The sequence below is a fragment of the Flavobacterium sp. LC2016-12 genome, assembly GCF_015351595.1.
Lineage (GTDB): Bacteria > Bacteroidota > Bacteroidia > Flavobacteriales > Flavobacteriaceae > Flavobacterium.
Genome location: NZ_JADKPT010000005.1, coordinates 1 through 115,343, shown reverse-complemented (window position 1 = coordinate 115,343; position 115,343 = coordinate 1). Strand labels below are relative to the sequence as shown.

Sequence of the window (115,343 nt, the reverse complement as noted above, 5' to 3'; positions counted from 1 at the left end):
TCTTCAAGATGTGTAAGACCTGCCGGATTCCAATAAACAGCATTTACGTCATTAGTTGAAGCAACAACCGCACTCGACATTCCTAATGCAGCTGCGTCGACACCAATATTCATAAATTCATTCGAATATTTTCGAACAGTTTGTGCATATTGTTGCGTGCAGCTCCAAAATAATAAAAGCAGTATGGTTTTCTTCAACGTATATTTTTTTTCAGACTGAGGTCTGTTTTAATTTTTATCAAAAATATAATATTTTACTCAGCTAATTTATTCCTTTTGAGAAATATTGCGAAAGTCAAAATTTCAAATAAAAAACTCTTAGAAAAACGGCTTGTACATGCAGTTATTATACTAAATTTGTTCCTCACCATTATCAAATTTTATAAAGATGAATATTAAAAAACACATTCCTAATTTAATTACATTAATCAATCTTTTATGCGGTTGTATTGCAGTTGTTTTTATTTCTGAAGCCAATTATGAAATGGCTTTTTATATGGTTTGTTTAGGAATCTTTTTCGATTTTTTTGATGGTTTTTTTGCCAGATTGTTCAAAGTTTCAAGTCCGCTTGGATTACAGTTGGATTCTTTGGCAGATATGGTGACAAGTGGTGTTGCCCCAGGTTATGTGATGTATAGTTTGTTTACAAACAGTGGTCATGAATTGGGAAATAATCCGGCGATTCCGTTTTTAGGATTTATCGTGACTTTAGGTTCTTGTTATAGATTAGCAAATTTCAATATTGATACGCGTCAAACCGATTCGTTTATTGGTTTGCCAACACCGGCAAATGCATTGTTTATTTTGAGTTTGCCTTTAGTTTTGAAATACTCCGATTCATTAGTGATGTTAGAAATTCTAACTAATCAATGGGTTTTATTAGTTATTACTTTATGTAGTGCTTATATTTTGAATGCTGAAATCCCGTTATTTTCTTTAAAAATCAAGAAATTTAGCTTTAAGGAAAATGCACTTCAAATAGTGTTTTTGATAGTGTCTGTTTTAATGGTGCTTTTGTTGCATTATATCGCAATTCCGTTAATTATCATTTTTTATGTGTTATTGTCTGTTGTCAATAATATGTTTTTGAAAAAGTAGTTTTTATTTGAATGGCAAGAAAAACCACTACCAGAAGAACTTCTTATTCTAAAAAATCGAAACCTCAAAGATCGTTTTTTAGCAAAGTATTTCGTTTTATTATTTTCTCTTTTTTAGCGGTACTTTTCTTCGGAACCATCTATCATTATCGTGCCGGACTGGCATATTACCTCGGATTTAAATCGGATAAAGTTTTAGATGAAGATGCCGTTGATAAGCATCTTTCTGATGTTCGAAACATTCGGGTTTTGGAGAATCATAAAGGGAAAGTGATCGGAATTGATGTGTCTGAATTTCAGGGAAAGGTCGATTGGGAAGAGGTTGAAATTTTAGAAGAAAAATATCCGGTTCAATTTGTATTTATTCGCGCTACTGCAGGAAACGATCGGGTAGATGGTCAATTTAAAAAGAATTGGGAAGGTGCAAAAGAGAATAAAATAATGCGTGGCGCTTATCATTATTATCGTCCAAACGAAAATTCGATAGAACAGGCGAACCTTTTTATTAAAACTGTAAAATTGCAAAAAGGAGATCTACCTCCCGTTTTAGACATTGAAAAATTGCCAAAAAATCAACCTTTGGATAGTTTGAAAAAAGGCTTAAAAAGATGGCTAACTAAAGTAGAAAAACATTATCAGGTTCGCCCAATAATTTATACAGGAGAAAGCTATTATGACGATTTCTTAAAAGAGGAATTCAGCGAATATTTGTTTTGGATTGCCAACTACAATTTTTATAGAGAAAAAATCGAAGACGATTGGCTTTTTTGGCAATTTACAGAGAAAGCTTCTTTGTCGGGAATTAAACACAGAGTAGATGTTAATATCTACAATGGCGATCTGGAACAATTGCAATTTATAACAGTTGAATAGTTTTCAGCCGCAGTTTTCAGTACTTGCTATGATTACTTTATCTTGATAAAAGTGCAAGAATAATTATTGAGAACAAGGCTAGAACAATTAAAGTAGAATATGGATTAGCAAGATTTATTGTTAAACCAAGCTGCCATATCCTCTTTGGTGTGAATAACCTTTTGTCCTTTGGGTTGTAGTACAAAAATCCCAAATACCAATTATTTGGGTCTTTATGCCAATTGTTGTAATCTTCCTGAGTTGGTTTTTCTGAATTCATTTTAAAATTTATAAAAGAAAAAAAAGGTAAAAAGTTAATTTATATTTCACTTTTTACCTTTCACATATAACCTTTTTTAAAATTCAAGTTTCTTTTTACGCAACTCGAAGTTTTGTCCAAGATAAACGCGACGTACCATTTCATCTTCAACTAATTCTTCCGGAACTCCCGCTTTCAAAATCCCTCCTTCAAACATTAGATATGTTTTATCAGTAATCGCTAAAGTTTCCTGTACGTTGTGATCGGTAATTAGAATTCCGATATTTTTATTTTTTAATTGCGCTACAATTCGCTGAATATCTTCAACTGCAACCGGGTCAACTCCCGCGAAAGGTTCATCCAATAAAATAAATTTAGGATCTGTTGCCAAAGCACGTGCAATTTCAGTACGGCGGCGTTCTCCTCCCGAAAGTAAATCGCCTCGGTTGGTGCGAATATGTTCTAAACTGAATTCTTCAATTAGACTTTCCATTTTTGCAATTTGCTCTTCTTTCGTTAGTTTAGTCAATTGCAAAACACTTAGGATGTTATCTTCAATGCTTAATTTTCTAAAAACCGAAGCTTCCTGTGCCAAATAACCAATTCCTTGTTGTGCACGTTTGTACATTGGGTAATCAGTAATGTTCAAATCATCCAGATAAATGTTTCCCTGATTTGGTTTTACCAATCCCACAATCATGTAAAACGAAGTTGTTTTTCCAGCACCATTTGGACCCAAAAGTCCCACGATTTCTCCTTGATTTACTTCAACAGAAATCCCTTTTACAACACTACGTCCTTTATAGGTTTTGATTAAATTATCGGCTCTTAGCTTCATTTTTTCAATTAGATAATTAGATAATTTGAAAATGAGATAATTAAAAAACTAACTCAAATTCAATTTTAAAATTTATTAGAAGGGACAAATTAAAAGTAAAATAATCAACTAGATAAATGAATTAACAAATTATTGCGTTTTCAAATTATCTATTCAGATATTTTTAAATTAAATAATTAGAGCATTTCAAGAAATTATCTAATTATCAAATTGGCACATTTTCTAATTAGAAGCCTCTTCTTCCAAAGCTTCCCAGAATTCGTAAGCTCTTCTTAAATGCGGAATTACAATTGTTCCTCCAACCAAAGTTGCGATTCCCATTGCTTCCATCATTTCTTCCTTAGTAACACCTTCTTTATGGCTTGTTTCTAGGTGATATTTTACGCAGTCATCACAACGTAAAACGGCTGATGCCACTAATCCTAAAAGTTCTTTTGTTTTTACATCAAGAGCTCCCGGCGCATAAGCGTTGGTATCAAGGTTGAAAATTCGCTTTACAATTTTGTTATTGTCAGCTAATAATTTTTCGTTCATTCTAGAACGATAGTCGTTAAATTCTTGAATTAATTCAGACATTTTTTTCCTTTAATTTATTTCTATAAACAATCCTTGAAATCAGGATACTCACTTCGTAGATAAGCAACATTGGTATTGCTACAATAGTCTGACTTACTACGTCCGGAGGAGTTACGATTGCGGCAATAATCAAAATGATAATCACGGCATACTTCCAATATTTTCTTAAGAAATCAGGGGTTACTAATCCTAATTTGGTTAAGAAATAAATAGCTATTGGCAATTCAAAAAAGATTGCACTACCCAAAATACTTGTTTTTACCATTCCCATGTAAGAGTCCAGGGTAAATTGATTCTTTACGACATCACTCACAGAGAAAGTTGCAACGAAATTCACTGACATCGGAATAACAACAAAATAACCAAACAATACTCCTAAAAAGAAAAGTAAAGAGGATGTGAATATAAATACTTTCGCATTTTTTCTTTCTTTTTCATATAAGGCAGGACTGATAAACTTCCAGATTTCCCATAAAATATAAGGAAAACTTAAGATGAAACCAGCCAAAATACACATCCATACAAAGATGTTTACCTGACCTTCCATCTCCGTATTTTGAATAATGAAATTTAGTTCGGTAATACAGATACTATCCGCAAATCCTAATTGATGTGATAAATCACAAAACCATACATAAGTAAAAAAACTAGGTCTGGTTGGACCTAAAATGATTTTGTCAAATAAATAATCACTGATAAAATAAGTTACAAATGCCATTATCAGCGTTGCAGTTGTACTTCTAACTAATAACCATCTAAGTTCTTCAAGATGGTCTAAAAATGACATCTCGCCAAGGTTCTTTTTTGCCATTATACGATTCCTTCTTTTAATATGTCATGTAAATGTAATACTCCTTTGTACTCGCCATTGTCAGCAACAATGAGTTGTGTTATGGAAAAATCTTCTAAAATATTTAATGCGTCAACTGCCATCGTCTCTGAAGAAACTACTTTAGGGTTTTTAGACATAATATCCCTTGCAGTTAAGTCCGCAATAGTATCTACGTCGTTTAGCATTCGTCGGATGTCTCCATCAGTAATAATTCCAATAATTTTATTGTCTTCAATTACTGCCGTTACGCCTAATCTTTTTTCAGAGATTTCAAAAATAGCTTTTTTGATCGAAGTCTCCGGTGTTACCATTGGTTTTAACGAATGTTCAATCATGTCTTTTACACGAAGCAATAGTTTTTTACCTAAAGCACCGCCTGGGTGATATACTGCAAAATCTTCTGGTTTGAAATCGCGCATTTCCATCAAACAAACGGCTAATGCATCACCTATTACAAGTTGTGCTGTTGTACTGTTTGTTGGAGCAAGGTTTATTGGGCAGGCTTCCGTCTCAACTGTAGTGTTCAGAACATAATCAGAACCTTTTGCTAATGATGAAGTTATGTTTCCTGTGATCGCAATTAAAATGTTTCCGAAACGTTTTAATAGAGGAACAAGGACTTTTATTTCAGGACTGTTACCGCTTTTTGAAATGCAAATAATGATGTCTTCTTTTTGAATCATTCCTAAGTCGCCATGAATAGCTTCTGAGGCATGCAGAAACATAGAAGGAGTTCCGGTTGAGTTAAAAGTGGCAACCATTTTTTGGGCGATTATTGCGCTTTTTCCTATTCCGGTAACGATCAATCGGCCTTTGGTTTCGTAAATGCGTTGAACAGCTTCGTAGAAATTTTCGTCAAGAAAATCAATTAACTTTATAATTGCTTCACTTTCAGATAGTATGGTTTTTTTGGCGATCGCCAATATATTTTCTTTTGAAATCAAAACAGAATATTTAAAATTTGTATGTATAAAAGAAAGTTGTATCTTTATGTGTTGCAAATTTATACAAAATATCCATTAATATAAAGAATGAATTCAAACGAAATTGAAATACACAAGGAATTAAAGAAGTATTTCGGCTTTAGCCAATTTAAGGGCTTGCAGGAGCAAGTCATTACGAGTATTTTAGATAAGAAGAATACTTTTGTAATTATGCCAACAGGCGGTGGAAAGTCTCTTTGTTATCAATTACCCGCTTTAATTCAGGACGGAACAGCCATTGTTGTTTCTCCTTTGATTGCTTTGATGAAAAATCAGGTTGATGCGATTCGAAGCCTTTCTTCAGAAAACGGAATTGCCCATGTGTTAAATTCATCCCTCACAAAAACAGAAATTGCACAAGTTAAAAAAGACATCACCTCTGGCTTAACCAAACTTTTGTATGTCGCGCCGGAATCTTTGACTAAAGAAGAATATGTGGCTTTTTTACAGAGTGTGCCCATTTCGTTTGTCGCAATTGATGAAGCGCATTGTATTTCAGAATGGGGACATGATTTTCGACCGGAATACCGAAATCTAAAAAATATAATAAAACAATTAGGTCAGGTACCAATTATAGGACTTACCGCAACTGCAACCCCAAAAGTTCAGGAAGATATTCTGAAAAACCTTGATATGTCTGATGCAAATACTTTCAAAGCATCATTCAATAGGCCGAACTTGTACTACGAAGTTCGAACAAAAACGAAAAATATTGAATCGGATATCATTCGGTTTATCAAACAACATAAAGGCAAGTCCGGAATTATTTATTGCTTAAGCCGTAAAAAAGTCGAATCAATTGCCGAAGTATTACAAGTTAACGGAATCAGTGCTGTTCCTTATCACGCAGGTCTGGACGCTAAAACCCGCGCCAAACATCAGGATATGTTTTTGATGGAAGATGTAGATGTGGTGGTAGCAACAATCGCTTTCGGAATGGGAATCGATAAACCAGACGTTCGTTTTGTAATTCATCATGATATTCCAAAATCATTAGAAAGTTATTATCAGGAAACCGGTCGTGCCGGTCGTGATGGAGGAGAAGGACATTGTTTAGCCTATTACTCTTATAAAGATGTAGAAAAGCTGGAGAAATTCATGTCAGGAAAACCAGTTGCTGAACAGGAAATTGGTTTCGCCCTTTTGCAGGAAGTTGTGGCTTATGCCGAAACTTCTATGTCACGAAGAAAGTTCCTATTACATTATTTTGGTGAAGAATTTGACAGTGAAAACGGAGAAGGTGCAGATATGGATGACAACGTTCGTAATCCTAAAAATAAAATTGAAGCGCAGGATCAAGTCGTTAAATTGTTGGAAATCGTTCGAGACACCAAACATATTTACAAATCAAAAGAAATTGTGTTTACTTTAATAGGACGTATTAACGCCGTTATTAAAGCACATAAAACAGATACGCAATCCTTTTTCGGTTCAGGCTCAGATCATGACGAAAAATATTGGATGGCTTTACTGCGACAAGTTTTAGTGGCAGGCTATTTATCCAAAGATATTGAAACGTATGGTGTAGTGAAAATCACTAAAGAAGGTTTGAACTTCATTAAAAAACCTGTATCCTTTTTAATGTCTGAAGATCATGAATACAATGAATCTGAAGATGAAGCAATCGTAACCGCATCGAAATCATCAGGAACTGCTGATGAAGTTTTAATGGGAATGTTGCGTGAACTGCGTAAAAAAGTAGCCAAAAAACTGGGAGTGCCTCCGTTTGTTGTTTTCCAGGATCCTTCACTTGAAGATATGGCTTTGAAATACCCAATTACTTTACCTGAATTGTTTAATATTCATGGTGTTGGAGAAGGAAAAGCTAAGAAATATGGCGGGGAATTTGTAGCACTTATTAGTCGTTATGTTGAAGATAATGATATCATTCGTCCAGACGATTTGGTTGTAAAATCTACAGGAGTAAATTCAGCTAACAAATTATATATCATTCAAAATATAGATCGCAAATTATCATTGAAGGATATTGCTTCAGCAAAAGGTCTTACGATGGATGCTTTGATCAAAGAAATGGAGCAAATTGTTTATGCTGGTACCAAACTAAATATCAAATATTGGGTTGACGATATGCTTGACGATGATCAACAAGAAGAAATTCACAATTATTTCATGGAATCAGAATCTGATAAAATCGAAGATGCATTAAAGGAATTCGATGGCGATTATGATATTGATGAATTAAGGCTGATGAGAATTAAGTTTATTAGTGAAGTAGCTAACTAAGTCATAAAGTTAAAAAGTCGAAAGTCTTAAAGTCCGATGTTTGTGCTCAAACTTTCGACTTTAAGACTTTTGACTTTCGACATATACTTCCCCACGATGCGGTTTTAAAGCATCTCTTACCGGAATCATATTTTCTTCTGTAACCACCATAAAAGCAGTTGCGTGCATATCGTTTATAATTTTAAAACCCGTAATATTTAACGGCAGTTTTTCTATAGCGATATATTCTTTCAAATGAATTTCGTGATGTTCAGCAGTTTTTGCTGAAGCCGGACCACGGAAATCCCAAATCAATTTTATTTTTCTAGACATTTTTTTTAGAGGTACAAAGGTTCAGAGGTGCAAAGGTACAAAGTCTATTTTACGAAGAAGAGAAAAGTTGCTGCATAATTAACCGCAAAGTGCACTAAGATTTAATTTTACTGTATGCATATAAAACACAAAGTTCGCAAAGCTAGATCAACACAAAGCTTTAAGGACTTTGTGTTTTTAAAAACATACCTCTAAAAAATCTTAGTGCACTTTACGGTTAATTATATAATCTCATTTCAAAATGTTATTTTTGCATGTTCTTTTCATAAATAGAAAAGCTAATTGAAAAATAAAAAACAATGCCAAGAGAACTTTTACTTCAGGTAACTCCGGAAATAGCTGCAAACGAATTGTTGCTAAAAGACTATTTGTCTAAACAAATAAAAGTTTCTACTAAGGAAATTCAACATATTTCTATTTTAAAACGTTCGATTGATGCGCGTCAAAAAGCGATAAAAATCAATTTGAAAGTCATTATTTATTTGCAGGGCGAACCTTTTCAGGAAACTAAAATAGAATTACCTCTATATAAAAACGTTTCTTCTGCACAGGAAGTTATTGTAGTTGGAGCTGGTCCGGCTGGACTTTTTGCTGCATTGCAATTAATTGAATTAGGCTTAAAACCAATTGTAATCGAACGTGGAAAAGATGTTCGCGGTCGCCGACGAGATTTAAAAGCAATTAATGTCGATCATTTGGTAAACGAAGATTCTAACTATTGTTTTGGAGAAGGTGGAGCAGGAACGTATTCTGACGGAAAATTATATACACGTTCAAAAAAGCGTGGCGATGTTACCAGAATTTTAGAACTTTTAGTAGCTTTTGGAGCTTCTGAAGATATTTTGGTAGAAGCGCATCCGCATATCGGAACGAATAAATTGCCTAAGATCATTGAGGATATCCGAAATAAAATTATCGAATTTGGTGGTCAGGTTTTGTTTGATACCCGAGTTACTGACATTTTAGTAAAAAATAATGAAGTTGAAGGAATTGTAACACAAACCGGAGACAAGATTCTGGCGAATAAATTAATTCTGGCAACAGGACATTCGGCACGTGATATTTTCGAATTATTAGACAAAAAGAAAATTTTTATAGAAGCAAAACCTTTTGCTTTGGGTGTTCGTGCAGAGCATTCGCAACAATTAATTGACAGTATACAATACAGTTGTGATTATCGTGGCGAACATTTGCCTCCAGCACCATATTCGATCGTAAAACAAGTTAATGGTCGCGGAATGTATTCTTTTTGTATGTGTCCAGGGGGTGTAATTGCACCCTGTGCTACAAGTCCGGGTGAAGTAGTTACAAACGGCTGGTCTCCATCTAAACGGGATCAGGTTACGGCAAACTCCGGAATTGTGATCGAATTGAAATTGGAAGATTTTAAGCCTTTCGAGAAATTTGGAGCTTTGGCCGGTATGGAATTCCAGAAAAGTATTGAACAGAAGGCATGGCATTTGGCAGGAGAGACTCAAAAAGTTCCGGCACAAAGAATGATCGATTTCACCCAAAATAAAGTTTCGGCAGATATTCCGAAAACGTCTTATGTTCCGGGAACAACTTCCGTTGAAATGGGGCAGGTTTTTCCGGGATTTTTATCACAGATTTTGCGCGAAGGTTTCAAGGAATTCGGAAAATCAATGCGTGGTTATTTGACTAACGAAGCTATTTTACATGCTCCGGAAAGCAGAACGTCATCTCCCGTTAGAATTCCGAGAGATCCTATTACATACGAGCATTTACAAATAAAAGGTTTGTACCCTTGCGGAGAAGGAGCGGGATATGCGGGCGGAATTATTTCAGCAGCAATTGATGGAGAAAAATGTGCTTTGATGATTGCTGAAACTTTAAAATAATATATTTTGATAAAAGATTTCTTTTCTAATTTATTTGGCAGGAATAACGATCCAAAATCAATTGTTTCATTTGATGTTGTTGATTTAATTTATTCTTATTTATATAATGAAGAGAATAAATTAGAGATTAAACTAAAAGGTATTTATGATACGGTTTCGGTAAATTTATATTCGTTTCCAAATTCATTTAATAATGAAGAAGCACAAAATGGAATTAAGAAAGCAGGATTAAAAAATGCGTATGAAGTTTTAAATGAATTGTATAAAAAGCTCAATATTGGAGCTATTTCAGAAGAGGATATTCAGGCAGAATTAGAATACGATTATATTCATATTCAGTTTTACACGGAGCCAACTCCGGAAATGAAAAAACATTTAAAACATCTTTTGCATAATTTCGTCATTTTCTTTTGTTGTACAAATAGTTTAGAAACCAACGATTTTAGAATTTTGTATAATAACAGTTATTTTCTGGACTACACAAGCGGAATACTTGATACAGAATATATTGATATTAATGACCCGAAAAATGATGTTCAGAAACTAGGTTTTAAAGAATTTGAAAGAGTGCTGCAAGGCATTTGTCAGTATATGCAAATCGAATTACCTGAAGGTATCGAGCTTCCATCAGAAGATAGTTTATTACCGGAAGAAATCGAGATCAACCAGGAAACTTTTAAGGAATTTATAAAATTGGTTTCAAGAGGAAATGTCGAAGAAAAACTGCTTGAAAAACAATCTAAAAAGCTTTTGAAGAATTTTAAAAAAGAAGCAAAAGAATATCATAAGATTGTTGAAAATCATTGGAGTTTTTTTGAAAGCATAGACTGCTGGAACAGCGATTGGAAATTTGATCCTGAAGATGCAGAGTATTTTATTTCAGAAATGATAGGTGAAGATTTGAATTTCGAATACCCGGAAGAAACGTATAGCCATGATTTGTTTCCTTATATTCAATCGGCTTTAGAGAATCGTGATCTTGAATTAATGACGTACGATACACACGGAGATAATTATTTGTTTTTTGTGGCGAATAAAAATGAGGTTGACAGAATTTTAGAATTATCTGAGTTGACGAAGATTGAGATTAATCAGTTGTAGTATAAAGTGTTTTAGAAAAAATCGCCACGAATTCACGAATTTTAATTTTTATAATAATTCGTGAATTCGTGGCGAAAAACTTAAGTGAGTCTTTGTTTTACGGAATCAGAATTATTTTTCCGGTACTTTTTCTGCTTTCCAGAAAATCATGAGCCAATTTTCCTTCTGATAGTTTGAAAGAAGTTGGAGTTGAAAGTGTGATTTTTCCTTCAGTAATCCAACTGAATAATTGATTGGCTCTTTTGATTCGTTCTTCTTTGGAGTTTAAATAGCTCCATAAATCGCCACCCGTTAAGGTTTTAGAACCATCCATCAACATTCTTGGATCTACGGGTGCGGGATCGCCGCCCGCCATTCCGAAGAAAACGACTTGTCCGCATTCTTTAGTTACTTCAAAACTTTCCATTAAGGTACTGCCGATACTGTCGTAAGCAACATCCACGCCTTTTGATGCTATTTTGAAAACTTGTGATTTCCAATCGTCGTTATAAAGAAAAACATGATCAGCGCCTTGTTCAAGAGCTACTTTTGCTTTGTCTGATGATGAGGTTAAACCGATAACATTGGCTCCTGAAAGTTTGCTGATTTGTGTTAGTGTCTGACCAACTCCACCAGCAACCGCGTGAATTAAAACAGTTTCGCCTTTTTGAGTTTTATGGCTGTCTGTTGCTAAATAATGTGCAGTTAACCCTTGTAGTAAAATTGCAGCGGCAGTTTCAAAGGAAATAGCTTCTGGTAATGGTAAAACGTGATTAATATTTACGGCAACCAATTCGGCATTGGCAAAGGGAACATCGGCGAAAGCCACACGATCTCCAACTTTATATTCAGGATGATTGTTGGCATCAACTACAATTCCGGCACCTTCGTAACCGGCAATAAAAGGCGGATTTCCTTTTAAGTGATAATTTCCCTTTCGTCTGTAAACATCGGCAAAATTTAATCCGATGGCTTTCATTTCGACTAGAATTTCATCGTTTTTTAATTTCGGATTTGGGATTTCTATATATTCTAAAACATTTGAATCTCCAAAAGTAGAGAAGGTAAGTGCTTTCATTTTTTTTAAATTTTGAGGATACAAAGTACGTTAAAAATTCACTTGAAGTTTGAAAAGCTTTTCTTAAAACTGTATAAAAAAACCTCGTTTAAAATTGAAACGAGGTTTTGTTTTTTTGCTACAGATTAAAAGATTTAAATGATTTTAAAATCTGATAGTTTGCCACTAATTTCACGAATCTACACTAATTTAATTCGTGCTAATTCGTGAAATTAGTGGTAAAAAAAACTTTTTAATCTTTTAATCTGTGGCTGTAAAATAATTATATTTTAGGAAATTTCATGTCATTGAAAGTACTTTTCTCTGCAGCCATTTTTTCAACATCTTCCCATTTTCTTGGTGATTCTGCTGATAAATTTTCATATGAATCTTTTTTGATAGCAATATCATCTTCGATTCGAACACCGATATTCCACCATTTTTTATCGCATTTACTGTTTGCAGGAATATAGATTCCAGGTTCAACAGTAAGAATCATATTTTCTTTTAAGGTTCCTCCGTAATTTCCTTTATCGTGAACATCTAAACCAAGAAAATGGGAACAGCCGTGTGGATAATAGATTCCAACATCTTTAGGATTTGTAATGATTCCTAATTTAATTAATCCGGTAGCGATTACTTCTTTTGATTTTTTATTTAAATCCTGAATAGGAGTTCCTTCTTTACAGATTTTAAAAACTTCTTCCTGAGCATCATAAACCAATTGATAAATGGCTTTTTGTTCTTCTGAAAACTTTCCATTTGCCGGAACTGTTCTCGTTACGTCTGCAGAATAACCATGATATTCTGAACCAACATCCATCAATAATAATTGATTATCCATTTTTGTGCTGTTGTTCTCGCCATAATGCAAAATACAGCCGTTTGCTCCAACGCCAACAATTGGAGGATAACCTTCGCCCTCGGCACCATATTTTTTGTGAATGTAAGCGTGAATTCCATCAGCTTCGTTTTCGCTCATATTCGGGCCAACAGCTTTCATAACTTCGTTGTGCGCAACACAGGAAAGTTTAACGGTTTTGCGCATTAATTCCATTTCTTCGGGAGTTTTGATTTCTCGAAGGGAGTTGGTAATTTTCGTGAAAGTTTTTGAAGAAGTTTTGTCATCACTTACAATCCCGGCTTTTGTTTTAAAAATCTGAATTAGATTAAATAAATCTGCAGGATCGTAGGTGTTATCTTGAATTCCAGGCGATGATTCGTCATAAATAATTTCATTAATTTTTTTGAAGTCAATAGCAAACGCATTAAAATCTGAACCATTGTAGGCTTTTGAAAATCCTAGTTTAGATTTGGCTCCTTCAACACCTAAACGTCTCCCTGTCCACATTTCTCTGTTAGCATTTCTTTCTCTGACAAAAAGTACTTCGTTATAAGTTTCGCCAGTTCCCTGATTTTCTTTAAAAATTAGTAAAACGCCATCTGGTTCTTTGTAACCCGTTAAATAATACATATCAGGATTTTGATGATAATTGTAGTTAACATCTTTAGAGAAAACTCTTTCCGGATAGGAGAAAACTACAGCAACCGAATTAGCGGGCATCAAAGTTCTAAAAGCTTCGCGTCGGCCTTTGTGAAATTCTTTTGAAAGATAATCCGTCGGGAGGTTTTCTTGTGCCTGAATAGGAATGGCACTAATTAATAAAGTAAACAATAAAAGAAATTGCTTCATTTTGTTTTGGTTTTTTATTGATGATTTTAGTTTTTTGATCATCGCAAATTACAAAAAAATGCAATCGTATGTTTTAATTTAAATATTTGATTTATAGTTTTTTGATTAAAATGATGTAACTTAGAAATCAGAAATTTCAGTTTAATAATGGAATCAGGGATCCTTTTATGAAATATTAAATTTTATAAAACTTGTTGTCGGGCACGAATATTGAGAAGAGAATATTTTGTAAAACAATTTTAATCTTAAAAAGTAAATTTTATGAAAAAATATACAATTGTAGTCGTTTCAGTTTTAACCTTATTACTTACTTCATGTATGGCATCAAAAGAGGCCAAAAACACCGCTAATATTTATGATACAACTTGGGAATTAGAATATATTTCCGGGCCAAGAATTGCTTTTGAAGGATTGTATCCAAATAAAAAACCACAAATTACTTTTGATCAGAAAGAAACAAAAGTTTATGGTAATAATGGATGCAATGGATACAGCGCACCTTATACCTTAAATGGAAAATCATTAACTTTTGGTGAGCCGGGACCAGCAACAATGATGTTTTGTGAAGGTGGAGGAGAACAACAGTTTTTACAGCAAATGAAAAAAATAACTAGTTATGCTATTGATAAAGACGGAAAACTAAATTTGATCGAGGGCGATGTGCCAATGATGAGATTTAAAAAAGTGACTAAACAATAGTTTTAAAATCAATATAAAAGAAAAGGGAAATGAGTTCATTCATTTCCCTTTTTTTATGGTTTACTTCTTTTTGAGTTTGTCTTTAAAGACTTTTTCAAATTTCTCTATTTTCGGCTGAATAACCATTTTGCAATACGGCTGGTTTTTGTTGTTAGCGTAATAATTTTGGTGATAATCTTCGGCTTTATAAAACTTTTTAAAAGGTTCTACTTTTGTCACAATCGGGCTGGTATAAACTTTTGCTTTGTTGAGTTCTGCAATAATACTTTGAGCTGCTTTTCTTTGCTCATCGTTTTTATAAAAAATAACAGAACGATATTGTGTTCCAACATCGGCACCCTGACGGTTTAAAGTTGTTGGATCGTGAACCGTAAAGAAAACCTTGAAAATTTCATTAATATCTGTTACGTTTTTATCGTATGTAATCTGAACAACTTCTGCATGACCAGTTTCGCCAGTGCAAACTTCTTCGTAAGTAGGATTGGCAACATTTCCTCCGGAGAAACCAGAGACAACAGATTTTACTCCGTTTAGATCTTCGTAAACCGCTTCAACACACCAGTAACATCCGCCGCCAAGTGTAATTGTTTCAAGATTTGAAGACTTTTTAGTTTGTGCAAATCCGTTTAAGGATAAAGCAAAAAGGCAAATTAGAATCGTATTTTTCATTATTTTATTATTTGTTATCAGGAATAAAATCAAGGGCAATGGAATTCATGCAATAGCGTTTTCCGGTTGGTTCGGGGCCATCATCAAATAAATGACCTAAATGCCCGCCACAGCGTCCGCATAAAGCTTCAATTCTTTCCATTCCAAGTGAATTATCTTCTTTGTAAACCACGCTCTTTTTATTGTCTTGTTCAAAAAAGCTTGGCCATCCGCAGCTACTGGCAAATTTAGCTCCGGATCTAAAAAGTTTGTTACCGCATGAAGCACAGTAATAAGTTCCTTTTTCGTCTGTGTTCCAGTATTTTCCAGTAAAAGGTCTTTCAGTATCTGCTTCGCGCATTACAGCATAAACATCTTCCGGTAGCACTTTTTTCCATTCTGCATTGCTTACATGTAACACAGTTGTTTCAGTATTTGAATAGTAAGGATTTCCGGGTTTATTTATTTTGTTTTCCATAACAATAGTTTTTGTGTTTTGCTTTTTTGTTGATTGGCCACATGCCTGCAAAATAAAAAGCGGAATTAAAAAGCATAGGCTGAAAAATTGGGTTCTTGTTTTCATAATTTTTGAGAGGCTGTTGTTTTGTAAACCAAAGGTACGACGAGAGTTAGTTTCGAAATGTCAGCTAATTTACAATTGAGTTTTTTTTAAGTATGTTTTAACTTTTTTTTATTTACGTAAAAGCAATGCATATAGTTTTTTAAGCTTATTTTTAGACGTTTTTAAATAAATAGCTGTTTTTAAAGTTCTGAATAGTAAATACTTGTAAACATGAAGGCTCGTTAAACTTTTCACAATCTTTTTCAGGATTTTCAAGCCATTTCTTTTTTCGTATTTTTGTTTTGTACAAAACGCCATATGATAGAAGAAAACGTAATATTAGTCAATCAAAATGATGAACAAATTGGTTTAATGCCAAAATTGGAAGCGCATGAAAAAGCACTTTTGCATCGTGCATTTTCTGTTTTTATTTTAAATAGTAAAAACGAGGTAATGTTACAACAGCGTGCTCATCAAAAATACCATTCTCCTTTACTTTGGACTAACACCTGTTGCAGTCATCAGCGTGAAGGTGAAAGTAACATCGAAGCAGGAAGCCGAAGATTATTTGAGGAAATGGGTTTTAAAACGGAATTGAAAGAGCTTTTCCATTTTATATATAAAGCCCCTTTTGATAATGGCTTAACAGAACACGAGCTCGATCATGTAATGATTGGGTATTTTAATGAAAGCCCTGCTATTAATCATGACGAGGTAGAAGATTGGAAATGGATGAAGATTGAAGATATAAAAGAAGATATTGAAAGACAGCCCGAAATTTATACCGTTTGGTTCAAAATAATATTTGATGAATTTTATCATTATTTAGAGGACCATAAAATTTAACCAAGACAACCAATAACCCAAATGAAAGTAACCATATCAAGAAAAGCACATTTTAATGCTGCACATCGATTGCACAGGAAAGATTGGACGTTTGAGAAAAACAATGCCGTTTTTGGAAAATGTAATAATCCCAATTTTCATGGTCATAATTATGGTTTAACAGTTAGTGTTACAGGAAAAATTGACCCAGAAACTGGTTTTGTTTTAGATGTGAAAGTATTAGCGGATATTATACACGAAGAAGTAGAAATACCGTTTGATCACAAAAATCTGAATCTGGATGTTCCGGAATTTCAAGATTTGAATCCAACTGCTGAGAATATTGCGGTTGTGATATGGAATAAAATTAGAAAAAAAATTCATGCCGACTTTGATCTTGAAGTCGTTTTGAATGAAACGGACCGCAATTTTGTAACTTATAAAGGAGAATAATAAATGTCATTAAAAATAGGAGATATAGTTCCGAATTTTACTGCTAAAGATAGCCATGGAGAAGTTTTTGAAAGCCAAAGTTTTTTGGGTCGAAAACCACTCGTGATCTATTTTTATCCAAAAGATAATACTCCCGGTTGTACTACTGAAGCATGCAGCTTTCGGGATCAATACGAAGATTTCAAGGATTTAGGTGCTGAGGTAATCGGAATTAGTAGTGATAGCGTAAAATCGCATCATAAATTTGCTAAGAAATATGAACTACCTTTTATATTGTTATCAGATCCTGATAAAAGACTGAGACAAGTTTTTGGAGTTCGAAATAATTTATTTGGTCTTTTGCCAGGAAGAGTAACTTATATTATAGACAGAAATGGTGTTGTAATTTATATTTTTGATAGTATGAATGCAGCTAAACATATTGAGAAAGCCTTAGAAACAATTAGAGAATTAGTATTATAAACTAAAGAATTAGTATTATTTCAAAAACAATTTAATAAAGATATTAGCCAAAAAAATGAAACCAAATTTATACCCTTTACAATTCGAACCCATTTTAAAAGACAGAATCTGGGGCGGAGAAAAATTAAAAACAATTCTGAATAAACCAATAGTTTCTAAAATTACCGGTGAAAGCTGGGAATTATCAACCGTTGAAGGAGATGTAAGTGTTGTTTCAAATGGAGTTTTAAAAGGGAATTCATTGATGGATCTCATTGATGAAACACCAAATGAAATTTTAGGAACAGCAGTTTTCAAACGTTTCGGAAAACAATTTCCATTACTTTTTAAATATTTAGATGCTCGTGAAGACCTTTCCATTCAGGTTCATCCAAATGATAAATTAGCCAAAGAGCGCCATAATTCTTTTGGTAAAACGGAGATGTGGTTTGTAACTCAGGCTGATGCCGATTCAAGAATTATTGTTGGTTTTAAAGAAGATTCGAGTAAAGAAGAATATTTAAAGCACTTGAACGACAATACTCTAGTTTCTATTTTAGATGATGTAAAAGCAAAGGTTGGAGATGTTTTCTTTTTAGAAACAGGAACAGTTCATGCAATTGGTGCCGGACTAGTTGTGGCTGAAATTCAACAGACTTCTGATATTACCTATCGTTTATATGATTTTGATCGTGTAGATGCTCAGGGAAATAAAAGAGAATTGCATGTAGATTTAGCTCTTGATGCGATAAATTATAATAAAGTAGATACGCAGAAGAAATACGATACAAAAGCCAATACTTCCAATACTGTTGTTGATTGTCCTTATTTTACCACCAATTTTATTCCGTTAGAAAACAAATTGGAAGTTTCTAAGTCAGGCGAGTCATTTACAGTATACATGTGTATTGAAGGAAGCTTCGAAATTGAATTTGAGGGCTTTCAACAAACCTATATTAAAGGAGATACGGTTTTGGTTCCGGCTGAGATAAATGCATTTATTTTGAACGGAAAAGCTTCTATTTTAGAAATTTACATTTCATAGGGCTAAATATAAAGATTATATGTACTTTTGCAGACGCAAATTAAAATAAAAATAAAAATGGCAAACGTTAAAAATTTAAAGAAAGACATCAACTTCGTATTAGGAGATATTATTGAGGCAATTTACTTATTTGAAATGTCTACTACAGGAAATCCTACTCCAGAAACGAATGCTTTGATCGATCAGGCTATTGCTGCTTTCGATACTTTGATCACAAAAGTGAACGCAAAGAACGTTGAAAACAAAAAAGCGCACTTCAAACAAATCAATGTTGAATTGGAAGAAACTGCTAATCAATTGATTGCTAAAATCAACGAATTGTAAGCAAAAAAAAGTATAAAAAAGTGCAAATTTATTTTGGTAAAACGAAAAACCGCTTTATATTTGCACCCGTAATGAGTCGCCAGCGTAGCTCAGTTGGCTAGAGCAGCTGATTTGTAATCAGCAGGTCGTGGGTTCGAGTCCCTCCGCCGGCTCAACATAAAACCATCACTTTTAGTGGTGGTTTTTTATTTAAATTTATTGCAAATTTATTTTGGTAAAACGAAAAATCGTTTTACATTTGCACCCGTAATGAGTCGCCAGCGTAGCTCAGTTGGCTAGAGCAGCTGATTTGTAATCAGCAGGTCGTGGGTTCGAGTCCCTCCGCCGGCTCAACATAAAACCATCACTTTTTAGTGATGGTTTTTTTTTGCTCAAAAAAATAAAATTCCAAACTCTTCATATAATAAAGTAGTGTAATCCCTTTTGGATTGTTTAAAATATCTCAATTATAGCCTATAGAGTTGCAGTCGGGGGGACTGAGTGCGTTTATTTCTCCATGATTATAACTGCCTTCAATCTATAAAATATGACCTTCGTTTTTAATTAATGTTAAGTAATTAAAAATTGGAATTAAGCTTTGAAATTTTAATTTTTTTTGACAATAATTTTCTTATGTTTGTTTCTTTAACCAGAAAAATTATTACAAATGGAAGAAACTTCAGTATTTGAAAAATTTGAGTTGCAGCTCGATGAATCTGCAAAAGACTTTTTAAAAGAAACCGCTAAGTGGGCATATTTCTTATCTATTATCGGATTTGTAGGGATAGGACTTTTAGTGGTTATTGCTATTTTTGCGGGAACTTTTTTCTCACTTATGAGCAATTCTGTACCAGGAATGGCGGCTGCAGGAGGTTCTTTCGGAATTATGTTCAGTATTATTTATTTAATAATGGCATTGCTTTATTTTTTTCCGGTTTACTTTTTAAATAAATTTGCTTCAAATGCCAAAAAAGCATTTAGAGATAACGATTCAGAAGCGCTTACAAATTCGTTCGGATATTTAAAATCTCACTATAAGTTTATTGGTATTCTGACCGTTATTCTTTTGGCTCTCTACGGTGTAGTATTAGTATTTGCCGTTATTGCAGGTTTAATTGCCAGATAATCTGGAGAATTTTAATTTTGAAAATTTTTATCATAAAAAAAGTCCTGAATAAACTCAGGACTTTTTTTTATTTGTTTTAAAAACTATTTTTGTTCTTGCTTCTTGACTTCAGCAACATATTTGGTTAGTTTTTTTCCATAAAGTGACTGTGCTACTTTTGGAGTCATTGATTTTTGAATGGTATCAAGAAACTTAATATTGATATCGTAAATCTCGGCTAAAGCGATATAAGGTGCTATTTCGTGATCTTTGTGGTTAATAGCGAAGTTTGTAGCGTATAAGTATTTTCTTTTGATATTAGATTGCTGTTTCGCATCAATACTATCAATTGCTTTTTGATCTTGTCTTTTAATTGCTTTAAATCTTGCTTCAACCATGTCCAGGTTTTGATCATTAAAACGAGAATTTATTTTTTTGTATTCATCATATAATTCCTGATTCTTTGATCCTGTAATTTTAGCACCATAAATAAAATTATCCAGATTGGTTTCTATGTTGATGTTTCCGGGTTCTGCAAAGAATAGGATGTTGTTATCCATTGAGTTGCTTACTCCGCGATCAAGGAATAAATAAAGCATCTCAGGAGATTCTAATTTGATATCACGTTCAAAAGTTGAATTTCCATCTATTTTGATACTGTCTATTGCAACAAGTGATGTGTCAACAATTCTTTGAATATATAAAGTTCCGTTTTTTAATCCTTTAATGTTTCCTGTGATGTGCAGGTTGTCAGCAGATTCTTTTTTGCTGCATGATGCTAATAGGGCAAGTGCAACAAAGGCAATAATTGATTTTTTCATTGGTTTTTAGATTTTGGTGCAAAATAAAGAAAATAGTTTGAATGTAGTGTTTGGGATTTAAATTTTAATAAAAATAAATCCCAACTTATTTCTAAATTGGGATAACTGTATTTTTGTAAAAATGAGACTTTTACATTACCAGGGTATAGCTAACTCCACTTTCATGTGTATAAGTGAATTTACTATCACAATCATTGTTTCCGTAGTCAATAACTCCTTTAAGAAATCCGCCTTCTACTTTTAATTTTCCTTTAGAAATATAAGTGCATGATTGTTTTTTTACTAATGCTTCCTGAACTGTCAAAGTTAAGGTTGCATCTTTATCTGTTGTTACGGTATGATTTCCTTCTGTCATTTCGTAAACATTGTCTTCTAGTACATAAGGAGTGTCAACACCGGCAGTTTGTTTTACTGTATGCATTCCAGAGTTTGTGTAAACTCTGCCTTGAAGATCAGTAAATTTTCCGTTAGTAACTTTTCTACTCCATTGTGGTATAGTTGGAACAGTAGTTGTGTTTGTGTACTCAATTGTTCCTTCTAGTTTTATTCCGTTAATAGAATAGTCAATTCTTTCAATAGTCAATTTGCTTCCGGTTGTGATAATTGGTCCTGAAAGCGTAATTTTTAGTTTTCCTTTTCTTAAAAGTTGATTGTCTGTACAACCTGTTGTTCCATAATCAACTGTAAATATTTTTGGATAAGATTCTCCAACAACGGTAATTGTAGCACATACACCTGCAACATCAGTTGTCGATTTTGCAGTTGGTGAACTGCTTGTCACTAGTAGTCCGGTATTGATGTCCATTTCGTCTGCTGCATCAATTGCGACAGAGGCTCTTACGGCCGTAGTGTCAGTTTCATTAACAACATCATCGTTATTTGAACATGAAACATGAATTAATGCTGTAGCGCAGATACTTAGAAGTAAAAAAGCTGTTTTTTTCATAGTAGTTTTAGTTTAAGATTAGATTAAAAAGGCATTCAAATGTAATAAAAAAAATAATTACAATAAAAAAATCCTGTGAGTCAGACCCACAGGATTTTAAAAATATTTTTTTTCTGAAAAAATCTTATTTTATCATCTCAAAACTTCTTTTTACGAAAGCAGTTAAAGCTTCACCTTTTAGTAGGTTTTGCGATAATTTTGCTAAGTCTAAAGCTTGTTTTACCAAGTGCTCCTGATGCGTTTTGTCTTCCGTATTTAAAATACTTGTAGCCAAATCAGAATTTGTATTTACAACTAAATTATACATTTCCGGCATATTACCCATTCCGAACATTCCACCACCACCTGACTGGCTCATTTCTTTCATTCTACGCATAAATTCTGGTTGCGTGATAATGAATGGTGCCGCCTGACTGTCCATAGCTTCTAATTGTACAGAATACGCTTTAGGGATGTAAGCTTCTAATGAAGTTTTAAGTGTTTCTTTTTCTTCATCAGATAATTTAGAAATCGTGTTTTCGTCTTTCTTGATTAAATTATCAATATGATCAGAATCTACACGAACGAAAGTAACATCTTTATTATCACCTTCAATTTTTTGAATCAAATGTGAAATAATCGGAGAGTCTAAAAGTAATACTTCGTATCCTTTTTCTTTTGCTGTTTCAATATAAGAGTGTTGTGCATCTTTGTTTCCAGCATAAAGAACTACCAATTTTCCGTCTTTATCCGTTTGGTTTTCTTTTAGTTTCTCTTTTAATTCTTCTAAAGTGAAGTATGTATCATCTACTGTTGGATATAATACAAATGCACCTGCTTTTTCGTAGAATTTATCTTCAGAAAGCATTCCGTACTCTAAAACAATTTTAATATCGTTCCATTTTGCTTCAAAATCAGCACGATTTTCATTGAATAAAGCTTTTAGTTTATCTGCAACTTTACGCGTAATGTAGTTTGAGATTTTCTTCACTGCGCCATCAGCTTGTAAACCTGAACGAGAAACATTCAAAGGAATGTCCGGAGAATCAATCACACCTTTTAACATGGTCAAAAATTCAGGTACAATTCCTTCTACGTTATCCGTAACGTAAACCTGATTTTGGTACAATTGAATTTTATCTTTCTGAATTTGCATGTCAGAACCTAACTTAGGGAAGTATAAAATTCCAGTTAAGTTGAAAGGGTAATCTACATTTAAATGAATGTTGAATAAAGGTTCCTCAAATTGCATCGGATACAATTCTCTGTAGAAGTTTTTATAATCTTCCTCAGATAACTCAGATGGTTGTTTTGTCCATGCCGGGTTTGGGTTGTTGATGATGTTGTCAATTTCAACAGTTTCATTGATGTAATCTTCAGGAGCATCTTCCGGTTTTGGAAGTGTTTCTGTTTTTGTTCCGAATTTAATCGGAATAGGCATAAACTTATTGTACTTGTTTAATAAACCAGCAATTTTAGAATCTTCTAAAAATTCAAGAGAATCTTCAGCAATATGAAGAATGATTTCAGTACCACGTGAAGTTTTGTCAGCTGGCTCTAAAGTAAATTCAGGGCTACCATCACAAGTCCAGTGCGCAGCCGGTTCATCTTTGTATGATTTTGTAATAATTTCTACTTTTTCGGCAACCATAAAAGCAGAATAGAAACCAAGACCAAAGTGACCAATAATTCCAGAATCCTTTGCAGAGTCTTTGTATTTGTCCAGGAATTCTTCAGCTCCTGAAAAAGCAACCTGATTGATGTATTTTTCTACTTCATCAGCAGTCATACCTAAACCCTGGTCGATAATGTGAATTTTTTTCCCTTCTTTATCAACTTTGATTTCAATAACCGGATTTCCGTATTCAACTTTAGCTTCGCCAATGCTAATAAGGTGTTTTAATTTTAAAGTAGCATCGGTTCCATTGGAAACCAGCTCACGCAAGAAAATTTCGTGATCGCTGTATAAGAACTTTTTGATTAAGGGAAAGATGTTTTCTACTGAAACATTAATTTTACCTGTTGTCATATTTTTTAATTTTTTAGTTTAATGAGATGATTGTCATTCCTTCAAATAGAATACCAATTGTTTTTTAGGTGACAAAATGACCGAAGTGTTAATCTTGAAAGAAAATAATTAGATTTTGGAACTGTTAATATTTCAATGAATTGTATATTTGTGGTACAGTAATTGTTAAACCTGTAAGTATTAACTTAAAAAATGTACAAAATGAAGAAAATTCTTTTCATTTGCATGATCGCCACAATGGTATTCGCGTGTAAATCAGCTTCGTCAACAACAGCTTCAACAGAAGCACCAACGCTATCGACTAAACTTGACAAATCGACTCAAGTAGCGCTTAAAGGAAATTGGGTTCTTACCAATGTATCTTACCCAGGTTCAGAGTACATCAAAGTAACTTCATTTGATCTTGCTGATTCTAAATGTTTTATTGGTAGTACCTGGAGTTTTATTTCAAACAATAATAAAGGTACAATGACATTGACAGCTCCAAGTTGTACGGCATTTACTTCTCCAATTGTGTGGAGTATCAATAATCAAGGTCTTTTTGTACTGAAAATTGTTAATCCTGGAACAAAATCGAAAAACGTTAAGGAAGGCTATTTACTAAAAGTTGCAGGTGTAACAGACAACTCTTTTGAGTTAATAGATAGCATTAATGTAGGTGGACAAACTAAAGATGTTACTTACCAATTTCAAAGAGCCAATTAATATTAAAATATATACACATGAAAAAGATAACAGTTTTAGGGTTGAGTAGTTTACTTGTATTAGTTAGTTTTTTTACAAGCTGCGATTCAGTTAAAAATGCAAATAACACACAAAAAGGAGCGGGAATTGGAGTAGTTGCCGGTGGTCTTATTGGTGGTATTTTAGGAAATAATTTAGGAAAAGGCGGAAATGCTGCTTTAGGTGCTGCAATTGGTGCTGCCGTGGGTGGTGGAACCGGAGCACTTATTGGAAACAAAATGGATAAACAAGCTCGTGAAATCGATCAGGCTTTACCTGGTGCTGATGTTGAAAGAGTAGGTGAAGGTATTCACTTAACTTTAAACGAAAATGCAGTTCGTTTTGATACTAATAAATCAACTTTGACTACTCAGGCAAAAGCTAATCTAGATAAATTAATCCCTGTATTTACTGAATATGGAGATACTAATATCGAAATTTTTGGTTACACAGATAACACTGGAAAACCAGAATATAATTTGACGCTTTCAGGACAAAGAGCTGCTTCTGTGCAAGCTTATTTAGTTTCAAAAGGATTAAAATCAAGCCGTTTCAAAACTTCAGGTTTAGGAATTGCTGATCCAATTGCAACAAATGATACTCCTGAAGGAAGAACTCAAAACCGTCGTGTTGAGTTTGCTATTACAGCAAACGACAAAATGGTAAATGATGCTAAAACTGAAGCTGGTAAATAGTTTTCAGATAAAATAAAATATAAAAAAAGCTGTTTTAGAATATTCTAAAATAGCTTTTTTTACTCTATAATGAATGTATTATTCAATAGATATTAAACCTTTATTATCTGCATAACTAGCTTCTATCAATTTAATTTTTGAGTGACGATTATAGTCAGCATCAATAATGTATATCTTTTTTTTCTTTGTAAGTAACATATGACTTTCTTTATAGCCTAAAGACTTAAGGAATTTATAACTCACAATAAAGTCTTTTTTCTCTTTTAAGAATGATTTACTTTTCCATTTAATTTCTGGTGTTAACAAATAATGATTAATTAACCAACATTGTTGTCTAACGTTTGTTTCTTCAATTGAAAAGTAAAATAAATAATTATGGTTATCCTCATTAATAATATTATTGGAGCTTTTTATTTGATTAATATTATCTTTTTTAAAATAAATATATAATGTATCTGAATTTTGAATCTTAGCAATATTTTGAGCTGATAGATTTAATCCGAAAAATATGAAGATAATATAGATGTAGATTTTTTTAGTTTTTACTAAGATAATTTGCATAATTTCTATATTGTTAAATTATGTTTAATTTTTACCTAAAGTTTTTATTCAATACTTGGATAAAATACTCCCATAACTTTTACCTCTTTTAATTTTATTGAAAACCATCCAATGTCATCATCATCTATTAAATACACTTTCTTTTTATGACCAATCAAATCTGTGGCTTCTGCTAAATTATATTTGGTAATGAAATCATATGTAACAATTATGTCTTTATTCTTTTTTAAAAAAGATTTGCTTTTTTTTATTTCTTCAGGTGAAAGATAATCATGGATAAAGGTCAATGGAAAAGAGTTTTTGAAGGTAAAGAAATACTCATCACGTAGTTTTATCTTTTTGCTTTTAATAATTTTTGTGTTCAAATGTATTTGATCTTTTGATAATTTAAAGTACACGTAAACAGTATCAGAATTTTTTATTTTTTCAAAACTTTGAGAATAAATCTCAGCTTTAAGAAAAAATATACAGATAAACAGTATGAATATTTTCATTTTTTTAATTGATTAAATATGAATGATTTAATATTTTTACTTCATATATTTTTACACGATTAAATAAAGAAGGTGGTTTATCTATAACAAAGATCTTCTTGTCTTTAAGAAAATCCATAGTTTTACGATATCCCAGCTTATTAAAGAAACTATAACTCAAAATAATTTTAGAATCAACTTTTTTTAAAACATGATTACTTACTTTTTTTATTAAGTCTTTAGATTTTGTATTAGTAAGCTGAAAATAATATCCATCTGGTTTTTTATCATCAGATAAATAGACGTAAAAATGATTAATCTCAGTTCCAGATTTATCAAAAACATTTTTATCAATAATTGTTGTTTTTTCCATTGATTTTGGAGATTCTTTAAAATTTATATAAATAGTATCTCTTTTTTTTATATCATCAATATCTTGAGAATATATTTTAAAGGGACATAGTATTAGGATAATATATAACAAGTAATATTTATTGACGAAGTACATTTTTGCAGAGATTATTATATTGGTTATAGTTGTTCATTTTTATTGTGTCAATTATGATTGTTGGATTTCCAGAGCTGTCAAAAGTTCCAATTTCTTTTTTAAAGAATGATGAATTTTGTAATCCTGATAAGGAAATATTTTGTAAACAAGTACTCCAAATAAAAGGAACCCCAGGGTTTGGATTTGGATATAATGGACGTAATGTTCTAGATGTTATTTCTGTGTTGTCATCTACTAATACTAATTTATCTTTTACTTCCATAAGAATTTTTTCCATAATTGGTAGTAAATAGGTATAGATGAAATTATGCTGAGCTTGATCATTATTAAAACCATTGTAGCTTTGATTTACAATGTTATAAAAATCATTATTGTTGATGTTTGGAATATTTCCAAGCTGCCCATCACATAATTTAACATTTAAAAATGCATGTATACATTCATGTAAAATTGTTTTTGCGACTACTAATTTACTATTGGCTTAATTGGTAAAAAAAAGCCTTTTTTAAATTTTAGGTACTGATTTCTCATAAAAAGCATACAGCTGATTAGCATTTTTTGTGACATTTTCCAGCTCATTTTTCTTTAGAAATTCTTCTGTTTCAGTTATGTCTTTTTGATTTCCTTTAAGAGATAGGTATTTTAAAAACCAATATTGATAGTTATTAAGTGGGTCTATCTTTTCAACCTTTATCTCTGAAATCTTTTTGTCTAATTTTTCAAAATCAAAATTATAAGCGAGCTCATATAAAGTCAAAAGTTCCAATTTTTGTTTTTTCTGAAGATAGTTTTCTTCTTTTTTATTCAATTCCTGTTTTGCATCTTCTAGATAATCAGAACCCACTTTTAGTATTTTTCCTTTAATATCTGAATTGACTAGTAAAGAGTAAGTATAATATTTTTGAGAGATCCGAATTGCGGTATTGTACTTTTTTTGTTGATGAAAATTGATTAATTCAGTCGCTAAATACTCAGTTGATAAATTAAACCGAAATAATTCATTCTTTAATTTTAAAGGATTTTGATAGCCTTTAAAACGATGTAGAATTTTTTCGTTTGCATCAATTATAACCATATCCGGAATGGATCTGATTTGATATCTAAGCGCTATATCTCTGTTGCTATCAACATCAATTCTTAATTTTATGTAATTTTTTAATACCTCTTCAACTTCAATATTATTCCAGGATTTTGAATCCATTTCTTTACAGGGTCCACACCATTTAGCCACAAAGTCAATAATTATTAATTTATTGCTGCTTAATGCGACTGCTTGCGCTTCTTCTAAAGAAGTATACCAGTTTGAAGCGTGATTAATTTGAGAAATGAATACAAATGCAATAATTAGATATTTTTTCATGTTATATCTTTTAGAAAATGAATTACGAATCAAGAATAATATTAAAATATTTTCTTACAATAATACTAATTTTTAGCAATTAAATTATAATTTAATTTTAAGCAATAATCTGATTTTATTTTTTTGACTTTAGAATTTAAACATTGTAAATTTGTACTCTCAAATACAACCCATGCTCGACATTCAGAATATTTCTTTCTCCTATACCGATAAACCCGTTATTAAAGACGTTTCCTTTACTATAAACAAAGGTGAAAATATTGCCATTATTGGTGAAAGCGGCTGCGGAAAAAGCACGCTTCTTAAGCTAATGTATGGTTTGTTCGATTTAGATGAAGGCAAGATTTTTTATAATGAAAAACCAATTCTAGGCCCAAAATACAATTTGATTCCGGGAATGCCTTACATGAAATATCTGGCACAGGATTTTGATTTGTCTCCTTACGAAACGGTTGCTGAGAATGTTGGAAAATTTCTTTCGAATGGTTTCGCCAACATGAAAAAATTGCGTGTTCAGGAGTTATTGGAGATGGTCGAAATGGAATCGTTCTCTAATGTAAAAGCTAAATTTTTAAGTGGAGGACAACAACAACGTGTCGCTTTGGTAAGAGTTTTGGCTTTGGAGCCGGAAGTGATTTTACTTGACGAACCGTTTAGCCAAATTGATGCTTTTCGTAAAAATGCCTTGCGCCGAAATTTGTTCCGATATTTAAAACAAAAAGGAATTACCTGTATCATTGCAACGCATGATAGTACAGATGCATTATCGTTTGCTGATGAAGCGATAGTAATGCGAAATGGAGAAATTATTGTAAAAGATAATCCAACAAAAATTTACGAGGATCCTCAAACTAAATATGTAGCTTCTTTATTTGGTGAAGTAAATGAAATTCCAACGCATCTACTGCTTGATTATGAAGATGAAACGCACAAAACATTAGTTTATCCACATCAATTAAAAATGCTTTCTGAATCTAAATTACCAGTGAAGATTAGAAGAACTTATTTTAGAGGAAATCATTATTTAATTGAAACCGTTTATAAAAGACAATTAATCTTTTTTGAAAGTGAAATTGATTTACCGCTTGAACAGGAAATTTTCTTAGGATTGAATTATCTTTAAATGAGATAATGTGCCAATTAGGTAATTATCTGGACCGTTAACATAGCAAACCCGACAGTTTTTTTAAAATCTGTCGGGTTTTTATACCTACGCTATTAGATTGTCTAGTTTTTTAAATACTTCTCCAGAAACTGATCTTGTTCCCAAAGTAAGTGTAGAATGTTTTCTTTTGCCACATAGCTATGTGCTTCTTTTGGTAAAATTACCATTCTTGCATTTGCTCCTAAGCCTTTTAAAGCCTGGAAATAACGTTCTGTCTGCAAAGTAAAAGTACCAGGATTGTTATCTGCTTCACCATGAACCAGTAGAATTGGCGTTTTCATTTTGTCTGCATTCATAAATGGTGACATTGCATTGTAAACTTCCGGAACCTCCCAATAATTACGTTGTTCAGATTGGAATCCGAAAGGAGTCAGCGTTCTGTTGTATGCACCGCTTCTGGCAATTCCGCACGCGAAAAGATTAGAATGGGTCAATAAATTTGCCGTCATAAAAGCACCGTAGGAATGTCCTCCAACTGCTACTTTTTTGCGATTAATATATCCTAAAGCATCAACTGCATCAATTGCCGCTGCTGCGTTATCTACCAACTGAGAAATGAAATTGTCATTTGGTTCTGTTGTTCCTTCTCCAATAATAGGGAAAGCGGCATCGTCTAAAACTACATATCCTTTTGTTACCCAATAAACAAATGACCCATAATAAGGAAAAGTAAATTCATTTGAGTTTTGAGTCGATTGGCCTGCACTGTTTTTATCTTTGTATTCTGCCGGATAAGCCCAGATTAATAAAGGCAATTTTTCTTTTTTTACTTTGTCATAACCTGCAGGTAAATATAAAGTTCCGGATAATTCAACACCGTCTTTACGTTTGTATTTGATTACTTCTTTGCTGACATTTTTAATGCTTTCAAATGGATTTTTGAAAGTAGTTATAGGCGTAAGACTATTTTGTTTTTTGATGTTTCTGAAATAATAATTCGGATATTCATTCTTCGATTGAATCTGAACTAAAACTTTACCTGATTTGAAATCTTCGATTTCTAATAAATCTTCTTTTTTGTCTTTATATGGAGAAGTATAAATGCGTTTTGACTGATAGGTTTTTAAATTGAACTGATCAATAAAAGGAAATTGACCTTCTTTAGTATACCCATCTCCAATACGGTACGCATTATCGTTTTCGATCGCTAAAACATATTTATTGTATTCGTTTTTCTTCGTTTCAAAAACGCCCGGATCTGAATATACATCCTGAGAATTTCTGTCCGTAATTACTTTTGGCAGTTGTGCAGGATTTGACGGATTTATCACATACGTTTTAGTGTTACGCGTGTCGTACCATTCGTCAGAAACCATTGCAATATTGTCATTCCCCCAAATAATATCGCTGAAACGCTGAGGTGTTTTTACCAGTGAAGTGGCGTCGCTTGTAAAAGGAGCGTCCCAAAGGAAAACTTCGTCTCTAAAATCAACTTTATTAGCAGGATCGCCTTCGTCTAAAGCTACAGCATAATATAAAGTTGCCGGTTTATCAGTTCTCCATGCCATATCTCTTTTTCCTTTTCTAACCGCCATGAAACCTTTAGGGATAACTTCGTTAAGAGGAACTTCGTTTACCGTCTTAATCTCTTTTCCTCTCGCGTCATAAACAATAGTTTTAAACGGGAATCTGTATAAAGGAACTACATATGAAAATGGTTTTTGAATTGTAGTCAGCATGATGTAATTTCCATCTGGAGAAATTTTCTCACCAAAGTACATGGCTGCATCTTTAAATAAAGTTGCGGTTCCACTTAAGTTTATCTTGTATAATTCAGATGTAGTGATGTTCTCAAAGTTGATTTCATCATTCTGATTTTTTAGCATATCAGGATAAGTTCTGTTCTGAGATTTTGTACCAGATGTGTTTGAGATAATCGGCCCGGCTGGTAAATCTTTCTTAGAATCTAATAATGGTTTTCTGTCTTTAGGAAGCATCTTTACTAAAATCGTTTCATTGTCTAAAAACCAATTAAAAGGATTTCCTAAGTTGGCGTTTACGTTTGCTTCTGTAAGTTTTGTGGCTTGCGCCGATGCAACATCCAGAACCCAAAGTTCTACACCGGAAGAAATAGTGTTTGAGAATGCTATTTTTTTATCGTTTGGCGACCAAAGAATATTACTTATTTTTGGATTGCTTGGTAATCCGGCAACCTGAATCTCTTCTTTACCATTTACTTTTCTAACTTTTAAATTATTCAGATAGGTTACCGTACTTGAGATATTAGTTATCGGATTAACTCTCAAGCCTCCCAAACGAAGCTCTTCCTGATTTAAATCGTCTAATGTTTTGTAAGTACTTCTATACATGAACAGCATGTATTCTTTTTTAGTATCCATTGATACGGTAGGAGCTCTTTCGTAATCAGCTAAATCTAAAATAGATTTAGATGGTTTTTGGTAGGATAAATTTTCTTGCGCAAAAGCAAAAAAGCCAACATTTAAGAATAATAATAGTGTAACCTTTAATTTCATAATTTGAATTTTAGTGGTTTAAAATGGTATTCAGCATGTTTGACTATAGTACTTAAAGAATGTTACACTAATTTTGTTCTCTTTTACTACTTTTAAGGTTTTTGCGATAAAAACTGCTTTTTCAATTAATAAAAGGCAATTATCTAATATATAATTAAACTATATTAAATTGCTAATAACGAAAAAAATAGTAATTTGGGCGCTTATGTTTTAAAGTATACGTAAATTTGCAATCCAATTTTTTAACAAATAATAAAAGAATATGTATCATTCAAAAATAGCGGGCTTAGGTTATTATGTTCCTTCAAATGTTGTGACCAACGATGATTTGTCTAAATTAATTGATACCAATGACGAATGGATTCAGGAAAGAACCGGAATTCAGGAGCGCAGACACATCATTCGTGGAGAGGATACCACAACTTCAATGGGAGTAAAAGCAGCTAAAATTGCAATAGAACGTTCTGGCGTAGCCAAAGAAGATATTGATTTTGTAGTTTTTGCTACATTAAGTCCTGATTACTATTTTCCAGGTCCGGGAGTTTTAGTACAACGTGATTTAGGATTAAGAACAGTTGGAGCATTAGATGTTAGAAATCAATGTTCTGGTTTTGTTTATGCAATTTCTGTTGCAGATCAATATATAAAAACTGGAATGTATAAAAATATTTTGGTAATTGGTTCTGAAGTGCATTCAACCGGATTAGACATGACAACTCGCGGACGCGGAGTGTCTGTAATTTTTGGAGATGGAGCGGGAGCGGCAGTTTTAAGTCGTGAAGAAGATTTATCAAAAGGAATTTTATCCACGCATTTACATTCAGAAGGACAACACGCTGAAGAATTAGCTTTGCAGGCACCAGGAATGGGAGCGCGATGGGTAACTGATATTATAGCGGATAATGACCCAAATGACGAAAGTTATTATCCTTATATGAATGGTCAGTTTGTATTTAAAAATGCAGTAGTTCGTTTTGCTGAGGTCATCAACGAAGGTTTAGAAGCAAATGGCTTACAGGTTTCAGATATTGATATGTTGATTCCGCATCAGGCGAATTTGAGAATCTCACAATTCATTCAGAATAAATTCAAATTGACGGATGATCAGGTTCATAATAACATTCAGAAATACGGAAATACAACAGCAGCCTCTATTCCGATCGCTTTGACAGAAGCTTGGGAGCAAGGAAAAATCAAATCTGGAGATACAGTAGTTTTAGCTGCTTTCGGAAGTGGATTCACTTGGGCTAGTGCTATTATTAAATGGTAATTTAATTCATCTTGCATTATATTTAAAACCTGCTCCAGAATGGAGCAGGTTTTTTTATATCCGGTTGTCAGGCTGAGCGGAGTCGAAGCCTCGTTACAATTGGCGCCCCATTTATTAAATTAATTATGTCTCTAAAATAAAAGATTTTTCTTACTTTTAATGACTTGAAAATTTTTTAATTATGAAAATTTATTTTGTCTATATTCTAAAGTGCTCGGATAGCAGTTATTATACCGGAATAACAAATAATATTGATAGAAGATTAAATGAGCATAATTATGGCTTAAACCAAGAGTGTTACACTTTTAAGAAAAGACCTTTAAATTTAGTTTTTTGTACTGAGTTTAATGACGTGAATCAGGCTATCGCATTTGAAAAACAAGTAAAGGGATGGAGTAGAAAAAAGAAAGAAGCAATTATAAATGATAAATGGGAAGATTTGAAAATACTTTCTAAATGCTTAAATGAAACAACTCACGAAAATTTAAATAAAAAGAAAGTTTAGTAGTAAATTAGCCTTCGACTCCGCTCAGGATGACATTTCGATTTTAATTAATATTTTTGTTATAATATTGTAAGGCGGAGCAAAGCCGAATCCTTTTTACTTCTATCAAAATGAAAAAAAATCAACTCGAAATAGCATGTTTCAATTACGAATCGGCGATAATCGCTCAGGAAGCTGGTGCGGATCGAATCGAATTATGTGATAATATGAAACTTGGCGGAACAACTCCTAATCCGATCTTAGCGGTTAGAGTGCGCGAAAAGTTAGCTATAAAAATGCACGTAATTATCAGGCCTCGCGGTGGAGATTTTATTTATACCGATGATGAGTTTGTTGAAATGAAACAGGACATCAAGCAATTTAAAAAACTAGGAGTTGATGGTTTTGTTTTTGGAATTTTAAAAGAAAACGGAAATGTGAATAAAAGACGCAATAAAGAATTAGTTGATATGGCGCATCCACTTCCGTGTACCTTTCATCGTGCTTTTGATGTTGTAAAAGATGTTAAAAAATCGCTTAAAGATGTAATTGAATGTGGTTTTACAACTATTTTGACTTCAGGTCAGGGAATAAATGTGGAGGAAGGAATATTTGATTTAGAAAAAATTCAAAAATGGGCGAAAGGCAAAATTGAAATTATGCCAGGTGGCGGCTTACGCTCCTCTAATATTAAATTATTACAGGATAAACTGGAGCCGACTTTTTATCATTCATCGGCAATAACAGACAATACGGAAACTGCAAATCCGGAAGAAATTAAAGAATTACGAAACTTTTTGTAAACGCAATAGATAAAATAGAAAAGCCTGGAGTTGGCATACTCCAGGCTTTTCTTTTCTACAAGAACTATTAAAATCTACTAATAAAAGTGGGATTAAAACATTCCACCACCACCTTTGTTAGTGTTATCTTCTCTTTGTTTACGTTGTAAATTTTTGATTTTTCCTCCACCAAAGTTGTAGGTTAAACCTACATAAACGGTTTGGCTTTCCCATGAAAACTGTCCTGTTTGCGGATAAGGATAAACTCCGTCAAATGAAAATTTCATTGTATTGAAAACGTCATTGAAACGTACACTTATGTTCATCTTGTTGTCTAATAATGTATAACGTGAGCCAATGTCTATTTTGTACATTTCATTTCTATGTTGTTGAATTTCTTCAACGCCACCTCTGTAAAAACCGAACAATAAAAAGCTTAAACGTTTTGTTGGCTTAAAGTTTGAGTTCATACGAGCATTAAATGCTGATGTTGTTACAGTGCGCTCATACGGTAAACTTTCACCCGAAGCAGGATCTAATTGGAAAACTACACCATGTTGTTTTATGCTTGAAAAGTCAATAGATGGTTGGATATCCCACCATTTTGTAAGCTTATAATTTAATGAAACATCAAAGCCATAAGAGCTGCTATTGTCATAATTGGTAAAGCCTAAAATTTGTTTATATCCAGAATCGTCATTTGGATCAGGACTTAGAGTTCTGCTGATTTGATCATTGATTCTTCTTACGAAAACACCAGCCGTTACACTTCCTTTTTCAAGGGTTTTGGTATAATTCATTTCTACAGAATTGGTAAACTGAGGTCTTAATTCCTGATTTCCGTAAGACGTTACTAGCGGGGTAGAAAACTCACGAATAGGTTTTGTCTGCTCTAAACTTGGGCGGTCAACGCGACGACTGTAGCTCAATTGCAATACATTTTTCTCATTTAAATTATAAGTTAAATAAGCTGATGGATACAAAGTGATATAATCATCGTTAAAAGTCTTATAACCATAATTAAGATTAGAAGTAACCTTATAGCTTTCAAAACGGGTTCCTACCTGATAGCTGAATTTTTTTAATTTCTGACCAAAAGTTACGTAAGCTGAATAAATATCAGTATCATAAATATAGTTAGAAATTTGATCCTCAGGAGCTACTAAAGGATTTTTAGTAGTATAATCATTAGTTGTTCTTGTAATTCTGGCTTCAGCACCAGCTTCAAGAGTCGTTTTATCATTTAACGGATTTACATAATCAATGTTTAAAGTGCTAAGTTTTCTTTCATCATTAATAAAATCAGTATATACAATATCATTTGATGTGTTATCAGGTTTTGTTGTCTGAGTATCAAAATTTGAATTTTGAATCTCTTTAGTATCACTGTAGTTTCCTTCAAAATCTAAAGTATGTCCTTCTTTTTTAAAGATGTGTTTGTAGGCTAAATTGTAAGTTCCGGTTGTACTTGGTCCTTGATATTTAGAATCTTGGTAGATGTTTAAAATATCCGGATCACCGTTATTATAATGAATATCCGTAAGAACAATTCCTGTTCCTGTAGATTTATTTTGATTAGTATAAAACGACAAGGTATTGTGGTCATTGATTAAATAATCCATACCAATTTTATATAGATAATTATCATTATCATTTGAAATGTCTAATTTTTGATCTACTGGTTGGTCCAATCGCACGATGTGACCTTCATTTTGATAAGTACCAAAATTTTGTCCAGCGTTTCCAAAGAAATTTACTTTTCCGGTTTTATAATTTAAATCTAAAGATTGATTGTATTTTGCCGTTTTTCCAAAAGTGATACCACCACTGTAACTTCCGTTGAAACCAGTGTTAGCATTTTTGTGTAAAATAATGTTGATGATACCTGACATTCCTTCCGGATTGTATTTTGCACTCGGATTTGTAATCAACTCAATTTTTTTGATAGAAGTTGATGGAATTTGTTTTAGCAATTGCGCAGGATCAATATTAGAGGGTCTTCCGTCAATTAATACACGTACATTATCGTTTCCACGAAGTGAAAGTTTTCCGTCCTGATCTACGTTTACCGATGGAATGTTGCTCATAATATCAGAGGCAGAAGCTCCTGCAGTTGTCAAATCTTTACCTACAGTAATTACTTTTCGGTCAATTTTTTGTTCCATTGTTGAGCGCTCAGCAACAATATTTACACCTTTAAGCTGAGTAGCTTCTTCTTCAAGAGAAATAGTAACAGTTGCAGTTTTTTTACTGTCGCTTAAAATTACAGAACCAATGTATTTTCTAAATCCAATATATTGAATTTCGATTGTATAACTTTTTAAAGCTAAATTTTTAATTGTAAAGTCTCCATTGTCATCTGTGTTTACTCCTGAAACTACTTTTCCGTTATCTTTAATGGAAACAGTTGCATAAGAAATGGGCGCGTTATTCGATTTTTCAGAGATTTTTCCAGACACTGTTCCGGTGTTCTGGGCCTGAGCTGTTGCGATTACTCCCAGTAATGCGAACAGAAAGAATTTTAATTTCATAATAGTACTAGTTGATTATTTTGATTTGATTGATGATGATTGTTTTTTTTGTTTTTGTTAGATTTTTTTGGCTTTAAATGAATTCAAAGTTCCTATTAAGACTCTTTTATCATCGATATGTTACAGATTAAAATAAAAAAAATGCCTTTTTTGTTTTATTAGTTCTGTTTTGTAAGAGATTAGCATTTTAATTTTTTGATAATTTTAACATTCCAAACAAATTGATTTTTAAGAAATTCTAAGTGTTTTGTTCGATTTTATATGTTTTTCATTTTCTGTAATTGATGAATAAGCAGTATCTTTGCTCACTTTAAAATAAGTTTACATGTCATTATCACAAATTCTTACACCTTCTATACAAAACGCCATTCAGGCATTATTTGATGTTACTGTTGATAAAATCGAATTTCAAACAACCCGAAAAGAGTTTGAAGGCGATATTACAATGGTGATTTTTCCATTATTGAAAGTGATCAAAAGCAATCCAGTCGAACTTGGAAATAAAATTGGAAATTACCTCGTTGAAAATGTTTCTGAGGTCGCCCGCTTTAATGTGGTTTCTGGTTTCCTGAATATTGTAATTGCAGATAGTTATTATTTGAATTTCTTTAATGAAATAAAAGACAATACAAAGTTTGGCTATGTAACTCCAGATCCTGAGGACAAAGCTATAATGGTTGAATATTCTTCTCCAAATACAAATAAACCTTTGCACTTAGGTCACGTTCGTAACAATTTGTTAGGATATTCTGTTGCTGAAATTATTAAGGCCTCTGGTAAAAAAGTATATAAAACGCAAATCATCAACGATCGTGGAATTCATATCTGTAAATCGATGTTGGCTTGGGAGAAATTCGGAAATGGAGAAACTCCTGAAAGTTCAAATTTAAAAGGAGATAAATTAGTTGGTAAATATTATGTGGAGTTTGATAAAGCTTACAAAGCTGAAATTAACCAATTGATAGAAACAGGAAAAATCGAAGAAGAAGCAAAAAAACAAGCTCCGATTATTGTTGAAGCACAAGATATGCTTAAGAAATGGGAAGCTGGTGATGAAAAAGTAATTGAGCTTTGGAAGATGATGAACCAATGGGTTTATGATGGTTTTGCTACCACTTATACCAATCTTGGAGTTAATTTTGATCGTTATTACTACGAAAGCAATACCTATTTACTAGGAAAAGATGTCGTTCAGGTTGGACTTGATAAAGGAGTTTTTGAAAAAGATCCTGATGGTTCAGTTTGGATTGATTTAACTGATGAAGGTTTAGATCGTAAAATTGTATTGCGTTCTGACGGAACTGCGGTTTATATGACACAAGATATTGGAACTGCAATTCAGCGTGTAAAAGATATGCCCGATGTTGGTGGTATGGTTTATACAGTTGGTAACGAACAGGATTATCACTTTAAAGTGTTGTTTTTAATTTTGAAAAAATTAGGTTTTGACTGGGCTTCAAGCTTGTATCATTTATCATACGGAATGGTTGATTTGCCTTCCGGAAAAATGAAAAGCCGTGAAGGAACTGTGGTAGATGCTGATGATTTGATGCAGAATATGACAGATACGGCTAAACAAATTTCTGAAGATTTAGGGAAATTGGATAGTTATTCTGCAGAGGAAAAAGCAAAATTGTATAAAACAATAGGTCTTGGTGCTTTGAAATATTATATCTTAAAAGTAGATCCTAAAAAACGTATTTTGTTTAATCCGGAAGAATCTGTAGATTTTGCTGGAAATACAGGTCCGTTTATCCAATATACATATGCGAGAATTCGATCGATAATCCGTAAAGCTGATTTTGATTTTTCAGTAAAAACAAATACAGAAGAGCTTCATGAAAAAGAAAAAGAATTGGTAAAACAAATCGAACTTTTCCCTGAGATAATTCAAAACGCGGCTCAAAATCATAGTCCGGCTTTGATCGCAAATTATACGTATGATTTGGTAAAAGAATACAATTCATTTTATCAATCCGTGCATATTTTAGGAGAAGTTGATTTAACTAAAAAGATTTTCAGAGTACAGCTTTCACAAAAAGTTGCCGAGGTTATAAAATCTGCTTTAACATTATTAGGAATTGAAGTTCCGGAGAGAATGTAAACCGTTTGAGCATAAAAAGTAAAGAGCCGATAATTTAATTATCGGCTCTTTTTTTTTATACTATTATCTGCTGTAGTTAAGAGATTAACGTGTTTATACAACAGTAAATAAATTAATTATAATGAATTGGTTAAGGATTTGTTAAGCTGAATTTCCTTCTAAAAATATTGATTTTAGATTTGCAGCTGTGAATTTTATACCTATGTTTACAGTAGGAAAATGATTTATAAAAATACCGTGATAAGCCAATAAACAAAAGGAGATTCCCAGATCTTTTATGATTTAAATAATCGAGGAAGCTGAAAATCGTAAGAGTAAGCAAAACCAAAAACATGAAAACAAATGATTAAAAAACCTTTTTTCGTACTGGCATTTTTATTTGCTCTTAGTACAATGAGTGCACAAGATTTAATTAATCCATCTTATGGATTCTCTCACAGTAAAACAGCCTACATTACTTTGGCAGATGGAACAGAAATCAATGGAACTATCAGAGATATTGATAGAGAAAAAGGATTAATTGAGTATATTAAATTACAAGACGCAGCTGGAAAAAAGCACAAACTTAAACCAGAAGATATTAAGTTTATGTACCTGCCACCAAGCGGACTTGATAATTTAACTAAAAGTCTGGATTTTATTTCTGATTATCAAAAATGGAGCGACGATAAACTGAACCAAGCGTACATAAAAGAAGGTTATGCCTATTTTGAAACAGCTGATGTACAAGTTAAAAAGAAAACTTCAAAATTATTAATGCAACTCTTAAACCCTGGATTTAGTAAAGAGTGCAAAATATACTGTGATCCAAATGCAAAAGAAACTACTGCATTAGGAGTTGGCGGAGTTAACTTTATTGGCGGCGATGCAAAATCTTATTACGTAGCAAAAAAAGATGCACCAGCAGTTTTATTAAAGAAAAAGGAGTATAAAAAAGAATTTGCACCATTATGGGGTAGCTGTGAGAAAGTGATTTCTGCAAATCCTGAGCCTAAATGGACAGATTTAACAAAACATGTTATTACTTACTCTGAGTGTGCAGAATCAAAATAATTGTTTTGTAAACTAAAAGATATAGAATAAAAAAAAGCCGATAGCATTAAAACTATCGGCTTTTTTACAACTAACACAAACCATTTTTATTTTACGAACTTGTCGATAATTTTGTCTGTTTCTGCTTTTGAAGTATCTGGTTTTAGATCAAACAAAAGAGAATACAAAGCTTTTCTATCTACTTTAGCTTCTAAGTTTAAGTCTTGGTGTCTGTCAAACAGCGTTTGCCATTTGTCGCGAACGTTTTTCCAAAGAGCGTTATTTTCCTTCCACCATTTTTGAGCAGCAGCACATTTAATATCCGGAACTTTAGTATAAACATCAAATCCTTTTTCCTGTGCTAACAATACATCTTTTCCACTGTCATCTCTAACCAGTTTATCATTGTCTTGCTCATGATTCCATCCTGTAGAAGTGATTTCATGGATATTTCTTCTTTTCAAAACATTATAGTCATTACGTTTTGTTTGTTCTCTCCTTGGTAGAGGAGCGTCAGCTACATTAGCCCAGTAATCTTTTCCGTCAACATGTACCCAGGTTGATGATCCTTCATATCTCGGACTATCATCTACCTGATAAACTTTTTGAGTCCATTGTCCTTTAACAGCTTTCTTATCTAATTTGTTGTATTTCCACGACGTTCCTTTATCGAAAGAATATAAGTCTGTGTTTTCAAAAAGCCAGTCTTGTCTCCAGTGTTTGATAATCATATCATCGCTTACAATTAGTAAGTGCTGCATTACGATTTTGTTTGGAGTATCTTCTAGTAAATCAACCCATTCTAAAGCAGACTCATGTTTAGTCTGTGATGGTTTGTAAGTAAGAGTATCTTTTGGATATTGAAAAGTTTCAGTAAAATTAAATTTCACTTCATAACAACCACACATTGATTTGATCGATTTGATGTCTTGTTGTTTTTTATCCTGGCTAAATCCAAGAGTACAAGTCAAAGCCGTTACGGCCGAAAAGAAGAGGCTTTTTGTAATCATAACTTATTATTTTGTTTTAAAATTTTTTTGCAAATATATAAATTTTATTTAGAACAAATAAAAATAGTTATATATTTGCGGTCTTATTCAGACTCAATAAAAATAATGAAAATTAAAATTATCCTTTTTATAGCTGTTCTTTTTTTTCAAATTTCTTTTGCACAAGAGAAAGATACGACGGCTGTAAATAAACTATCAGAGGTTGTTGTTACTGGACAATTCGAGCCTCAATCAATAAAAAAATCAGTATATGATGTTACTGTTATTTCTAAAAAAGATATAGAACAACAAGCAGCAAATAATCTGGCAGATTTACTTAATCAATATTTAAATATAACAATAACTCCAAGTTCTGGAACCGGAAGATCTACTGTATCAATGTTTGGCTTAAATGGAGAGTACTTTAAGATTTTAATTGACAATATTCCAATTGTGAGCGATATTAGTTTTGGAAATAATGTCGATTTAACACAAATTAATCTTGATGATGTAGAACAAATTGAGATTATTGAAGGTTCAATGGGTGTAACCAACGGAGCAAACGCGGTTACTGGAATTCTTAATATTATAACAAAAAAATCATCACGTTATAAATGGGAGATTGACGCAACGGTTCAGGAAGAAACGGTTGGACAAGAATATTCTCCCTTTAATCAGGGACGTCACATACAATCACTAAAAGTGTCACATACAGTTACTGATAATTGGTTTGTGTCTGCAGGTCTTGATAGAAATGATTTTGACGGTTATCTTGATGGTAAAAAAGGGGAAGACTACAATGAAACTGACTTGCAAAGAGGTTATACTTGGTTGCCAAAATTACAATATATAGGCAATGGAATGATAAGTTATAAAAAGAATGACTTTAGAGCCTTTTATAAATTTGATTATTTGAATGAAAATATTGATTATTATAGTCCAATCGTTATAGTCACTGCAAATCCGCCTTTTGGAGATATTCGTTATTCTGAAGATAAACGCTATTTGACTGAGCGTATAATAAATCATTTAAATTTTTATGGCAAAATTGCATCTCAGTATAATTATAATGTTTCATTTTCTCAACAGAAACAAACCCGTTCAACAGATTCATTTAAGTATGATTTGAGTTTAGATCAGGAATCAGAAAATATCAAGCAAAAAAATCAATCAACAGAATTACTGTATTCAACAGGTACATTGGGTAATTTTTTTCCAGGGAAATCTTTTGATTTTCAATTGGGATATGAATATGCAAATAATTTAGGATATGCATTGGTAAGTGGAGAAAATCAAACACTTGTTCCGGTTGAAAAAAGATTTGAAAATTATGATGTTTTTCTTTCTTCAGAAATTAAGGCAACGAAAAAATTCTCAATTAGACCAGGAGGAAGGATTTCTTTCCAAAATCAATTTGATAATCAGTATGCTGCTTCTGTAGGGCTTTATTATTTATTTGATAAAGGAATTGAAATGCGTACATCAGTAGGAAGAGGATTTCGTACACCTAATTTTGAAGAATTATATTCAAAAATTAAATTTTCAGGACATCAGTTTTATGGAAATGATGCTTTAATTCCTGAAACCAGTACGTCATATGATTTTAGTGTAAAAAAAACGACAACTTTTAGATCGGGACTATTGCTCTCTACAAACCTTTCTGCTTCTTATCTGAATGTAAAGGATAAAATTGATATGGCGTATATCGGCGACGAACCACTTACCACAGAACCTATATATCAATATATTAATATTAGTGGCTATAAAATGTGGAATGTTGCCCTGACAAATCAAGTAAATTTTAAAAACTTGACATTTAATTTGGGTGCTTCTTTAGTTGGAATTTCGCAAGAAATTGATAATGGTGAAGTAATTTCAGATGATAAATTTTTATATGCATTACAAGTCAATACTAACATAACTTACAATTTAGCAAAATATAACACTTTGTTTGCTGTTTACTACAAATTTAATGGAGAACAACAACAATTTCGACAAGTTACAGAGAACGGAGAAAATGTATATAGATTATCATCAATAGATCCGTATAGTTTTTTAGACGCCTCTGTTAAAAAATCTTTTTATAAGAAAACATTCGACGTTACTCTTGGCGCTAGAAATATTTTAGATGTGACAAATATTCAGCAGAGTATTGCATCTGGTAGTGCACATACAGCTTCAAATAACATTCTTTTAGGATACGGAAGGTCCTATTTTTTAAAATTAACCTATAATCTAAATTTTTAATCTAAATAAATAATCAAAATGAAAAAAAGTGTCCTTTTAATTATTGCATTTATTCTAGTTGGTATTACAGCTTGTAATAATGATGATAATGTCGTAGATAATTCTAATGCAGTTGCATTTGTAAATACTTCGGCAAATGTTTTAGAAGCAGAAACAGAAGTAAAAGTTGTATTTTCTAAACCAACAACTACTGCTGGTACAGTAACTTTAAGTATTGTTCCTTCAGCGCTAGTTTATGGTACTGATTTTACAACAACACCGGCTGTAGAAAATGCCAAAATAGTATTGCCGTATGCTGCAAATGTTAGTTCAGTATCCTTTAATTTTAAAAAAATAGTTGATGCTATAGAGGGAGAAGTGAAAAATGTAAAATTTACAATCGCTTCTATTTCAGATACGAATGTAACGATAGCAACAGCAACAAATTCCACTCAACTTAATTTTAATGAAACAGCTGTTGTAAGTAAATCACTTGCGCCTGAAAATGGAGGAAATACAGTTCCAAACCAGGTATTTGTTGATTTAAGTTCTGGTGCGATGACAAAAGTTGTTAGAACTAGCTGGGATTTAGGTTTCTACGGAGGGTCTGAATTCCGCGTGATTTCAAATGGAGCGATTAATAAATTTGCAGTAAAACAACTTAATAGTACTAATATCGATGAGGTGCAAGTTGAAGATCCAAACGTAACGACTGGTAATTATGAAGCTGTTACAGTAAATTATATCGATAATCCTTATGGAAATTTGACTCCAATTTCTGGGGTGGAAGGAAGTAAAGGAACTGCTATAGCAGAAGTTTCTGAAGTTGACGTAAATAATAAGGTTTACTTGGTAAACTTGGGGCAAGATATTTCTACTGTTCCTGGAACTGGAACTGGTGTTGCTCTTACAGGAGCTGCCAGAGGTTGGAAAAAAATCAGAATTTTAAGAGATGGAGCTAATTATAAATTACAATATGCCGATCTAAATGCTACTACTCATAATGAAGTTACTATTACTAAAAATGCGGCCTATAATTTTACTTTCTTTAGTTTAAATACTAAATCAGTAGTTAATGTAGAGCCTTTAAAGGAAAAATGGGATTTAAATATTACTGCTTTTACAGGTGAAACATTCTATGGAGATGGAGCATCAGCGGGAGCATATTATTTCCCAGATTATGCAATTACAAATACAAAAGTTGGAACTAGAGCATACCAGGTATTAACATCTGAAGTAACTTATGAAAGCTTCAATTTAGCTAAGGTAGTTCAATCTAATTTTGAAACAGAATTAGCAAAAGATCAAAGAGTAATTGGAGGAAATTGGAGAGCAACATATCCTTTAGCATTTAAAACAGATCGTTTTTATGTGATAAAAGATGTTGCAGGTAATTTGTATAAATTAAAATTCACAGCAATGTTAAGTGCAACAGGAGAAAGAGGTAATGTATCTTTTGAATATGCATTGTTGAAATAAGATAATATAAGACATTAAAAAATATCGGTCTAATTCTACTTTATAAAAAGGGAAAGAGCCCCGCCTAATTAAAAATTAGTTAATTCATTAGCTTTGTTTTTTTTATTTTTTTTGAGAGAGGTTAGATTTATCTAGCCTCTTTTTTTGTTTTTTATTTTAATGTTAAAAAGGGTTGTAAATTAATGTTTAACTCTATCTTTGCACATGTTTTTTTAATATGGAATTAACAGGAAATTTTAATGAATTTCAGTCCAAGCCATTCTTCAAATTATAAGTAATAAGTGAATACAAAATCCTATTTTTTTCAGTCTTTCGCAATTGTCGCACTGGCATTCATCGCCTTTATTGGATTCAAACAAGTTTTACCGAACAAAATCTTTTCGGATAGTAAAATAGATTCTAAAAATGTATTAATCGATAGTATGCTTTTGGAGTCGGTTGCTAATGACTCATTGTCTTTGGAAAACGACAGCATTGCTCAGGCGGAACAAGAGGAAGCGCAACAGGAAATTGTTTTTGAAGATACCGAAGGAATTGAATTTCCATCAGAAACTTTCGAAAACTATAAAGGATTTCAATATCTGGTTTCTTTTTACGAAAAGTTATATCAACTTGAAAAAAATCCACAGTCTAAAGTACGAATAGCTTATTATGGTGATTCTATGACCGATGGTGATTTAATTGTGCAAGATGTAAGAACCAATTATCAGGAACGTTTTGGAGGAAATGGAGTAGGGTTTGTATCCATTACTTCAGAATCTGCAGCGTCCAGAGGTTCTGTAAAATCGGTTTATTCTAAAAACTGGAAAACGCAATCCTATTTAAACGTAAAAAGACCACTAAGCCCTTTTGGAGTAAACGGTCACGTATTTTTTGCAAATGATAAAACCAATCCAACCTGGGTTCAATACGAAGCCGGAACGAACAAATATTCAACGACTTTAGATAATCCGGTATTGTTTTACGGAAAATCTGCCAAAAGAGGAAATGTAAACTTTATCATTGGAAAAGATACACTTCGAAAAAATCTTGTTCCAAGTAATTTGGTTAACAGCTTAAAAGTAACTTCAGGAAGTATAAAAGCATTCAAAGCTAATTTTGTCCATGCCGATTCTATTCCGATTTACGGTTTCAATTTCGATAACGGAAGCGGAGTTCACGTAGATAATTTTTCGCAAAGAGGAAATTCCGGTTTGCCAATTTCAATGTTTGATGCTGATGTAATGAGAGCTTTTAATAAGAATTTAAAGTACGATTTGGTTGTGTTGCATTACGGAACTAACGTGTTGAATTATGGTACTAAAAGTTACTATTGGTATGAAAAAGGAATGAAAAAAGCCGTGAATAAAATAAAAGAATCTTTTCCGGGAGTTTCAATTCTAATTGTTTCGACTGCTGATAAATCAACGAAATACGATTTAGAAATGAAAACCGACTCAGCTGTTGTTCCTTTAATGAAAGCGCAAAAAAGATATGCCTTAGAATCAGAATCCGGATTTGTCAACTTATACACTTTAATGGGAGGAGACGGATCAATGGTAAAATGGGCTGATGAAACGCCGGCAAGAGCCAATAAAGATTATACGCATTTTAATCAGCGAGGAGCAAAAGCAATCGGAAGATTATTATACGACCAGTTGAATAAAGGTTACGAGGAATATAAAGTATTGCGAGAGAAACGTGATGTTGTTTCCCGTCAGCAAAGGGCCGCACGAAAAACAAACACAGACTCGGTTTCTGTAATAAAAGATAGTGTAAATGAATAAACTAATTATTTTCTTTTGTTGTCTTTTTTTATCTGCAAATAATAAAGTGCAAAAGACAGCTCCACTTCCAATCACTAAGCCTATGAGTAGTAAAATAGATACAACCACAGTTGATTCTTTTTCTGACGATAAGATCTATAACGCAAAAGCATTGGAAAGCATTTTTAAGAAATTAAATGAAAATGATAGTCAGAAAAGTCAGAAGATAAATATGGTTCATATTGGTGATTCTCATATTCAGGGTGATTTAATGACCAATGAAATTAGAAAAAACCTGCAACAACGATTTGGAAATGCGGGACGAGGTTTGGTTTTTCCATATCAATTAGCTAAAACAAATGGATCTTATAATGAACGTTTTCGTTCGAACAGAACATGGGAAAGTTATCGAAACATTCATCCGCACAAAAATTATCCTGTCGGCTTAAGCGGAATAGGACTTTGGAGAGATAATGGCGGATTTGCAGTGGAACTGAATGTGAAAGATCCTGCTTATAAGTTCAATACAATTAAGATTATTACGCCTCAAAACCAGAATATGTTTGATTTGGCAACATCATCTCAAACCAATATTATTCAGTCGACAGAACGAAAGGTAATTACACACAAAATAAAAAAAGGAGAAGCAATTTCAACGATCGCCGATAAATACAATATTTCGGTTGCTGATATTAAGAAAGCAAATAGTTTGAAATCCAATAATATTCGTGCTGGAAGAACATTGAAAATTCCAACGAACGAAACAAAACCTAAAGCAATCAAGAGTTCAGCTTTTGTTTCTTTAGATATTGAATCAGATTCATTTTGTCATTATTATAATGCTGAAAAGGCATTAGATAAAATCTTCCTGATTCCGAACAAAGACGCTTCTAAATTTGAGCTAAACGGAATTGTTTTAGAAAAAGATGCGCCAGGAATACTTTATAGCAGCATTGGAGTAAACGGAGCCAAATTTTCAGATTATAATAAATATCCGTTGTTTTTTGAACAGTTAAAAGCGTTGCATCCTGACGTACTGATTTTTTCTTTAGGAACAAATGAAAGCTACGATCACATGGAAGCTTCGGCTTACATTAAAGAACTGCGCCAGTTTATAAAAAACATAAAGGATCAAAATATAAATGTTCCGATAATTGTTATGACACCGCCGCCTTCTTTCCTTAAAGCAAGAAGACCTAATATTTATGTTCATGATTATGCAAAAAGCATCCTCGGAATTGCAAAAGAAGATGGTTTCGCCGTTTGGGATTTATATGAAGAATTTGGAGGAATGGAAGGTGTCCGAAAATTAAAAGCAGAAAAATTAATTGGTCCGGACTATGTTCATTATTCTAAAAAAGGATACGAAAAACAAGGAAACTTATTTACACAGGCGTTTTTAAAAGCATACGATAATTTTAAATTAAAAAATTAAGTTGATTACAATTGATAGCATAAATAATTGGTTTGTTCAAAACTTTGGGGAAGTTACTTTAGAGCAGGCTAAAAGCTGGTTTATTTATAATCCAGACGAAAAATTATTATTTAATACCGGTTTATTTCTGGGATTATTTCTGGTTTTTTATTTTGTGTATGGCTTTTTACGCAAAACATTTTATTTGAGATTAACGTACGTTATTCTTTTCTCGCTCTTCTTTTATTATAAGTCAAGCGGAATTTACTTTTTACTCTTATTGCTTTCCTCTGTAGTCGATTATGGTCTGAGTCAGATTATTTACAACACAGCAAAAGACAGTACGAAAAAAATCTATTTGGTAATAAGCGTGATCCTGAATTTAGGATTGCTGGGGTATTTTAAATACATGAACTTTATGATCGTGACCTACAACGATATGTTTAGCGGTCATTTTGCACTTCACAATATTTTCCTTCCTGTCGGAATTTCGTTTTATACTTTTCAGTCGATGAGTTATATTATTGAGATTTACAGGGAAGAAATCAAACCAACAAAAAATTATATTGAATACCTGTTTTTCGTTTCGTTTTTCCCGCAATTAGTTGCCGGACCAATCGTACGTGCAAAAGATTTTCTTCCTCAGATTTATCAAAAATTAAATCTGACTAAGCAAGATGTAAACAATGCTTTATTTTTGATTATTGGTGGATTGATCAAGAAAACAGTAATTTCAAATTACATCTCAATAAACTTCGTAGACCGTGTTTTTGATACGCCGATGAGTTATACCTCATTCGAAAATTTAATGGCATCTTACGGATACGCCATCCAAATTTATTGCGACTTTTCAGGATATTCAGATATGGCAATCGGAATCGCTTTATTGTTGGGATTCAAATTACCGGCCAACTTTAGAACGCCTTATAAATCGGTGTCGATTACTGATTTCTGGAGAAGATGGCATATTTCATTATCAACCTGGCTGAAAGATTTCCTGTATATCTCTATTGGAGGAAACAGAAAAGGTTCATTTGCAGGATATTTGTTTCCAAGTTTATTCTTCTTCGGATTATTGCTTTGGGGAATCTCAAATGTTAATGAAAGCTTTATTCCGTTAGCAATTGGTATAGGGTCAATTATTGTTTTTTGCCTTTCCTTTTTGCTTTCAAAGAAGAAAAACCAAACGCTGGTGACCAATTTCAATTTGTTTACAACAATGCTTTTAGGAGGATTGTGGCACGGAGCAGGAGCGCAATTTATCGTGTGGGGAGCACTTCACGGATTAGCTTTGGCAGTTCATAAAATTTTCATGGAACTTTTTCCTTCCAAAAAAGAAGGCCCAAGTTGGTTATGGAAATTCTTTTCGATCGTAATTACATTCCACTTCGTAGTTTTCTGCTGGATCTTTTTCCGAGCCAGAGATTTCGAAACAGCCTTGCAGGTAATCAATAATATCGGTCAGTTAACTTTCGAACCAGAAAATTGGAAAGCCATAGTTTTAGGATATAAAAATGTATTTTTATTAATGTTGTTCGGTTATGTTTGGCATTTCTTACCAGAAGTTGTTACAGACAAAATGAAATTCGTTTTCGACAGAACTCCATTACTTTTAAAAGCAGTTATCCTGGGATTCGTTTACTGGATCGTGTACGCAACAGCAGTAGCAGGCTCACAGCCGTTTATCTACTTCCAGTTCTAAGCTTATGAATTAATCTCGCAAAGACGCGAAGTCGCAAAGTTTTTATATTCTTTGCGACTTCGTTATTTTTAGAGCAAAAACATTCAGTTACTTAAATAAATAAAGCTTTGCGGCTTCGCGACTTTGCGAGCAAAAAAACATTGCGAACCTTGCGTAGATCTTTGCGAACCTTGCGGTTAAATGCAGCTAAATAAAAATTGCCTGAAATATCTAATTAGATTATCTTTGCACTTCAAATAAAGAAAATAGTATGTTTGATAATTTAAGTGATAAGTTAGATAAAGCGTTCCATATATTAAAAGGACACGGTAAAATTACAGAAGTAAACGTTGCCGATACCTTGAAAGAAGTTCGTCGTGCCTTATTAGACGCCGATGTTAACTTTAAAATTGCAAAGGATTTTACAACCAAAGTAAAAGAAAAAGCAATTGGTCAGGACGTTTTAACAACGCTTCAGCCAGGACAATTATTGGTGAAGCTGGTAAAAGATGAGTTGACAGAATTAATGGGTGGCGATGTTGCCGGAATTAATCTTTCAGGAACTCCATCTGTGATCTTAATGTCAGGATTGCAAGGTTCTGGTAAAACAACTTTCTCAGGAAAATTAGCCAACTTCTTAAAAACTAAGAAAAATAAAAAACCACTTCTTGTAGCGTGTGATATCTACCGTCCTGCGGCGATTAACCAGTTGCATGTTGTGGGAGACCAAATAGGTGTTGAGGTTTACTCAGAACCAGAAAATAAAAATCCTGTTGAAATTGCTCAAAACGCAATCAAACATGCCAAAGCAAACGGTTTCAATGTTGTTATTGTCGATACGGCTGGTCGTTTAGCAGTAGACAAAGAAATGATGGATGAAATTGCTCGTGTTCATAAAGCAATTCAGCCTCAGGAAACATTGTTCGTTGTGGATGCCATGACAGGACAAGATGCTGTAAACACTGCAAAAGCCTTCAACGATATCTTAAATTTTGATGGAGTTATCTTAACGAAATTAGATGGTGATACTCGTGGTGGAGCTGCCATTTCGATTAAATCGGTTGTAAACAAACCAATCAAATTTGTAGGTACAGGCGAGAAGATGGAAGCAATTGATGTTTTCTATCCAGATCGTATGGCCGAGCGTATCCTTGGTATGGGAGACGTTGTGTCCCTTGTAGAAAGAGCGCAAGAGCAATTTGATGAAGAAGAAGCAAGAAAACTTCAAAAGAAAATCGCTAAAAACGAATTTGGTTTTGATGATTTCTTAACGCAAATTCAGCAAGTAAAGAAAATGGGTAATATGAAAGACTTGGTTGGAATGATACCAGGTGCTTCAAAAGCCATGAAAGATGTAGAAATCGAAGATGATGCTTTCAAACATATTGAAGCAATCATTCACTCGATGACGCCAATCGAAAGAAGTAAACCTGCCATTATCGACGTAAAAAGGAAAGCCAGAATCGCTAAAGGTTCGGGAACCAAAGTCGAGCAAGTAAATCAGTTAATGAAGCAATTCGACCAAATGAGCAAAATGATGAAGATGATGCAAGGTCCGGGCGGAAAAAACCTGATGAAAATGATGGGAGGCATGAAAGGAATGCCAGGCGGTATGCCGAGATAATAAAATTAAAAGTTTCAAGTTTCAGGTTTCAGGTTTTGAAACAGAAATTTGAAACTTTTTTTAATATAGTAAATACGAGTTTCGTTTAACTTGAAACTTTAAACCTGAAACAAAAATAACAAAACACAATGCAACTACTAGACGGTAAAAAAACAGCAGAAGACATTAAAAACGAAATCGCAGCCGAAGTTCAATCCATAAAAGCAGCAGGAGGAAAAGTACCTCATTTAGCAGCAGTTATTGTGGGGAGCAATGGAGCAAGTTTAACTTACGTAGGAAGTAAAGTAAAATCTTGCCAGCAAATTGGTTTCGATTCAACGCTGGTAGCTTTGCCTGAAGATATTACTGAAGAAGCTTTATTAGCAAAAATTAAGGAGTTAAACGAAGATGATAACCTTGACGGATATATCGTTCAGTTGCCTTTACCAAAACATATCGATGAGCAAAAAATTCTTTTAGCAATTGATCCTGATAAAGATGTTGACGGATTCCACCCAACAAACTTTGGAAGAATGGCACTTGAAATGGAAAGTTTCATTCCTGCAACGCCATTCGGAATTATGGAATTGTTAGAGCGTTACAAAGTAGAAACTGCTGGAAAACATACAGTAGTTATCGGAAGAAGCCATATCGTAGGACGTCCAATGAGTATCTTAATGAGCCGTAAAGGAAATCCAGGAGACTCAACAGTTACTTTGACGCACAGCCGAACTAAAAACTTAGCAGAATTCACTAAAAATGCTGATATTATTATCACTGCTTTAGGAGTTCCTGAGTTTTTAAAAGGAGATATGGTTAAAGACGGAGTTGTGATTATCGACGTTGGAATTACTCGCGTAGATGATGCATCAAACGCCAAAGGATATGTTATTAAAGGTGACGTTGATTTTGACGGAGTAAGCAAAAAAGCATCATTCATCACGCCGGTTCCAGGTGGAGTAGGACCAATGACAATTGCCATGTTGTTGAAAAATACACTTTTAGCACGAAAAATGAGAAGCGCAAAAAACAAATAATTTGTTTTAAAAAATAACAGAAAGCCTATTCGAAAGAGTAGGCTTTCTTCATTTTAATATTTAATTAATAGTTTAAAGTTTCGGGTTTTAAAAATAAAGGATACTTTTGCCACACTTAAAAAAACTTCTCCAATGGACGATTATTATTCGTTAGTATTAAATTAAAGTAGCTTTTGAAAATTTCAAAATGCTGCAATAAAACCCTGTATTTTGAAATGAAAGTCTTTTACACAAACAACAACGGATTATTAGAAATACCAAAATGGACACCAAACTGCTGGATTAATATTGAAGATCCTTCAGAAGCAGAAAAACAATATTTACTCGAAGAACTTCAAATTCCCGAAGCATTTTACAATGATATCGAAGATATCGATGAAAGACCACGTATCGAAATCGAAGACGGCTGGACGCTGATCATCATGCGTGTTCCTATAAAAAGTAATGACATTAAACTTCCTTTTCAGACCATTCCGCTAGGCGTAATTTTTAAAGGTGATATTTGTGTGACAATCACTTTTTATAAAACAGAAATTATATATGATTTTATGCTGTATTCCAGACGTAAAAACATTCAGGTGAAGGATAATCTCGACTGGGTTTTGAGATTACTGCTTTCATCAAGTGTCTGGTACTTAAAGTATCTAAAACAAGTTAATCAGAAAATAAAACTAGCCGAAGATAATTTGGAGAAATCCATTAAAAATGAAGAATTACAAGCCCTGCTTCAAATCGAAAAATGTTTAGTATTTTTTATTACTTCCCTAAAAGCAAACGATGTTTTGTTTCAACGCATTAAAAATCTAAAAGCATATAAAGCAGATTATGATTTAGATTTGCTCGAAGACGTCGAAATCGAATTAAGTCAGGCACAGGATACGGCCAATATTTACAGCAATATCCTGACCGGAATGATGGACGCTTACGCCTCAGTAATTTCGAATAATATGAATAACATCATGAAGCAAATGACTTCAATTTCTATTATTTTAATGATCCCGACATTAATTGCCAGTTTGTACGGAATGAACGTCCCAAATGGTCTTGAAGAAAGCAAATACGGCATTTGGATTCTTCTTTTAGTTTCTGTCGTGCTATCCGCTTTTGGAGTGTTTCTTTTCAAAAGAAGAAGATGGTTTTGATTAAAAATTGAAATAATAAAGTATAAGGCCTGTTCGTTTGAATAGGCTTTCTTGTTTTATAATCTGGGCGTGACCGTATTTACAAAAGGCGCTATTTTACATGCCGCTTATGTGCGCCTTTCGCAAATACGGTCGGGCTATCCACGCTACTTCGGTAGCCAGCTCCTATCCCTCACGCGACTCTCCGTTAATAAGAAGTTCTAATTTTCTTTTCGGCTTTTTTAATTGAGAATGGAAATATATGTAGTCCCTACAGGACAAAAAGAGTAGCTATAATTGTTTACTACCAATATCTAACTCCTAACGGAGTATCTCGTAGAGATTAAATGTTGGTAAAAAAACATTCAAGAAACCGCAAATTATCCCGTAGGGATTACAGATTTTAGATAAAGAAAACCTATTCAAAGGGATCAAAAAAAAAAGCACCATAAAAAAATCACCTTTTCTACTTGTCATTTCAAAATAAAACATAACTTTGCAGTACAAAGTACTTTATTTATGAATCAGAAGCACCAAGAAGATTTAGCACATATTCGTTCCATGATGGAACGCTCTTCAAGATTTATATCCCTTAGCGGACTTTCAGGAGTTTTTGCAGGACTTTCTGCTTTAATTGGCGGATTGTATGTTTATCAATTGTTTAAGATAAACGGTATTGAATATTTTGCTGATGAAGTATATAGTGATGAAGTATATACAATTCCATCAAAATTAGTTTCAGAACTAGTTGTAACCGGAATCGTTATTTTGATTTGTGCATTTGTTTTCGGTTTGGCTTTTACCATCAGAAAAAGTAAAAAATACAATTTACCTATTTGGACATCGGCAACTAAAAAAATGCTTTTTAATCTGGCAATTCCATTAACAGTTGGCGGTGTATTTTGTTTATCACTTTTATACCATCAAAATTATGGTCTAGTAGCACCGGCAACTTTACTTTTTTACGGATTAGCACTTATAAATGCTGAGAAATATACCTTCTCGGATATTAAGTATTTAGGATATTGTCAATTAATTTTAGGATGTATTTCTCTTTTTTATATTGGATATGGTTTAGTTTTTTGGATCATTGGATTTGGTATTTTGCATATCTTGTACGGATTAATAATGTTCAAAAAGTATAAATAATCCACGCAATGGGAATTATTGATAAATTAAATAAAGACTTCGAAAGCCGTGTCAGATTGGGTATTATGTCAGTTCTGATGGTGAATGAATGGGTAGATTTTACCGAAATGAAAACCTTACTGAATATTACAGATGGTAATCTGGCCAGTCATGCCTCAGCGCTTGAAAAATCAGAATATATTGTTGTAAAGAAAGAGTTTGTGGGCAAAAAGCCTAAAACGTCTTATAGTGTTACCGAAAGAGGTCGTTTGGCCTTTAAAGAACACTTGTCGTACCTTGAAAAATTAATGAAATCCTAATAACCAAAATTTTTTGTCTAATTACTTTGAAATACAAAGTACTTTTAAATTTATTACAATGAAAAAACATCACATTATTTTAGCTTGCAGTTTGATTTTCTTACTGCTTTTTTACAAAGAAGATTTAGGCGTTAACCTTGCCATATTTGGATTAGTGTTAACGGGTTTTGTTTGTTATTTCTTTCAGGACCGCTTTTCTGAAAGATCACATCTGATTTTAGTGGTTACATCGGTTTTGTCTTGTCTGGCTTTTGCCTGGTATGGAGATTTTGCTTCTTTTCTGGCATTGGCACTGTCTGTTCTTTTTTTACAGTTTAAAACACAGGATCCAAAACTGAAAATAGTACAGATGTTCCCACTTGTATTTTTAAACGGAATTACTTCATTGGGACGCGTTTTAATGTTTAAACAATGGCTTCCGGAAAAAAAAATCCATAACAACTTTGCCAAGAAATTGGTTGCTTTTTTTGTTATCCCGGCTATTTTCTTAATCTTGTTTTTTATTGTGTATTCTTTCGGAAGTGATCATTTTTCTTCTTTGTTTACAGATTACACTTTAGATATCAATCTTGGAAATCTTATAATAATTGGAATTCTGGGTTTCTATATTTCATTTAGTTTCTGGAATTATTGGGTTCCTGAAGTTTGTTATGAAAAAAATGAATTGCTGGATAATGAATTCAGCAATATAGCCGAAGTCAAAAATCAAAATACCTTTTCGTTTCTTGATCTGGACTTCGAGAGAAAAAGTGGTGTGATCACTTTATTACTTTTGAATGTAATGCTTCTGGTATTTATCGTAACCTATAATTACGAACAGTTTTTTGAAGTGGTAGAAAAATCAAATTTAAGTGCCGATACACATCAAAGAGTAAATTCAGTAATCTTTTCGATTTTGATGGCGGTTGGTGTAATCATGTTTTATTTCAAAGGAGGATTCAATTTTGACAAAGAAGCGGTTTCTCTTAAAAGACTGGCTAAGCTGTGGATTTTTCTAAATGGTCTCTTAATTGTAAGTGCTTTTATTAAAAATTCAGAATATGTTTCCTATTTCGGATTAACATATAAGCGATTAGGAGTTTATGCTTTTCTGATTTTAGCCATTATTGGTTTAGTTTATGTCTTTTTTAAAATTGCAAAGCAAAAAACAAACGCTTATCTTATCAATCAAATGGTCTGGTATTTTTATGGAACGGTTCTTTTATGTAGCTATGTAAACTGGGGTAATTTAATTACGAATTACAATATTTCAGTAAATAAAACCGTAGAACCAGTATTTTTAAGCGATTTGAATTTTAATGATGAAGCCCGAAGAGCCTATTTTTTAAAGAACAATTTAGACGGACAAAAAACCGAAATCAGAAGGGAAGAAACAATTGAAGAATATCAAAACACTACATTTTTATCGAAAGCGTTGTATTATGAGTTTTTGAATAAGAAGTAAAAAGTAATAAAAAAATCCCGTTCGTTTGAGCGGGATTTTTTTATACTATAATTTTAATAATCTCCTTTTTTCTTAAATCGGGGATCATGTTTTGAAATGAATTCTGTTCTTCTGGTTGGAGCAGTTTTAGGACTTTCCGCTTTTGGCAAACTTGCTTCTTCCGTTTTACTTGACGGCTCAATCAAATGATTTAATTCTTTAATTTCATCATCCGTCAAATCGCGATAACGCCCCACTGGAACATCTAAAGAAATATTAATAATTCGGATACGTTTCAAAGCCGTTACATCATAACCCAAATATTCACACATCCTACGAATCTGACGGTTTAAACCTTGAGTCAAAATAATTTTGAAAGTGTATTTACTGATTTGTTCTACTTTACATTTTCTGGTAACAGTATCCAAAATCGGAACACCATTTCCCATGCGTTCTATAAATCGATCTGTGATCGGTTTGTTAACTGTTACTGTATATTCTTTTTCGTGATTGTTTCTGGCACGCAAAATCTTGTTTACAATATCACCATCATTCGTCATGAAAATCAATCCTTCACTCGCTTTATCCAATCTTCCAATCGGAAAAATACGTTTTGGGTAATTAATATAATCCACAATATTATTTCGAACTTCTAAGTTGGTGGTACATTCAATTCCAACCGGTTTATTAAAAGCCAGATAAACCATTTTTTCATGTTTCTCCACGATTAATTTTCCGTCGATGCGCACTTCATCATCTGGCGAAACTTTAGTTCCCATTTCAGGCACAACTCCATTTATCGTTACGCGTCCTTCTTCAATTAATTTATCCGCTTCGCGACGAGAACAATAACCTGTTTCTCCAATAAATTTATTCAGACGTTTTAAATTCTCTTCCATACTGCAAAAGTAGGTAAAATTTAGACTTCTTAGAATTTAGATCTCTAGATTGTTAGACTTCTTAGAATTTTAGTGTTTTCCGCAATCATGTAGGAAAGACAAAATGTGTGGGCTATCAAATGAAAAACCTTTGTCCCTTTGAACCTCTGCGCCTTTGAACCTTTTCAAGAATGAAAGCCTGCGCTGTCTTCAGGCGTTTCCTTCCTGTCAAACATCCCATAATCCCGAACAACATGTGCAATTCTTAAATGATAATCTTTAAAGACTTCATTTCGTCCTTTTGCCTGTGCGTGACGATGCATTTCTAAATTTCGCCATTGCTGAATACTTTCCTCGTCCTTCCAAAAGGATAATGATAAAACCTTTTCAGGATTACTAAAACTCTGAAAACGTTCTATCGAAATAAAACCTTCAATATGATCTAATTCTGCTCTCAAACTTGAGGCGATATTTAAATATTCTTCTTTTTTTCCTTCGTTAGGAATGACTTCAAAAATTACAGCTATCATTTTTTATCTCTTAGGTTATTAGAATTTTAGATTAGAAGAGAAACTTAGCGACTTCGTGTTTCAGAACCTTCAGAAAATAAAAACTCAAGAACCTTCTCATACAATTCATCATCATGCATTCCGTGCCCCAAACCTTTAGTTTCGATAAATTGACTATTCTTCCAATTACTGGCTATTTTTTTACCTTCCTCAAATGCGACAATCTTGTCTGAAGTATCGTGTGCAATTAATCCTGAAACATTAAATTCAGCTGCAAATCTTTGCCCTGAGAAATCTTCGAGTTTAAAATTGAAACGTGTCATGAATTTACTTTCTAAAAGCGAAAGCATTTTGGTGTTCAGACTTAACATCGAAATGTAATTATCAATCAATGTTTTTAGTTCTGAAGGTGCTCCTAAAATTACCATTTTATTAATGCTGGTATTCGGGAATAAATATTGATGGTAAACACAAGCCGCACCACCAATAGAATGTCCAATAATAATTTCCGGCTGATATTTCTCAACTGCCTTATTAATAAATTCAGCGTAAAGCGGAACATTAAATTCTTTTCCGCTGCTTTGTCCATGCGCAGGCGCGTCGATAGCAATTATAGTACTTCCGGATTTTTGAAGATGTGGTAAAGTTTTTTTCCAGCGCGAAGCGTTGCTTTCCCAACCGTGAACAAGCAGAATTTTAGTTTCGTTTCCTTTCCAGATATACGTTTGAAAATGATGTTCGTTGTGATGAAACGTTTCTGTTTCTGTGTTTTTTAGGATTTTGGGCAACGTGTCTTTTTGCAGTTTTCCAATTCGTGGCTGACTAAAAAGCGCGTATGAAAGTTCAACTGCTTTTTGAGGACGAACGTAACTTAGGAAGTTTATATATTGTCCGACCGATTTTAATGTAATGAAACGTATTCCCTTTTTAATTCCCACAACTTAATTTTTTCTAAAGATAAAAAATATCATTTTAAACTTGCTGAAAAATGTTTGCCACAGATTAAAAAGATTCCTATGATTTTATCTCACTGCTTGAGCGAATTTTAATCTGCGGTAATCTTTTTAATCTGTGGCAAAAAATAATGAGCAAAAAAAAGTCCCGATTTAATCGGGACTCTATTATTTAGAATTTTGAGAACAATTGTTCCATTTTTTCTTTTTCTTCTTCAGCTAATGCGCTGTCAACTAAAATTCTTCCAGAGTGCTCATCAGTGATGATTTTCTTTCTTGAAGCAATTTCTACCTGCGTTTGAGGTGGAATTGTAAAGAATGATCCTGCAGACGCTCCTCTTTCGATAGATACTACAGCTAAACCATTACGAACACTGCTTCTGATTCTGTTGTAAGCAGCTAATAATCTTTCTTCAATTTGACCCGAAAACTCAGCAGATTTCTCAGATAAGAAGATTTCTTCTTTTTGAGTTTCAGCCATAATTGCATCAAGTTCAGATTTTTTATGTTTTAAATGAGAACTTTTTGCGTCAAGTTTTTCTTTTAAGTTAGAAATAACTTCTTTTTTATGTTCGATAGAAGCTTTCATTTCTTTGATTTGCTTTTCAGCCAATTGAATTTCTAATTCCTGAAATTCAACCTCTTTAGTCAAAGAATTAAATTCTCTGTTATTACGAACTGATTCTTGTTGTTTTGTGTATTTTTTGATAACCTCTTTGTGCTCATCAATAGCATTTTTCTTTGCTTTGATAAGATCTTCAATCACTTCAAGTTCACTTTTCAGTTTCTCTGAACGAGTGCTCAAACCTGCAACTTCATCTTCTAAATCTTCAACTTCTAAAGGAAGTTCTCCTCTTACGTTTCTGATTTCGTCAATTCTAGAGTCAATAAGCTGTAAATCGTATATTGCTCTTAACTTGTCCTCAACACTTAATTCTTTCGTATTCGCCATATTCTATAAGTACTTAACTGGATTTGTATTTTCTTCTGATAAAATGATGGCAAAATTAAGGATTTTTTTTCGAAGATAATCAACAATATAGTTTTTTGTATAGCGTTCACTCTCAAAATGACCAATATCTGCTAAAAGTAACTTGTTTTCGGCTTCATAAAACTGATGGTATTTTAAATCAGCAGTCAAAAAAGCATCGGCACCAGCCTGAATTGCATTTTTGATAGCAAAACTTCCAGAACCTCCCAAAACCGCAACTTTCTTTATTTTTTTTCCTCTAAAGGCCGAATGACGAATTCCGTTGGCAATCATTTTATCTTTTACGAAAAGCAAAAAGTCTTTTTCGTTCATTGCATTTTCAAATTCTCCAATCATTCCTAAACCAATATTTTGATGCGAATTTTGAAGCTCATAGATTTCATAGGCTACTTCTTCATAAAGATGATTATCAAAAAGAGCTTTTAAAATTCTTGATTGTAAATGTTTTTCAAAAGTAACTTCAATTTTTATTTCCTCGGTTTCTGTCAATTTATGACGTTTTCCAACAACTGGTTTACTTTTAGAATTGCCTTTATAGGTTCCAATTCCGTTTGAGTTAAAACTGCAATTGTCATAATTTCCAATAGTTCCCGAACCAGCATCAAATAGAGCCTGACGTACTTTTTGTGCATTATCAGGGACAGTGTAAGTAACTAATTTTTGTATGAAATTTTGTTTCGGAATTAAGATTTTTGTGTTTTCCAATCCTAATATATCGCAGAATATTTTATTTACGCCTTCTGAATGATTGTCAAGAGCAGTGTGGACGGCATAAATAGCAATATCATTTTTGATCGCTTTTAAAATGGCACGTTCGACATAATTTTTACCGGTAATTTTTTTGATTCCGGAAAATAAAATAGGGTGAAAACAAACTACCAAATTGCATTTTTTTGCAATAGCTTCATTAATTACATTCTCCAGAGCATCATGACAGACTAAAATTCCTGAACTCTGTGCTTCTGAATCGCCAACTAAAAGTCCAACATTATCAAAATCTTCAGCGTAAGCCAAAGGAGCCATTTCTTCCAGAACTGCAATTATTTCTTTAATTTTCATCTTCTTTTTATTTCAGGTTTCAAGTTTTAGGTTTTATGTTTTACGATGAACCCGAAACTTGAAACAAATTAACGAAAAAAATTATACTTTCGTAAAATGAATGTACTTCGAAAAATACTTTTTCCGTTTGCCATTTTATACGGATTCATTACTTCAATTAGAAATTTTCTTTTCGATAAAGGAATTCTAAAATCAACTTCATTTGATGTTCCGGTTATTGCTGTTGGAAATCTAAGCGTGGGCGGAACCGGAAAAACACCTCAAATAGAATATCTTATTCGATTATTGTCTGATAAATTTAAAATCGCAACTTTAAGCCGTGGTTACAAGCGTAAATCTGAAGGTTTTGTTTTGGCTGATGGAACTTCAAATGCTGAAATTCTTGGTGATGAACCTTTTCAGTTTTATCAAAAATTCCCCAATATTCAGGTTGCTGTTGATGCAAATCGCACAAACGGAATAAAGCAATTACTTTCTCAAAAAAATAAACCTGAAATAATTCTGCTAGATGATGCTTATCAGCACCGAAAAGTAAAAGCCGGATTTTATATTCTGCTTACTTCTTATGGAGATTTATATGCAGATGATTTTATGTTGCCAACCGGAAATTTGCGCGAAAGTAGAAGCGGAGCAAATCGCGCCAATATTATTGTCGTAACCAAATGTCCAAAAGATCTGTCGGATCAAAAACAGGAAGAAATTCGATTGAAATTGAATTTAAATTGTTCGCAGCAAATCTATTTTACTTTTATAGATTATGATGACGCGATTTATAATAAAGAGGAGAAGATTGCAGTCAATGATATTAAGTCAGATAAAAAAGTACTTTTGGCCGGAATAGCAAAACCAAAACCATTTTTTGATTATTTAAAGAATGAAAATGATGAATGCCTTACATATCCCGATCATCATCATTTTTCGGATTCTGATCTTGAGGAAATTCAAAACAAAGGAAAAGGTAAAAAAATCATTACTACAGAAAAAGATTATGTGCGTCTAAAGGATTCTAAATTGGTTTCACAATTGTATTATCTTCCTATAAAAAGTACCTTTATGGGTAACCAACAAAATTTTGATGCAACAGTTTTAGAGTACGTCAATAAAACCTTAGAATCTTAGCAGTTTAGAATCTCATAGTCTTAAAAAACTAATCAAAGAACTTAGCAATTATAGTATAGAATTCATCCGGAACAAAAGGTTTCGTAATAACATCATTCATTCCAAAAGATAATAGCATCTCTCTATTTTCATCAAGAGAAATAGCAGTTAAAGCAATAATTGGAGTATTTTTATCAAATTCCCTGATAAGTTTTGTCGCAGTTGTTCCATTAATGCCTGGTAAATGTACATCCATTAAAACCATGTCAAAACGTTTCACTTTTAAAAGTTCTACAGCTTCTTCGCCATTATCCAGGATTTCGCAGAGTATGGCTTTGTTTTCCAGCATTTTTCTGGTAATCATTTGATTGATTTTGTTATCCTCAATCAATAAAATAGATTTGTGTTTTAATTGTTTGTCGTTATATGGTTTTGCTTCTTCAACCACTTCTAAAGGTTCTTTGTTAATACTAAAATCTAATTTAAATGTAAAAGTAGATCCTTTTCCAACTTCACTTTTTAGTTTTATTTCACCTCCTAAAAGTTCAATCAATTTTTTTACGATGGTAAGACCTAAACCGGTTCCGCCATATTTTCGATTGACTTCTATAGAGCCTTGTGAGAAGCTTTCAAATACCGTTTGTAATTTATCTTCTGGAATACCAATTCCGGTGTCAACAATTTCAAAATAAACGGTTGCAGTTTCTTCCTCAATGGCATATAATTTTGCAATTACATTGACATTCCCATTTTGAGTGAACTTAAGGGCATTATTGATTAAGTTTAAAATGATTTGAGATAATTTAGTTGGATCTCCAATTAAATTGTCCGGAATGGTTTCGTCAATTTCGAGATTAAAGTAGTTTTTGTTGGCGGTCGCCAGTTCTTTTAAGGAGCTTTGAATATTAAATAAAAGTTCTTTTAAATTAAAGCTTATATTTTCGATCTCTACTTTAGTAGAGTCAATTTTATTGATTTCAAGAATTTCGTTGATAAAGGTAGTAAGGTAATTTCCTGAAAATTTTAAAGATTCTAAATACTTTAGCTGAGTTTTTTTCGGATTGTCTTCGAGTAGTAAATGTGTTATTCCGTTAATTGCATTCAGCGGCGTCCGCAGTTCGTGACTTACTGTAGATAAAAATTCTGATCTGGCTTTTGATGCTTTTTCGGCTTTATTTTTAGCAAGAATAAGTTCTTTATTTTTTTCTCGTAAAAGTAAATTATTCTGATTTCGAATGATATTGTTTTTGTATAAAGCCAGACTTAACAGAGATAAAATCGAAATCAAAGCAATAGCCAGAATGCTAACCAATTTCGAATATCGATAGGTTTTTAATTGTATTTTTTCCTCGCTTTCACGTTTAAGCGTGTTGTTTATAGACTGCGTTTTTTTGAACTTTTCGTACTCGTTCAGATCTAGTTTTGCATTTTTTAATTTAAGAATATAATTCTCGATTTGATAATGTTCGTCTAAATAAGAGTAAGCTAAATCAAAGTTTCTATGTTTTTTGTAGTACTGACTTATGGCCAAAATGATCTTTGATTTTTGAGCCAAATTATTGTTTTTGATACTATAATCTAAAGCATTCTCGAAATAAACAAGTGCCGAATCGTTTCTCTTAAGCTGACTTTCAATCAAACCAAGCTGATAATATGAATCTGTTTTGGTTTTGAGGATTTTTGGATTGTCCGGTTTTTTTACTATTTGATGGAAAGTTTTTGCCGCAAGAGGTAGATTTTTGCTCGCTTTTAAGGCCATTGCTTTTTGATAATCTAAAATTTCAGCATGGTCAACAAGTTTTAATTGTTTAAGTAAACTATCTGCTTTTTGATAGTAAACATTTGCAACATCATAATTTCCTTTTGCAGTGTTACTGGCGCCAATGTAATGTAAGGCTAAAATTTTGGTACAGGTTGGTTTGACTTTGTCAAATAATGAAACGCTCTTATGAAAGTTTTTTAAGGCTTCATCATAATTTTGCTGATTGTAGAAAATTTTTCCCAGCTTGAAAGTTTGATTGGCTAAATTTTCGCCCTGACCGCTTGTTTGACAGAAATCGATTGATTTTTTGGTATAAAAAACAGCCTGATTATACTTTTTCTTATCAAGATTTGAGTTTGCTAATTTATTATAATAGGAAATGCTATCTGTATTCTTCTTTTGAGTTTGAGAATACAAAAATGAATTTAAAAAACAAACAAGAATAAGAAGATGGTATTTCATGTATGGCAATGCTTTTACAATGAATCTATGTTTTCCTTATCAGTAAAATCAAATCTATTAATCTTGATGAATAACCAATTTCGTTATCGTACCAACCCACAACCTTTACCATTTTGTCAATAACCGAAGTAAGCTGTGCATCGAACAAACACGAATGTGTATTGCCAATTACATCGACAGAAACAATTGGATCTTCTGTGTAATCTAATATTCCTTTTAAATGCGTTTTTGAAGCTTCTTCAAATGCTTTATTAATCTCTTCTATAGTGACAGCACGTTTTACATTAAATGTGATATCGGTCAATGAACCATCAGGAACGGGAACACGAATGCCACAACCTCCTATTTTTTGATGCAATTTAGGAAAAATTTTTGTTAATGCCTTAGCTGCACCTGTAGTTGTTGGAACAATTGACTGACTAGCGCCTCTCGCCCTGCGTAAATCCTTATGTGGCTGGTCATGAAGACTTTGGTCAGTGGTGTACGAATGTATTGTTGTAATGTATGCCTGCTCGATTCCGCAAAGCTCATCAATGATTTTTATCATCGGAGCGGCATTGTTTGTTGTACAACTTGCATTCGAAACGATCAACTCATTTCCGTCTAAAATACTATCATTTACTCCTAAAACTACTGTTTTTATTGTGTCAACTTCTGATGGGGCCGAAAGAATTACTCTTTTTGCTCCGGCTTCAATATGTGCATTTAACTCTTCATGCGTTTTATATTTTCCTGTTGATTCTATTACAAAATCAATAGAATGGCTTTTCCAGTCTAAATTTGAAATGCTTTTTTCATGAAAAAAGACAAAATGTTTTCCGTCAACAATGATACCTTCTTCATCGTGACTTACTTTAAAAGGTAAAACTCCATGAATACTGTCGTATTTTATCAAATGCGACATGGTTTTATTATCAGCAATATCATTAATTGCAACTACTTCAATTTCTGGGTGGTTTATAAGAAGGCGAAATAAATTTCTCCCAATTCTTCCAAAACCATTAATAGCAATTCTAGTTTTCAAATGCATTGTTTATTCGGTAAATCGTTTATTTGTTTAACAGGTTTTACCATTAAACAAATAAACGATTAAACTATTTTTATAAAATATGTTTTTGTGCTTTATAGGAAGAACGAACCAAAGGCCCGCTTTCTACGTGACGGAAACCTAATTCAAGACCAAATTTTTCATATTTAGCAAATTGATCCGGGGTTATAAATTCTTTTACGGGTAAGTGTTTTTTACTTGGTTGCAGGTATTGACCAATAGTTACAACATCAACATTTGCATTACGCAAATCGGTCATGGTTTGAAAAACTTCTTCTTCAGTTTCACCAAGTCCAAGCATAATGCCTGATTTAGTTCTGTTGATTCCTTTTTCTTTTAAGTAACGTAAAACTTCAAGACTACGATCGTATTTTGCCTGGATACGAACCTCACGTGTTAAGCGACGAACGGTTTCGACATTGTGCGAAACTACTTCAGGATTTGCTTCTACAATTCGGTCAATGTTTCTTTCAATTCCCTGAAAATCCGGAATTAAAGTTTCAAGTGTAGTGTTTGGATTCATTCTGCGAATTGCTTTCACAGTTTCAATCCAGATGATTGATCCGCCATCTTTCAGGTCATCTCTGTCAACACTTGTTATTACAGCATGTTTGATGTTCATTATTTTTATAGAACGTGCTACTTTTTCAGGTTCGTCCCAATCTACCGTTTCTGGCCTGCCAGTTTTTACACCGCAGAATCCGCAAGAACGCGTACAAACATTTCCTAAGATCATAAAAGTAGCTGTTCCTTCGCCCCAGCATTCTCCCATATTTGGGCAACTTCCTGAGGTGCAGATAGTGTTTAAGCTATATTTATCAACTAAACCACGAAGTTCAGTATATTTTTGTCCAATTGGAAGTTTAACCTTTAACCATTTAGGTTTTCCAGTTGGTATATTTTCAATGACTGTTTCCATATATCAAAATTCAAAGTACAAAGATAAGCATTGTAGTTTATTTGAGGATTTGTTTGTAGTTTAATTTGAAATTGTATGGTTACAATTTCGCGAAACTGTTTTGATGATTATTTTATCAAATTGTTAAAATATTGTTTTTTGAAAGTAACATTCGTTCAAAAGGTATTGTTTTTGGTTGTTTATTAGAGTAGAAAGGCTAAATATGCTATTCCTTTGACTTTTACTCATTTAAAATTTATATCTTTATTTGTTAAAAAATGGACTTAAAAGGAGTCTAAAAAGGAATATTACTGTACTACATTTGTTGTTAAATTGAAATAATAAGAAGTATGAAAAAGAAATTTATTGTATTAGGAGTTTTATTTGTCGCTTTTGGATTTACTAAGGTCAATGCACAAATTAATTTTGGAGATAAAGCGATTGGTGCTGTTCAAAAAGGTGTTACCGGTTTTACATTTAGCAATGCCGATGCTGCGGCACTGTCTAAAGCGGCGGTAGATAAATTGGATACCGAAAATGAAATTGCCGGGCCGACAGATGGATATACTTTAAGATTGAATAAAGTTTTTGGAAAATATACGGCTGGTGAAGGTTATACATTAAATTATAAAGTATATAAATTAAAAGAAGTAAATGCTTTTGCAACGGCAGACGGTAGCGTTCGTGTGTATTCAGGATTAATGGATATCATGGATGACAATGAGTTACTTGCTGTAATTGGCCATGAAATTGGTCACGTTGCAAATCATGATTCACAAGATGCTATAAAAGCGGCTTATAAAAAAGAAGCTTTAATGGATGCAGCTGCTTCACAATCAACAACTGTGGCTACTGTTACTGATAGTCAGTTAGGAAAAATAGGAAGTGCTATTATTGATAGTAAATTTAGTCGTAAACAAGAAGCGGAGGCTGATTTGTTTGCGTATAATTTCATGAAAAAAAACGGTTATGATGTAAATGCAGAAGAATCTGCTTTTAGAATTTTGGCCAAAATGAGTGAAGGGGCAGAAGCTTCCTTTATTGATCAAATGATGAGCTCACATCCAGATTCAAAACAAAGAGCTGAAGATGCTAAAAAAAGAGCTGAAAAAGATGGTTTGTATAAGCCGTATGTGCAACAAAAAATTGTAAATACCGTTCCGGCTCCGACTAAGAAAGCGACGACTAAAAAGAAAACTACAAACAAAAAGAAAAAGTAATTTCCTTTAGAAAAAAGAAACCCGATAAATTTTTGAAATTTGTCGGGTTTTTTTAATTTTATGATTAACCTAAAACATGGTGAGCTAGTACTTTTTGAACATCATAAACATTTACCGATTTAGTAAATTGTTTTACAATACTTGGCTGCACTTCGCTTGATACCCAAATTTTTAATTCGGCTTCTAAATCAAAAGTTCCCGCTGTTTCTACACTAAATCGGGTAATGCTTTTGTAAGCGATCGATTTGTATTCTGTTTTGCTTCCTGTGATTCCTTGTACGTCTACTAAGATTAATCTTTTATTAGTGAAGATAAAAGTGTCACGGATCAATTTGAATCCCATTTCAATGGATTCATTATCCGTTAAAAGCTGTCCGTAGTTTTTTAGTAAATCTTCCTGACTTACAGAACCTGCATTTCCAAGAAGTGCTGAAAATATTCCCATTTTTTAGTTTTTAATTTTAATAAAATGCTTTTCTTTTATAAAGGTAAAAGTAATTAAATTAAAAAAAGTGTGATAATTAATTTCACGCAAAGTAGCAGAGTCGCAAAGAAAAACTTAAAATAAGGCTTTGCGACTCTGCTACTTTGCGAGATTCATTTGAAGTAAAATAAAAATCTTAATTTCTTGGTTACTTACAAGAGGGCAAAAAAAAGCAGAACCTAAATTCTGCTTTTTCTTTTTTATTCTACTTCCGTTTTTATCGTTATTGGAAGGTTATATGCAGTTCTTACTGTTTTTCCGTTAAGTACTCCAGGAGTCCATTTTGTTTTTAAGGATTTCAAAACTCTGACAGCTTCTTTTCCTAAACCATATCCCGGATCTTTTATTACCGTTATATCTGTAATTGAGCCGTCTCTTTCAATTACAAAAGAAACATATACTTTCAATGTTCTCTCAGCATCTAATTCAGGTCTGTTGAAATTGTTTCCAACATAAGTATAAAACTTAGCCATTCCTCCAGGGAATTCCGGCATTTTGTCTAATACAGCAGAATTTACTGGATCATTAGTTGCTGGTGCTATCTCTGTACCGGCACCATTGCCACCAGTTGCAGGTAAAGCATTTACTACCGTGCCAGTTCCTGTTGAAGTATTGTCGACAACAGCTGTGTTTTCCTCATTAGTTGCAATGTTGTCTACTGCCTGATCAGGAGTCACAATAACCGGATTGGATAATTGAGACAGATCGGTTGCCGGAGCCGAAGGAGCGCTTTGTTGTGGAGGTGCAATTGTTTCTGGTGTTTTTGGAACAATGGGAGTGTTGTCAAAGTGCGTAATAACTGTTGGTTCCTTAGGAAGTGCATCTGTTTCTACTACGCCCTGTGTTCCTAATTTATTAATCAACATCGATACGCTTCCAATACCTGCTAAAAATAGCAGTCCCATAAATAGCGCTGTTACTGTGGTTTTTGCATTCTCCTGGCGTAATTGATACGCGCCGTACTCTTTGTTTTTGTTTTCGAAAACAAGGTCGGTCCAATTGGTTTCGTAGATGTTTGATTTAGACATGATTAATGGATTTTAAGGTTAAGTAACATTAAATCATAAGCGACAGGTTTTTGGTTTTAGCAACAATGTAGGTGTTGTTGTTTTAGTATGTGAATAATTGATTGTTTTAAGAAAAAATAAGATAATACTTTATTCTTTACCTAAAGATAATAAATTATCTATTACGTTCAATTATTTCTGCTAATAATTTTTTAGCACGAAGAAGCTTTACTTTTACGTTGCTTAATGGTTCATCAATTTTAAGTGCAATTTCCTGATAGGTCATTTCCTGAAAATAACGTAACTGAATGACTTCCTGATAATGAGGTTTTAATTCTTTGATGCATAAAAGCAAACGAGATAAATTTTGCTCTTTAATTAATGCATCTTCAGCAGATGGAGTAGGGTCGGCGATGTTGTATGCCTGTTGATCTTCAGAATCTGTAATTTCGATAAAAAGATTGGTTTTCTTTTTGCGCAATAAATCAATATAGACATTTTTTGCGATCGCAATTAACCAGGTGTTGAATTGAAATTCTGAGTTGTAAGTAGCAATTTTGTCGAAAGCTTTTGAGAAAGTTTCGATTGTGATATCTTCGGCAATCGTTTCGTTTTCAGTACGTTTCAGCATGAAGCCATACACTTCATTCCAATAAAAATCTAATAAAAAAGTAAAGGCAATCTGGTCGCCTTTTTTTGCTTTTTCTATTTTAGAATTTATTTCCAATGTACAGGTTTTGAAAAGAGATTAGTTATAAAGATATTAATTTGTGTGAATATAAGCACTATCTCTACAATTGGAAACCATATTTTAAGATCATTTTCTTTTAATTTTCCGGCAGAAAATCCCATTACAGTCCATGCAACTGTGTAGCGAGTAGCCAATATTGCCAATACAGCAATCCATTGAAACTGGAAAGCCAATAAAAGTATAACTAATAAAAAGAATAATAATTGTGATGTATAAAAAAGACCCAACTGCATTTTATCAAAAAACTTGTAGTATTCTGCAGTAGAAACATGTCTTCTTTTTTGCGTGAACCATTCTTTATATGATTCTTTTGGTTTTGAATAAGTAAAGCTTTCCGGATTGTACGAAATGGTAGTGTTGCTTTTATTCGCAGCCTGATTAATAAATAAATCATCGTCGCCTGAGCGAACCTGAATATGGTCTATAAAACCGTTAACATTAAAGAACTCTTCTTTTTTGTAAGCTAAATTTCTTCCAACTCCCATATATGGAGCTCCAATTTTAGCCCATGAAAAATATTGTACAGCTGTTAAAACAGTTTCAAAACGGATAATTTTATTTAATAAAGAGCGTTCAATTTTTTCATAACCGCCATATCCTAAAACAATAGTTTTATTCATGGTAAATTGTGAAGTCATTGACGTGATCCATTCTTTTGAAGTTGGATAACAATCAGCATCAGTAAATAGGAGGTATTCTTTTTTAGAAGCTTTGATCCCTAAAGTTAAAGCATATTTTTTATTACCCCAGAAAGCTTCATTATTTTGTACTTTTACTAAACGAATATTGGGATATAGGTTTTCAAATTCTTCAAAAACTTCTAAGGTTTCGTCGCTTGATGCATCGTCAATTAATACAATTTCAAAATCAGAATAATCTTGTTCTGCTAATAACGGAATGAACTTTTTTACATTTTCTTCTTCATTTTTAGCACAGACAATTACAGAAACAGGAAGTTTTTTTTGTGTAATTTCTTGTGGTTTACTGAAAGCAAACTTTCCAAAAATTCCTAAGTAATAGAAAATTTGAATAAAAACAATAGCAATAAAGAAGTAAAATAAAGTTATAAGCATCTGATTTTAATGTCTTTTAATTTCTGAATCTTGCGCGTGCAAATGTACTTATGAATTCGTAATTTTCAATGGTTAATTCCAATTTACTTTCGGCATTTCTCCATTTCTTTTGCAACAGCAATAGCCTGAGGGTTTTCGGTTTTTTCTAATTCTGATATTATGTTTTTATAATTGTGATCATCGCGATTTTGAGAGAGTTTTTTTGTGGCCTGAATCTCATCGATTTCTATTTCGAAACCAAATATACCCCTCGCTTCACGCATTGTTTTTGCTGATAAATTCTCAACACGAACGGGATTCTCTGAAGTAGCTTCGTATTTGTCAACCAGTTTTTTTAATTGTTCTATTGTGCTTTCTTCATCGACAATTTTAATTCTTCCATAAACATGTACGGCTATATAATTCCAGGTAGGTACATTTTCGTGATCATACCAGGAAGAAGAAATGTAACTGTGTGGACCTGTAAACACAGCCAAAACCTGATCATTTTCAGTAAAACCTTCTGCTTGTGGATTTAGTTTTGAAATATGTCCTTGTAGAATTTCTTTTCCATCAGCATTTACTTCTAACTCTATCGGAATATGGGTCACACATAATTTTCCGTTAGTCTGATTGATGAGAATACCAAAACTGTTTTCTTTTAAAAAAGTTCTGATTGATTCCGGATCTTCGTTTTTGTATATTTCAGGTGTATACATTTTATGAGTTTATTTTAAAGATTTTCCAAAGCAAATTGCTTCCGGTCGATCGATATATTTTCCGTAATTAGGAATTACTTTATAATCTTGTTTTTTGTAAAATGCTGTTGCTTCTTGATTTTTCACTCGTGTTTCTAAGATTAAATCAGTATACCCAATTGTTTTAGCTTTATTTTCTAAAAAGGCCAAAACAGTTTGTCCGATTTTCTTTCCCGGATATTTAGAATACATTCGTTTTACTTCTCCAATATTTTCAGAAATTGGTCTAATCGCTCCGCATCCAACAATTTCATTGTCAATTTTGGCAACAGCAAAAACATATTTTGAATTATTGTATTTCCAATCGCTAAAAGAATTCTTTCCATCGCTTCCAAAACGAAGATAAAGATTTGCCGACAATTCTTCTATGATTGCCAGAACTTTTTCATCATTTGGATTGGTTACAATTATGGAAATTTGTTCTGACATTGATTTTTAATTTGATTTTGTTTCGTTTTTCACAGCAAACAAATTTGGTTTTACACTGAACCATAAAATCAAAAGCCCCAGTAAGGTAAAAGTAATTCCTCCAATGATAAATTGTATTACAAAATCATCAGAAAATGCAGATACGAAAAAATCAAATAAACGGGAAAATACACCTCTTCTAAAAAATTTAAGTCTTAGAATAATATACATTACAATGGCGACCAAAATTGTATTTAGTGATGAAAATTTATGTTTCCAGTTCAAGAAAGAAACCAGAAGAATTCCAGCTATAAGGCCTAAGAATATCCAGACATAAATACTTGGCCAAAAGTCAAAAAAAGCTTCTTTTGAAGGGAATAATCTATTCCAGCATTCCGATTTATTATTGTGAGTTGTGGCACAAATGAACTCTTCAGCGACAGTATAAAATCGCAGTTGAAGTGTGCCATGAATTAGGAAAATCATTCCAAGCAATTGAAGTAAAATTACTCTGAAGTTAAGTTCTTTCATTTAGAATATTAAATTATAAAAGTTCTTAAATTACATTTACTTCAGCTTCAATATGAATTCCGAAAGTTTCAAAAACAGTTTTTTGAACATCTCTTGAAACGGCTAATATTTCCTGACCCGTTGCATTTCCGTAATTCACTAAAACCAGAGCCTGATTTTTATGTACTCCGGCATCTCCAAAACGTTTTCCTTTAAAACCAGCTTGTTCAATTAACCAACCCGCAGGGACTTTAACTTCAGTCTCAGAAACTTCATAATATTTCATTTCCGGAAATTTCTTACGGATTTTTTCGAAATCAGATTTCAATAAAATTGGGTTTTTAAAGAAGCTTCCGCTATTTCCCAATTCTTTCGGATCTGGTAATTTGCTTTGTCTGATGGCGATTACGGCGTTGCTCACATCTTTTAAAGTTGGAGTAACAATATTATTTTTAGCCAATTCAGCTGTAATATCTCCGTAAGAAGTATTTATTTTATGATTGCGTTTGGTCAATTTATAAATTACCGACGTAATGATATATTGGTCTTTAACTTCATTTTTAAAAATGCTTTCTCTGTATCCAAAATTACATTCAGAATTCTTGAAGGTTTTGATTTCCTGAGATTCGATATTGATGGCTTCACACGAAATAAAAGTATCTTTTATTTCAGTTCCGTAAGCACCAATATTTTGAACTGGAGTTGTTCCAACATTTCCGGGAATTAGGGACATATTTTCTAAACCTCCAAAATTATGGTCAATTGTCCACAAGACGAAATCGTGCCAGGTTTCACCGGCCTGACTTTCAACCCATACAAAATCTTCGTCTTCTTTAATGATTTCTTTGCCTTTTAAATCGATATAAATTACCAGGGCGTCAATGTCTTTTGTTAAAAGCATATTGCTTCCACCACCTAAAATAAATTTTTTCTCGTTTTTGTGTGCTTCTAAAATAGTTTTCAATTCAGGAACCGAATGTACTGCAACAAATTGTTTGGCTTTGGCTTCAATACCAAAAGTATTGTAGTTTTTTAAAGAAAAATTGGATTGAATTTCCATAAATAAAAGGCTTTTTTTGATCCCGAAGTTTCGGAATAATTCTGAGCTCAAAAGTAAGGATTATAATTTATTTGAACTCCATTTCTGAAAAATAACAGATTAACAATTCATCAAAAAGTAAATTTGCTATTTAAGCATGCTTTTTATTTTATAGCAGCAATAAATCGTTGCATTTCTTTCATTGTTCCTATTGTAATTCGGGTCCATTTTCCGTTTTCCTCATAAATTTTTGTTCCTTGTATTTTATGCTCTTCCAATTGTTTGAAGTAATCTTTTTTATAGTTATCTAAAGAAAAATAAACAAAATTTGAATAAGAAGGAACGCAGGTTAAATTGAGAAGAGTAAGTTGATCTATTGTGTATTTTTTTACTTCCAGATTGGATGTATATACTTTCTGAATGAACTTTTCATCATTTAAAGAAGCTATAGCTGCCGCTGTCGAGACAACGCTGACTGCCATATTCTGTGATGATCTCACAGTATCAAGTTCTTCAATAGTAGTAGCATGTGCAATAGCATACCCAACTCGGGCGCCGGCCAAACCGTACATTTTTGAAAAAGTCTTAGTGATAATCAAATTTTTATTTTCGAAAACCAAATCACTTAAGGATTGTTCTTTTGTAAAATCGATATAAGCTTCATCAACAAACACTATTGCTTTTTTTGTAGCTTCTTTTATAAAGGATTCCAATTCTTCTCTGGTACATATCGTTCCCGTTGGATTGTTAGGATTACAGATATAAACCATTTTGGTGTCTGAATCGATAGCTTTCAGCATAGCTGATAAGTCGTGCTTTTTTTCTTTGGTTAACGGAACAGTAATTTTCTTAAGCCCTAATTTTTCATAAGGAGTTGTCCAGTAGTCGAATGTGGTTTCGGCCAAAATGAAATTACCTTTTTTTAATGCAGTAAATTGAAGTACTAAATCTAAAATTTCCGTTGAACCCGCTCCTAACAGAATATTATTGTCCGAAACATTATTTTTTTTAGCAATGTGTGTAATTAATTCTGCGGAAAGATCCCAACCATATCGATTGCTGCTATTAATACTTTTTGTCATGGCGGCACGAGCTAATGGAGATGGGCCATACGGATTTTCATTTGACCGAAGTGTTATAGGAGCATTGTCTAAATCAGGAAAAACAGATTCTTCAACAGGCTTTGCAAATGCTTCAACGTTATAAAATCCTAATGCTATCGTGCCTAAACTTATTTGTTTTAGCCAATTTCTTCTGTTATTCATTTCTGCTTTAGATTAAATTAAACAATTGCTTTTAACAGTATGTCGTTGAGATCGAAGAAAAGTTACGAGATGTATATTTTAGATTTTCTTTCGTAAGTTTGGATTAATTATAAAGTATGTAATTATGTCGAAATCAATTAGGAACGGCTCATTTTTCTTTTTTTTATTTCTGAGTACATTTTTTTCGAGGGCTCAAACGAATTTGTTTGATACGTGGAGAATTAATAATATAATTGGAATTGGTGATCTGCAAGAATATTCTATGGTCAGGATGGGTGAAAACCGTTCAGGCTATATGTTGATGTTGAATCACGATGGGACATTTATATGTAGAAATTTACCTGAATGTGGAAACGATACATTTCGGAATACTTTAGGGAATTTTATATTAATTGATGATAATCATATCCGTTTTATTTTAAAGAAAACTTCTTATAGTGGCTTAAATAAGGGGGATAACTCAGAATCTGAATCGAATATAGATTTAGGGATTTTTTATATTTATAAAGAAGCGAATTCAATTCTGCTAATTAAGAGTAATGGCATTTTGCAGGATGATAAAGATAAAATGCTTTATACGGAAATGCTAAATACCTTCGATAAAAATTGGAAATCTTACGATTATTCATGGATAAGTACGAAAGCAATGACGTCTGAAGAAATTGTAAAAGATTGTGTTGATGGCAAAAAACTGATTGATTTGTCTAATTGTAAAATTCTGTTTTCAAAAAAAGAAGGTTATGGCAAATTGTTCCTTGTTCGGGAAAAGGAAAGTTTTCATTATGTACTTTATGATCAATTTAAACAAAAAGTATCTTTGGCTTATCCTCGTTGATTATTTTAACCGAAAGAAACGTTAAGCTTTGCGAAATTTGCGTAAACCCTTTGCGAACATTGCGGTTAAGTTTTACGCAGATTTAACAACTCATGATATCTATCTGAAATAATCTTCATATTAATATCATAATTCGCATTCTCCTCTACAAACTTTCGATTCTGTAAAATGGCATTATTTCGAGATTCAGTATTTTCAAAAGACCAAATCAATTCTTCAGCCAGCATTTCGATATTATCAATTTCAATCAATTGTCCGTTTTCACGATGCTTAACCCAGCTTTGATTTCCGGGAATGTCAGAAACTACAGGATAACAACTGCAAGCCATTGCTTCAAATAAAGAAGCCGAAACACCTTCGGTAATAGGCATGCTGATGTAAATATTCGAATCCTGTAATAATTTCGGAAGTTCAGTATTCGGAATTCTGCCTGTAAAAACTACTTTGTTTTCGATTTGTAATGTTGTCGCTAAATCTTTTAAAAACTCTAATCTTGTTCCGTCTCCCACAATGGTCAAAGTGAAATCTATTCCTTTTTGATGTAAAATAGCAAAAGCTTTTAAAATTGAATCATGACGATATTCCGGTTGTAAAGATCGCGTTACAATTGCCTCAATTTTATTTGAATCGTTTATAGAAGGAGTGAAAAGCGTCAAATCAATTCCCTTTGGGATAACCAAAACTTTGCCCATGTCAACGCCAATTGCTTTCATCGAAATGGTCATAACCGGTCCCCAAGCGTGAATCAAATCGGCTTTTTTAAAAGCGTGTTTCTGAATGATTTTTTTAAATGGTAATAAAACGGAACCTTCCGGCCATAAATCAGTTCGGCCTTGCTGTGCAATTGCAATTGGGTGCATTCCAGAAATGGCAGCAAGAAAACCGTAACTGGTTGTTCTCTCTGCAATAATCATATCTGGTTTTTCGCGTCGGATTGTTTTTCGAATAGAAATAGGAGAGAAGGCGTATTCTAAAATACGTTTGAATCGGTTGAGTTTTGAAGTATTCGGTGTTTGAAGTTCCCAAGTACAGATTTCAAAATCGCCAAATTCTTTCAAACCTTTCATCCACGTGATAGCGTCCGCACGATACGATTCTCCCAGAAAAAGTATTTTCCTTTTTTTCATTCGGCAAACTTAGTAACTATTTGTGAAGCTATTTATATTTTTCCGCCACGAATTCACGAATTAGCTTAAAATAATTCGTGAATTCGTGGCGGAAAATAGGTAGGGATTGGTTAAAACTCATCTGTGTCTAAAGCACGATTGATGAATTCGTTTAATGGTTTTAGTGCGATTAATTTTTTGCTCATTTTGGTAACGAAATCTTTTTGAGTCACCTCTGCAATATCATATTTTTGAGTAGCAGTAAAGCTTTTCAATTTTAAAAATTCAATCGCCGGATGGTCTTTTTCATAACCACGTGGCATGCTTTTAAGTGAATTAGTTTCGTTTACATCTAAACTTCCAAATTCCTTTTTGAAGTTTTTATCAGCTAAAATAGCTTCTAAATCCTCATGGAAAAAAGCAATTTCTTTTCGGACTTTTTTTAAATCTGCAGCTTCAGGCGAATAAAATCCGCCGGCAATAAAACTGGCACCTTTTTCAATGTGAACATAATATCCAGAACGATTGGCGCCTTTAGCTCCGGCAGACATCCAAACGCCCAAATGTGCTTTATAAGGCGATTTGTCTTTAGAAAATCGAATGTCACGATTGATTCGGAAAGTACAGTTTTTAACTTCCAATAATTCCAAAGAAGGGTCAAGCGGTTTCATTACGTCCAGAAAATCACTAACCAATTGATGATAGTCTTTTTTGAAAATCTCGTATCGTTTTTTATTGTCCTGAAACCAGTCTCTATTGTTGTTCTTTTTTAAATCGTCTAAAAATTGCAATGATTCTTTCGTTAGCATATTCGGGTTTTTATTGCAGTTGTTCTTTTAAATTTTCTTCTGTTGTCAGGCCTATTAGCTTCTTTTGTACGGCTTTGTTTTCGTAGATTAAAATAGTTGGAAGCTGAGTGATTTTCATTGTTTCTGCTAAAGATTTGTTTTTATCTACATCAATTCGGATGATGACAACTTTATCTGCCATGTCCTTTTGCATTTTCAAAAGGAACGGCTCCATTTGTTTGCAAGGTCCGCACCATTCGGCATAAAAATCAACTAAAACTTTTTTGTCTGTATTTAATAAATCGTTGAAATCATTCATCGTCATTCCAATCTGAGCAGTCGACGGATTCGATAATCCTGCTTCACTCCAGTTTAAGAAGCCGCCGTCTAATTCATAAATTGTCGTAAAACCAAGTTCCTGAAGTTTTGCGGCTGCTTTTTTGCTTCTTCCCCCACTTAAGCAGTACACAAAAACAGGTTTTGATTTATCGTAAGATTCGGCTTTTGTTGCAAAATCATCACCGTTCCAATTTACATTTACAGCATTATCAATATGTTCAGATCCGAATTCTTCCGGAGTTCTAACATCTAAAATTTGTGGATTTTCAGTTGTTTTGATTTTTTCTGCAAATTCTTTCGGTGCAATCGATTCAAAAGGTTTTGCTTTTTGGTCGTTGCAAGAGAATAATAGAATTGAAACTATAATTAATAAAATTTTGGGGAATTTCATGATGTTGAATTTTAAAAAATAAAGTATTGCTAAAGTAATGATTTTTCATTTTTGAATTTATAAAAGAATGGTAAATTCAATTTTAGGGATGAGGCTTGCAGTTTCAAACGTCATGCTTGGAAACTTGAAACTTGAAACCTGAAACAAAATTTATAAATTAAATATCTTATAACTCTGATGAGTCGATTTTACAATTGCTTCGGTACGTTCCGGATGTGTATCTGAAATAAAAAGCTGCCCGAAAGTTTCGCTGTTTACCATTTCGATGATTTTGGAAACACGGGTTTCGTCTAGTTTATCAAAAATATCATCAAATAATAAAAGAGGTTTTACACCGCTTTGTTTCTTTAAAAATTCAAATTGAGCCAATTTCAAAGCAATCAAAAAAGATTTTTGCTGACCTTGAGATCCGAATTTTTTTATAGGATAAGAATCGATTTCAAAAGACAAATCGTCTTTATGTATTCCGACACTTGTATAATGAAGCGCACGGTCTTTATTTATGTTTTCCTGTAAAAGAGTTAGGAGGTCTTTTTCGTACAGATGACTTTCATAAACCAATTGTACGGTTTCTTCAGAACCTGTGATGGCCTGATGATGTACATTAAATATAGGTATAAATTGTTCCAGAAAATCTTTTCGCTTTTCGAAAATAGATTGTCCAAAACTATTTAACTGCTCATTATATATAGATAAGGTATCGTTATCAAAAGTATGATTCAGGGCAAAATACTTCAAAAGCGCATTTCGCTGCACAATTACTTTTTGATACTGAATAAGCTGATGCAGGTAAGTGGAGTCTAATTGCGAGATAACGCTGTCCATAAATTTACGACGTGTCTCACTTCCTTCCACAATTAAATCGCGATCTGCAGGTGAAATTATTACCAACGGAATAAATCCGATATGATCTGAGAATTTATCATAAGCTTTTCCGTTTCTTTTTAAAACCTTCTTTTGTCCTTTTTTTAAACTGCAGACAATTTGTTCTGTTCTTTCATTTTTCACTATCTCGGCATCAATAACAAAAAACTCTTCCCCGTGTTTGATATTTTGAACCGCTAACGGATTAAAATAGCTTTTTCCGTATGCTAAATGATAGATTGCATCGAGCACATTAGTCTTGCCAATTCCGTTTTTGCCGACAAAACAATTAATCTTGAGGTCAAAATCGAAACTGACTTCGGCGAAATTTTTATAATTGAATAAAGAAATTTTGTTTAAATGCATTTTTTAAGAAACTCTAAGGTAAAATCTGATGTTTTAGAACAGCAAAAATTTGAGGGTGCAAATTATCGAAAATTATTGATATAAAAGGCTTTTGGCGTGTTTCAAGATGAATTATTTTAGTGCTGAGGAGAAACGACTTAGCGTTTGAAAAAATATTTTTTTTAAAATAGTGATAAAATTGATTTTTTTTACCTCAGTTTCAATAAAAATTTTATTTTTGCCGTTCACTAAATTAATTTTAAATGGCTACTTACAATAAAAGAGGATATAAAGCACCAAAGGAGAAGGAAGTTAAAGAAGTAAATGAAGAAACACAGGTAATCATTGATGAAAAAGACAGCACAACAGCTGGTGTTTTTTCTAAATTAGATGAAACTGCTTCAAGAACTGAGGATTGGGTTGCTAAAAATCAAAAAATCATTATTGGTTTAGTTGCTGGTATTGCAGTTGCTACTATTGGATATTTGGCTTACCAAAAATTTATCGAAGCTCCTAAACAAGATGAGGCTGCAAACGAAATGTTTGTTGCTCAACAAAACTTCCAAAAAGCAACTGATGGTGTTGCAAGCGATTCATTATATAAATTAGCTTTGAATGGTTCTGAAGGTAAATTCGGATTCGTGAAAATTGCTGACGAATATTCTGGTACTGATGCTGGAAACTTAGCAAATTACTATGCTGGTATGGCATATTTGAATACAGGTAAATTTGATGACGCTATTAAATACCTAGGTAACTTTAAATCTGAAGATTTGATTTTAAGTGCTTTGGCAAAAGGTGCTATCGGAGATGCTTATTCTCAAAAGAATCAACAAAAAGAGGCTTTAGAGTATTATGTAAAAGCGGCTGAATCTAATAAAAATGATTTTACAACGCCTCGTTTCTTATTAAAAGCTGGTAAAACTGCTTTGGCTTTAGGTCAAAAAGAAGATGCTTTGAAATATTTAACTGATATTAAAGAAAACTTCGATGCAACTCCAGAAGCAGCTTCTGTTGATGTATTGATTGGATTAGCACAATAAAAATTTTAGACTTTAGATTTAAGATTGTAGATTTGTAATTAAGAATCTAAATTCTGAAATCAAAAATCTAAAATAGTACAGATGGCTACCGAAAATAAAAATTTATCAGAATACGATAAAAACACGATCCCAAATGCGAAAGACTTTCGATTTGGGATTGTTGTTTCTGAATGGAACGAAACCATTACAGAAGGACTTTACAATGGCGCTTTTGATGCCTTAGTTGATTGCGATGTACCAGTACAGCAAATTATTCGTTGGAATGTTCCAGGGAGTTTTGAGTTGATTTATGGTGCAAAGAAAATGTTGCAAACACAGAACGTAGATGCAGTTATTGTAATTGGATGTGTAATCCAGGGAGAAACAAAACATTTTGATTTTGTATGCGAAGGTGTTACCCAAGGAATTAAAGATTTGAATGTTCAAACTGATATTCCGGTTATTTTTTGTGTTTTGACAGATAATAACATGCAACAATCAATCGATAGAAGCGGAGGAGTTCACGGAAATAAAGGAACCGAAGCGGCAATTGCAGCAATTAAGATGGCATATATTCGTCAACAGGCTTCAATGTCACATCCTTTTAACCAGCCTTTATTGACTTCAGGAGCACTTCAGCTAGAAGAAACACCAATAAAAATCGAGAACGAATAAAACACAATTGTTTTAGAAATACAAAGCCTATACTGTGAAAAATAGTATAGGTTTTTTTATGCTTTTTTTGGGAATTTGTTAAGTATAAGTTGGTTAGGAAATATATTACATTTGAAATAATCTGTAAATTATATTTCTATGAAAAAACAATTACTTCTTATTGGTTTTATTTTTCTTTCCTGTGTTGGGTTTTCTCAGAATGGTATTAATAAGGATTTGAAAATCGAATTAGATTCAATTATGAAATCAGATCAGATTTTAAGAGAATATATAAATTTTGATACTACTGAAGATCGTAAAAAAGAAATTTTAAAAGAAATTGGTCATGAAAACGATCCTACTTTTAGAAAGCGGATATGGAAAGTTATGAATGCACAAGATTCTATTAATTTAATTAAGGTTGAAAAAATTATTTCAATTTATGGTTATCCGGGGAAAAGTTTGGTAGGTGAGCCTACTAATGAGTCTGCCTTTTATGTTATTCAGCATAGTTCAGAAATAGCAAAATATTTGCCTTTGATAAAAGAAGCAGCCGAAAAAGAAGAAATTCTATTTACAAAATATGCGATGATGCTGGACCGCTCTTTGGTTCAGCAAGGAAAGGAGCAGATTTATGGAACACAAGGACAAGGAAAGGAAATAACAAACAAGAAAACAGGGAAAAAGGAATTCTTTGATTATATATCGCCAATACAAAATCCTGAAAAAGTTAATAAACGCCGAAAAAAGGCCGGTTTTACCACTACTGTAGAAGAAAATGCAAAAGAAATAGGTATAGAATATAAAGTTTACACCTTAGATGAAATCGCAAAAATTAATTAAATTCATTGTTGATTAAATACAATCTTTCTGTTTTATAGAGGATTGTGGTTTTTGTTTTTTTTATGAGAGCTTAAGTTTAAAAAGCCAACAGAAATTCATTAAATTTGTACACCTTGATTTAGATTTCAAATCAAAAATCTCAAATCTTTAATCTACAATCTAAAATTTTAAATGTCGAGTATAATTCAATTACTTCCTGATCACGTTGCTAATCAAATTGCTGCTGGAGAAGTGGTTCAAAGACCAGCTTCAGTTGTAAAAGAGCTTTTAGAAAATGCTGTTGATGCTGATGCAACCGACATTAAATTAATTATTAAAGATGCCGGAAAATCATTAGTACAGGTTATTGATAACGGTAAAGGAATGAGCGTGACTGATGCGCGTTTGTGCTTTGAACGTCACGCCACTTCAAAAATTCGTCAGGCAGAAGATTTGTTTTCATTGTGCACTAAAGGTTTCCGAGGAGAAGCTTTGGCTTCTATTGCGGCAATTGCCCATATGGAAATGAAAACCAAACAAGACCAGGAAGAATTAGGAACACATATTGTAATTGAAGGAAGTAAATTCGTTTCTCAGGAAGTAGCAGTTTTACCAAAAGGAACTTCATTTGCAGTTAAAAATCTTTTTTTTAATATTCCTGCCCGCCGTAACTTCTTAAAATCGGATACGGTTGAATTTCGTCATGTTATGGATGAGTTTCAACGTGTAGCTTTGGCACATCCTAATATTCATTTTACTTTTTATCATAATGGAAGTGAAATGTACAATTTGCCTGCAGCAGGATATCGTCAGCGTGTTGTTGGAATTTTCTCCGGAAAAACCAATGAGAAATTAGTTCCGGTTAACGAAGATACGGAGATTATCAATGTTCAGGGGTTTGTTTGTAAACCTGAATTTGCCAAGAAAAACAGAGGAGAACAATTCTTTTTTGTAAACGATCGTTTCATTAAAAGCGGTTATCTGCATCACGCAGTAATGGCGGCATACGACGGGCTTTTAAAAGATGGTTCACAGCCAAGTTATTTCTTATATCTGCAAGTTCCGCCAAATACGATAGATATCAACATTCATCCGACTAAAACAGAAATTAAGTTTGATGATGAACAAGCTTTATATGCTATTTTAAGAGCTTCGATAAAACACAGTTTAGGGCAGTTTAATGTGGCTCCGGTTTTAGATTTTGATCGTGATGCCAATTTAGATACTCCATACCATTATAAAGATTTAGAGGCCGAAACACCTACAATTCAGGTTGATGGTACTTTTAATCCGTTTACAGATGATAAAACGAATCAGCATTATACAAAATCGGGTTCTTCGGGATCTGCTTCTGGTTACAGTTCAGGTTCGTCTTCGTCTTCAGGTTCATCTTATTCCGGATATTCGAAAAGAGTAGAACCAACCACAAGTTGGGAAAGTTTGTACGTAGGTTTGGATACAGAAAGTATCGAAAGCTCGCCTTTTACTTTTGAAAATGAAGAAGTAACTTCATCTTTATTTAATGATGATGAGGTAGAAACGGCACCTCAAAAGACCTATCAAATTCATAAAAAATATATTGTTTCTCCTATAAAATCCGGAATGGTTATCGTTGATCAGCAACGTGCACACCAACGTATTTTGTACGAACAATTTTTACTGAATATGACCATGAATCAGGCTTCAAGTCAACAATTGTTATTTCCGTTGAATTTGTTTTATTCTTCAGATGAAATGACATTGATTGAAGAATTGAAACCTTCATTAGAAACAACAGGTTTTGTTTTTGAAGAAGCACAGACTGATCATATTGTTATTTCTGGAATTCCTGTGAATATTACAGAAAGTGAAGTTTCCTTAGTAATCGAACAATTATTAACTGATTTGCAAGACGGAATTCCAGCGAGTAGTTACAGTCAGAATGATACTATTGCCAAATCGATGGCTAAAAGTTTAGCGGTTAAAACGGGATCTTATTTAACCGAAAAAGAACAAGATAATTTGGTAAACGGATTGTTTGCCTGCAAAGATCCCAATATTTCACCTTTTCAAAAACCTACTTTCATCACAATGCGTGTTGAAGATATAGATAAAAAGTTTGCCGTATGATGAACATGACTCCAGTTGTAAAACAACTATTAATAATCAATATTATCTTTTTTATTGGTTCCTGGATGGTACCAGTATCTGAACAATATTTTGCTCTCTTTTTTCCAGAGAGTGATTTTTTTAAGCTATGGCAACTTTTGACACATATGTTTATGCATGGAAATATTATGCATATTGCTTTTAATATGTTTGCAATGGTTTCGTTTGGTTCTGCTTTAGAGCACTTTTGGGGTGGAAAGAAATTTATATTCTTTTATATTTCTTGTGGTTTAGGAGCAGCATTATTGCAAATAGGAGTTAATTATTTGCAATTTCAGAATGCTTTGGAGCCAGTACAATATTTAGGATTATCTGATAATACATTACATCAAATTTTAAATGTAAATTTTAGTGATGGAATGAATTTTAGATCCGATTTATTTTTAGATGGAATCAAACCAATATTACAAGATGCAGGAAAATTGAGTACTCTAAATGATGAAGGATTCAAAGCCTTATTTGACGCTTCAGTAATTAATCAAGTACCTATGGTAGGTGCTTCAGGTGCTGTTTATGGACTTTTAGTTGCATTTGCTTTTATGTTTCCAAATGCTGAATTAGCTTTAATGTTTATTCCAATTCCAATAAAGGCTAAATATTTTGTTCCGGGAATTTTAGCGATAGATTTATTCTTAGGCTTCAAAGGAGATTCTTTGTTTGGAAGTGGAGGAACAGGAGTTGCTCATTTTGCGCACATTGGGGGAGCTATTGTTGGATATTTTATGATGTGGTACTGGAAAAAAAATCAGTTTAATAGTAATCGTTGGAATTAATTTTTAACTTTAATATCGGAAACTAAAAAACAAAGGAAACTTTATGAATATTTTAGATGATTTAAAACTACAATATAAAATAGGAGGAATCGCGCTGCGTGTTATTTACTGGAACATTGCCTGTTTCCTGATTTCATTGGTTTTTTTCTGGCCGAATTTTACAGGAGCATTCGCTTATCCAAATTGGTTAGAATTATCTTCAGATCCTACTGTATTTTTATTTAGACCCTGGACATTTTTAACCTATGCCTTTTTTCATGCATCATTTTTGCATTTGTTGTTTAATATGATGGTTTTAAATTTTTCAAGCCAGTTATTTCTAACCTTTTTTACTCAAAAACAATATTTAGGATTATATATCTTAAGTGCCATTTTTGCAGGAGTTGTTTTTGCATTAAGTTATTATTTTTTAGATTATGCAGGATCCATAGTTGGCGCTTCTGCAGCAATTATGGCTATTTTAGTGGCAGCAACGACCTATCAGCCGTTAATGAATGTTCGTTTGTTATTAATCGGAAATGTAAAATTGTGGCACATTACGGCTGTCATTTTAATTTTGGATTTAATGCAGCTTCGTTTGGAAAATATGGGAGGCCATATTTCGCATTTAGCTGGCGCTTTATTCGGATTTATTTACATCAAATTGCTTCAAAACGGATCTGATTTGAGTATTGTAATTTCCAGAACACTTGATTTCTTCGCAAATCTATTTAAAAAATCCCCTTCGACCCCATTCAAAAAAGTTCATAAAAATTATCAAAAACCTACAGAAAAATCGACATCAAGAATTGTTACGAAAGACAAAACGCAGCAGCAAATTGATGAAATTTTGGATAAGATTAGCCAGTCTGGTTATGATTGTCTGACAAAAGAAGAAAAAGAGTTTTTATTTAAAGCTGGAAAATAATCCTTTTAGCAACAAAATATGAAAAACCTTTCGTGGTTTAATAAGATAATGTTCTTTTTGAATATAGTGTTAACTGTGCTTACATTTAGCGTCTATATTTTACCTTTCCTAGCACCTAAGAGCTTTCCGCTTTTATCGGTGCTTACGCTGTTTATGCCTGCCTTTTTTGTGCTGAACGCATTCTTCTTTATTTATTGGGCTATTCAGTTTAAAAAACGCCTTATATTATCTGGTTTGGTTCTCTTGACGGGAATTACCTTTATCAGTAAGTTTTACAAATTTTCGGCAAAAGAGTATGTCAAAGACGAAAAAGATTTCTCTGTAATGAGCTATAATGTGCGTCTTTTTAATGTTTTTAAATGGCTGGATCGGGATGATATTCCATCCAACATTAAAACTTTTATCGACGAAAAAGACCCTGATATTTTGTGCATTCAGGAATATTCGAATTCGGCACATCTGGATTTAAAAGTATATCCGCACCGTTATATTTTTATTGATGGAAATCAGATAAAAACAGGTCAGGCTATTTTTTCTAAATTCCCAATCTTGTATGAAGGAAATATCATCTTTCCAAATTCAGATAACAATGTGATCTATGCGGATATAAAACGAGGTAAAGATGTAATTCGGGTTTATAATATGCATTTGCAATCTATCAAAATTTCACCGGATGTCGATAAAATCTCTAATGATATTGATAATGTAAATCAGCAAAAATCACAATTAATTTATACCAGAATTAGTAAAGGATTTAGGCAGCAGCAAGAGCAGGCTGAAATATTTAAAGAGAATATTAAGCAATGTAAAAATCCAATTATTATTTGTGGGGATATGAATAACAGTCCGTTCTCCTATGTATATCGAAATATAAAAGGAAAACTAAAAGATACTTTTGAAGAAGCTGGCGGAGGTTTTGGAGCCACGTATAAATTCCGTTATTACCCTGCACGAATTGACTATATTTTTGCAGACAGTAAAATGAAAGTTAAACAATTTGAAAGTTTTTCTGATTTCGAAAACTCGGATCATTATCCAATTATGACAAGGCTTTCAATTGAATAAAGTTTTTTTAACCGCAAAGGGCGCTAAGGTTTACGCAAAGTTCGCAAGTTTTATATAAGCTTTGCGAACTTTGCGCTTTTGTACTTTGCGCTCTTTGCGGTTAAATAAAATAGCTTTACAAATTGAGCTTTCGGTATTGTAATGGAGATTTTTGTTTTAATTCTTTAAATTTCCTGTTGAAATTGGAAATATTATTAAAACCGCACAACTCGGCAATTTCCAGAACAGAAAGTTCACTATTATTGGCCAATAATTTTGAAGCATGTTCAATTCTGACTTCAATTAAAAACTGAAAAAAAGATTTGTTCGTCCGGACTTTAAAATACCGGCAAAAGGCATTTTTAGTCATATTAGCGATGGATGCAATTTCATCTAAATTGATGTTTTTCTGAAAGTTAGTCATAACGTGTTCAAAAACCGTCTGCATTCTCTTGCCTTCATTATCGGTTATTTTTTTATCATATAAATGATTAGACAAAAGCTCCTTATCATTATTTGAAAGCCACTTTATAATTCCTAAAAACAAAAGAAAGCGTTCGTAATTATCTGCTTTATTTAGTTTTTTAAATGACTTGGTTATTTTTTTTGGTGCGTTATGAATGATAAAGCCATTTTTACTGCTCTCTAAAAAAGGATGGATATTTTTGAAAGTAGTGAGAGAGAAAAAATCTTTCCCAAACGAGTTTGTTGTAAAAAACAGCGTGAGCATTACGGAAGACTCATTTTCATGTACTTCGCTCCTAAAAACATGGGGCAAATTACTGCCAATAACGAGTATATCACCTTCGCGATAATGTGAGATGGTATCACCGGCAAAAACGGCACCTTCTCCTTTTTCGATAAAACTGATTTGAATTTCTTCGTGTTGATGGAGCTTGTCGTAAAAAACAATTTCTCTATCTTCTTGATATATAAGGGGATCTTCTCCCGATTTTGGGATTTTAAATGGAAAAACTTTCATGGTTGGTTCAGGTTAGTTACATCAAATATATTTTATTTGATCAAAAAAATAGCAATATATTAGTTTGTTTTTTGCTTAAATTGGATATATAGGGTAATATAGTATTAGTTTGAGGTAATTTATCAGCCTCTTGCTTTGTTCAATATAAATAATTTTGATTTTAATAAAAATCGATATTATGAGTATTCAATGGAAAGGCGTAATGCCGGCAGTAACGACAAAATTTACTGCAGATGATAAATTAGACTTCAGAATGTTTGAGGTAAATTTAAAAGCACAACTAGACGCCGGGGTTGAAGGAATTATTCTTGGCGGTACTTTGGGAGAAGCCAGTACACTTTTGGAAGAGGAAAAAAGAGAATTGGTAAAAAGTACTGTTAGCATGGTTAATAATCAGGTGCCAGTTATAATGAATATTGCAGAACAAACTACACGGGGCGCAATCTTAGCAGCCAATAAAGCAGAACAAGATGGAGCAAAAGGTTTAATGATGCTGCCTCCAATGCGTTATAATGCTTCTGATTTTGAAACGATAACTTATTTTTCTGAAGTAGCAAAAAATACATCACTTCCTATAATGGTTTACAATAATCCGGTAGATTATAAAATCGAAGTTACGCTGGATATGTTTGAAGAAATTTTAAAATTTGATAATATTCAGGCTGTAAAAGAATCGACAAGAGATATTTCGAACGTAACAAGAATGATCAACCGTTTTGGAGATCGTTTAAAAATATTATCAGGAGTTGATACTTTGGCATTAGAAAGTCTTTTGATGGGTTCTCACGGATGGGTTTCAGGTTTGGTTGATGCTTTCCCGAGAGAGACTGTGGCAATTTACAAATTGGCTAAAGCTGGTCAAATCGATGAAGCATTGAAAATATACAGATGGTTTTTACCTTTATTAGAATTAGATATTAATTCGTTTTTGGTTCAAAATATCAAACTTGCGGAAGTAGCGACGGGTATTGGAACAGAAAATGTTCGTGCCCCAAGATTACCATTACGTGGTTCTGAAAGAGAAAAGGTTTTAGATATTATCGCAAAAGCTTTAGAATCAAGACCAACATTACCTGATTATAAAAATTTATAGTAGTCAACGAATAGAATTGATTTTGCAAACTTCTTCTTTTAAGAATTGTGAAGTATTCATTCAAAAACAGAAAATAGTATGATTACAGGAAAAAATTATGTGGGAAGTACGCTTAAAGCTGCGGGAGAAAAAACATTCAAAACGTTTAATCCGCAGTTAGATAAGGAAAATCCCTGGGTTTTTACAGAAGCTACTCCCGAAGAAATTGAAGAAGCTGTTACGTTAGCTAATCAGGCATTTGGAACCTATAAAAATTGTTCCGGTCTTGAAAAAGCTGTTTTTTTAAACGCTATTGCTGATGAAGTTTTAGCTTTAGGTGATAATTTGTTGGTTCAGTATTGTAGCGAATCCGGATTCCCGATGGGAAGAGCAGAAGGAGAACGCGGCAGAATGGTTGGTCAGTTACGTGCGTTTGCCCAAATGCTTGCGGAGGGAAGCTGGGTTCAGGCTACAATTGATACAGCATTACCAGACAGACTTCCGGCTCCAAAAGAAGATTTACGAAAAATATTGGTTCCATTAGGTCCTATTGTCGTTTTTGGATCCAGTAATTTTCCATTTGCATTTTCAACTGCTGGCGGAGATACTGCTTCGGCCTTAGCTGCGGGTTGTCCTGTAATTGTAAAAAGTCATTCGATGCATGTTGGTACTGGTGAAATGGTTGCTTCGGCAATTCTTAAAGCCGCACAAAAAACAAATATGCCTGAAGGTGTTTTCTCTAATCTTGTTGGTGGCGGAACAACGCTTGGAACAAGTTTGGTTAAACATCCGTTAGTAAAAGCAGTTGGTTTTACTGGTAGTATTCGTGCTGGAAGAGCTTTGTTCGATCTTGCTTCACAGCGACCTGAGCCTATTCCGGTTTTTGCCGAAATGGGTAGTATAAACCCGGTAGTCTTTTTGCCAGAAGCGCTAAAAACAAATAGTCAAAAATGGGCCACTGCTTATGCAGGATCAATTACTCTTGGTGCCGGTCAGTTTTGTACCAATCCGGGTTTATTAATTGGGATAAAAGGAGCTGAGTTAAATCAGTTTTCATCAGAATTGGCAGAAGCAATTGAAAAGATATCGCCATTTTGTATGTTACATGCTTCAATGAAAGATAGTTTTGAAGAGGGTGCAGCAACTATGTTGGCACAAAATGGAGTTTCTAAAATTGCGGAATATAAAGGTGAAGTAGCTCCTAATTACGGAGTACAAAAGATTTTGACCGTTGATGGTAAAACTTTTTTAGAGAATAAAACGTTAGGCCATGAAGTTTTTGGACCAGTTTCTATTCTTGTACAATGCGATGATGAAGAACAGTTACTAAGAATTATAAGTCAATTGGACGGGCAGTTAACAGGTACAATCATCGGAGAGCCAAAAGAACTGGAAGACCATAATGAACTAATCGAAGGAATGCAAAACAGGGTCGGACGTTTGATTTTTAATGGCGTTCCTACCGGAGTTGAAGTTTGTCCATCAATGATTCACGGAGGTCCTTATCCAGCTTCTTCTGATTCCAGATTTACTGCAGTTGGAATTCATGCTGTTTACCGTTGGGTGCGACCCTTTAGTTATCAAAATTGGCCAAATGAGTTATTGCCGGTGGAATTAAAAGATGAAAATCCATTGCAAATTTTAAGAACGTTAAATAATATTCAAACAAAATCTAAGGTATAATAATGTCAAAGAAAACTTTTTTTTGTGTAGATGCACACACTTGCGGAAATCCCGTAAGAGTTGTAGCTGGTGGCGGTCCTAATTTGGACGGAGCTAATATGAGTGAAAAACGTCAGCATTTTTTAAAAGAATTTGATTGGATCCGTAAAGGATTGATGTTTGAGCCCCGAGGTCATGACATGATGAGCGGAAGTATTTTATATCCGCCAAGTAATCCGGACAATGATTTCGGAATTTTATTTATCGAAACATCGGGATGTCTGCCAATGTGTGGTCACGGAACAATTGGAACCATCACTATCGCAATTGAAGAAGGTTTGATTACCCCAAAAATACCTGGGAAAATAAAAATGGAAGCGCCGGCCGGTTTGGTTAATATTGAATACCAACAAACCGGAGGTAAAGTAGATTGGGTACGTTTGACGAATGTAAAATCGTATTTGGCTGCTGAAGGTTTGACAATTGATTGTCCTGAACTGGGAGAGATTACTTTTGATGTTGCCTACGGTGGAAATTATTACGCGATCGTAGATCCGCAAGAGAATTTTTCGGGAATTCAGGATTTTACAGCCAGTAAAATTATTCAGTTTAGCCAGGAAGTCCGTAAGCGAATAAATGCAAAGTATCCGGATTATTTTATTCATCCGCAAAATGATACCATTCGTGATGTGAGTCATATGTTATGGACGGGAGAACCTCTTGATCCGACTTCATCTGGAAGAAATGCTGTTTTTTACGGAGATAAAGCGATCGATCGTTCTCCTTGTGGTACTGGAACTTCAGCAAGAATAGCGCAATTGCATGCGAAAGGAAAACTTAAAATGGGTGAAGATTTTATTCACGAAAGTTATATTGGAAGCAAGTTTATTGGGCGGGTTGTTGAAGAAACAAGCATTGGAGAAATTCCGGCAATTGTACCAAGTATTCAGGGCTGGGCAAAAGTGTACGGTTACAATACCATTATGATCGACGAGTCAGATGATCCGTATGCACATGGTTTTCAGGTGATTTAAAAACTAATAAAAATTTCAATTCATTGAAGGAGCATATAATACTTCTTCAATGAATTTTTTAATTCTGCAAAAATGAAAAAAGTAAGTATAATTGGTGGAGGTATAATTGGTCTGTGTTCGGCCTATTATCTTGCTAAAGATGGTTTTGAGGTAACCATTTTTGATCAATCAGCAATGGATGATGGTTGTTCCTATGGAAACGCAGGGATGATTGTTCCGTCGCACATCATTCCGTTGGCACAACCCGGTATGATTTCACAAGGAATGAAATGGATGTTTGACAGCAAAAGTCCGTTTTATGTAAAACCAAGATTAAATGCTGATTTAATTAAATGGGGACTTCAGTTTTATAAACATGCCAATGAAAAACATGTCGAAAAAGCAATGCCTGCTCTTCGTGATTTATCCTTGTTGAGTAAAGAACTGTATCAGGATTTTGCGAAAGAAAATACTTCTTTTTTCTACGAAGAAAAAGGACTTTTGATGTTATATAAAACAGAAAAAGTAGGGCACGAAATGTTTCTTGAAGGAAGAGAAGCAGAAAAGTTAGGACTGAAAGTAGATTATCTTTCAGCGGAAGCAGTTGCGAAATTAGAGAAAGGTACTAAAACAAATGTTTTGGGTGGAGTTCATTATACTGGTGACGCACATTTATATCCGCAGAAATTTATGCAATTTATCAAGCAGGAGCTGGCACGATTGAATGTTGAGATTCATTCGGGTACGGCAGTGCAGGATTTTGTTTTTGACCAAAATAAAATTACAAAAATTGTAACAAGCAAGGGTACATTTGCGACTGATGAGATAGTGTTGGCTGCTGGTTCGTGGAGTCCTTCATTGGCAAAGAAACTTGGAATTTCAGTTTCAATTTTACCAGGAAAAGGATATAGTTTTACTTTAAAAGATAAAAACCACAAACCTTCAATTCCTTCTATTTTGTGTGAAGGAAAAGTAGCGGTAACGCCTATGAATACTGATATTCGTTTTGGAGGTACAATGGAGATTACGCATACGGGAGATACTCAAATAAATAAAAACAGATTGCAGGGAATTGTAAATAGTATCAATGAATTTTATCCGGAAATGGAAGTTGGAATGCCCGAAACGCAAGATACGTGGTTTGGATTCAGACCTTGTACACCTTCCGGAATGCCAATAATCAACCGTTCAAAAAAAATCGTAAATTTGACTTTCGCCACAGGACACGCCATGATGGGTTTAAGTCTTGCGCCGGCAACAGGTAAAATAATCACTGAAATTATTTCAGGCAAAACGACTTCTGTCGATACTAAAATGTTCCAATTATAAAATATGAGATACGATTCGATTCCAGTTTCTTTATTCGAAAATAACCGAAAACGGTTTATCGAAAAGATGCAAAATAATAGTTTGGCAATTCTAACATCAAATGATGTAATGCCCAACAATGCAGATGATGTAATGGGATTTACACAAAACAACGATTTGTTTTATTTGTGTGGAATTGAACAGGACGAAACTATTTTAGTGCTTTATCCGGATGCCTTTAAAGAAGAAAATCAAGCCATTTTATTTGTAAAAGAAGTTAGTGAACACACTTTAATTTGGGATGGTGATTTTTTAACCAAAGAAAAAGTTTCTGCTATTTCCGGAATTAAAAATGTAAAATGGATTCACGAATTTGAAAAAACAATACAGCTTTTCGCGTTTGAAGCAGATAAAATCTATTTAGGACACAACGAGCATATTAAAAGAGTAACATCAGAAATGAATACACGTCAGGATCGAATGATTCAATGGTGTAAGCAAAAATATCCGTTGCATCAATACGACCGTGTTGCCAAAATTACGAGAGAATTACGTCCGATTAAATCTGATGAAGAAGTTGCTTTGATTAGAAAAGCGGTCTCAATTAGTGTAAAAGGATTCAAATCGTTATTAACAGCCGTAAAGCCAGATGTAAAAGAATATGAATTAGAAGCAGAATTGGCTTATCAATATATTAAAAATGGAGGAAATCGCCATGCCTTCAAGCCTATAATAGCTTCCGGCAAAAATGCCTGCGCACTTCATTATAATACCAATGATTCGGTTTGTAAAGAAGGCGAAATGGTTTTGATAGATTTTGGTGTTTGTTATGCCAATTACAATTCAGATACCACACGCTGTGTTCCGGTAAACGGAAAATTTTCATCTCGTCAGAAAGAAGTTTACGAATCGGTTTTGCATTGTTTGAAAGAAGGATCGAAGTTTTTGAAACCGGGAACTTTATCCAAAGATTACGAATTACAAATGGCAAAACTAATTGAAGCGGAATTGATTAAATTGCGATTAATTAGCCCTGAAGAAATCGCAAATCAGGATCCTCAAAATCCAGCGTATAAAAAATATTTCATGCACGGAACGGCACATCATTTAGGACTTGATGTCCATGATCTAGGATTGTATTCAAGACCTTTTGAAAAAGGAATGGTCCTAACGTGCGAACCCGGAATTTATATTCGGGAAGAAGGAATTGGATGCCGTCTGGAAAATGATTATTTATTGACAGAGGATGGAAACATTAATTTGTCTGAAGAAATGCCAATTGAAATTAAAGATATAGAACACTTATTAAACAACAAATAAACCATGATTAAAAACCGCTTTTTATTACTTCTTTTTATTTGCACAAGTATTTTTGCGCAAAAAGACATTGACATTAATGAGTTAAAATGGCTGCCAAATTCGCATTCGTTCTGGGTGAATTCAGATGAGAATATTTTAGTTTATGATGTAGATAAATTAAATCAGAGTACTACTGTTTTAACTACTAAACAATTAAAAGATGCAGGTTTCAACGGAGAAGTTGAAGATTTGGTTTGGAATCAAAATAAGACAAAAGTATTGGTTTACACCAATTCAAAAACCGTTTGGCGAGCTAAGACTAAAGGAGATTATTGGTTCTTTGATTTAGCGACTGGAAAAGGAAGAAAATTGGGAGCAAACTTAGAAGGATCTTCGTTTATGTTTGCTAAATTCTCCAATGATAATGAAAATGTTGCTTACGTTTCAAAACATAATATCTATCTGGAAAATCTAACTTCAGGAAAAATAACGCCCTTAACAACTGATGGAACGGACAAAGTTATTAATGGAACTTTTGACTGGGTTTATGAGGAAGAATTGGCAGCAAGAGATGGATTTCGCTGGAGCCCTGACGGGAAAAGTATTGCTTTTTGGCGGGTTGATGCAACAGATACAAAGTTTCATTTAATGATTAACAATACAGATGCTTTATATCCGTTTGTTGTTCCTGTTGAATATCCTAAAGCGGGAGAAAGACCTTCAGCTGTAAAAATCGGGGTTATTGATGTTGCTTCGGTAAAAACAAATTGGTTAGCTATTCCGGGTGAACCTGATAATAATTATTTGGTTCGTATGGAATGGGTCGCTGCAAATGAAGTAATGGTGGTTCAGTTGAACAGAAATCAAAATCAGGCTTCAATTTACAATTGCAATGCGCAATCTGGAAAAGCAAATTTAATTTATCAGGAGAAATCACCTGAGTGGATTGACGTTTTCGATATTTCTTCAGGAGTTTATGATGGTTTTCCATGTCAGTTTGTAGATAACGGAAAAGCTTTCTTATGGAGTTCTGATGCTGATGGCTGGATGCATATTTATAAAATTAGCCGTGACGGAAAAAAGAAAGAGCTACTTACAACCGGAAAGTTTGATGCTTATTTTAAAGCCTATAATGATAAAGCAAAATCAATCTATTATATCGCAAGTCCAACGGATGCGACCCAGCGTTATTTGTACGAAACGAATTTGAATTCGAAAAAAACAAAAAGATTGACACCTGATGCATTTGAAGGAACTAACGAGTATGAGTTTTCTACAGACGGATCTTATGCAAAACACACTAATTCTAATATCAATCGTATTTTTAATACACGTTTAGTTTCGCTTTCTGATCATAAAAAAATACTACCAAAAGAGGCAGATGTTTTTACAGCTCCAAAGCGTAACTTTTCTTTAGAAAAGTTTAAAGTGACTACGGTAGATGGTGTTGAAATGGATGGGATAATGGCAAAACCATTAGATTTTGATCCATCAAAAAAATATCCATTGTTTTTTTATGTTTATGGAGAACCAATGGCAACTGTAGCGAATGATGTGCCTTATTTTAATGGCTTTATAGATTTGTTAATTCCAAAAGGATACATCGGAATTGCAATGGATAATAGAGGAACTCCATCGCTTAAAGGAACAAAATGGAGAAAATCTATTTACAAAAATATCGGAATTATCAATACGCGCGATCAGGCAATGGCAGCAAAAGAAGTTTTGAAATGGAACTTTATTGATAGCGACAGAGTTGCTGTACACGGATGGAGTGGTGGCGGTGCTGTGACTTTGAATCTGATGTTTCAGTATCCGGAAATATACAAAACCGGAGTAGCGATTTCTGCCGTTACAGATCAGCATTTTTATGATAATATCTATACAGAACGTTATATGGGATTGCCAAGTGAAAATGAAGCAGCTTACATTCAGGCATCACCAGTAACCCATGCTAAAAATTTAAAAGGAAATCTGCTTTATATTCACGGTACAGGCGATGATAATGTACATTATAAAAATGCAGAAGTTTTGATAAATGAATTAATTAAATACGATAGAATGTTTAATTTAATGATTTATCCAAATCGTTCGCATAGTATTTACGAAGGTGAAGGTACACTAAAACATTTGATCGATACTTTTATAAAATTTATTGAAGAAAAAGCACCTCCGGGAGCAAAATAACTTACTCTTCAAAAAGAAGTAAAAAAGGAGAATTTCTGTAAAAAGAAATTCTCCTTTTTTTGTTTTCAAAAGTAGGTCAAAATTAAAAAAACATTCTAAAAAAGAAAGATAAGATAATACATGTGAAAATATTAAATATGTAATTAAAGGGTAATATAATAGGTTTTTGTGATAATATATTATCATAAAAATTACGAAAAAAGCAAAATATTTGCGCTACTAATTATAAAACCATTTTATGAAATTTAAGTTTTTTCAAAGAAAAACGGTGGTACTTTTTTTTGTACTACTAGCACAATTTGCGCTCGCACAAGAGCGGGTTGTATCAGGAATTGTTTCAGATGATGCAGGATTGCCTTTACCTGGCGTGAGTGTATTGATTAAAGGGACAAAAACGGGAACTCAAACAGATTTTGACGGAAAATATGCTATTAAAGCAAGTCTAAATACTGTTCTTGTCTTTAATTATATTGGGATGAAAACCCGGGAAGTAACAGTTACGAGTAATGAGGTGAATGCGGTTTTAACCGGCGGTTCAGAGCAGCTTCAGGAAATCGTGGTTACCGCTTTGGGTATGAAAAGAGAAAAGAAATCATTGGGTTATGCCACTCAGGAAATTAAAGGTGAAGACTTAACGAAAGTAAACACGGGGAACGTAGCGAATTCAATTTCGGGTAAAATTGCCGGAGTACAAATTAGACGTAATAATAATATTGGCGGTTCAACTAATGTCATTATTCGTGGTACTACATCTTTAACCGGAAATAATCAGGCATTGTGGGTTGTAGACGGTATTCCTTTAAATAATGATAATACCAATAGTGCAGATCAAAAAAGTGGTGGCAACACTGGTGGATATGATTACGGAAATGCTGCTGCAGATATCAATCCCGATGATATTGAAACTATGAACGTTTTAAAAGGAGCCGCAGCTTCTGCCTTATACGGGTCAAGGGCTTCTAACGGAGTAATTTTGGTAACACTAAAAAAAGGAAGTAAATCTAAAGGTGGTTTGGGAGTGACTTTTAGTTCAGGTGTTACAATTGGTGTAGTTGATAAAAAGACTTTGCCCAAATATCAAAACCAATATGGTGGAGGATATGGCGATTTTTATGGAACAGTTAATTTAGGAAGTGGCGTACATCCTTATGCTGCAACAGATGATGCTTCATGGGGACCAAAGTTTGATTCTAATTTACTAGTGTACAACTGGAATTCATTTTATCCTGAATTACCTGGTTACGGAAAATCAACACCATGGACAGCTGTAAAGGAAAATCCGAATAGTTTTTATCAGAATAGTTTAACCTATATCAACAATATTGCAATCGCAGGTTCTAATGAAAATGGTGATTTTAGATTTGGTTATACAAATTATAACCTTGATCAGGGGATTTTGCCAAATAGTGATAATCGCAAAGACAATTTTAATTTCTCGGCGAGTTATAACTTAAAACCAAAAACTAAAATATCTGCTTCTGCCAACTACTTAAAAGCAAATGCAAAAGGAATGAATGAAACTGGTTATGGTGATGGTGGAAATAATTATTTGAGTAGTATTAGACAGTGGTATTCAACAAGTGTAGATTTTAAAGATTTAAGAGATGCTTACAATCTTACAGGAGAAAACACAACCTGGAGCGTAGCGGGACCTACTGATTTGACGATTCAGTTTCATGATAATCCTTATTTTCAGAGAGCAAACAATTACAATACTTTAGATCGCGATCGTTTTTTTGGAAATGTAGCTTTAACTACACAAGTTAATGATTGGTTTGATATTACTGGTAAAGGTGCTGTAGATTATTATCACCAATTACAGGAAGAGCGTATTGCTGTTGGATCAAAAAGAATGGCGAATGCACTGGGACAATATACAAGATATGATAAAACGTTTAGGGAAATTAATCTTGATCTAATTTTGAATTTTAAAACGGATATTACGGAAGGAATTAAGTTTAACGGAATGGTCGGAGCAAATTCAAGACGTTCTGTTATGAATTCAATTTTTGCTTTTACTAACGGAGGTTTGGTGGTGCCGGGGATATATGCTTTGAATAATTCAATTGATCCAATAAATAGCCCAAGTGAGCAGCAAACAACTCTTGGAACAAACAGTATTTATGCGAATGCAAGTTTTAATTTTTTGGAAACTTATTTCTTAGAAGGAACTTATCGTATAGATCAGTCCTCTACTTTGCCAGAGGATAATAATACCTATTCTTATCCCTCTATTACGGCAACTTACATTTTTAGTAATCATATTAAAACGGATTGGTTGTCTTTTGGGAAATTACGTCTGAATTATGCTGAGACAGGAAATGATGCACCTTTTGCAGTGACTTCATCAACTTATCCTAAGGATAATAATTTTGGACCTGACGGAATTCGTTTTTCTACAGAAAATAATAAAAGTAACTCTAATTTAAAAAGTGAGTTGACCAAAGGTATTGAAGCCGGTCTTGAACTTAAGTTATTTAAAAACAGAGTAGGTCTTGATTTCTCTTATTATAAAACAAACACAACAAATCAGATCCTTTCTATTGAAACTCCAACACAAACAGGATATACAAGAGCTTGGATTAATGCAGGAGATGTTCAGAACAAAGGGTATGAAGTAACGTTGACTGTTGTTCCGGTTAAAACAAACAATTTCTCATGGGAAGCAAAAATAAACTGGTCTACCAATAAAAATGAAGTGATTTCGCTAGGCGGAGCAGACAGAATTTCGTTAGGATCTTTTCAGGGTGTAGGTTATGTTGCTCAGGTAGGAAAGCCAGTTGGACAACTTATCGGATCAGGATTTACTTATCTAAATGGAGAAAAAGTGATTCGTTCAAACGGAAGATATCTACAGACTGCCGGAGCTGTTATTGGTGATATAAATCCGGATTGGATTGGTGGTTTTAATAACGTTATCAACTATAAAAATTTCTCATTCAATTTCTTAATTGATGTGAAAAAAGGTGGAGATGTATATTCATTAGATCAGCGTTTTGGACATACTACAGGTATTTATGAAAGTACGGTAAGTAATAATCATTTAGGCAATTCTCAAAGAGATCCCATTACAAATGGTGGAGGGATTTTGTTACCTGGAGTGAAAGAAGACGGAACGCCAAATGATAAAGTAGTAAGTGTAGAAGGCGCTGATGGATATTCTTTTTACAATTCAATGCCAGAGCAACAATATGTTTACGACGCTTCTTATGTGAAATTACGTGAGGTTGGATTGAGTTATAGATTACCAGCAAAATTTCTTGCTAAGACTTTTATGAATAGTATAATTTTTTCTGTCAATGGATCGAACTTATGGATAATAAGTAAAAATTTACCTTATGCAGATCCGGAAGCGGGACTTTCTTCAGGAAATCTTCAGGGTTTTCAAACCGGAGTTTTGCCTACTTCAAAAGAGTACAACTTTAACATGAAAGTTCAATTCTAAAAAATAAACAAAATGAAAATAGTAAAAACAATATTTTTTGCAGGAGCCATTTTACTTTCTATTGCTTCGTGTGATAATTTAGATGGTTTAAATCTGGACGAAAAAGCATATACAACAGTTTTACCAGGTGCCTTGATGACTAGTGCGCAAGTTAACTATGCTAATTTCCTGACCAATGCTTCTGTAAACAGTAATAATTTTAGAGGGTATGTACAATATTGGACTGCCACAACTTATACGGATGAGGTAAATTACAATCAGGAAAGAAGAAATTTAGGAAATTCTCATGCTGTTTTGTTATATCGTGATGTCTTGCAGGATTTAGTAAATGCGCAAAATAAAATTAAAGAGAAAGAAGCTTTAGGATCGGTTGCTACAGCAGTTAAGAAAAACAATATTGCAATTCTTGAAGTTCAAATTGTAATGGCGTATCAAACCCTTGTGGATTTATTTGGAAATGTTTCTTATAGCGAAGCGTTAGATACTAAGGCGCATCCTTATCCAAAATATGATGATGCAAAAACTATTTATTTTGATTTGGCAACGCGATTGAATGCTGCTATTGCTGATATGGATAGTACTAAAGACAGTTTTGGCAATGCAGATTTGATATACAAAGGAAATGTTGGGAAATGGAAAATATTAGCAAACAGCGTTAAATTAAAATTAGGATTGCATCTTTCTGATGTCGAGCCTGCAAAAGCCAAAAGTATTATTGAAAGTGCTTACAGTTCTGGGGTTATGACAAATGAAAGTGATACAGCATTGTTTCAATATTTTTCTTCAAATACTGATATGAATCCGCTGTACAGTACTTTGGTTAATGAAAGCCAAACGGTGCCAACGGAGTATTTTGTTAATGAATTAAATGCAAAAGAAGATCCGAGACGTGATATCTTTTTTAATCCGGAATCTAAAAAAGAAGGCAGCTACAAAGGAGCGCCATATGCTAAACAAGTAAGTTATAACGACTTCTCTAATGTTGGGCCAAGGCTGAAAGAGAAAAACAATCCGGGAGTTATTTTCGACTACACTGAAACTTGCTTCTTATTAGCTGATGCTGCTAATCGTGGTTTTAATGTAGGAGGAACAGCTGAAGAATATTATAAAAAAGGTATTCTGGCTAGTATGCAATTTTGGGGAATTGCAGATGCCGACGCACAAACTTATATTAATAGAGCTGATGTGAAGTTTGCAACCGCCGCAGGGACAGCAAAAGAAAAAATTGCTTACCAACTTTGGATCGCCTACTATAACAGAGGATTCGAAGCATGGACGGAATACAGAAGATTAGATTTTCCTCTTTTACAAGCACCTTCAACTGCAGTGGATGCAGCACAAGGAAAAGTGCCGGTTCGTAATATTTATTCTCTTTTTGATAAAACATTGAATAAAGAAAATTATGAAGCAGCTGCTACTGCTATTGGTGGAGATTTAATGACGACAAAAATTTTCTGGGATAAATTTTAATTTTGAGTTAGTTTTCCTGTTTTTGACCGGAGCCTTTAATTAGGTTCCGGTTTTTTTTGCTTACATAACCGCGAATTGTTCAAATTTAAAAAATAACGATTATCGGTACTTTTCGGAGTAAGATTGATTTGTTTTTTACATGTTTAAGAAATATGGCTTTTAGGTGGTGAATCCTTATGTAATCTGTTTTATTTTTTAATAGTATGTTTTTTTAAGGTTAAAAATCTGTTAATTATGTATTGTTTTTAAATAAGATAGTATCAGTTAAGTAGGGCCTTTCGTGATAATTTTGATGATAACAAAAAAAACAAACAAACATGAGAGTAAAACTACTTATCCTACTTCTTTTTACGATAGTGAAAATGAGTGCGCAAGGTCTTCCTTGCCGGACGACAGAAGAAAATGCTAAAGTGTATCGGTCTAACCCGAATTCACTTAAGGAAAAAAAAGAATTTGATGCTTTTACAAAAAAGTTTGCATTGCAACGTAAAAGTAAGACTTCAAAAGAAGCTGCGGTTACTTACACCATTCCCGTGGTTTTTCATATTTACGGTGATGTTCAAAGTGGCAAAACCATTACTTACGAAAAGATTGTAAATCATTTAGCCCAATTAAATGATGATTTTAATGGACTAAATGCAGATTACCAAACTGTAGAACCTTTCTTTCAGGCAAGAAGAGGAACTTTGAAAGTCCAATTTAAACTAGCCAAAAAAGACCCTAATGGAGGTTGTACAACAGGTGTCGTTTTTCACTTAGCTAAAAACGGCTACGGAAATGGCGGCGGTTATGATGATCAAATTGCTGCAGATGCGTGGGATAACACTAAATACATGAACGTGTACATTCAGAATGACTTGTATAACGAAGGCGTATTTAATAATTCGGGAGTTGCCTGGTATCCAAATTCTGATATGACAGCTAGTAATACAGCCCGTGTTGTATTTAATGGAGCGTATCTTTATGATAACTCTTATAGCAAAGAATTTTCAGCAACACTAACACATGAGTTTGGTCACTTTATGAACCTGATTCACACTTTTGAGGGTGGTTGCTCAGGAACAGATGAGGTTGATGACACACCGGCCGAAGATGGTTTACACACACTTGCTTGCACACCCGGAACAAATTGTACCGGAGATAAAGTGAATTTTGAAAACTACATGGGTTATAACGGAGCGCAGGGGTGTTACAAAATGTATACGCAAGGCCAAATCGACAGAATGTTAGCCGCTTTACAACATCCTGCCAGAATTACACTTTGGCAACCTCAAAATTTAATTGATACTGGAGTAAACTCAATAGAAAGTAGTTTAGTTGCCGGTACAACCACATTTAAAGAAACTCTTGTAAATGATGGTGCATTTGATTCTGCATCGGTAGTAACAATTGGCGGAAGCAAAACATTTGCACTTAGTTCAGGAACAATGGTAGCCGGAACTCATTTTACGCACACTTTTCCGGCAGGAATTACACCAGTAGTTACAGTTAATTCAAATGGACAAGTAACAGTAACACTTTCGGGAAAAGCAACTAATCATGCGGCAGCTCAAAATACAACAGCCGGAATTACATTTTTACCCGCTGCTTTCACCGGTGGAACAACTGGTTTATCTTGTACAGCTATATTTTTCAATTTGAAATTTACAGATCCGTACGGGATATTTTTTGTTGATATGCCAAACGTTAATATCTCTTCAGCCTTAACATGGAAAGCTTTTGAAATAGCTAAAGGAGATGATACTTCATTTGGAGGATGGCGTTATGTTGCTAATGCATTAAAAATTGAAACCTATGGCAAAAAGTTAGTTTGCGAGAGTGGTACAAGAAATATTTCATTATTAGCGCAAAATGTAGCTGTAGGCCCAACAAGTAATATGACAGCTCCCGGAGCCTATCCAAATCAATTAGATTTGAGAGCGGCAAGTTATACAGCTTGGGAAGGGAAATCGGGATACGTAGGTTTTGAATACCAAATTGACGGACAAACTTGCTACGGATGGTTTAAAGTTGATGTTGCAGCAAACGGTGATGCTTTTACAATCTCTGAGTATGCCTATAATACACAGCCAAATACACCAATCTATACAGGAATGACAGCCAAAACAGCTGTGGTATTATCTGATAGTACTTTATATGAAGCAGATGCAAATGATGGTGGCTTTTTAACAACCAGTACAATTTCATTATCGACAAACAATGGAACATTTACTAAAAGCACTGGAACTTTAACAACAGGAACTGATTTTACTGTAACAGGAACTCCTTCAGGATTAACAACTGTATTGACGCTTCAGGGAAACAATAAAGTAGTGGTTTCATTTACAGGTAAAGCAACAGCACATACTCCAACAAATGATGCTGCTGTGGTAATCACTTTTAAAGATGCTGCCATTACCGGTGGAATTGCGACATTAGATAGTGCTTCAAAAACAATCAATCTGAAATTTGAAGCGCCTTATGGAGTAGTTTATGTAAACAATCCTGATTATGTTGCTTCGGCCGCACAAACGTGGCAATATTTCAATTTGGCAATTGGTGATAATACGGAGTATGGAGTTTGGCAATATGCAGCTGCAGCTTTAAAAATGGAAACGTATGGTAAACGATTAGTTGGCCAGGCCGGAACCAGAAATATCACTTTGATTAACGAAGGCACAGCAATTGGTGCATCAAGTAATTTTGTTACTCCTGGTGCTTATCCTGATCAGTTAGATTTGAGAACTGCAACTTATACAACCTGGGACAATAAAACGGGATATGTAGGATTTGAATATAAAAGCAGAGGACGTACTTGCTATGGCTGGATGCATGTAAAAGTAGAAGCTGGTGGAGTAGGTTATACCGTTTTAGATTTTGCTTATCATACAAAACCTAACGAATCAATTTTGGCCGGAACGCAAACTGCAACTACGGTTTTGGCTCCAACAAGTTTAACAGCAACTGCTAATAATACGAGCTTACAAGTGCAATTGACATGGGTGAATAATGCTACAAATGCGACAAACATTGTAATTGAAAGAGCAGGTACTGATAATGTTTTTACTGAGATCGTAACATTACCAAATACGGCCTTAACGTATACTAATACAGGTTTAACAGCTGGCAATACTTATAAATATAAAGTTCGTGCAAAAGCAAATACTATTTATTCTGCTTATTCTAATGAAGTTTCTGCAACAATCACAGCAAATTCATCTTATTGTACAACACAGTCTGATAATAAATACGAGTACATTAACTCCGTTACTATCGGAAGTTTTACCAACGCTTCAGGGAAAGATACGGCTGGTTATGCTGATTATACTTCTAAAATTGTAACCTTAAATCCAACTTCGGTTACCAATGTAAGTCTTACGCCTGGTTTTTCAGGAGATGCCTATTTGGAATACTGGGGAATCTGGATTGATTATAATAAGAACAATGTTTTTGATGCGTCTGAAAAAGTTATTGATGGAATTTCTTCTAACGGAACAGCTACAGGAAGTTTTACTCCTCTTGCTTTTACAGGATCGACAAGAATGCGCGTCGTAATGAAATATTATTCAAATCCTTCTGCTTGCGGAAATATTGTTGATGGAGAAGTAGAAGATTATACCGTAGTTTCAGGAACGGTGACACCACCAAATCCGGTAACATTGGCAACGCCAGGGAATATTGGGAATGCGGGAGTTTATGCAACAGGATTTTATGCTTCATGGAATACCGTTTCAAATGCAACGAGTTATGAAGTGCAATTGAATAATGCAGCAACTGGCTGGACAACTTTTGGAACTTCAACATCTTATTATTTATGGATTCCGAAACAAGGAACGCAAACAGTTTATCAGTTTAGAGTAAGAGCAAAAAATGCCACTGAAATAAGTGACTGGAGTGCACCTTTGACTATTGATTTACAAAATGGAAGTGCCGGTGCAGATCAGAAGGATTTTACAAAATCATTTTCAATGTATCCAAATCCTGCTTCTGATATAGTGAACTTCAATTTTTCAAATCTGAATACTTCCGGTATAAAAATAACAATTTATGATAGTACGGGAGGTGTTGTTGAGGTTTTAGAAAATGCGACTTCTTATCCTGTTAATCGCTTAAGAAAAGGATTTTATATTGTGGTTGCTACCGATGGAAGCTTTACTGAAAGTAAAAAGTTATTGGTTAAATAATTATAGTTTGGTTACTATTAAAAAGGGGAAACGATACAGCGTTTCCCCTTTTTTATTGACTTAAAAATAAAGCAAAATTTATGCTACATCAATCCCAAACGGATTATCAATGCTGTGCATTGGTGTAGTAAACCATTTTGGCCCGTTTGCTGTCATATAAAAATGATCTTCATGACGAATTCCAAATTGTCCCGGAATACAAAGCATTGGCTCATTACTTACCACCATTCCTTCTTGTAAAACGGTAGCACTGCCTCTTACCAAATAAGGGTGTTCGTGGATATCTAATCCCGTTCCGTGACCAACACGATGAGGTAATCCCGGAAGTTCGTAATCAGGGCTCAATCCGCCTGCTGCAATTACTTTTCTGGCTGCGTCATCTACAGAACCGCAAGTTGCTCCTAATTGTGCTGCATCAAAAGCGGCTTTTTGAGCGGCTTTCTCTAAATTCCAAATTTTCATATGAGCTTCTGTTGGTGTTCCATATACATAAGTTCTGGTAATATCAGACAAATAACCTTCTAAGCGACAGCCTGTGTCAATTAATACGATATCATTGTCCTTTAAATCTTGTGGAATTGTTACGCCATGCGGATATTGTGAGTCATCAGCAAATAACACAATACAAAAATAAGAGCCAGAGGAAATTCCTGCCTTCATATGCGCCTGATTGATGAAATCAACCACCGTTTCAGCTTTTATTCCAGGATATAAAATACGTGCGGCCGCTCTTTGAACTACCATAGTAATTTCTTTTGCCTGCTGAATTATGGCAATTTCATTTTCTGATTTCTGAATACGGCATCCGGTAGTAATCGGTTGAGCATTTTCAAAATCATAATTTGAATTGGCTTTGGTTATGGCATCAATTAAAAAATAAGCTGCAGATTCATCCAAAGCAATTTTACCTGCATTGATATTTTTGCTTTGCAATATTTTTCCAAATAAAACAGATGGAGATTCATGTTCTTCCCAGCAATTAATGTTGCCTTCTATTTGCATGAATTTTTTAAAAGTTCCCTCTTCAAATTTCGGAACAATATATTCCAGACTGCCATCTTCAGATAATAGTGCACCAACCATTCTTTCAGAAGCGCTCCATTTGGTTCCTGTAAAATAATATAAATTAGTTCCGGCATTAAGGTATAACGATTTAACACCTGTTGCTTTCATAATTGACACTGCTTTCTGAATACGCATTTGGTATTCTTCTGGCTGAATGGCTTTTACATTAAGTGTCATGTTTTGTATTTTTTCCAGTTCTGCTTTTGCGGTAGATCCGCCAACTCCAATTGTCATCTTTTTGTTTTTTTTAGTTTATTATATTTCTTTAAGTGAGTATTTAATCTTAACGGTGGATTAAATGTATTAAAGATTTCAGGATTTATCATGAATTCTTTGGTTTTGGAATAAAATTAAGTCAATATTTTGTCATAGTGATATTTTAGCTCAAACTAGGTAAAATAGGATAATTTACAGATAATATAGTATCGGATGGAGAATTGTAATGCCTGTATTTTTAAAAATTCAATTAAACCTTAAAAATGAAAAAAATACAACGCTTACTACTTTTAGCGGTCATCGTCTTGAGCCCTTATTATGGTTCAGCGCAGACCACATCAATTTTACTTCAAAAGCTAACGGAATTGTTTCCCAATGCTGAAATTACTGCCATAGAAAACTTGGAAGGTTATTCAGAATCCTATCAGTTGGTTTTAAACGAACCTCTAGATCATAAAAATCCTCAAAACGGAACTTTTAAACATTATATGTATCTGTCTCATTTGGATTTTAGCAGACCAATGGTTATTGAAACACACGGTTATAGTACAGGAAATAATAAAAGTGAGGTGAGTAAACTATTAAATACAAATCAAATTGCAGTTGAATATCGTTTTTATGGAAAATCAAGACCGGAACCACTTCCGTGGGAGTATTTAACAAACGATCAGGCTATTGCAGATTATCATGATATTGTAATGAAATTAAAACAATTATATACTAGTAAATGGATATCGACAGGAATTAGCAAGGGAGGAGAAACGGCTCTGATTTATAAATCAAAATACCCAAATGATGTCGATGTGGCAATGCCTTATGTTGCTCCTTTAATTGATTCGACTGAAGATCCAAGAACAATAAACCATACAAGAACTATTGGTACTGCGGAATGCAGAGATAAAATTACTGCATTTCAAAGAGCCGTTTTAAAAAATAGAGAAGCGGTTTTACAAGAGTTTCAACAATATGCAACAACAAAAAAAATGAGTTTTACAGAAGTTCCGTATGCCGAAGCTCTGGAATATGCTGTTTTAGAATTTCCTTTTTCTTTTTGGCAATGGGGAGGACATTGCAATGAAATTCCGCCAGTGACAGCTTCTCCAAAAGAATTGTTTGATTATTTGAATGATATAGTTGGTGTTAGAACTTACAATGATAAGACCTATTTTAATGATCTACCATCTTATTATCAGCATTTAAGCGAATTAGGATATTATGGTTTTGATCTGTCTCCGGTCGCAGATTTGCTACAAATAGTAAAAAGTACTTCCAATGATCGATTTGCACCAAAGGGAGTTGTGATAAAATACAATCCTCAATACATTAAAGAAGTTCGCCAATATATAGAAAACAAAGGAGATAAAATTTTGTACATCTATGGAGGTTACGATACATGGTTTTCTTGTTCACCAACACCAGATCCAAAACTGGATGGTCTGAAAATGGTTCTCCCAACAGGAAGTCATAAAACAAGGGTAAAAGATTTCCCTGAAAAGGATAAAGCGCTTATCATGCAAACACTTTCCAGATGGTTGGCTGAAAAAAAGAACTAACTAAAACTAAAATAAATAAAAGAAAGATTATGAAAATTAAAAATTGGATAGCAGCTGGTATAGGTGTTTTTTGTATGACACTTCAGGCGCAGAATAAAGAGAATTTATTATTAACTCCGCCTATGGGCTGGAACAGCTGGAATACTTTTCACACAGACATTAGTGAGAAAATGGTAATGGAAACAGCAGATATATTAGTCTCATCCGGAATGAAAGATGCGGGTTATATTTATCTGGTTCTCGATGATGGATGGATGGCAATGGAAAGAGATAAACAAGGAAATTTGGTTCCGGATCCACAAAAATTCCCACGAGGGATGAAGTTTGTTGCTGATTATGTACATTCTAAAGGATTGAAATTTGGTATGTACAATTGCGCCGGAACAATGACCTGTCAAAAATACCCGGGAACCCGTGGATATGAATATCAGGATGCAAGAAATTATGCCGCGTGGGATATTGATTTTTTGAAGTATGACTGGTGTTTTACTACAGGAATCAATGCAAAAGAAGCGTATCAAACCATGAGCAATGCCTTGAAAAAAACAGAAAAACCTATTGTTTTCAGTATTTGTGAATGGGGTGTAAATAAACCATGGGAATGGGGAGAAGGAATTGGTCAAATGTGGCGTACAACAGAAGATATTTATCAAATTTTTGATTCGGTTCATGATGAAGGAACGTGGAATTCATTAAGCGTAATGCATATCGCCGACTTACAATCGAATCTGCGTAAATATTCAGGACCAGGTCATTGGAATGATCCTGATATGTTGGAAGTGGGGAATGGTATGACTTATAATGAAGACAAAGCTCATTTTTCGCTATGGAGTATGATGGCAGCGCCGCTTATGGCCGGTAACGATATCAGAAAAATGAGTAAGCAAACGCTTGAAATATTGACTAATAAAGATGTATTAGCAGTAGATCAGGATTCATTAGGAATTCAGGGTTTTAGATATTTGGATAAAGATGGTTTACAAGTGTGGTGTAAACCGCTCAAAAATGGAGATTGGGCCATTTGCTTTATCAATAGAAAAACAGAATCTAAGGCAATATCTTTTGACTGGAGTAAAGAAAATATTGTGGATGAGATTTATAAATATTCCCTGGACAAAACAGTTTCGTACAGTCTTTTTGACGTTTGGAGCAAAAAAAATGCAGGAACAACAGCCAAAGAACTTAAAGCGACATTAGAACCACATGGTATTTTAATGTATAGACTAAGTAAATCTTAATTGATTAAAAAAAAAGAGTCGGGTTATATTAGTTAAGTTGAAAAAAGATGCTTTAGACTTTCTGTAAGATTGGCTAAAGTATCTTTTGGTTTTTTAAATAATCCATAGCGAATTTACCTTCATTAAAAAGTAAATCCAAAACACTAAGGTTGTTTATAAAACCATGTTTATCATCAAAAACTTGTGGATATTTTTCGAAAGAATTCGGGTCTTTTTTACCATTTGCCAAATACCTGAAATCAGAGATATTTTCTGTCTCCATGAAATATTCTGTTGTTTTACTAAATTCTAATTTCATTCTCAAACATTTGGTAACAATGTCCAGAACTTCCATGTTTAAATCCATTAGAAAAATATGTTTCTTTTCGAAAACAGGACGAATGTCATCTTCAAAAAACTCAAAAAAAGGCGAGCTTCTATAGCCGGCTTCTAAAGATTTAAAATGTTGTTTTTGCCAGTCAAATTCATTTTCAATCAAAACATCTTTTGTTTTTTGATGCAATGTTTTAGAATGTTTAACAGGAATGTTCAATAACTGAATACCGTTGGGACTATAGATATAGGTACGGTTTCTATTAGTTTGTTTTTGAAAATTATCTTCCATTTCAAAAGTAATATTTTCAGATTGAGCCATAACTGCAAAGTGGCTAATCGATGGAAAATAAGTAGGAAGTAATAACGAATTCATGACTTTTGTGTTTAAACGTTTCAGGTTTCAAGTTTCAGGTTAGTATAAACTTGAAACTTGAAACCTGAAACCAAAAATAACTATTTTTTATTTATGCTTTATTTTCTTTTCTTTTTCTCCAGAAATATTCCCCAACAAAATAAGCAGCAAGTACCATTAAGAAATATTTGAAGTACGATTGTGGTTGTCCTTCTCCATCAACTGTCGTGAAAACTCTGTCCCAACGAACTTTGTTGATTCCTTTTCCGTTAGTATCCCAGCTCAACCAGATGAATACTGGTTTCCCTACAATGTGATCTTCCGGAACATATCCCCAATAACGACTGTCTTCAGAGTTATGGCGATTGTCTCCCATCATCCAATAGTAGTTTTGTTTGAAGGTATACGAATTTGTTTGTTTTCCATTTATAATAAAATGAGAACCATCTATTTGCAACGTATTATGCTCATAGTTAGTAATGATTTCTTTATAAAAAGGTAATGACTCATTTGTTAAAGCAACTGTTTTTCCTGCTTCCGGAATATAAATGGGACCAAAATTATCTTCATTCCATTTATTAATGTGAGGGAAAATTCGATCATCGTTACCCGTCGCAATTTCTCTAACAACACCTGTAATACCCGGAATTGTTTTCATGCGTTCTGCGTTAGCTTCTGTTAAGGCACCAATAAACAAAGTATCTCTTTTATTGTTATCTCTAAAACCTCTTACATCCACAAGATTGACATTAAGTTCTTTTAAAAGAGCTTCCAGATCTATTGGAGTTTTTTCGTCTAATGCTATTTTGTATGAATATTGTGGTTTTGCTCTTTCAGGTAAAACCAATTTTTTTCCATTGATATAAACATAACCGTCTTTTATAGATAAACTATCTCCAGGAATACCAACGCATCTCTTAACATAATTAGATCTTTTGTCAATTGGTTTTATAACACCCGGTCTTCCTTTTGGTTCGTAAAAATAATGTACTGTATCTACTGGCCAGTTAAAAACAACAATATCTGTTCGTTTTATTTTTTCGAAAGCAGGTAATCTGAAATAGGGTAATTGTGGCCAGCTTAGATATGATTTTCTTTTTGTTAATGGAATAGAATCGTGTACCATTGGCAAAGCAACTGTCGTCATTGGAACTCTTGGTCCGTAGTTTAGTTTACTTACGAATAAAAAGTCTCCAATTAATAATGATTTTTCCAGTGAAGATGTTGGAATCGTATAAGGTTGCACTACGTAAGTATGAACTAATGTTGCTACGATTATAGCAAAAAGTAATGAACTTACAGTATCAGCAGTTTTGTTTTCAGGAGTTAATGATCTGTTGGCGTTGTATTCTAATTTTTGAGTATAGTTTACATAGTAAATGTAAAAACCAAGAGTAAAAATACCAAGAACAGTATCTAAAGTTGATTTTTTGCCAAATGTTCTTAAAGTCTCCACCCAAACAACCGGAAACATAATAAGGTTGATAATCGGAATGAAAAGTAATATTGTCCACCAGGTTGGTCGGCCAATTATCTTCATCAAGACTATTGAATTATAAACCGGAATAGCAGCTTCCCAACTTTTTCGGCCAGCGGCCTGATACAATTTCAAGGTTCCCAGAAAATGGATGATTTGAACAGCTAAGAAAAAAACAAACCAAAGATATAGTGTCATAATATTTTGTTTAAAGTTTCAAGTTTAAAGTTGATTTATTGAATTAACCTTACTCTTTAATTTTTTTATTTTAAGTTTAAAACATCTTTCATGTTATAGATCCCTTTTTTTCCAGCTAACCATTCAGCTGCAATTACGGCTCCTAAAGCAAAACCTTCACGATTATGAGCGGTATGTTTTAATTCGATGCTATCTACAATTGAGTCGTAAGTAACTGTATGCGTTCCCGGAACATCACCAATTCTTTTTGCTTCAATATGAATTTCGTTTGTTTTAGGCTCGTCTAAAGTCCAATTAGCGTAATTACTATTTTCAATAACACCTTTCGCTAATGAAATTGCAGTTCCGCTTGGAGCATCTAATTTTTGAGTGTGGTGAATTTCTTCCATTGTCACTTTGTATGAATCAAATTGTGACATAATTTTAGCTAAATATTCATTTAGTTCGAAGAAAATGTTTACTCCCAAACTAAAGTTTGAGCTTGAAATGAATCCACCTTGTTTTTCGTTGCAAAGTGCGACCATTTCGTCAAAATGTTCCAACCATCCTGTTGTTCCTGAGACTACAGGTACATTAGAATGAAAACAATTTGAGATATTATCTACGGCAGCAGTAGGAACACTGAAATCTATTGCGACATCAGCAGTCGAAAGTCCGTCGAAAGTATTAGTTTCATCTTTCTTTAAAACAATTTCATGACCTCTTTCTAAAGCAATTCGTTCAATTACTTTACCCATTTTTCCGTATCCTAAAAGTGCAATTTTCATTTTATGTTTTTTTTTTTTTTGGAATTTTAAATAGTGACAATAACTATTTAGAAGTGGTAATTAAAAGTTAGTCCAACGTTAGGTTTAAATGTTACATCGGCTGGATAGATTTCCGGGCGTACTGATAATCTTTCGTTTACGTTAAACTGAATTAAAGCAGCATCAACATTGGCATCGATAATGTTCAAAACATAAAAACCAACAACAAATAATGCTGATAAATCTCTGTTTCGCTGATAGAATTTTTGCCCGGCAATAAGCCTGTCATCATCTAAAAATTGGTAATCATCATCATTGTAGCCTTCCAGTCTTCGTTTGTAAGCATCACGATAATCATGGTATTTTTTATTATTGTCAATATAAAAATACAAACTGGTACCAATTGCTCCGTAAACTAATGGAATTTTCCAATATTTTTTGTTGTATGCCTGACCTAAACCGGGTAAAATGGCCGAGTAAAAGGCTGCTTTTGCTGGGGTAAGCGGGTCTATTTCCGGATACTTAGTAGTGTCTTTAACAACCAAAACCGTGTCTTTTTTTGCCTGGGCAAAAAGAGAAACGGTTCCTATAAGAAAGAACAATAGACTTATGGGGACAATTTTATTCACTATCCGTTTATTAATTTTATAATTCTGTCAAAGTCAGCTTGAGAATTAAAAGGAATTGTGATTTTCCCTTTTCCATTGCCAGCGACTTTTATATCAACTTTCGCACCAAAATAATCGTTGAAAGTATTTTTTTGCGTTTCTTTAACTAAGAATGAAGATTCTGCTTTTGCTTTTGCTTCTCCTTCTGGTTTTGGTTTTACACCTTCGTGATAATTTTTTACCAAAGCCTCCGTTTCACGAACCGATAAATTTTGACTTACTATTTTTTGATAGATATCAGTCTGAACGTCTAAATCCTCAATATTAATAATAGCTCTACCGTGTCCCATACTGATAAAACCATCGCGAATACCAGTTTGGATAATCGGGTCTAATTTTAAAAGACGTAGATAATTGGCAATTGTAGAACGTTTTTTTCCAACACGTTCGCTCATTTGTTCCTGCGTCAACTGAATTTCATCAATTAAACGTTGGTAGGATAATGCAATCTCAATTGGATCTAAGTCATGACGCTGAATGTTTTCAACTAAAGCCATAACCAATGACTCATTGTCATTTGCAATACGAATGTAAGCCGGAACATGTGTTAATCCTACTAAAGTTGAAGCACGCAAACGACGCTCTCCGGAGATTAACTGGTATTTGTTAAATTCTAATTTTCGAACAGTAATAGGTTGAATCACACCAAGTTCTTTAATAGAAGTGGCTAATTCACGTAAAGATTCTTCATTAAAATTGCTTCTAGGCTGAAACGGATTTATTTCGATAGCACTTATTTCAAGCTCTATGATATTTCCAACAACCTTGTCAGCATTTTTGTCTTCTACTGATGTAATGTCGTTTTCCGGATCTTTTAATAATGCTGATAATCCTCTTCCTAAGGCTTGTTTTTTAATTGCTTTTGTCATAAAAAACTATTTGCTGTTTTTCTTTATAATTTCCTGAGCTAAATTGATGTAATTAACTGCTCCTTTGCTTGTTGCGTCATAATTAATGATGCTTTCGCCAAAACTCGGAGCTTCACTCAATTTTACATTTCGCTGAATCACAGTATCAAAAACCATATCGTTGAAGTGTTTTTGAACTTCTTCAACCACCTGATTAGATAAACGTAATCTTGAGTCATACATTGTAAGAAGTAATCCTTCTATATCAAGATCCGGGTTGTGTATTTTTTGAATACTTTTTATAGTGTTCAATAATTTTCCTAATCCTTCAAGTGCAAAATATTCACATTGAATCGGAATAACTACTGAATCGGCAGCTGTTAAGGCATTCAGGGTTAATAAGCCTAAAGAAGGTGCACAGTCAATAATAATAAAATCATATTCGTCTTTAACACTCTCCAATGCTTTTTTAAGCATGTATTCTCTGTTTTCTTTGTCAACCAATTCGATTTCGATGGCTACAAGGTCAATATGAGCAGGGATCACATCAACATTTGGAGCTGAACATTTTACGATGGTTTCTTTTGGGGTGTGGCTATGTTCAAGTATTTGGTAGGTACCAATTTCTACAGATTCAACATCAATCCCAAGGCCAGATGTGGCATTTGCTTGAGGATCAGCATCAATCAATAATACTTTCTTTTCTAAAACACCTAATGAGGCTGCAAGATTTACAGATGTAGTAGTCTTTCCAACGCCTCCTTTTTGATTAGCAATCGCAATGATTTTGCCCATTTATTTTCTGAATTTTGAACCGTAAAAATACAATTATTTATGGTTTTTGAAAATCTATTTTGTTAACATTTGTGAAACTTCGGTTAATCGTTGTATGGTGCGTGTTTTGAAGTTTTTTATTTTTATAATAATAAAAAATAGTAACGAAATTTCGTTTTGTTTTGTCCTTGTTTTAAGTCCAAAAAAGGACAAAGCGATAGTTTAACTAAAAATGTAATTTAGGGTTAAATTAAGTTTTTCAATTTTCCAAAATTTCAATTTTCACTTGCATTGAACCACTCCCTTTGTTTGAGGCGATTTTCATAAAAGCTCTTTTCGTAAGATCAATTTCTCTTTTTTTGCTAAAAGGACCTCTGTCGATAACCTCTACAATAACAGATTTACTATTTCGTTCGTTTGTGATTCTTAGTTTTGTCCCAAAAGGAAATTTTTTATGAGCAGCAGTTAATTTGTTGTTGTTGAATTTTCTGCCACTCGCTGTTCTTTTTCCGTTAAATTTATTATTGTAATAAGAAGCGTGCGCGTGAGTTTTATATAAGATGTATTTTTCATTATTATTATCTGAATTTTTCTGCGCAAAGCCGAAAGTGGAAATAATTAAAATAATGTAGAGCGTTATTTTTTTCATCGATAGATTTTCTAGGGATTACAAAAAAAAGCTTATTTAAAAAAACAACCAAATGGATTGGCTAATATTTATCATATGAATTAATTTTTCGATTTCAATGAAGAGGCTATGATCTTTAATCACAGTTAGATGGGGTGGGGAAGTATTGAAAATTTTATATTCTTTATTATTTTTTAACGCAGAGAACACAATCCCGAGAGCTATGAGCTATCTGGATTCGCAGAGTGCACTAAGATTTAAGTTATGTTTACACAATCTAACCGCAAAGCTTTGTGAACTTTGTGTTTTTGCTAAACTTAACACGGTAAAAAAACTTTGCGTTCTCCGTGGTAATTTTTTTTCTCGGTCCACAAGTTTTCTTTTATGAACCGTTTTATGTTAATTTCAAAAAAGTTTAAAGCAAAAAAAAGTCTTTTCAAAAAGATGAAAAGACTTTAGTCGGGGTGGCAGGATTCGAACCTGCGGCCTTCCCGATCTCAATCGGGACGCTATAACCGTTCGGTTATATTAATTTCAAAAAAGTTTAAAGCAAAAAAAAAGTCTTTTCAAAAAGATGAAAAGACTTTAGTCGGGGTGGCAGGATTCGA

Annotated in this window: 104 protein-coding genes and 2 tRNA genes (1 of these 106 running past the window's edge); 54 read left to right on the top strand and 52 right to left on the bottom strand. The window is 33.4% G+C overall.

Translation table 11 applies throughout. The features are described 5' to 3' along the window. On the bottom strand, positions 1 to 197 hold the start of the coding sequence (locus tag IRZ99_RS10240; protein WP_255545725.1) for a PorV/PorQ family protein. The gene continues 871 nt to the left of window position 1, outside the view; only the first 197 of its 1,068 coding nucleotides appear in the window; it begins with the start codon at positions 195 to 197; the stop codon falls past the left edge of the window. A 190-nt stretch (positions 198 to 387) separates the two neighbouring features. Between IRZ99_RS10240 and IRZ99_RS10235 the strand changes: the two genes are divergently transcribed. Both IRZ99_RS10235 and IRZ99_RS10230 read left to right on the top strand, forming a co-directional pair. Next, the gene (locus tag IRZ99_RS10235; RefSeq protein ID WP_194657191.1) at positions 388 to 1,098 is read left to right on the top strand and encodes a phosphatidylcholine/phosphatidylserine synthase; all 711 of its coding nucleotides are present in this window, start codon (positions 388 to 390) and stop codon (positions 1,096 to 1,098) included. Between the two features lie 11 nt (positions 1,099 to 1,109). Continuing rightward, a complete protein-coding gene (locus IRZ99_RS10230; RefSeq protein WP_194657190.1) occupies positions 1,110 to 1,970 on the top strand; it encodes a glycoside hydrolase family 25 protein in 861 nt (286 codons plus the stop codon). Positions 1,971 to 2,007: 37 nt separating this feature from the next. Here IRZ99_RS10230 and IRZ99_RS10225 read toward each other — a convergent pair whose 3' ends face one another. The 5 genes from IRZ99_RS10225 to IRZ99_RS10205 all read right to left on the bottom strand — a co-directional run bounded on the left by IRZ99_RS10225 (position 2,008) and on the right by IRZ99_RS10205 (position 5,398). Further along, positions 2,008 to 2,229 carry a DUF5808 domain-containing protein gene (locus tag IRZ99_RS10225; protein ID WP_194657189.1) on the bottom strand — a complete coding sequence of 74 codons (222 nt, stop codon included), beginning with the start codon at positions 2,227 to 2,229 and terminating at the stop codon, positions 2,008 to 2,010. A gap of 76 nt (positions 2,230 to 2,305) precedes the next feature. Then, on the bottom strand, positions 2,306 to 3,046 hold the full coding sequence (lptB, locus tag IRZ99_RS10220) for an LPS export ABC transporter ATP-binding protein (RefSeq protein ID WP_194657188.1): 741 nt from the start codon (positions 3,044 to 3,046) through the stop codon (positions 2,306 to 2,308). 222 nt (positions 3,047 to 3,268) lie between these two features. Beyond that, positions 3,269 to 3,622 (bottom strand): carboxymuconolactone decarboxylase family protein, encoded by a 354-nt coding sequence (locus tag IRZ99_RS10215; RefSeq protein WP_194657187.1) that lies wholly within the window; start codon positions 3,620 to 3,622, stop codon positions 3,269 to 3,271. Further along, a complete protein-coding gene (gene tatC / locus IRZ99_RS10210) occupies positions 3,615 to 4,433 on the bottom strand; it encodes a twin-arginine translocase subunit TatC (RefSeq protein WP_194657186.1) in 819 nt (272 codons plus the stop codon). Before tatC ends, IRZ99_RS10215 begins: the two co-directional genes overlap by 8 nt. After that, the gene (locus IRZ99_RS10205) at positions 4,433 to 5,398 is read right to left on the bottom strand and encodes an SIS domain-containing protein (protein WP_194657185.1); all 966 of its coding nucleotides are present in this window, start codon (positions 5,396 to 5,398) and stop codon (positions 4,433 to 4,435) included. The genes tatC and IRZ99_RS10205 overlap by 1 nt, the downstream gene beginning before the upstream one ends. An 87-nt stretch (positions 5,399 to 5,485) precedes the next feature. On the opposite strand from IRZ99_RS10205, the gene recQ reads away from it, so the two are divergent. Next, positions 5,486 to 7,681 carry a DNA helicase RecQ gene (recQ, locus tag IRZ99_RS10200; protein ID WP_194657184.1) on the top strand — a complete coding sequence of 732 codons (2,196 nt, stop codon included), beginning with the start codon at positions 5,486 to 5,488 and terminating at the stop codon, positions 7,679 to 7,681. A 60-nt stretch (positions 7,682 to 7,741) separates the two neighbouring features. On the opposite strand, the gene IRZ99_RS10195 is transcribed toward recQ, so the two are convergent. Then, positions 7,742 to 7,993 (bottom strand): hypothetical protein, encoded by a 252-nt coding sequence (locus IRZ99_RS10195; protein ID WP_194657183.1) that lies wholly within the window; start codon positions 7,991 to 7,993, stop codon positions 7,742 to 7,744. Positions 7,994 to 8,292: 299 nt separating this feature from the next. Between IRZ99_RS10195 and IRZ99_RS10190 the strand changes: the two genes are divergently transcribed. Together IRZ99_RS10190 and IRZ99_RS10185 are read left to right on the top strand one after the other, a co-directional pair. After that, entirely contained in the window at positions 8,293 to 9,852 is a 1,560-nt protein-coding gene (locus tag IRZ99_RS10190) for an NAD(P)/FAD-dependent oxidoreductase (protein WP_194657182.1), read from the top strand. A gap of 6 nt (positions 9,853 to 9,858) precedes the next feature. Beyond that, positions 9,859 to 10,953 (top strand): hypothetical protein, encoded by a 1,095-nt coding sequence (locus IRZ99_RS10185; protein ID WP_228519067.1) that lies wholly within the window; start codon positions 9,859 to 9,861, stop codon positions 10,951 to 10,953. 97 nt (positions 10,954 to 11,050) lie between these two features. Here the strand turns inward: IRZ99_RS10185 and IRZ99_RS10180 are convergent, their stop codons facing one another. Beyond that, positions 11,051 to 12,010, bottom strand: a complete 960-nt coding sequence (locus IRZ99_RS10180; RefSeq protein ID WP_194657181.1) for a quinone oxidoreductase — start codon at positions 12,008 to 12,010, stop codon at positions 11,051 to 11,053. 262 nt (positions 12,011 to 12,272) lie between these two features. Further along, complete coding sequence (locus tag IRZ99_RS10175; RefSeq protein WP_194657180.1) at positions 12,273 to 13,682, bottom strand: aminopeptidase P N-terminal domain-containing protein; 1,410 nt, start codon at positions 13,680 to 13,682, stop codon at positions 12,273 to 12,275. 261 nt (positions 13,683 to 13,943) lie between these two features. Between IRZ99_RS10175 and IRZ99_RS10170 the strand changes: the two genes are divergently transcribed. Further along, complete coding sequence (locus tag IRZ99_RS10170) at positions 13,944 to 14,381, top strand: META domain-containing protein (RefSeq protein ID WP_194657179.1); 438 nt, start codon at positions 13,944 to 13,946, stop codon at positions 14,379 to 14,381. 60 nt (positions 14,382 to 14,441) lie between these two features. Here IRZ99_RS10170 and msrA read toward each other — a convergent pair whose 3' ends face one another. Then, positions 14,442 to 15,050, bottom strand: coding sequence for a peptide-methionine (S)-S-oxide reductase MsrA (msrA, locus tag IRZ99_RS10165; protein ID WP_194657178.1), 609 nt, complete (start codon positions 15,048 to 15,050; stop codon positions 14,442 to 14,444). 7 nt (positions 15,051 to 15,057) lie between these two features. Further along, entirely contained in the window at positions 15,058 to 15,612 is a 555-nt protein-coding gene (msrB, locus tag IRZ99_RS10160; protein ID WP_194657177.1) for a peptide-methionine (R)-S-oxide reductase MsrB, read from the bottom strand. A 297-nt stretch (positions 15,613 to 15,909) separates the two neighbouring features. Here msrB and idi point away from each other — a divergent pair, with 297 nt between their 5' ends. The 8 genes from idi to IRZ99_RS10120 all read left to right on the top strand — a co-directional run bounded on the left by idi (position 15,910) and on the right by IRZ99_RS10120 (position 19,784). Continuing rightward, positions 15,910 to 16,437 (top strand): isopentenyl-diphosphate Delta-isomerase, encoded by a 528-nt coding sequence (gene idi / locus IRZ99_RS10155; protein WP_194657176.1) that lies wholly within the window; start codon positions 15,910 to 15,912, stop codon positions 16,435 to 16,437. A 21-nt stretch (positions 16,438 to 16,458) separates the two neighbouring features. After that, positions 16,459 to 16,869, top strand: a complete 411-nt coding sequence (locus IRZ99_RS10150; RefSeq protein ID WP_056195575.1) for a 6-carboxytetrahydropterin synthase — start codon at positions 16,459 to 16,461, stop codon at positions 16,867 to 16,869. Positions 16,870 to 16,872: 3 nt separating this feature from the next. Beyond that, entirely contained in the window at positions 16,873 to 17,331 is a 459-nt protein-coding gene (locus tag IRZ99_RS10145) for a peroxiredoxin (protein WP_194657175.1), read from the top strand. Between the two features lie 55 nt (positions 17,332 to 17,386). Continuing rightward, entirely contained in the window at positions 17,387 to 18,355 is a 969-nt protein-coding gene (locus IRZ99_RS10140; protein ID WP_194657174.1) for a type I phosphomannose isomerase catalytic subunit, read from the top strand. Between the two features lie 57 nt (positions 18,356 to 18,412). Beyond that, positions 18,413 to 18,679, top strand: a complete 267-nt coding sequence (locus tag IRZ99_RS10135) for a hypothetical protein (RefSeq protein WP_026982865.1) — start codon at positions 18,413 to 18,415, stop codon at positions 18,677 to 18,679. Positions 18,680 to 18,757: 78 nt separating this feature from the next. After that, positions 18,758 to 18,831, top strand: a tRNA-Thr gene (locus IRZ99_RS10130). Positions 18,832 to 18,935: 104 nt separating this feature from the next. Then, positions 18,936 to 19,009: transfer RNA gene (locus IRZ99_RS10125), tRNA-Thr, on the top strand. A 316-nt stretch (positions 19,010 to 19,325) separates the two neighbouring features. After that, positions 19,326 to 19,784, top strand: coding sequence for a DUF5362 family protein (locus IRZ99_RS10120; RefSeq protein WP_194657173.1), 459 nt, complete (start codon positions 19,326 to 19,328; stop codon positions 19,782 to 19,784). A gap of 83 nt (positions 19,785 to 19,867) precedes the next feature. On the opposite strand, the gene IRZ99_RS10115 is transcribed toward IRZ99_RS10120, so the two are convergent. The 3 genes from IRZ99_RS10115 to htpG form a co-directional block, all read right to left on the bottom strand. Continuing rightward, a complete protein-coding gene (locus IRZ99_RS10115; RefSeq protein WP_194657172.1) occupies positions 19,868 to 20,584 on the bottom strand; it encodes a DUF4369 domain-containing protein in 717 nt (238 codons plus the stop codon). Positions 20,585 to 20,714: 130 nt separating this feature from the next. Then, positions 20,715 to 21,530: a hypothetical protein gene (locus tag IRZ99_RS10110; protein WP_194657171.1), complete on the bottom strand. Its 816-nt coding sequence runs from the start codon at positions 21,528 to 21,530 to the stop codon at positions 20,715 to 20,717. A gap of 124 nt (positions 21,531 to 21,654) precedes the next feature. After that, the gene (gene htpG / locus IRZ99_RS10105) at positions 21,655 to 23,538 is read right to left on the bottom strand and encodes a molecular chaperone HtpG (RefSeq protein WP_194657170.1); all 1,884 of its coding nucleotides are present in this window, start codon (positions 23,536 to 23,538) and stop codon (positions 21,655 to 21,657) included. A 201-nt stretch (positions 23,539 to 23,739) separates the two neighbouring features. Between htpG and IRZ99_RS10100 the strand changes: the two genes are divergently transcribed. After that, the gene (locus IRZ99_RS10100) at positions 23,740 to 24,243 is read left to right on the top strand and encodes a lipocalin family protein (RefSeq protein WP_194657169.1); all 504 of its coding nucleotides are present in this window, start codon (positions 23,740 to 23,742) and stop codon (positions 24,241 to 24,243) included. A gap of 17 nt (positions 24,244 to 24,260) precedes the next feature. Beyond that, a complete protein-coding gene (locus IRZ99_RS10095) occupies positions 24,261 to 24,956 on the top strand; it encodes an OmpA family protein (protein ID WP_194657168.1) in 696 nt (231 codons plus the stop codon). A gap of 78 nt (positions 24,957 to 25,034) precedes the next feature. Here the strand turns inward: IRZ99_RS10095 and IRZ99_RS10090 are convergent, their stop codons facing one another. From IRZ99_RS10090 to IRZ99_RS10070, 5 genes are all read right to left on the bottom strand, one after another. Continuing rightward, on the bottom strand, positions 25,035 to 25,517 hold the full coding sequence (locus tag IRZ99_RS10090; protein WP_194657167.1) for a hypothetical protein: 483 nt from the start codon (positions 25,515 to 25,517) through the stop codon (positions 25,035 to 25,037). Between the two features lie 44 nt (positions 25,518 to 25,561). Next, positions 25,562 to 26,011 (bottom strand): hypothetical protein, encoded by a 450-nt coding sequence (locus tag IRZ99_RS10085; RefSeq protein WP_194657166.1) that lies wholly within the window; start codon positions 26,009 to 26,011, stop codon positions 25,562 to 25,564. Between the two features lie 4 nt (positions 26,012 to 26,015). Then, the gene (locus IRZ99_RS10080) at positions 26,016 to 26,363 is read right to left on the bottom strand and encodes a hypothetical protein (RefSeq protein WP_194657165.1); all 348 of its coding nucleotides are present in this window, start codon (positions 26,361 to 26,363) and stop codon (positions 26,016 to 26,018) included. 118 nt (positions 26,364 to 26,481) lie between these two features. Next, on the bottom strand, positions 26,482 to 26,775 hold the full coding sequence (locus IRZ99_RS10075) for a hypothetical protein (RefSeq protein WP_194657164.1): 294 nt from the start codon (positions 26,773 to 26,775) through the stop codon (positions 26,482 to 26,484). A 228-nt stretch (positions 26,776 to 27,003) separates the two neighbouring features. Further along, on the bottom strand, positions 27,004 to 27,858 hold the full coding sequence (locus IRZ99_RS10070) for a thioredoxin family protein (RefSeq protein WP_194657163.1): 855 nt from the start codon (positions 27,856 to 27,858) through the stop codon (positions 27,004 to 27,006). Positions 27,859 to 28,030: 172 nt separating this feature from the next. Here IRZ99_RS10070 and IRZ99_RS10065 point away from each other — a divergent pair, with 172 nt between their 5' ends. Continuing rightward, positions 28,031 to 28,981 carry an ABC transporter ATP-binding protein gene (locus IRZ99_RS10065; RefSeq protein ID WP_194657162.1) on the top strand — a complete coding sequence of 317 codons (951 nt, stop codon included), beginning with the start codon at positions 28,031 to 28,033 and terminating at the stop codon, positions 28,979 to 28,981. Between the two features lie 104 nt (positions 28,982 to 29,085). Here IRZ99_RS10065 and IRZ99_RS10060 read toward each other — a convergent pair whose 3' ends face one another. After that, positions 29,086 to 31,497, bottom strand: a complete 2,412-nt coding sequence (locus IRZ99_RS10060) for a S9 family peptidase (protein ID WP_194657161.1) — start codon at positions 31,495 to 31,497, stop codon at positions 29,086 to 29,088. A 262-nt stretch (positions 31,498 to 31,759) separates the two neighbouring features. Here IRZ99_RS10060 and IRZ99_RS10055 point away from each other — a divergent pair, with 262 nt between their 5' ends. The 3 genes from IRZ99_RS10055 to IRZ99_RS10045 all read left to right on the top strand — a co-directional run bounded on the left by IRZ99_RS10055 (position 31,760) and on the right by IRZ99_RS10045 (position 34,054). After that, the gene (locus IRZ99_RS10055) at positions 31,760 to 32,767 is read left to right on the top strand and encodes a 3-oxoacyl-ACP synthase III family protein (protein ID WP_056195595.1); all 1,008 of its coding nucleotides are present in this window, start codon (positions 31,760 to 31,762) and stop codon (positions 32,765 to 32,767) included. A gap of 181 nt (positions 32,768 to 32,948) precedes the next feature. Then, entirely contained in the window at positions 32,949 to 33,272 is a 324-nt protein-coding gene (locus IRZ99_RS10050; RefSeq protein ID WP_194657160.1) for a GIY-YIG nuclease family protein, read from the top strand. A gap of 110 nt (positions 33,273 to 33,382) precedes the next feature. Further along, positions 33,383 to 34,054 (top strand): copper homeostasis protein CutC, encoded by a 672-nt coding sequence (locus tag IRZ99_RS10045; protein ID WP_194657159.1) that lies wholly within the window; start codon positions 33,383 to 33,385, stop codon positions 34,052 to 34,054. A 92-nt stretch (positions 34,055 to 34,146) separates the two neighbouring features. Here the strand turns inward: IRZ99_RS10045 and IRZ99_RS10040 are convergent, their stop codons facing one another. Then, entirely contained in the window at positions 34,147 to 36,564 is a 2,418-nt protein-coding gene (locus tag IRZ99_RS10040) for a TonB-dependent receptor domain-containing protein (protein ID WP_194657158.1), read from the bottom strand. Positions 36,565 to 36,889: 325 nt separating this feature from the next. On the opposite strand from IRZ99_RS10040, the gene argS reads away from it, so the two are divergent. Next, on the top strand, positions 36,890 to 38,668 hold the full coding sequence (gene argS, locus IRZ99_RS10035; protein ID WP_194657157.1) for an arginine--tRNA ligase: 1,779 nt from the start codon (positions 36,890 to 36,892) through the stop codon (positions 38,666 to 38,668). Positions 38,669 to 39,010: 342 nt separating this feature from the next. Next, on the top strand, positions 39,011 to 39,721 hold the full coding sequence (locus IRZ99_RS10030; protein ID WP_194657156.1) for a hypothetical protein: 711 nt from the start codon (positions 39,011 to 39,013) through the stop codon (positions 39,719 to 39,721). 86 nt (positions 39,722 to 39,807) lie between these two features. On the opposite strand, the gene IRZ99_RS10025 is transcribed toward IRZ99_RS10030, so the two are convergent. Further along, the gene (locus IRZ99_RS10025) at positions 39,808 to 40,710 is read right to left on the bottom strand and encodes a DUF6607 family protein (protein WP_194657155.1); all 903 of its coding nucleotides are present in this window, start codon (positions 40,708 to 40,710) and stop codon (positions 39,808 to 39,810) included. A 105-nt stretch (positions 40,711 to 40,815) separates the two neighbouring features. On the opposite strand from IRZ99_RS10025, the gene IRZ99_RS10020 reads away from it, so the two are divergent. From IRZ99_RS10020 to IRZ99_RS09970, 11 genes are all read left to right on the top strand, one after another. After that, entirely contained in the window at positions 40,816 to 42,936 is a 2,121-nt protein-coding gene (locus IRZ99_RS10020; protein ID WP_194657154.1) for a TonB-dependent siderophore receptor, read from the top strand. Positions 42,937 to 42,954: 18 nt separating this feature from the next. After that, positions 42,955 to 44,394 carry an HmuY family protein gene (locus IRZ99_RS10015; protein WP_194657153.1) on the top strand — a complete coding sequence of 480 codons (1,440 nt, stop codon included), beginning with the start codon at positions 42,955 to 42,957 and terminating at the stop codon, positions 44,392 to 44,394. Between the two features lie 281 nt (positions 44,395 to 44,675). Beyond that, positions 44,676 to 46,160, top strand: a complete 1,485-nt coding sequence (locus tag IRZ99_RS10010; RefSeq protein ID WP_194657152.1) for an SGNH/GDSL hydrolase family protein — start codon at positions 44,676 to 44,678, stop codon at positions 46,158 to 46,160. Between the two features lie 82 nt (positions 46,161 to 46,242). Further along, the gene (locus IRZ99_RS10005) at positions 46,243 to 47,574 is read left to right on the top strand and encodes a GDSL-type esterase/lipase family protein (RefSeq protein WP_228519066.1); all 1,332 of its coding nucleotides are present in this window, start codon (positions 46,243 to 46,245) and stop codon (positions 47,572 to 47,574) included. A gap of 1 nt (position 47,575) precedes the next feature. Further along, on the top strand, positions 47,576 to 49,255 hold the full coding sequence (locus tag IRZ99_RS10000; protein WP_194657150.1) for an MBOAT family protein: 1,680 nt from the start codon (positions 47,576 to 47,578) through the stop codon (positions 49,253 to 49,255). 250 nt (positions 49,256 to 49,505) lie between these two features. Then, a complete protein-coding gene (gene ffh / locus IRZ99_RS09995) occupies positions 49,506 to 50,858 on the top strand; it encodes a signal recognition particle protein (RefSeq protein ID WP_056195625.1) in 1,353 nt (450 codons plus the stop codon). A 128-nt stretch (positions 50,859 to 50,986) separates the two neighbouring features. Then, positions 50,987 to 51,874 (top strand): bifunctional 5,10-methylenetetrahydrofolate dehydrogenase/5,10-methenyltetrahydrofolate cyclohydrolase, encoded by an 888-nt coding sequence (locus IRZ99_RS09990; protein ID WP_072974636.1) that lies wholly within the window; start codon positions 50,987 to 50,989, stop codon positions 51,872 to 51,874. A 215-nt stretch (positions 51,875 to 52,089) separates the two neighbouring features. Then, a complete protein-coding gene (locus IRZ99_RS09985; protein WP_194657149.1) occupies positions 52,090 to 53,016 on the top strand; it encodes a magnesium transporter CorA family protein in 927 nt (308 codons plus the stop codon). Positions 53,017 to 53,514: 498 nt separating this feature from the next. Further along, entirely contained in the window at positions 53,515 to 54,144 is a 630-nt protein-coding gene (locus IRZ99_RS09980) for a hypothetical protein (protein ID WP_194657148.1), read from the top strand. 8 nt (positions 54,145 to 54,152) lie between these two features. Further along, positions 54,153 to 54,443: a transcriptional regulator gene (locus IRZ99_RS09975; RefSeq protein WP_194657147.1), complete on the top strand. Its 291-nt coding sequence runs from the start codon at positions 54,153 to 54,155 to the stop codon at positions 54,441 to 54,443. Positions 54,444 to 54,501: 58 nt separating this feature from the next. After that, positions 54,502 to 55,887, top strand: coding sequence for a DUF4173 domain-containing protein (locus tag IRZ99_RS09970; protein WP_194657146.1), 1,386 nt, complete (start codon positions 54,502 to 54,504; stop codon positions 55,885 to 55,887). 53 nt (positions 55,888 to 55,940) lie between these two features. Here IRZ99_RS09970 and rluF read toward each other — a convergent pair whose 3' ends face one another. The 5 genes from rluF to IRZ99_RS09945 form a co-directional block, all read right to left on the bottom strand. After that, positions 55,941 to 56,765, bottom strand: coding sequence for a 23S rRNA pseudouridine(2604) synthase RluF (gene rluF / locus IRZ99_RS09965; RefSeq protein WP_194657145.1), 825 nt, complete (start codon positions 56,763 to 56,765; stop codon positions 55,941 to 55,943). A 164-nt stretch (positions 56,766 to 56,929) separates the two neighbouring features. Next, positions 56,930 to 57,274, bottom strand: coding sequence for an antibiotic biosynthesis monooxygenase (locus IRZ99_RS09960; RefSeq protein WP_194657144.1), 345 nt, complete (start codon positions 57,272 to 57,274; stop codon positions 56,930 to 56,932). Between the two features lie 44 nt (positions 57,275 to 57,318). Beyond that, positions 57,319 to 58,191 (bottom strand): alpha/beta fold hydrolase, encoded by an 873-nt coding sequence (locus IRZ99_RS09955; RefSeq protein ID WP_194657143.1) that lies wholly within the window; start codon positions 58,189 to 58,191, stop codon positions 57,319 to 57,321. Positions 58,192 to 58,378: 187 nt separating this feature from the next. Beyond that, positions 58,379 to 59,158, bottom strand: coding sequence for a zinc ribbon domain-containing protein (locus IRZ99_RS09950; protein ID WP_072974617.1), 780 nt, complete (start codon positions 59,156 to 59,158; stop codon positions 58,379 to 58,381). A gap of 3 nt (positions 59,159 to 59,161) precedes the next feature. Further along, positions 59,162 to 60,256: a Nif3-like dinuclear metal center hexameric protein gene (locus IRZ99_RS09945; protein WP_194657142.1), complete on the bottom strand. Its 1,095-nt coding sequence runs from the start codon at positions 60,254 to 60,256 to the stop codon at positions 59,162 to 59,164. Positions 60,257 to 60,352: 96 nt separating this feature from the next. Here IRZ99_RS09945 and lpxK point away from each other — a divergent pair, with 96 nt between their 5' ends. Further along, positions 60,353 to 61,375: a tetraacyldisaccharide 4'-kinase gene (gene lpxK / locus IRZ99_RS09940; protein ID WP_194657141.1), complete on the top strand. Its 1,023-nt coding sequence runs from the start codon at positions 60,353 to 60,355 to the stop codon at positions 61,373 to 61,375. A 28-nt stretch (positions 61,376 to 61,403) separates the two neighbouring features. On the opposite strand, the gene IRZ99_RS09935 is transcribed toward lpxK, so the two are convergent. The 3 genes from IRZ99_RS09935 to lipA form a co-directional block, all read right to left on the bottom strand. Beyond that, a complete protein-coding gene (locus tag IRZ99_RS09935; RefSeq protein WP_194657140.1) occupies positions 61,404 to 63,578 on the bottom strand; it encodes an ATP-binding protein in 2,175 nt (724 codons plus the stop codon). Between the two features lie 25 nt (positions 63,579 to 63,603). Further along, on the bottom strand, positions 63,604 to 64,602 hold the full coding sequence (gene gap / locus IRZ99_RS09930; RefSeq protein ID WP_194657139.1) for a type I glyceraldehyde-3-phosphate dehydrogenase: 999 nt from the start codon (positions 64,600 to 64,602) through the stop codon (positions 63,604 to 63,606). Between the two features lie 76 nt (positions 64,603 to 64,678). Beyond that, positions 64,679 to 65,545 carry a lipoyl synthase gene (gene lipA / locus IRZ99_RS09925; RefSeq protein WP_047774095.1) on the bottom strand — a complete coding sequence of 289 codons (867 nt, stop codon included), beginning with the start codon at positions 65,543 to 65,545 and terminating at the stop codon, positions 64,679 to 64,681. Between the two features lie 329 nt (positions 65,546 to 65,874). Between lipA and IRZ99_RS09920 the strand changes: the two genes are divergently transcribed. Then, the gene (locus IRZ99_RS09920) at positions 65,875 to 66,744 is read left to right on the top strand and encodes a M48 family metalloprotease (protein WP_194657138.1); all 870 of its coding nucleotides are present in this window, start codon (positions 65,875 to 65,877) and stop codon (positions 66,742 to 66,744) included. 64 nt (positions 66,745 to 66,808) lie between these two features. Here IRZ99_RS09920 and IRZ99_RS09915 read toward each other — a convergent pair whose 3' ends face one another. The 9 genes from IRZ99_RS09915 to hisC form a co-directional block, all read right to left on the bottom strand. After that, a complete protein-coding gene (locus IRZ99_RS09915; protein WP_072974609.1) occupies positions 66,809 to 67,189 on the bottom strand; it encodes a PH domain-containing protein in 381 nt (126 codons plus the stop codon). Between the two features lie 239 nt (positions 67,190 to 67,428). Continuing rightward, positions 67,429 to 68,256 carry an energy transducer TonB gene (locus IRZ99_RS09910; protein WP_194657137.1) on the bottom strand — a complete coding sequence of 276 codons (828 nt, stop codon included), beginning with the start codon at positions 68,254 to 68,256 and terminating at the stop codon, positions 67,429 to 67,431. A gap of 154 nt (positions 68,257 to 68,410) precedes the next feature. Next, the gene (locus tag IRZ99_RS09905) at positions 68,411 to 68,962 is read right to left on the bottom strand and encodes an RNA polymerase sigma factor (RefSeq protein WP_074659495.1); all 552 of its coding nucleotides are present in this window, start codon (positions 68,960 to 68,962) and stop codon (positions 68,411 to 68,413) included. Then, entirely contained in the window at positions 68,953 to 70,059 is a 1,107-nt protein-coding gene (locus IRZ99_RS09900; protein WP_194657136.1) for a glycosyltransferase, read from the bottom strand. Before IRZ99_RS09900 ends, IRZ99_RS09905 begins: the two co-directional genes overlap by 10 nt. An 83-nt stretch (positions 70,060 to 70,142) precedes the next feature. After that, positions 70,143 to 70,757 (bottom strand): FMN-binding negative transcriptional regulator, encoded by a 615-nt coding sequence (locus IRZ99_RS09895; protein WP_194657135.1) that lies wholly within the window; start codon positions 70,755 to 70,757, stop codon positions 70,143 to 70,145. Between the two features lie 9 nt (positions 70,758 to 70,766). Then, positions 70,767 to 71,225, bottom strand: a complete 459-nt coding sequence (locus IRZ99_RS09890; protein ID WP_194657134.1) for a GNAT family N-acetyltransferase — start codon at positions 71,223 to 71,225, stop codon at positions 70,767 to 70,769. A gap of 6 nt (positions 71,226 to 71,231) precedes the next feature. Then, the gene (locus tag IRZ99_RS09885) at positions 71,232 to 71,735 is read right to left on the bottom strand and encodes a hypothetical protein (RefSeq protein ID WP_194657133.1); all 504 of its coding nucleotides are present in this window, start codon (positions 71,733 to 71,735) and stop codon (positions 71,232 to 71,234) included. 25 nt (positions 71,736 to 71,760) lie between these two features. Beyond that, on the bottom strand, positions 71,761 to 72,774 hold the full coding sequence (gene murB / locus IRZ99_RS09880) for a UDP-N-acetylmuramate dehydrogenase (protein ID WP_194657132.1): 1,014 nt from the start codon (positions 72,772 to 72,774) through the stop codon (positions 71,761 to 71,763). A gap of 143 nt (positions 72,775 to 72,917) precedes the next feature. After that, positions 72,918 to 74,018 (bottom strand): histidinol-phosphate transaminase, encoded by a 1,101-nt coding sequence (hisC, locus tag IRZ99_RS09875; protein ID WP_194657131.1) that lies wholly within the window; start codon positions 74,016 to 74,018, stop codon positions 72,918 to 72,920. A gap of 124 nt (positions 74,019 to 74,142) precedes the next feature. Between hisC and IRZ99_RS09870 the strand changes: the two genes are divergently transcribed. After that, positions 74,143 to 74,853, top strand: a complete 711-nt coding sequence (locus IRZ99_RS09870; protein ID WP_194657129.1) for a hypothetical protein — start codon at positions 74,143 to 74,145, stop codon at positions 74,851 to 74,853. Positions 74,854 to 74,918: 65 nt separating this feature from the next. Here IRZ99_RS09870 and IRZ99_RS09865 read toward each other — a convergent pair whose 3' ends face one another. The 4 genes from IRZ99_RS09865 to IRZ99_RS09850 form a co-directional block, all read right to left on the bottom strand. Beyond that, the gene (locus IRZ99_RS09865) at positions 74,919 to 75,980 is read right to left on the bottom strand and encodes a glycosyltransferase (RefSeq protein WP_194657128.1); all 1,062 of its coding nucleotides are present in this window, start codon (positions 75,978 to 75,980) and stop codon (positions 74,919 to 74,921) included. Positions 75,981 to 76,090: 110 nt separating this feature from the next. Next, complete coding sequence (locus IRZ99_RS09860; RefSeq protein WP_194657127.1) at positions 76,091 to 76,768, bottom strand: DUF2461 domain-containing protein; 678 nt, start codon at positions 76,766 to 76,768, stop codon at positions 76,091 to 76,093. 10 nt (positions 76,769 to 76,778) lie between these two features. Beyond that, a complete protein-coding gene (locus IRZ99_RS09855) occupies positions 76,779 to 77,477 on the bottom strand; it encodes a thioredoxin domain-containing protein (protein WP_194657126.1) in 699 nt (232 codons plus the stop codon). Between the two features lie 150 nt (positions 77,478 to 77,627). Further along, positions 77,628 to 78,707: a DNA replication/repair protein RecF gene (locus IRZ99_RS09850; protein ID WP_194657125.1), complete on the bottom strand. Its 1,080-nt coding sequence runs from the start codon at positions 78,705 to 78,707 to the stop codon at positions 77,628 to 77,630. A 242-nt stretch (positions 78,708 to 78,949) separates the two neighbouring features. Between IRZ99_RS09850 and IRZ99_RS09845 the strand changes: the two genes are divergently transcribed. From IRZ99_RS09845 to IRZ99_RS09815, 7 genes are all read left to right on the top strand, one after another. After that, entirely contained in the window at positions 78,950 to 79,729 is a 780-nt protein-coding gene (locus IRZ99_RS09845) for a tetratricopeptide repeat protein (protein ID WP_194657124.1), read from the top strand. Between the two features lie 81 nt (positions 79,730 to 79,810). Beyond that, positions 79,811 to 80,383 carry a 6,7-dimethyl-8-ribityllumazine synthase gene (ribH, locus tag IRZ99_RS09840; RefSeq protein ID WP_194657123.1) on the top strand — a complete coding sequence of 191 codons (573 nt, stop codon included), beginning with the start codon at positions 79,811 to 79,813 and terminating at the stop codon, positions 80,381 to 80,383. Between the two features lie 138 nt (positions 80,384 to 80,521). After that, positions 80,522 to 81,205: a DUF6624 domain-containing protein gene (locus IRZ99_RS09835; RefSeq protein ID WP_194657122.1), complete on the top strand. Its 684-nt coding sequence runs from the start codon at positions 80,522 to 80,524 to the stop codon at positions 81,203 to 81,205. A gap of 171 nt (positions 81,206 to 81,376) precedes the next feature. Beyond that, positions 81,377 to 83,293 (top strand): DNA mismatch repair endonuclease MutL, encoded by a 1,917-nt coding sequence (mutL, locus tag IRZ99_RS09830; RefSeq protein WP_194657121.1) that lies wholly within the window; start codon positions 81,377 to 81,379, stop codon positions 83,291 to 83,293. Continuing rightward, positions 83,290 to 84,105, top strand: a complete 816-nt coding sequence (locus tag IRZ99_RS09825) for a rhomboid family intramembrane serine protease (RefSeq protein WP_194657119.1) — start codon at positions 83,290 to 83,292, stop codon at positions 84,103 to 84,105. The genes mutL and IRZ99_RS09825 overlap by 4 nt, the downstream gene beginning before the upstream one ends. 43 nt (positions 84,106 to 84,148) lie before the next feature. Further along, a complete protein-coding gene (locus tag IRZ99_RS09820) occupies positions 84,149 to 85,012 on the top strand; it encodes a rhomboid family intramembrane serine protease (RefSeq protein ID WP_194657118.1) in 864 nt (287 codons plus the stop codon). Positions 85,013 to 85,030: 18 nt separating this feature from the next. Beyond that, complete coding sequence (locus IRZ99_RS09815; RefSeq protein ID WP_194657117.1) at positions 85,031 to 86,077, top strand: endonuclease/exonuclease/phosphatase family protein; 1,047 nt, start codon at positions 85,031 to 85,033, stop codon at positions 86,075 to 86,077. A 115-nt stretch (positions 86,078 to 86,192) separates the two neighbouring features. Here IRZ99_RS09815 and IRZ99_RS09810 read toward each other — a convergent pair whose 3' ends face one another. After that, positions 86,193 to 87,038, bottom strand: coding sequence for an AraC family transcriptional regulator (locus IRZ99_RS09810; protein ID WP_194657116.1), 846 nt, complete (start codon positions 87,036 to 87,038; stop codon positions 86,193 to 86,195). 178 nt (positions 87,039 to 87,216) lie between these two features. Between IRZ99_RS09810 and IRZ99_RS09805 the strand changes: the two genes are divergently transcribed. The 9 genes from IRZ99_RS09805 to IRZ99_RS09765 all read left to right on the top strand — a co-directional run bounded on the left by IRZ99_RS09805 (position 87,217) and on the right by IRZ99_RS09765 (position 104,657). After that, entirely contained in the window at positions 87,217 to 88,131 is a 915-nt protein-coding gene (locus tag IRZ99_RS09805) for a dihydrodipicolinate synthase family protein (RefSeq protein ID WP_194657115.1), read from the top strand. Positions 88,132 to 88,209: 78 nt separating this feature from the next. Next, entirely contained in the window at positions 88,210 to 89,793 is a 1,584-nt protein-coding gene (locus IRZ99_RS09800; RefSeq protein ID WP_194657114.1) for an aldehyde dehydrogenase (NADP(+)), read from the top strand. A 2-nt stretch (positions 89,794 to 89,795) separates the two neighbouring features. After that, the gene (locus IRZ99_RS09795; protein ID WP_194657113.1) at positions 89,796 to 90,806 is read left to right on the top strand and encodes a 4-hydroxyproline epimerase; all 1,011 of its coding nucleotides are present in this window, start codon (positions 89,796 to 89,798) and stop codon (positions 90,804 to 90,806) included. Positions 90,807 to 90,878: 72 nt separating this feature from the next. Next, complete coding sequence (locus IRZ99_RS09790) at positions 90,879 to 92,114, top strand: FAD-binding oxidoreductase (RefSeq protein ID WP_194657112.1); 1,236 nt, start codon at positions 90,879 to 90,881, stop codon at positions 92,112 to 92,114. 3 nt (positions 92,115 to 92,117) lie between these two features. Then, entirely contained in the window at positions 92,118 to 93,413 is a 1,296-nt protein-coding gene (locus IRZ99_RS09785; protein WP_194657111.1) for an aminopeptidase P family protein, read from the top strand. A 3-nt stretch (positions 93,414 to 93,416) separates the two neighbouring features. After that, positions 93,417 to 95,579 carry a DPP IV N-terminal domain-containing protein gene (locus IRZ99_RS09780; protein ID WP_194657110.1) on the top strand — a complete coding sequence of 721 codons (2,163 nt, stop codon included), beginning with the start codon at positions 93,417 to 93,419 and terminating at the stop codon, positions 95,577 to 95,579. Between the two features lie 238 nt (positions 95,580 to 95,817). Further along, a complete protein-coding gene (locus IRZ99_RS09775; RefSeq protein WP_194657109.1) occupies positions 95,818 to 99,024 on the top strand; it encodes a SusC/RagA family TonB-linked outer membrane protein in 3,207 nt (1,068 codons plus the stop codon). A gap of 12 nt (positions 99,025 to 99,036) precedes the next feature. Next, on the top strand, positions 99,037 to 100,494 hold the full coding sequence (locus IRZ99_RS09770) for a SusD/RagB family nutrient-binding outer membrane lipoprotein (RefSeq protein ID WP_194657108.1): 1,458 nt from the start codon (positions 99,037 to 99,039) through the stop codon (positions 100,492 to 100,494). Between the two features lie 317 nt (positions 100,495 to 100,811). Further along, complete coding sequence (locus tag IRZ99_RS09765; protein WP_194657107.1) at positions 100,812 to 104,657, top strand: M43 family zinc metalloprotease; 3,846 nt, start codon at positions 100,812 to 100,814, stop codon at positions 104,655 to 104,657. A 78-nt stretch (positions 104,658 to 104,735) separates the two neighbouring features. Here IRZ99_RS09765 and IRZ99_RS09760 read toward each other — a convergent pair whose 3' ends face one another. Further along, positions 104,736 to 105,956 (bottom strand): Xaa-Pro peptidase family protein, encoded by a 1,221-nt coding sequence (locus tag IRZ99_RS09760; RefSeq protein WP_194657106.1) that lies wholly within the window; start codon positions 105,954 to 105,956, stop codon positions 104,736 to 104,738. Between the two features lie 245 nt (positions 105,957 to 106,201). Between IRZ99_RS09760 and IRZ99_RS09755 the strand changes: the two genes are divergently transcribed. Together IRZ99_RS09755 and IRZ99_RS09750 are read left to right on the top strand one after the other, a co-directional pair. Then, positions 106,202 to 107,491 (top strand): S28 family serine protease, encoded by a 1,290-nt coding sequence (locus IRZ99_RS09755; RefSeq protein ID WP_194657105.1) that lies wholly within the window; start codon positions 106,202 to 106,204, stop codon positions 107,489 to 107,491. Positions 107,492 to 107,520: 29 nt separating this feature from the next. Next, the gene (locus IRZ99_RS09750; protein WP_194657104.1) at positions 107,521 to 108,729 is read left to right on the top strand and encodes a glycoside hydrolase family 27 protein; all 1,209 of its coding nucleotides are present in this window, start codon (positions 107,521 to 107,523) and stop codon (positions 108,727 to 108,729) included. Between the two features lie 73 nt (positions 108,730 to 108,802). Here IRZ99_RS09750 and IRZ99_RS09745 read toward each other — a convergent pair whose 3' ends face one another. From IRZ99_RS09745 to IRZ99_RS09715, 7 genes are all read right to left on the bottom strand, one after another. Then, complete coding sequence (locus tag IRZ99_RS09745; RefSeq protein ID WP_194657103.1) at positions 108,803 to 109,417, bottom strand: WbqC family protein; 615 nt, start codon at positions 109,415 to 109,417, stop codon at positions 108,803 to 108,805. 91 nt (positions 109,418 to 109,508) lie between these two features. Next, positions 109,509 to 111,071 carry a signal peptidase I gene (lepB, locus tag IRZ99_RS09740; RefSeq protein ID WP_194657102.1) on the bottom strand — a complete coding sequence of 521 codons (1,563 nt, stop codon included), beginning with the start codon at positions 111,069 to 111,071 and terminating at the stop codon, positions 109,509 to 109,511. A 65-nt stretch (positions 111,072 to 111,136) separates the two neighbouring features. After that, positions 111,137 to 111,838 (bottom strand): 4-hydroxy-tetrahydrodipicolinate reductase, encoded by a 702-nt coding sequence (dapB, locus tag IRZ99_RS09735; protein WP_194657101.1) that lies wholly within the window; start codon positions 111,836 to 111,838, stop codon positions 111,137 to 111,139. 47 nt (positions 111,839 to 111,885) lie between these two features. Then, complete coding sequence (locus IRZ99_RS09730; protein ID WP_194657100.1) at positions 111,886 to 112,446, bottom strand: DUF5683 domain-containing protein; 561 nt, start codon at positions 112,444 to 112,446, stop codon at positions 111,886 to 111,888. Then, on the bottom strand, positions 112,446 to 113,354 hold the full coding sequence (locus IRZ99_RS09725; protein ID WP_194657099.1) for a ParB/RepB/Spo0J family partition protein: 909 nt from the start codon (positions 113,352 to 113,354) through the stop codon (positions 112,446 to 112,448). The genes IRZ99_RS09730 and IRZ99_RS09725 overlap by 1 nt, the downstream gene beginning before the upstream one ends. A gap of 6 nt (positions 113,355 to 113,360) precedes the next feature. Beyond that, a complete protein-coding gene (locus IRZ99_RS09720; protein ID WP_026982801.1) occupies positions 113,361 to 114,128 on the bottom strand; it encodes a ParA family protein in 768 nt (255 codons plus the stop codon). A 238-nt stretch (positions 114,129 to 114,366) separates the two neighbouring features. Continuing rightward, the gene (locus IRZ99_RS09715) at positions 114,367 to 114,756 is read right to left on the bottom strand and encodes a septal ring lytic transglycosylase RlpA family protein (protein WP_194657098.1); all 390 of its coding nucleotides are present in this window, start codon (positions 114,754 to 114,756) and stop codon (positions 114,367 to 114,369) included. Positions 114,757 to 115,343: the final 587 nt, after the last annotated feature.

What these genes read in the sequence shown, in the direction of transcription:
- IRZ99_RS09835 (WP_194657122.1), top strand. Translation starts at nt 80,522, where the DNA reads ATGAAAAAACAATTACTTCTTATTGGTTTTATTTTTCTTTCCTGTGTT.
- IRZ99_RS09750 (WP_194657104.1), top strand. Translation starts at nt 107,521, where the DNA reads ATGAAAATTAAAAATTGGATAGCAGCTGGTATAGGTGTTTTTTGTATG.
- IRZ99_RS09720 (WP_026982801.1), bottom strand. Translation starts at nt 114,128, where the DNA reads ATGGGCAAAATCATTGCGATTGCTAATCAAAAAGGAGGCGTTGGAAAG.
- IRZ99_RS09885 (WP_194657133.1), bottom strand. Translation starts at nt 71,735, where the DNA reads ATGAAAGAACTTAACTTCAGAGTAATTTTACTTCAATTGCTTGGAATG.
- IRZ99_RS10055 (WP_056195595.1), top strand. Translation starts at nt 31,760, where the DNA reads ATGTATCATTCAAAAATAGCGGGCTTAGGTTATTATGTTCCTTCAAAT.
- IRZ99_RS09760 (WP_194657106.1), bottom strand. Translation starts at nt 105,956, where the DNA reads ATGACAATTGGAGTTGGCGGATCTACCGCAAAAGCAGAACTGGAAAAA.
- IRZ99_RS10050 (WP_194657160.1), top strand. Translation starts at nt 32,949, where the DNA reads ATGAAAATTTATTTTGTCTATATTCTAAAGTGCTCGGATAGCAGTTAT.
- IRZ99_RS09790 (WP_194657112.1), top strand. Translation starts at nt 90,879, where the DNA reads ATGAAAAAAGTAAGTATAATTGGTGGAGGTATAATTGGTCTGTGTTCG.
- IRZ99_RS10190 (WP_194657182.1), top strand. Translation starts at nt 8,293, where the DNA reads ATGCCAAGAGAACTTTTACTTCAGGTAACTCCGGAAATAGCTGCAAAC.
- IRZ99_RS10090 (WP_194657167.1), bottom strand. Translation starts at nt 25,517, where the DNA reads ATGCAAATTATCTTAGTAAAAACTAAAAAAATCTACATCTATATTATC.
- IRZ99_RS10095 (WP_194657168.1), top strand. Translation starts at nt 24,261, where the DNA reads ATGAAAAAGATAACAGTTTTAGGGTTGAGTAGTTTACTTGTATTAGTT.
- lpxK (WP_194657141.1), top strand. Translation starts at nt 60,353, where the DNA reads ATGAATGTACTTCGAAAAATACTTTTTCCGTTTGCCATTTTATACGGA.
- recQ (WP_194657184.1), top strand. Translation starts at nt 5,486, where the DNA reads ATGAATTCAAACGAAATTGAAATACACAAGGAATTAAAGAAGTATTTC.
- htpG (WP_194657170.1), bottom strand. Translation starts at nt 23,538, where the DNA reads ATGACAACAGGTAAAATTAATGTTTCAGTAGAAAACATCTTTCCCTTA.
- IRZ99_RS09755 (WP_194657105.1), top strand. Translation starts at nt 106,202, where the DNA reads ATGAAAAAAATACAACGCTTACTACTTTTAGCGGTCATCGTCTTGAGC.
- IRZ99_RS09825 (WP_194657119.1), top strand. Translation starts at nt 83,290, where the DNA reads ATGATGAACATGACTCCAGTTGTAAAACAACTATTAATAATCAATATT.
- IRZ99_RS09910 (WP_194657137.1), bottom strand. Translation starts at nt 68,256, where the DNA reads ATGTCTAAATCAAACATCTACGAAACCAATTGGACCGACCTTGTTTTC.
- IRZ99_RS09920 (WP_194657138.1), top strand. Translation starts at nt 65,875, where the DNA reads ATGAAAAAGAAATTTATTGTATTAGGAGTTTTATTTGTCGCTTTTGGA.
- IRZ99_RS09715 (WP_194657098.1), bottom strand. Translation starts at nt 114,756, where the DNA reads ATGAAAAAAATAACGCTCTACATTATTTTAATTATTTCCACTTTCGGC.
- IRZ99_RS10115 (WP_194657172.1), bottom strand. Translation starts at nt 20,584, where the DNA reads ATGAAAAAATCAATTATTGCCTTTGTTGCACTTGCCCTATTAGCATCA.
- IRZ99_RS09855 (WP_194657126.1), bottom strand. Translation starts at nt 77,477, where the DNA reads ATGAAATTCCCCAAAATTTTATTAATTATAGTTTCAATTCTATTATTC.
- IRZ99_RS09890 (WP_194657134.1), bottom strand. Translation starts at nt 71,225, where the DNA reads ATGTCAGAACAAATTTCCATAATTGTAACCAATCCAAATGATGAAAAA.
- IRZ99_RS09915 (WP_072974609.1), bottom strand. Translation starts at nt 67,189, where the DNA reads ATGGGAATATTTTCAGCACTTCTTGGAAATGCAGGTTCTGTAAGTCAG.
- IRZ99_RS09970 (WP_194657146.1), top strand. Translation starts at nt 54,502, where the DNA reads ATGAAAAAACATCACATTATTTTAGCTTGCAGTTTGATTTTCTTACTG.
- IRZ99_RS09805 (WP_194657115.1), top strand. Translation starts at nt 87,217, where the DNA reads ATGAGTATTCAATGGAAAGGCGTAATGCCGGCAGTAACGACAAAATTT.
- tatC (WP_194657186.1), bottom strand. Translation starts at nt 4,433, where the DNA reads ATGGCAAAAAAGAACCTTGGCGAGATGTCATTTTTAGACCATCTTGAA.
- IRZ99_RS10045 (WP_194657159.1), top strand. Translation starts at nt 33,383, where the DNA reads ATGAAAAAAAATCAACTCGAAATAGCATGTTTCAATTACGAATCGGCG.
- lepB (WP_194657102.1), bottom strand. Translation starts at nt 111,071, where the DNA reads ATGACACTATATCTTTGGTTTGTTTTTTTCTTAGCTGTTCAAATCATC.
- rluF (WP_194657145.1), bottom strand. Translation starts at nt 56,765, where the DNA reads ATGGAAGAGAATTTAAAACGTCTGAATAAATTTATTGGAGAAACAGGT.
- IRZ99_RS09770 (WP_194657108.1), top strand. Translation starts at nt 99,037, where the DNA reads ATGAAAATAGTAAAAACAATATTTTTTGCAGGAGCCATTTTACTTTCT.
- IRZ99_RS09945 (WP_194657142.1), bottom strand. Translation starts at nt 60,256, where the DNA reads ATGAAAATTAAAGAAATAATTGCAGTTCTGGAAGAAATGGCTCCTTTG.
- IRZ99_RS10015 (WP_194657153.1), top strand. Translation starts at nt 42,955, where the DNA reads ATGAAAAAAAGTGTCCTTTTAATTATTGCATTTATTCTAGTTGGTATT.
- IRZ99_RS09795 (WP_194657113.1), top strand. Translation starts at nt 89,796, where the DNA reads ATGTCAAAGAAAACTTTTTTTTGTGTAGATGCACACACTTGCGGAAAT.
- argS (WP_194657157.1), top strand. Translation starts at nt 36,890, where the DNA reads ATGTCATTATCACAAATTCTTACACCTTCTATACAAAACGCCATTCAG.
- IRZ99_RS10175 (WP_194657180.1), bottom strand. Translation starts at nt 13,682, where the DNA reads ATGAAGCAATTTCTTTTATTGTTTACTTTATTAATTAGTGCCATTCCT.
- IRZ99_RS09980 (WP_194657148.1), top strand. Translation starts at nt 53,515, where the DNA reads ATGAATCAGAAGCACCAAGAAGATTTAGCACATATTCGTTCCATGATG.
- IRZ99_RS10180 (WP_194657181.1), bottom strand. Translation starts at nt 12,010, where the DNA reads ATGAAAGCACTTACCTTCTCTACTTTTGGAGATTCAAATGTTTTAGAA.
- hisC (WP_194657131.1), bottom strand. Translation starts at nt 74,018, where the DNA reads ATGAATAACAGAAGAAATTGGCTAAAACAAATAAGTTTAGGCACGATA.
- ribH (WP_194657123.1), top strand. Translation starts at nt 79,811, where the DNA reads ATGGCTACCGAAAATAAAAATTTATCAGAATACGATAAAAACACGATC.
- IRZ99_RS10235 (WP_194657191.1), top strand. Translation starts at nt 388, where the DNA reads ATGAATATTAAAAAACACATTCCTAATTTAATTACATTAATCAATCTT.
- ffh (WP_056195625.1), top strand. Translation starts at nt 49,506, where the DNA reads ATGTTTGATAATTTAAGTGATAAGTTAGATAAAGCGTTCCATATATTA.
- IRZ99_RS09810 (WP_194657116.1), bottom strand. Translation starts at nt 87,038, where the DNA reads ATGAAAGTTTTTCCATTTAAAATCCCAAAATCGGGAGAAGATCCCCTT.
- IRZ99_RS09845 (WP_194657124.1), top strand. Translation starts at nt 78,950, where the DNA reads ATGGCTACTTACAATAAAAGAGGATATAAAGCACCAAAGGAGAAGGAA.
- idi (WP_194657176.1), top strand. Translation starts at nt 15,910, where the DNA reads ATGATAGAAGAAAACGTAATATTAGTCAATCAAAATGATGAACAAATT.
- IRZ99_RS09850 (WP_194657125.1), bottom strand. Translation starts at nt 78,707, where the DNA reads ATGCATTTAAACAAAATTTCTTTATTCAATTATAAAAATTTCGCCGAA.
- IRZ99_RS10080 (WP_194657165.1), bottom strand. Translation starts at nt 26,363, where the DNA reads ATGGAAAAAACAACAATTATTGATAAAAATGTTTTTGATAAATCTGGA.
- murB (WP_194657132.1), bottom strand. Translation starts at nt 72,774, where the DNA reads ATGGAAATTCAATCCAATTTTTCTTTAAAAAACTACAATACTTTTGGT.
- IRZ99_RS10075 (WP_194657164.1), bottom strand. Translation starts at nt 26,775, where the DNA reads ATGGAAAAAATTCTTATGGAAGTAAAAGATAAATTAGTATTAGTAGAT.
- IRZ99_RS09960 (WP_194657144.1), bottom strand. Translation starts at nt 57,274, where the DNA reads ATGATAGCTGTAATTTTTGAAGTCATTCCTAACGAAGGAAAAAAAGAA.
- IRZ99_RS10100 (WP_194657169.1), top strand. Translation starts at nt 23,740, where the DNA reads ATGAAGAAAATTCTTTTCATTTGCATGATCGCCACAATGGTATTCGCG.
- lipA (WP_047774095.1), bottom strand. Translation starts at nt 65,545, where the DNA reads ATGGAAACAGTCATTGAAAATATACCAACTGGAAAACCTAAATGGTTA.
- IRZ99_RS10025 (WP_194657155.1), bottom strand. Translation starts at nt 40,710, where the DNA reads ATGATTACAAAAAGCCTCTTCTTTTCGGCCGTAACGGCTTTGACTTGT.
- IRZ99_RS09900 (WP_194657136.1), bottom strand. Translation starts at nt 70,059, where the DNA reads ATGCTTATAACTTTATTTTACTTCTTTATTGCTATTGTTTTTATTCAA.
- IRZ99_RS10070 (WP_194657163.1), bottom strand. Translation starts at nt 27,858, where the DNA reads ATGAAAAAATATCTAATTATTGCATTTGTATTCATTTCTCAAATTAAT.
- IRZ99_RS09865 (WP_194657128.1), bottom strand. Translation starts at nt 75,980, where the DNA reads ATGAAAAAAAGGAAAATACTTTTTCTGGGAGAATCGTATCGTGCGGAC.
- IRZ99_RS09780 (WP_194657110.1), top strand. Translation starts at nt 93,417, where the DNA reads ATGATTAAAAACCGCTTTTTATTACTTCTTTTTATTTGCACAAGTATT.
- IRZ99_RS10230 (WP_194657190.1), top strand. Translation starts at nt 1,110, where the DNA reads ATGGCAAGAAAAACCACTACCAGAAGAACTTCTTATTCTAAAAAATCG.
- msrB (WP_194657177.1), bottom strand. Translation starts at nt 15,612, where the DNA reads ATGAAAACAAGAACCCAATTTTTCAGCCTATGCTTTTTAATTCCGCTT.
- IRZ99_RS09765 (WP_194657107.1), top strand. Translation starts at nt 100,812, where the DNA reads ATGAGAGTAAAACTACTTATCCTACTTCTTTTTACGATAGTGAAAATG.
- IRZ99_RS09745 (WP_194657103.1), bottom strand. Translation starts at nt 109,417, where the DNA reads ATGAATTCGTTATTACTTCCTACTTATTTTCCATCGATTAGCCACTTT.
- IRZ99_RS09820 (WP_194657118.1), top strand. Translation starts at nt 84,149, where the DNA reads ATGAATATTTTAGATGATTTAAAACTACAATATAAAATAGGAGGAATC.
- IRZ99_RS10030 (WP_194657156.1), top strand. Translation starts at nt 39,011, where the DNA reads ATGATTAAAAAACCTTTTTTCGTACTGGCATTTTTATTTGCTCTTAGT.
- IRZ99_RS09775 (WP_194657109.1), top strand. Translation starts at nt 95,818, where the DNA reads ATGAAATTTAAGTTTTTTCAAAGAAAAACGGTGGTACTTTTTTTTGTA.
- IRZ99_RS10085 (WP_194657166.1), bottom strand. Translation starts at nt 26,011, where the DNA reads ATGAAAATATTCATACTGTTTATCTGTATATTTTTTCTTAAAGCTGAG.
- IRZ99_RS10150 (WP_056195575.1), top strand. Translation starts at nt 16,459, where the DNA reads ATGAAAGTAACCATATCAAGAAAAGCACATTTTAATGCTGCACATCGA.
- IRZ99_RS10060 (WP_194657161.1), bottom strand. Translation starts at nt 31,497, where the DNA reads ATGAAATTAAAGGTTACACTATTATTATTCTTAAATGTTGGCTTTTTT.
- lptB (WP_194657188.1), bottom strand. Translation starts at nt 3,046, where the DNA reads ATGAAGCTAAGAGCCGATAATTTAATCAAAACCTATAAAGGACGTAGT.
- IRZ99_RS10040 (WP_194657158.1), bottom strand. Translation starts at nt 36,564, where the DNA reads ATGAAATTAAAATTCTTTCTGTTCGCATTACTGGGAGTAATCGCAACA.
- IRZ99_RS09895 (WP_194657135.1), bottom strand. Translation starts at nt 70,757, where the DNA reads ATGTATACACCTGAAATATACAAAAACGAAGATCCGGAATCAATCAGA.
- IRZ99_RS10140 (WP_194657174.1), top strand. Translation starts at nt 17,387, where the DNA reads ATGAAACCAAATTTATACCCTTTACAATTCGAACCCATTTTAAAAGAC.
- IRZ99_RS10110 (WP_194657171.1), bottom strand. Translation starts at nt 21,530, where the DNA reads ATGAAAAAAACAGCTTTTTTACTTCTAAGTATCTGCGCTACAGCATTA.
- IRZ99_RS10195 (WP_194657183.1), bottom strand. Translation starts at nt 7,993, where the DNA reads ATGTCTAGAAAAATAAAATTGATTTGGGATTTCCGTGGTCCGGCTTCA.
- IRZ99_RS10145 (WP_194657175.1), top strand. Translation starts at nt 16,873, where the DNA reads ATGTCATTAAAAATAGGAGATATAGTTCCGAATTTTACTGCTAAAGAT.
- IRZ99_RS09725 (WP_194657099.1), bottom strand. Translation starts at nt 113,354, where the DNA reads ATGACAAAAGCAATTAAAAAACAAGCCTTAGGAAGAGGATTATCAGCA.
- IRZ99_RS10120 (WP_194657173.1), top strand. Translation starts at nt 19,326, where the DNA reads ATGGAAGAAACTTCAGTATTTGAAAAATTTGAGTTGCAGCTCGATGAA.
- IRZ99_RS09815 (WP_194657117.1), top strand. Translation starts at nt 85,031, where the DNA reads ATGAAAAACCTTTCGTGGTTTAATAAGATAATGTTCTTTTTGAATATA.
- IRZ99_RS09800 (WP_194657114.1), top strand. Translation starts at nt 88,210, where the DNA reads ATGATTACAGGAAAAAATTATGTGGGAAGTACGCTTAAAGCTGCGGGA.
- IRZ99_RS09985 (WP_194657149.1), top strand. Translation starts at nt 52,090, where the DNA reads ATGAAAGTCTTTTACACAAACAACAACGGATTATTAGAAATACCAAAA.
- mutL (WP_194657121.1), top strand. Translation starts at nt 81,377, where the DNA reads ATGTCGAGTATAATTCAATTACTTCCTGATCACGTTGCTAATCAAATT.
- IRZ99_RS09975 (WP_194657147.1), top strand. Translation starts at nt 54,153, where the DNA reads ATGGGAATTATTGATAAATTAAATAAAGACTTCGAAAGCCGTGTCAGA.
- IRZ99_RS09870 (WP_194657129.1), top strand. Translation starts at nt 74,143, where the DNA reads ATGTCGAAATCAATTAGGAACGGCTCATTTTTCTTTTTTTTATTTCTG.
- IRZ99_RS10225 (WP_194657189.1), bottom strand. Translation starts at nt 2,229, where the DNA reads ATGAATTCAGAAAAACCAACTCAGGAAGATTACAACAATTGGCATAAA.
- IRZ99_RS10170 (WP_194657179.1), top strand. Translation starts at nt 13,944, where the DNA reads ATGAAAAAATATACAATTGTAGTCGTTTCAGTTTTAACCTTATTACTT.
- IRZ99_RS09935 (WP_194657140.1), bottom strand. Translation starts at nt 63,578, where the DNA reads ATGAAATACCATCTTCTTATTCTTGTTTGTTTTTTAAATTCATTTTTG.
- IRZ99_RS10135 (WP_026982865.1), top strand. Translation starts at nt 18,413, where the DNA reads ATGGCAAACGTTAAAAATTTAAAGAAAGACATCAACTTCGTATTAGGA.
- dapB (WP_194657101.1), bottom strand. Translation starts at nt 111,838, where the DNA reads ATGAAAATTGCACTTTTAGGATACGGAAAAATGGGTAAAGTAATTGAA.
- IRZ99_RS09990 (WP_072974636.1), top strand. Translation starts at nt 50,987, where the DNA reads ATGCAACTACTAGACGGTAAAAAAACAGCAGAAGACATTAAAAACGAA.
- IRZ99_RS10005 (WP_228519066.1), top strand. Translation starts at nt 46,243, where the DNA reads ATGAGTAGTAAAATAGATACAACCACAGTTGATTCTTTTTCTGACGAT.
- IRZ99_RS10065 (WP_194657162.1), top strand. Translation starts at nt 28,031, where the DNA reads ATGCTCGACATTCAGAATATTTCTTTCTCCTATACCGATAAACCCGTT.
- IRZ99_RS10215 (WP_194657187.1), bottom strand. Translation starts at nt 3,622, where the DNA reads ATGTCTGAATTAATTCAAGAATTTAACGACTATCGTTCTAGAATGAAC.
- IRZ99_RS10020 (WP_194657154.1), top strand. Translation starts at nt 40,816, where the DNA reads ATGAAAATTAAAATTATCCTTTTTATAGCTGTTCTTTTTTTTCAAATT.
- IRZ99_RS09860 (WP_194657127.1), bottom strand. Translation starts at nt 76,768, where the DNA reads ATGCTAACGAAAGAATCATTGCAATTTTTAGACGATTTAAAAAAGAAC.
- IRZ99_RS09950 (WP_072974617.1), bottom strand. Translation starts at nt 59,158, where the DNA reads ATGGCGAATACGAAAGAATTAAGTGTTGAGGACAAGTTAAGAGCAATA.
- IRZ99_RS09785 (WP_194657111.1), top strand. Translation starts at nt 92,118, where the DNA reads ATGAGATACGATTCGATTCCAGTTTCTTTATTCGAAAATAACCGAAAA.
- msrA (WP_194657178.1), bottom strand. Translation starts at nt 15,050, where the DNA reads ATGAAAAATACGATTCTAATTTGCCTTTTTGCTTTATCCTTAAACGGA.